Annotated in this window: 100 protein-coding genes and 2 pseudogenes (1 of these 102 running past the window's edge); 43 read left to right on the top strand and 59 right to left on the bottom strand. The window is 39.4% G+C overall.

Features of this window, described 5'->3' with window-relative positions; translation table 11 throughout:
* Positions 1–151, bottom strand: the 5' portion of a protein-coding gene (gene hxsD, locus PR833_RS11080; RefSeq protein WP_004919898.1) for a His-Xaa-Ser system protein HxsD. 125 nt of this gene lie to the left of the window's left edge; 151 of the gene's 276 nt are visible here — the first part of the coding sequence; its start codon is at positions 149–151; the stop codon falls past the left edge of the window.
* 306 nt (positions 152–457) lie between these two features.
* On the opposite strand from hxsD, the gene PR833_RS11075 reads away from it, so the two are divergent.
* The 3 genes from PR833_RS11075 to PR833_RS11065 all read left to right on the top strand — a co-directional run bounded on the left by PR833_RS11075 (position 458) and on the right by PR833_RS11065 (position 2,091).
* Positions 458–880: a VOC family protein gene (locus PR833_RS11075; protein WP_014658378.1), complete on the top strand. Its 423-nt coding sequence runs from the start codon at positions 458–460 to the stop codon at positions 878–880.
* A 359-nt stretch (positions 881–1,239) separates the two neighbouring features.
* On the top strand, positions 1,240–1,482 hold the full coding sequence (locus PR833_RS11070; protein ID WP_004919892.1) for a zinc ribbon domain-containing protein: 243 nt from the start codon (positions 1,240–1,242) through the stop codon (positions 1,480–1,482).
* 36 nt (positions 1,483–1,518) lie between these two features.
* Positions 1,519–2,091, top strand: coding sequence for a class I SAM-dependent methyltransferase (locus tag PR833_RS11065; protein ID WP_004919889.1), 573 nt, complete (start codon positions 1,519–1,521; stop codon positions 2,089–2,091).
* Between the two features lie 94 nt (positions 2,092–2,185).
* Here the strand turns inward: PR833_RS11065 and PR833_RS11060 are convergent, their stop codons facing one another.
* The 4 genes from PR833_RS11060 to alkB all read right to left on the bottom strand — a co-directional run bounded on the left by PR833_RS11060 (position 2,186) and on the right by alkB (position 5,565).
* Positions 2,186–2,647 (bottom strand): YaiI/YqxD family protein, encoded by a 462-nt coding sequence (locus PR833_RS11060; RefSeq protein WP_004919887.1) that lies wholly within the window; start codon positions 2,645–2,647, stop codon positions 2,186–2,188.
* An 81-nt stretch (positions 2,648–2,728) separates the two neighbouring features.
* Entirely contained in the window at positions 2,729–3,484 is a 756-nt protein-coding gene (locus PR833_RS11055; RefSeq protein ID WP_272526107.1) for a DUF4184 family protein, read from the bottom strand.
* A 202-nt stretch (positions 3,485–3,686) separates the two neighbouring features.
* The gene (locus PR833_RS11050) at positions 3,687–4,712 is read right to left on the bottom strand and encodes a threonine aldolase family protein (RefSeq protein ID WP_061064031.1); all 1,026 of its coding nucleotides are present in this window, start codon (positions 4,710–4,712) and stop codon (positions 3,687–3,689) included.
* 220 nt (positions 4,713–4,932) lie between these two features.
* Entirely contained in the window at positions 4,933–5,565 is a 633-nt protein-coding gene (gene alkB / locus PR833_RS11045) for a DNA oxidative demethylase AlkB (RefSeq protein ID WP_004919878.1), read from the bottom strand.
* 418 nt (positions 5,566–5,983) lie between these two features.
* Between alkB and PR833_RS11040 the strand changes: the two genes are divergently transcribed.
* On the top strand, positions 5,984–8,173 hold the full coding sequence (locus tag PR833_RS11040; RefSeq protein ID WP_272526106.1) for a glycoside hydrolase: 2,190 nt from the start codon (positions 5,984–5,986) through the stop codon (positions 8,171–8,173).
* A gap of 86 nt (positions 8,174–8,259) precedes the next feature.
* Here PR833_RS11040 and PR833_RS11035 read toward each other — a convergent pair whose 3' ends face one another.
* A complete protein-coding gene (locus tag PR833_RS11035) occupies positions 8,260–9,141 on the bottom strand; it encodes an EamA family transporter (protein WP_404935968.1) in 882 nt (293 codons plus the stop codon).
* Between the two features lie 81 nt (positions 9,142–9,222).
* On the opposite strand from PR833_RS11035, the gene PR833_RS11030 reads away from it, so the two are divergent.
* A complete protein-coding gene (locus PR833_RS11030) occupies positions 9,223–9,708 on the top strand; it encodes a MarR family winged helix-turn-helix transcriptional regulator (RefSeq protein WP_004919869.1) in 486 nt (161 codons plus the stop codon).
* Positions 9,709–9,770: 62 nt separating this feature from the next.
* On the opposite strand, the gene PR833_RS11025 is transcribed toward PR833_RS11030, so the two are convergent.
* From PR833_RS11025 to PR833_RS11005, 5 genes and pseudogenes are all read right to left on the bottom strand, one after another.
* The gene (locus tag PR833_RS11025) at positions 9,771–14,711 is read right to left on the bottom strand and encodes an RHS repeat-associated core domain-containing protein (protein WP_272526105.1); all 4,941 of its coding nucleotides are present in this window, start codon (positions 14,709–14,711) and stop codon (positions 9,771–9,773) included.
* A 339-nt stretch (positions 14,712–15,050) separates the two neighbouring features.
* Entirely contained in the window at positions 15,051–15,935 is an 885-nt protein-coding gene (locus PR833_RS11020; protein ID WP_040133138.1) for a 4Fe-4S binding protein, read from the bottom strand.
* A 383-nt stretch (positions 15,936–16,318) separates the two neighbouring features.
* Complete coding sequence (locus tag PR833_RS11015; protein WP_014658371.1) at positions 16,319–16,981, bottom strand: CerR family C-terminal domain-containing protein; 663 nt, start codon at positions 16,979–16,981, stop codon at positions 16,319–16,321.
* Positions 16,982–17,002: 21 nt separating this feature from the next.
* On the bottom strand, positions 17,003–18,268 hold the full coding sequence (locus PR833_RS11010; protein ID WP_004919852.1) for a M24 family metallopeptidase: 1,266 nt from the start codon (positions 18,266–18,268) through the stop codon (positions 17,003–17,005).
* Positions 18,269–18,406: 138 nt separating this feature from the next.
* A pseudogene (locus tag PR833_RS11005) lies at positions 18,407–19,602 on the bottom strand (anthrax toxin-like adenylyl cyclase domain-containing protein).
* Between the two features lie 273 nt (positions 19,603–19,875).
* Here PR833_RS11005 and PR833_RS11000 point away from each other — a divergent pair.
* Both PR833_RS11000 and yghU read left to right on the top strand, forming a co-directional pair.
* Positions 19,876–21,033, top strand: a complete 1,158-nt coding sequence (locus PR833_RS11000; RefSeq protein WP_053110198.1) for an iron-containing alcohol dehydrogenase — start codon at positions 19,876–19,878, stop codon at positions 21,031–21,033.
* 48 nt (positions 21,034–21,081) lie between these two features.
* On the top strand, positions 21,082–21,921 hold the full coding sequence (gene yghU / locus PR833_RS10995; protein WP_004919841.1) for a glutathione-dependent disulfide-bond oxidoreductase: 840 nt from the start codon (positions 21,082–21,084) through the stop codon (positions 21,919–21,921).
* Between the two features lie 61 nt (positions 21,922–21,982).
* On the opposite strand, the gene PR833_RS10990 is transcribed toward yghU, so the two are convergent.
* Positions 21,983–23,404, bottom strand: a complete 1,422-nt coding sequence (locus tag PR833_RS10990; protein ID WP_004919838.1) for an MFS transporter — start codon at positions 23,402–23,404, stop codon at positions 21,983–21,985.
* Between the two features lie 99 nt (positions 23,405–23,503).
* Between PR833_RS10990 and PR833_RS10985 the strand changes: the two genes are divergently transcribed.
* Positions 23,504–24,289: a helix-turn-helix transcriptional regulator gene (locus tag PR833_RS10985; protein WP_004919833.1), complete on the top strand. Its 786-nt coding sequence runs from the start codon at positions 23,504–23,506 to the stop codon at positions 24,287–24,289.
* A 305-nt stretch (positions 24,290–24,594) separates the two neighbouring features.
* Positions 24,595–25,787, top strand: a pseudogene (ydeE, locus tag PR833_RS10980) (efflux MFS transporter YdeE).
* A 33-nt stretch (positions 25,788–25,820) separates the two neighbouring features.
* On the opposite strand, the gene PR833_RS10975 reads toward ydeE, so the two are convergent.
* Together PR833_RS10975 and PR833_RS10970 are read right to left on the bottom strand one after the other, a co-directional pair.
* Complete coding sequence (locus PR833_RS10975) at positions 25,821–26,972, bottom strand: MFS transporter (RefSeq protein WP_076913978.1); 1,152 nt, start codon at positions 26,970–26,972, stop codon at positions 25,821–25,823.
* Between the two features lie 237 nt (positions 26,973–27,209).
* Positions 27,210–28,619, bottom strand: coding sequence for an aminotransferase-like domain-containing protein (locus tag PR833_RS10970; protein WP_004919824.1), 1,410 nt, complete (start codon positions 28,617–28,619; stop codon positions 27,210–27,212).
* Positions 28,620–28,767: 148 nt separating this feature from the next.
* On the opposite strand from PR833_RS10970, the gene PR833_RS10965 reads away from it, so the two are divergent.
* On the top strand, positions 28,768–28,929 hold the full coding sequence (locus PR833_RS10965; RefSeq protein ID WP_154598661.1) for a hypothetical protein: 162 nt from the start codon (positions 28,768–28,770) through the stop codon (positions 28,927–28,929).
* Positions 28,930–29,158: 229 nt separating this feature from the next.
* On the opposite strand, the gene PR833_RS10960 is transcribed toward PR833_RS10965, so the two are convergent.
* The 5 genes from PR833_RS10960 to PR833_RS10940 form a co-directional block, all read right to left on the bottom strand.
* Complete coding sequence (locus PR833_RS10960) at positions 29,159–29,815, bottom strand: Crp/Fnr family transcriptional regulator (RefSeq protein ID WP_036940251.1); 657 nt, start codon at positions 29,813–29,815, stop codon at positions 29,159–29,161.
* 21 nt (positions 29,816–29,836) lie between these two features.
* The gene (locus PR833_RS10955; protein WP_014658360.1) at positions 29,837–31,105 is read right to left on the bottom strand and encodes a NupC/NupG family nucleoside CNT transporter; all 1,269 of its coding nucleotides are present in this window, start codon (positions 31,103–31,105) and stop codon (positions 29,837–29,839) included.
* A 26-nt stretch (positions 31,106–31,131) separates the two neighbouring features.
* Positions 31,132–32,379, bottom strand: coding sequence for an adenosylhomocysteinase (locus PR833_RS10950; protein ID WP_004919812.1), 1,248 nt, complete (start codon positions 32,377–32,379; stop codon positions 31,132–31,134).
* A 154-nt stretch (positions 32,380–32,533) separates the two neighbouring features.
* A complete protein-coding gene (gene ada, locus PR833_RS10945) occupies positions 32,534–33,598 on the bottom strand; it encodes a bifunctional DNA-binding transcriptional regulator/O6-methylguanine-DNA methyltransferase Ada (RefSeq protein WP_061064040.1) in 1,065 nt (354 codons plus the stop codon).
* A gap of 86 nt (positions 33,599–33,684) precedes the next feature.
* A complete protein-coding gene (locus PR833_RS10940; RefSeq protein ID WP_272526104.1) occupies positions 33,685–34,869 on the bottom strand; it encodes an MFS transporter in 1,185 nt (394 codons plus the stop codon).
* Between the two features lie 123 nt (positions 34,870–34,992).
* Between PR833_RS10940 and PR833_RS10935 the strand changes: the two genes are divergently transcribed.
* The gene (locus PR833_RS10935) at positions 34,993–35,892 is read left to right on the top strand and encodes a LysR family transcriptional regulator (protein WP_172955140.1); all 900 of its coding nucleotides are present in this window, start codon (positions 34,993–34,995) and stop codon (positions 35,890–35,892) included.
* Here PR833_RS10935 and PR833_RS10930 read toward each other — a convergent pair whose 3' ends face one another.
* Positions 35,893–36,681 carry a helix-turn-helix domain-containing protein gene (locus PR833_RS10930; protein ID WP_230089710.1) on the bottom strand — a complete coding sequence of 263 codons (789 nt, stop codon included), beginning with the start codon at positions 36,679–36,681 and terminating at the stop codon, positions 35,893–35,895.
* A 195-nt stretch (positions 36,682–36,876) separates the two neighbouring features.
* On the opposite strand from PR833_RS10930, the gene PR833_RS10925 reads away from it, so the two are divergent.
* From PR833_RS10925 to PR833_RS10900, 6 genes are all read left to right on the top strand, one after another.
* Positions 36,877–37,419, top strand: coding sequence for a GNAT family N-acetyltransferase (locus PR833_RS10925; protein WP_004919796.1), 543 nt, complete (start codon positions 36,877–36,879; stop codon positions 37,417–37,419).
* Positions 37,420–37,637: 218 nt separating this feature from the next.
* On the top strand, positions 37,638–39,065 hold the full coding sequence (locus tag PR833_RS10920) for a Na+/H+ antiporter NhaC family protein (RefSeq protein ID WP_004919795.1): 1,428 nt from the start codon (positions 37,638–37,640) through the stop codon (positions 39,063–39,065).
* Positions 39,066–39,082: 17 nt separating this feature from the next.
* Positions 39,083–40,075, top strand: a complete 993-nt coding sequence (locus tag PR833_RS10915; RefSeq protein ID WP_004919792.1) for a D-cysteine desulfhydrase — start codon at positions 39,083–39,085, stop codon at positions 40,073–40,075.
* A gap of 304 nt (positions 40,076–40,379) precedes the next feature.
* The gene (locus PR833_RS10910; protein ID WP_040133129.1) at positions 40,380–40,817 is read left to right on the top strand and encodes a GNAT family N-acetyltransferase; all 438 of its coding nucleotides are present in this window, start codon (positions 40,380–40,382) and stop codon (positions 40,815–40,817) included.
* A gap of 28 nt (positions 40,818–40,845) precedes the next feature.
* On the top strand, positions 40,846–41,358 hold the full coding sequence (locus PR833_RS10905) for a GNAT family N-acetyltransferase (RefSeq protein WP_004919788.1): 513 nt from the start codon (positions 40,846–40,848) through the stop codon (positions 41,356–41,358).
* Positions 41,359–41,510: 152 nt separating this feature from the next.
* Positions 41,511–42,062 (top strand): SMI1/KNR4 family protein, encoded by a 552-nt coding sequence (locus tag PR833_RS10900; protein WP_154598663.1) that lies wholly within the window; start codon positions 41,511–41,513, stop codon positions 42,060–42,062.
* Positions 42,063–42,180: 118 nt separating this feature from the next.
* On the opposite strand, the gene yqfB is transcribed toward PR833_RS10900, so the two are convergent.
* Genes yqfB through frmR form a run of 4 tightly spaced genes read right to left on the bottom strand, consistent with a single transcriptional unit; the run spans position 42,181 to position 44,850 of the window.
* Positions 42,181–42,501, bottom strand: coding sequence for a N(4)-acetylcytidine aminohydrolase (yqfB, locus tag PR833_RS10895; protein WP_193450746.1), 321 nt, complete (start codon positions 42,499–42,501; stop codon positions 42,181–42,183).
* Positions 42,502–42,560: 59 nt separating this feature from the next.
* Complete coding sequence (gene fghA, locus PR833_RS10890; protein WP_004919781.1) at positions 42,561–43,391, bottom strand: S-formylglutathione hydrolase; 831 nt, start codon at positions 43,389–43,391, stop codon at positions 42,561–42,563.
* A 58-nt stretch (positions 43,392–43,449) separates the two neighbouring features.
* On the bottom strand, positions 43,450–44,562 hold the full coding sequence (locus tag PR833_RS10885; RefSeq protein WP_004919779.1) for an S-(hydroxymethyl)glutathione dehydrogenase/class III alcohol dehydrogenase: 1,113 nt from the start codon (positions 44,560–44,562) through the stop codon (positions 43,450–43,452).
* 15 nt (positions 44,563–44,577) lie between these two features.
* Positions 44,578–44,850, bottom strand: a complete 273-nt coding sequence (gene frmR / locus PR833_RS10880; RefSeq protein WP_004919776.1) for a formaldehyde-responsive transcriptional repressor FrmR — start codon at positions 44,848–44,850, stop codon at positions 44,578–44,580.
* Positions 44,851–45,023: 173 nt separating this feature from the next.
* Here frmR and PR833_RS10875 point away from each other — a divergent pair, with 173 nt between their 5' ends.
* Entirely contained in the window at positions 45,024–45,797 is a 774-nt protein-coding gene (locus PR833_RS10875) for a GNAT family N-acetyltransferase (RefSeq protein ID WP_272526103.1), read from the top strand.
* A 246-nt stretch (positions 45,798–46,043) separates the two neighbouring features.
* On the opposite strand, the gene PR833_RS10870 is transcribed toward PR833_RS10875, so the two are convergent.
* Positions 46,044–46,961, bottom strand: coding sequence for an alpha/beta hydrolase family protein (locus tag PR833_RS10870; RefSeq protein ID WP_272526102.1), 918 nt, complete (start codon positions 46,959–46,961; stop codon positions 46,044–46,046).
* Between the two features lie 742 nt (positions 46,962–47,703).
* Here PR833_RS10870 and PR833_RS10865 point away from each other — a divergent pair.
* The 4 genes from PR833_RS10865 to PR833_RS10850 all read left to right on the top strand — a co-directional run bounded on the left by PR833_RS10865 (position 47,704) and on the right by PR833_RS10850 (position 50,988).
* Positions 47,704–48,867 (top strand): MFS transporter, encoded by a 1,164-nt coding sequence (locus PR833_RS10865; RefSeq protein WP_004919762.1) that lies wholly within the window; start codon positions 47,704–47,706, stop codon positions 48,865–48,867.
* Positions 48,868–49,133: 266 nt separating this feature from the next.
* The gene (locus tag PR833_RS10860; RefSeq protein WP_272526101.1) at positions 49,134–49,322 is read left to right on the top strand and encodes an FAD-binding oxidoreductase; all 189 of its coding nucleotides are present in this window, start codon (positions 49,134–49,136) and stop codon (positions 49,320–49,322) included.
* 3 nt (positions 49,323–49,325) lie between these two features.
* Positions 49,326–50,099: a GNAT family N-acetyltransferase gene (locus PR833_RS10855; RefSeq protein ID WP_060561007.1), complete on the top strand. Its 774-nt coding sequence runs from the start codon at positions 49,326–49,328 to the stop codon at positions 50,097–50,099.
* A gap of 328 nt (positions 50,100–50,427) precedes the next feature.
* A complete protein-coding gene (locus PR833_RS10850; RefSeq protein WP_053110207.1) occupies positions 50,428–50,988 on the top strand; it encodes an adenylate kinase in 561 nt (186 codons plus the stop codon).
* A 68-nt stretch (positions 50,989–51,056) separates the two neighbouring features.
* On the opposite strand, the gene ddlA is transcribed toward PR833_RS10850, so the two are convergent.
* Both ddlA and PR833_RS10840 read right to left on the bottom strand, forming a co-directional pair.
* Entirely contained in the window at positions 51,057–52,160 is a 1,104-nt protein-coding gene (gene ddlA / locus PR833_RS10845; protein ID WP_004919748.1) for a D-alanine--D-alanine ligase, read from the bottom strand.
* 138 nt (positions 52,161–52,298) lie between these two features.
* On the bottom strand, positions 52,299–53,183 hold the full coding sequence (locus tag PR833_RS10840; RefSeq protein ID WP_036940223.1) for a LysR substrate-binding domain-containing protein: 885 nt from the start codon (positions 53,181–53,183) through the stop codon (positions 52,299–52,301).
* A 149-nt stretch (positions 53,184–53,332) separates the two neighbouring features.
* On the opposite strand from PR833_RS10840, the gene PR833_RS10835 reads away from it, so the two are divergent.
* The gene (locus tag PR833_RS10835; RefSeq protein WP_040133126.1) at positions 53,333–53,947 is read left to right on the top strand and encodes a LysE family translocator; all 615 of its coding nucleotides are present in this window, start codon (positions 53,333–53,335) and stop codon (positions 53,945–53,947) included.
* A gap of 3 nt (positions 53,948–53,950) precedes the next feature.
* Here the strand turns inward: PR833_RS10835 and PR833_RS10830 are convergent, their stop codons facing one another.
* The 3 genes from PR833_RS10830 to leuE form a co-directional block, all read right to left on the bottom strand.
* Positions 53,951–54,421 carry an NUDIX hydrolase gene (locus PR833_RS10830; RefSeq protein ID WP_272526100.1) on the bottom strand — a complete coding sequence of 157 codons (471 nt, stop codon included), beginning with the start codon at positions 54,419–54,421 and terminating at the stop codon, positions 53,951–53,953.
* 1 nt (position 54,422) lies between these two features.
* Positions 54,423–54,815 carry a cytidine deaminase family protein gene (locus PR833_RS10825; protein ID WP_272526099.1) on the bottom strand — a complete coding sequence of 131 codons (393 nt, stop codon included), beginning with the start codon at positions 54,813–54,815 and terminating at the stop codon, positions 54,423–54,425.
* A 268-nt stretch (positions 54,816–55,083) separates the two neighbouring features.
* On the bottom strand, positions 55,084–55,725 hold the full coding sequence (gene leuE / locus PR833_RS10820; protein ID WP_036940216.1) for a leucine efflux protein LeuE: 642 nt from the start codon (positions 55,723–55,725) through the stop codon (positions 55,084–55,086).
* Between the two features lie 412 nt (positions 55,726–56,137).
* Here leuE and PR833_RS10815 point away from each other — a divergent pair, with 412 nt between their 5' ends.
* The 4 genes from PR833_RS10815 to PR833_RS10800 all read left to right on the top strand — a co-directional run bounded on the left by PR833_RS10815 (position 56,138) and on the right by PR833_RS10800 (position 58,874).
* A complete protein-coding gene (locus PR833_RS10815) occupies positions 56,138–56,977 on the top strand; it encodes an AraC family transcriptional regulator (RefSeq protein ID WP_272526098.1) in 840 nt (279 codons plus the stop codon).
* A gap of 225 nt (positions 56,978–57,202) precedes the next feature.
* Positions 57,203–57,904 (top strand): AzlC family ABC transporter permease, encoded by a 702-nt coding sequence (locus PR833_RS10810; protein WP_004919733.1) that lies wholly within the window; start codon positions 57,203–57,205, stop codon positions 57,902–57,904.
* Positions 57,901–58,215, top strand: coding sequence for an AzlD domain-containing protein (locus PR833_RS10805; protein ID WP_004919731.1), 315 nt, complete (start codon positions 57,901–57,903; stop codon positions 58,213–58,215). The genes PR833_RS10810 and PR833_RS10805 overlap by 4 nt, the downstream gene beginning before the upstream one ends.
* 188 nt (positions 58,216–58,403) lie before the next feature.
* Positions 58,404–58,874, top strand: coding sequence for a DUF1456 family protein (locus tag PR833_RS10800; RefSeq protein ID WP_014658339.1), 471 nt, complete (start codon positions 58,404–58,406; stop codon positions 58,872–58,874).
* 13 nt (positions 58,875–58,887) lie between these two features.
* On the opposite strand, the gene PR833_RS10795 is transcribed toward PR833_RS10800, so the two are convergent.
* The 7 genes from PR833_RS10795 to PR833_RS10765 form a co-directional block, all read right to left on the bottom strand.
* The gene (locus PR833_RS10795; RefSeq protein ID WP_036940210.1) at positions 58,888–59,790 is read right to left on the bottom strand and encodes a LysR family transcriptional regulator; all 903 of its coding nucleotides are present in this window, start codon (positions 59,788–59,790) and stop codon (positions 58,888–58,890) included.
* Between the two features lie 42 nt (positions 59,791–59,832).
* Positions 59,833–60,525 carry a phosphohydrolase gene (locus PR833_RS10790; protein ID WP_272526097.1) on the bottom strand — a complete coding sequence of 231 codons (693 nt, stop codon included), beginning with the start codon at positions 60,523–60,525 and terminating at the stop codon, positions 59,833–59,835.
* 44 nt (positions 60,526–60,569) lie between these two features.
* A complete protein-coding gene (accA, locus tag PR833_RS10785; protein ID WP_272526096.1) occupies positions 60,570–61,529 on the bottom strand; it encodes an acetyl-CoA carboxylase carboxyl transferase subunit alpha in 960 nt (319 codons plus the stop codon).
* A 130-nt stretch (positions 61,530–61,659) separates the two neighbouring features.
* A complete protein-coding gene (locus PR833_RS10780; RefSeq protein WP_004919718.1) occupies positions 61,660–62,076 on the bottom strand; it encodes a helix-turn-helix domain-containing protein in 417 nt (138 codons plus the stop codon).
* A gap of 87 nt (positions 62,077–62,163) precedes the next feature.
* Positions 62,164–63,630 carry an AMP nucleosidase gene (locus tag PR833_RS10775; RefSeq protein WP_004919716.1) on the bottom strand — a complete coding sequence of 489 codons (1,467 nt, stop codon included), beginning with the start codon at positions 63,628–63,630 and terminating at the stop codon, positions 62,164–62,166.
* A 63-nt stretch (positions 63,631–63,693) separates the two neighbouring features.
* Positions 63,694–64,002 (bottom strand): hypothetical protein, encoded by a 309-nt coding sequence (locus tag PR833_RS10770; RefSeq protein WP_004919715.1) that lies wholly within the window; start codon positions 64,000–64,002, stop codon positions 63,694–63,696.
* A gap of 183 nt (positions 64,003–64,185) precedes the next feature.
* Positions 64,186–65,094: an AEC family transporter gene (locus PR833_RS10765; protein ID WP_061064052.1), complete on the bottom strand. Its 909-nt coding sequence runs from the start codon at positions 65,092–65,094 to the stop codon at positions 64,186–64,188.
* Between the two features lie 286 nt (positions 65,095–65,380).
* Here PR833_RS10765 and PR833_RS10760 point away from each other — a divergent pair, with 286 nt between their 5' ends.
* Positions 65,381–65,920: an NADAR family protein gene (locus tag PR833_RS10760; RefSeq protein WP_004919711.1), complete on the top strand. Its 540-nt coding sequence runs from the start codon at positions 65,381–65,383 to the stop codon at positions 65,918–65,920.
* A gap of 149 nt (positions 65,921–66,069) precedes the next feature.
* Here the strand turns inward: PR833_RS10760 and PR833_RS10755 are convergent, their stop codons facing one another.
* The 3 genes from PR833_RS10755 to PR833_RS10745 all read right to left on the bottom strand — a co-directional run bounded on the left by PR833_RS10755 (position 66,070) and on the right by PR833_RS10745 (position 67,797).
* On the bottom strand, positions 66,070–66,651 hold the full coding sequence (locus PR833_RS10755) for a helix-turn-helix transcriptional regulator (protein WP_014658333.1): 582 nt from the start codon (positions 66,649–66,651) through the stop codon (positions 66,070–66,072).
* A 146-nt stretch (positions 66,652–66,797) separates the two neighbouring features.
* Positions 66,798–67,034 carry a hypothetical protein gene (locus PR833_RS10750; protein WP_004919708.1) on the bottom strand — a complete coding sequence of 79 codons (237 nt, stop codon included), beginning with the start codon at positions 67,032–67,034 and terminating at the stop codon, positions 66,798–66,800.
* A gap of 304 nt (positions 67,035–67,338) precedes the next feature.
* Entirely contained in the window at positions 67,339–67,797 is a 459-nt protein-coding gene (locus tag PR833_RS10745) for a GNAT family N-acetyltransferase (protein ID WP_004919706.1), read from the bottom strand.
* A gap of 106 nt (positions 67,798–67,903) precedes the next feature.
* On the opposite strand from PR833_RS10745, the gene pdxR reads away from it, so the two are divergent.
* The 3 genes from pdxR to PR833_RS10730 all read left to right on the top strand — a co-directional run bounded on the left by pdxR (position 67,904) and on the right by PR833_RS10730 (position 72,225).
* Positions 67,904–69,385: a MocR-like pyridoxine biosynthesis transcription factor PdxR gene (pdxR, locus tag PR833_RS10740; protein WP_249890302.1), complete on the top strand. Its 1,482-nt coding sequence runs from the start codon at positions 67,904–67,906 to the stop codon at positions 69,383–69,385.
* A gap of 148 nt (positions 69,386–69,533) precedes the next feature.
* On the top strand, positions 69,534–70,115 hold the full coding sequence (locus PR833_RS10735) for a YebB family permuted papain-like enzyme (protein WP_004919702.1): 582 nt from the start codon (positions 69,534–69,536) through the stop codon (positions 70,113–70,115).
* A gap of 421 nt (positions 70,116–70,536) precedes the next feature.
* Entirely contained in the window at positions 70,537–72,225 is a 1,689-nt protein-coding gene (locus PR833_RS10730; RefSeq protein ID WP_272526095.1) for an RNA-directed DNA polymerase, read from the top strand.
* Between the two features lie 772 nt (positions 72,226–72,997).
* Here the strand turns inward: PR833_RS10730 and PR833_RS10725 are convergent.
* The 7 genes from PR833_RS10725 to PR833_RS10695 all read right to left on the bottom strand — a co-directional run bounded on the left by PR833_RS10725 (position 72,998) and on the right by PR833_RS10695 (position 81,557).
* Entirely contained in the window at positions 72,998–73,144 is a 147-nt protein-coding gene (locus tag PR833_RS10725) for an ogr/Delta-like zinc finger family protein (protein WP_272526094.1), read from the bottom strand.
* A gap of 187 nt (positions 73,145–73,331) precedes the next feature.
* Positions 73,332–74,906, bottom strand: a complete 1,575-nt coding sequence (gene ahpF / locus PR833_RS10720) for an alkyl hydroperoxide reductase subunit F (RefSeq protein WP_036940177.1) — start codon at positions 74,904–74,906, stop codon at positions 73,332–73,334.
* Between the two features lie 87 nt (positions 74,907–74,993).
* Positions 74,994–75,557 carry an alkyl hydroperoxide reductase subunit C gene (gene ahpC / locus PR833_RS10715; RefSeq protein WP_004919611.1) on the bottom strand — a complete coding sequence of 188 codons (564 nt, stop codon included), beginning with the start codon at positions 75,555–75,557 and terminating at the stop codon, positions 74,994–74,996.
* A 183-nt stretch (positions 75,558–75,740) separates the two neighbouring features.
* Positions 75,741–76,865 carry an ABC transporter permease gene (locus PR833_RS10710; RefSeq protein ID WP_169342274.1) on the bottom strand — a complete coding sequence of 375 codons (1,125 nt, stop codon included), beginning with the start codon at positions 76,863–76,865 and terminating at the stop codon, positions 75,741–75,743.
* Positions 76,866–76,871: 6 nt separating this feature from the next.
* Entirely contained in the window at positions 76,872–79,628 is a 2,757-nt protein-coding gene (rbbA, locus tag PR833_RS10705) for a ribosome-associated ATPase/putative transporter RbbA (protein ID WP_014658323.1), read from the bottom strand.
* A complete protein-coding gene (locus tag PR833_RS10700) occupies positions 79,625–80,695 on the bottom strand; it encodes an HlyD family secretion protein (RefSeq protein ID WP_004919603.1) in 1,071 nt (356 codons plus the stop codon). Before PR833_RS10700 ends, rbbA begins: the two co-directional genes overlap by 4 nt.
* 385 nt (positions 80,696–81,080) lie before the next feature.
* Positions 81,081–81,557: a GNAT family N-acetyltransferase gene (locus PR833_RS10695; RefSeq protein WP_036940170.1), complete on the bottom strand. Its 477-nt coding sequence runs from the start codon at positions 81,555–81,557 to the stop codon at positions 81,081–81,083.
* A 392-nt stretch (positions 81,558–81,949) separates the two neighbouring features.
* On the opposite strand from PR833_RS10695, the gene PR833_RS10690 reads away from it, so the two are divergent.
* The gene (locus tag PR833_RS10690; RefSeq protein ID WP_060560996.1) at positions 81,950–83,695 is read left to right on the top strand and encodes an ABC-F family ATP-binding cassette domain-containing protein; all 1,746 of its coding nucleotides are present in this window, start codon (positions 81,950–81,952) and stop codon (positions 83,693–83,695) included.
* Between the two features lie 218 nt (positions 83,696–83,913).
* Here PR833_RS10690 and PR833_RS10685 read toward each other — a convergent pair whose 3' ends face one another.
* From PR833_RS10685 to PR833_RS10665, 5 genes are all read right to left on the bottom strand, one after another.
* Entirely contained in the window at positions 83,914–84,123 is a 210-nt protein-coding gene (locus PR833_RS10685) for a hypothetical protein (protein WP_004919597.1), read from the bottom strand.
* On the bottom strand, positions 84,116–84,667 hold the full coding sequence (locus PR833_RS10680; protein ID WP_040133115.1) for a PadR family transcriptional regulator: 552 nt from the start codon (positions 84,665–84,667) through the stop codon (positions 84,116–84,118). The genes PR833_RS10685 and PR833_RS10680 overlap by 8 nt, the downstream gene beginning before the upstream one ends.
* Positions 84,668–84,910: 243 nt before the next feature.
* Positions 84,911–86,059, bottom strand: a complete 1,149-nt coding sequence (gene tyrP / locus PR833_RS10675; RefSeq protein ID WP_318558282.1) for a tyrosine transporter TyrP — start codon at positions 86,057–86,059, stop codon at positions 84,911–84,913.
* 82 nt (positions 86,060–86,141) lie between these two features.
* Entirely contained in the window at positions 86,142–88,082 is a 1,941-nt protein-coding gene (locus PR833_RS10670) for a pyridoxal phosphate-dependent decarboxylase family protein (protein ID WP_004919591.1), read from the bottom strand.
* A gap of 402 nt (positions 88,083–88,484) precedes the next feature.
* The gene (locus tag PR833_RS10665) at positions 88,485–89,495 is read right to left on the bottom strand and encodes an NAD(P)H-quinone oxidoreductase (RefSeq protein ID WP_272526093.1); all 1,011 of its coding nucleotides are present in this window, start codon (positions 89,493–89,495) and stop codon (positions 88,485–88,487) included.
* Between the two features lie 346 nt (positions 89,496–89,841).
* Here PR833_RS10665 and PR833_RS10660 point away from each other — a divergent pair, with 346 nt between their 5' ends.
* Both PR833_RS10660 and uspE read left to right on the top strand, forming a co-directional pair.
* A complete protein-coding gene (locus PR833_RS10660; protein ID WP_004919586.1) occupies positions 89,842–90,600 on the top strand; it encodes an FNR family transcription factor in 759 nt (252 codons plus the stop codon).
* 122 nt (positions 90,601–90,722) lie between these two features.
* On the top strand, positions 90,723–91,667 hold the full coding sequence (gene uspE, locus PR833_RS10655) for a universal stress protein UspE (RefSeq protein WP_014658318.1): 945 nt from the start codon (positions 90,723–90,725) through the stop codon (positions 91,665–91,667).
* A gap of 570 nt (positions 91,668–92,237) precedes the next feature.
* On the opposite strand, the gene pntB is transcribed toward uspE, so the two are convergent.
* Positions 92,238–93,626, bottom strand: a complete 1,389-nt coding sequence (pntB, locus tag PR833_RS10650) for a Re/Si-specific NAD(P)(+) transhydrogenase subunit beta (protein ID WP_272526116.1) — start codon at positions 93,624–93,626, stop codon at positions 92,238–92,240.
* 13 nt (positions 93,627–93,639) lie between these two features.
* Complete coding sequence (gene pntA / locus PR833_RS10645) at positions 93,640–95,172, bottom strand: Re/Si-specific NAD(P)(+) transhydrogenase subunit alpha (protein WP_272526092.1); 1,533 nt, start codon at positions 95,170–95,172, stop codon at positions 93,640–93,642.
* 384 nt (positions 95,173–95,556) lie between these two features.
* Between pntA and ydgH the strand changes: the two genes are divergently transcribed.
* The 6 genes from ydgH (at position 95,557) to PR833_RS10615 (ending at position 103,766) form a co-directional block, all read left to right on the top strand.
* Positions 95,557–96,507 carry a DUF1471 family protein YdgH gene (gene ydgH / locus PR833_RS10640; RefSeq protein WP_004919577.1) on the top strand — a complete coding sequence of 317 codons (951 nt, stop codon included), beginning with the start codon at positions 95,557–95,559 and terminating at the stop codon, positions 96,505–96,507.
* 328 nt (positions 96,508–96,835) lie between these two features.
* On the top strand, positions 96,836–98,173 hold the full coding sequence (locus tag PR833_RS10635; protein WP_004919572.1) for a basic amino acid/polyamine antiporter: 1,338 nt from the start codon (positions 96,836–96,838) through the stop codon (positions 98,171–98,173).
* Positions 98,174–99,084: 911 nt separating this feature from the next.
* Positions 99,085–99,612, top strand: a complete 528-nt coding sequence (locus PR833_RS10630) for a fimbrial protein (RefSeq protein WP_004919568.1) — start codon at positions 99,085–99,087, stop codon at positions 99,610–99,612.
* Positions 99,613–99,620: 8 nt separating this feature from the next.
* Positions 99,621–100,334: a fimbrial biogenesis chaperone gene (locus tag PR833_RS10625; protein ID WP_272526091.1), complete on the top strand. Its 714-nt coding sequence runs from the start codon at positions 99,621–99,623 to the stop codon at positions 100,332–100,334.
* On the top strand, positions 100,315–102,801 hold the full coding sequence (locus PR833_RS10620) for a fimbria/pilus outer membrane usher protein (RefSeq protein ID WP_272526090.1): 2,487 nt from the start codon (positions 100,315–100,317) through the stop codon (positions 102,799–102,801). The genes PR833_RS10625 and PR833_RS10620 overlap by 20 nt, the downstream gene beginning before the upstream one ends.
* Positions 102,798–103,766 (top strand): fimbrial protein, encoded by a 969-nt coding sequence (locus PR833_RS10615; RefSeq protein ID WP_042116568.1) that lies wholly within the window; start codon positions 102,798–102,800, stop codon positions 103,764–103,766. Before PR833_RS10620 ends, PR833_RS10615 begins: the two co-directional genes overlap by 4 nt.
* 75 nt (positions 103,767–103,841) lie before the next feature.
* Here the strand turns inward: PR833_RS10615 and hrpA are convergent, their stop codons facing one another.
* Positions 103,842–107,732, bottom strand: coding sequence for an ATP-dependent RNA helicase HrpA (gene hrpA / locus PR833_RS10610; protein ID WP_272526089.1), 3,891 nt, complete (start codon positions 107,730–107,732; stop codon positions 103,842–103,844).
* A 217-nt stretch (positions 107,733–107,949) separates the two neighbouring features.
* On the opposite strand from hrpA, the gene PR833_RS10605 reads away from it, so the two are divergent.
* Positions 107,950–108,549: an FMN-dependent NADH-azoreductase gene (locus tag PR833_RS10605; protein WP_272526088.1), complete on the top strand. Its 600-nt coding sequence runs from the start codon at positions 107,950–107,952 to the stop codon at positions 108,547–108,549.
* A 48-nt stretch (positions 108,550–108,597) separates the two neighbouring features.
* Here PR833_RS10605 and PR833_RS10600 read toward each other — a convergent pair whose 3' ends face one another.
* Genes PR833_RS10600 through PR833_RS10590 form a run of 3 tightly spaced genes read right to left on the bottom strand, consistent with a single transcriptional unit; the run spans position 108,598 to position 111,736 of the window.
* Positions 108,598–108,924, bottom strand: a complete 327-nt coding sequence (locus tag PR833_RS10600; protein WP_004919556.1) for a YdbL family protein — start codon at positions 108,922–108,924, stop codon at positions 108,598–108,600.
* The gene (locus PR833_RS10595; protein WP_004919554.1) at positions 108,921–109,094 is read right to left on the bottom strand and encodes a YnbE family lipoprotein; all 174 of its coding nucleotides are present in this window, start codon (positions 109,092–109,094) and stop codon (positions 108,921–108,923) included. The genes PR833_RS10600 and PR833_RS10595 overlap by 4 nt, the downstream gene beginning before the upstream one ends.
* A 50-nt stretch (positions 109,095–109,144) precedes the next feature.
* Positions 109,145–111,736 carry a YdbH family protein gene (locus PR833_RS10590; RefSeq protein ID WP_113532855.1) on the bottom strand — a complete coding sequence of 864 codons (2,592 nt, stop codon included), beginning with the start codon at positions 111,734–111,736 and terminating at the stop codon, positions 109,145–109,147.
* Between the two features lie 232 nt (positions 111,737–111,968).
* Between PR833_RS10590 and PR833_RS10585 the strand changes: the two genes are divergently transcribed.
* The gene (locus tag PR833_RS10585) at positions 111,969–112,967 is read left to right on the top strand and encodes a 2-hydroxyacid dehydrogenase (RefSeq protein ID WP_004919549.1); all 999 of its coding nucleotides are present in this window, start codon (positions 111,969–111,971) and stop codon (positions 112,965–112,967) included.
* Between the two features lie 16 nt (positions 112,968–112,983).
* Positions 112,984–113,421: an META domain-containing protein gene (locus PR833_RS10580; protein WP_014658307.1), complete on the top strand. Its 438-nt coding sequence runs from the start codon at positions 112,984–112,986 to the stop codon at positions 113,419–113,421.
* Between the two features lie 101 nt (positions 113,422–113,522).
* Here the strand turns inward: PR833_RS10580 and grxB are convergent, their stop codons facing one another.
* Entirely contained in the window at positions 113,523–114,161 is a 639-nt protein-coding gene (grxB, locus tag PR833_RS10575) for a glutaredoxin 2 (RefSeq protein ID WP_036940140.1), read from the bottom strand.
* Positions 114,162–115,343: the final 1,182 nt, after the last annotated feature.

Below are 115,343 nucleotides of genomic sequence, written 5' to 3'. Positions count from 1 at the left end.
ATAAAGTATCATCATTACAGTCTTTAAAGGACACCTCATACGTAGTGTCTTTTTCTGTCAATGTCCATTCTGTTATTGATGTCATCCAGTATAACGACTGTCTTATGACAGAGATCGAATACTGTTCTTTTTGTAGGGTTAGTCTATTCATTGTACATAACTAGTTATAAAATTAAAAAATATACCTTAAGTTTAAGGGGATTTAATTTGGAATTCTCTTAAAGACTAAGGCAAATAATACCAACCAATTTTTTACTTATAGTTAACAATAAAATCCAACATCTTAAATCTATTTAAATTTTGCTCATCTGCCATTCTCAATAGCGTAATAACATCGATGGGTAACTTATACCTTATTGATAGATATTAGAATAAAATTGACTCAAAACGCCCTCGATATTTTATTAATTTGCTTGTATTTTCAAAGTGGCTGGATCCCAAAAAGGAAATGATAGCAATGAAATTAACACAACTTTGGCGCAAGCACCCTTCAAGCGAGTATTTAACTACCCCACGTGTGATGGCTCGTGTTTTCGTGAAGCAAGGTGAATTAGAAAGTAGCATTGCGTTTTACGAACAACTGCAACAAGTCACTATAGACGGTTTTTTCCCTTTCCCTGAGCACCAACTGCGTCTTGCCATGGTAGGTGCTTTCTTGATCATTGAAGGGCCAGATGACAAATTGGCCCCCTTTACGAGTACTCATACGACATTCCTCGTTGATGATGTGCAACCTTATTACGATAAATTAGTCGAACAAGGCGCGAAAATTATTTTCCCACTACAAGATGTACCAACCGGAAGGGCTTTTAATGCAGTTCATCCCGATGGCACAGTTATTGAATATGTTCATCACCGCCCAAATCATGAGGGCCAATAACCACAGTACAGAACACATTGACAACCCAACATCTTAATAGCGTCAGCGCTTAATTTCTCTCGCGCTTATAACTGTTTTACAATAAGCGCTTTGAGACTTTATATCTCATATGCATAAGTTAAATAAATGACCCTAATATGTACGCCATACACTGATATAAAATTAATCTATTCCTGCCATTAAGCCTACCTCATATTTTATCTTTCTTATTTCTTATAGAGATTTAACTATTAGCGTCAAATTTTGTTATTAAATAAATTTTCAGTGTAATTAATTGTAATTATGCATAAAAATTATTGAGCTTGGTGCTATATCCAAGGTTTATAGTATAAACCTGTTCAACGATGGAGGACTGTATCATGTCATTTCTCAGTTGGTTATTTGGCTTAGGCAAGCATTCTCGATATTCAAAACATGGGCGTTATTCAGGTCATGGCGGTTATTCTAAACATGGTCGCCAACATGACCAATATGAATATCAAAATCGCGATAGCTACTCTGATGTTAATCAGCAATATCAAAATATTATGCGATGTAAACAGTGCAACTCAATCTTAAATAAAGAAGCGAAATTCTGTAGTGAATGTGGTCTACCGGTATAAATAAGAGCCTAAAAAACCCTACTATAGGTACACAATATGAAAATATCTTTTTTTTACCAAATAAATCACTATCCACTTTATATGAAAAATTTTATCGCATCGCCAACTAAGATGGGAACTGTCTTGCCCTCTTCTCGTTGGTTATGTAATACCATGCTCAACAATATTGATTGGAGAAACAGTTATAAAATCGCAGAAATCGGTGCAGGTAACGGTGTTATAACGCAATATATTTTGCAACGAATGTCATCGTTAGCATATTTAGAACTCTATGAAATCAATAATGATTTCATTAAAATTTTGCAGAAGATAGACGATCATCGAACAACAATTCATCATTGCTCAGCAGAATATCTATCGGGTGATTATGATATTGTTATTTCAGGGATCCCTTTTCGTTCACTAAGAAAGAAGATGGGGATGAAAATTCTCAAAAAGGTACAAGAGAGGTTAATAAAAAACAACGGAAGCCTTATATTATTTCAATATACTCAAGGGTGTGAGTCCATGTTCTCACGTTACTTTTCCTTTACCAAAAAGAGGGTTTATCTAAATTTTCCACCAGCTTGGGTGTACACCTGTAAACCAAAATTAGACAGTGACGACTGATCTTCGGATAATAAGAGTACCGTAATGAATATATATGACATGTCACCTTAGAACGGTTTTAACGGCTTTAAGGTGACATCATAAACCCCAACCATTATTGGGTTAATGCTTTCCTACGTTGCAATAACCATTTATCTAGTTCATTTGCAAATTGTTGCCGGTCACGTTGACTTAGACTTGCAGGTCCCCCTGTTTGTACACCGCTTGCCCTCATCGTATCCATAAAGTCTCTAATTGTTAAACGCTCACGAATGGTCGCTTCACTATAGCGCTCTCCCCTTGGATTTAACGCAATAGCGCCTTTTTCCATCACTTCCGCCGCTAAAGGAATATCAGCAGTAATCACTAAATCACCCAATTGTGCACGACGTACTATTTCATTATCTGCCACATCAAACCCTGCTGGAACTTGCAAGGTACGCAAAAAGGCTGAAGGAGGAACGGTTAACCGTTGATTAGCGACGAACGTTATCTGAACTTTCTCGCGATCTGCCGCGCGGTACAGCACTTCTTTAATCACTTTCGGACAGGCGTCAGCATCTACCCAAATAAACATAAAGTTACCCCGTAACTACAATATTAAAGGCTATCTTACCAAGATATAACAGCAAGGTGAGTTTTATTTTACATAGCACTTTTACTTTTCGTTCACGGTGATGGGGGTATATTGTTTCCATAAGGCAAACACAGTTAATAAACCAAAGAAAAATGGAACCGCTAATGTTAATTCGAGGTAGACCAACCGGTTAATATGCAAATGTGGCTCTTTGGGCACTAAATAGTACGCGAGCGGTGCCGCTAAAAAGGCCGAAATAATAGCAATAACAAAAAGGTTTTTAAGTCTATGAATATTTTCCCATTGATTTTCTTGGCTTTGTCGATAATGGTACTGCCAGTATTTATAACACAGATACAGTGCACCGAATAAAGAGCCCGCATGCTGCAATAGCTTATAAATAGCAATCTCTTGGCTATCCGTCATAATATTTAAATTTGATTTAAGAAATGTAAAATGACGAACAACAGCGCCTGTATCATGAGTAAATGAATCCCAAATAATGTGTGTTAGCGCTCCGAGAAAAAATGAAAATATCAGGATGGCGCCATTTTTTGCGCTCCACCGCCAATTTTGGGGAAACTGAAATGGTACCACCTTTGATAACGGAACTCGGAGCCAATAAGTCACAACATAAATAATCAAGCAAATTGGCAGCCCCGTATAAAACCATCCAACGACATGATGGGCTTGTGCCGCTATTTGATACAGCCCAAAAGAATAAAGCAGATCTGGGCTTAAACTCCCCAAAATTAGTGCTGGTAAACTAAGCCATCGACCAAGCTTAGATTGTTTTAATGGAAACACCACTGCTGGGTGAGAAAAAGTCCATGGCATACAAACAATCCCTTACAACAGAAAAACGTTTATTTTGCACTCATGATCCGATTTGTATTATGAGATAAATCGTAAAGCCATTGATATATTAAGCTTATTTCCTATTACGCTATGAGTGCTAAGCTAACAAACTAACTCCATTCGCTCTTATAGCATTAAGCATATCAACCCCAAATTTAATTTCGGGGTTGATAAATTGCTATTAAATTAATGAGTTAAATGTTGAAATAAATCTATCAACATCTTCCTGAGTTGTTGACCAGGAAGTACAAAGGCGCAAACAGCTTTTCCCTGCCTCAGGCTCACAAATCTTACGCAATACGTAATGAGACATCAATTTAGTCGCAAGTTCGTTAGGTAAAACCACAAAAATTTGATTAGATTCTGGTGGTGCAAGGAAACCAAAACCTTTTTCCTCAAAAAGGTTCACTAGCTGTGTCGCTTTATCATTAACATATGCCCCCAATTGAAAAAATAGGTCATCGCTAAACAGTGCATCAAATTGTGCCGCCAACAACCAACCCTTTGCTTGCAAAGCGCCTTTTTGTTTTAGGGTATAGCGGAAATCAGACTTAAGTGCAGGATTTAAAAGCACCAATACTTCTGCTGAAAAAGCGCCTATTTTTGTTCCACCGATATAGAACATATCCGTCATTTGAGCGATTTCTTCGATTGTTAAATCACTCTTGTTCGACATTAATCCAGATGCTAAACGCGCCCCATCCATAAATAGCCACAAACCATATTGATCACAGGCCTCCCTTAGAGCCTGAAGTTCATGTTTACGATATACAGTACCTATTTCTGTTGAGTTACTGATATAGACTAATTTGGGTTGTACTGCATGCTCATCACTATGCTCGGCAAGTACCGCCTGAATATGCTTTGGTTCAAGTTTACCGGAGTCTGAGCTAACGGTGAGGACCTTATGGCCTGTTGCTTCAATAGCCCCTGTTTCATGGGTCGCAATATGCCCAGAATCGACGGCAATTACGGCTTGATGTGGACGCAAAACATGGGAAATGGCTGTTAAATTGGTGATCGTACCACCATTAAAAAAGTGAATATCTGCGTCTGTACGCCCTATTCTAGACTTAATTTTCTCCGCAATTTGTTGAGTATATTTATCTGTTCCATAACCATCAAAACGGCTTCCAACTAAATCATTTAGCGCTTTCATGACTGCGGGGTGTGCTATTTCATTATAATCATTTTGAAAACTGTACATCATTATTCCCAGTGCTGTTTTTGTTAATATTTTTCATAGCACTATTTATATTCGGATACACAGCAATCTTCAATAGCCTGAACGACATCAGTCGTTTTAATGCTGTTTAAACTTTCTCAAGTAGTTTTTAAAATTATTACAACAAAAATTTATGAGCAAAATAAGGGGTTATATTCTTTTTATCTGTAAGACATTATTAGCTTATCAGCGACGTCCTTTTTTACTGGCAACGCCGAAAAGTGATATTGATTCTAAATTCCCCTAAAACCGGATGGCATCCTGCTTTAATGCTACGTACGCCATGGTAATTTAGCCTAGATTTCCCCCCCCAAACCACCACATCACCATGCTCTAATAGTAGTGCTGTCTTGGGCGCTTCACGAGTTAAGCCACCAAAATCAAATGTTGCAGGTAGCCCTAGAGAAAAAGAGACGATCGGTTGAGAAAAATCCATTTCATCTTTGTCTTGATGTAGTGATAATTTTGCCCCAACAGAATAACGATTGATTAAGCATGCATCTGGTGAAAAATGATAAAAACCAGCCATTTCAGCGGCCTTCCTTGCTAATTCGATAAAAATTGTCGGCATTTCGGGCCAAGGCTTATTTGTGACAGGGTCACTCTTTTGGTACCGATAACCTTTATGATCAGTTACCCATCCCCAAGGGCCACAGTTGGTCATCGCCACTGACATACCATATCCACCCGGTGTCACCATATATCGAAAAGGTGATTGCTCTACCACCTCATCAAGTGCTGATATCAATGCCTGCCCATTCCCTAATAAAAAACCTTTTAATAAGAAAGCATCTTCGGCAATTAACAACCTATTGTCTTCATCCGAAAACAGCATATTCACCTCAATCCAAATTAACTAAATAACGTTCATAGTATAACCGGTAATGAGTGATCCGCTTCTCACAAAACTACATTATCATTGCTTTTTAATCTGATGGTTCAAAGCGATTAAGCACAGGTATACCAAGCTATTTTCTCGTTTCTTATAGTACTACATCCCGACTTTTCTCCCATTATTGGTAAACAAAAATTAATCATTTCAAACATTCCGGCCGATATTAACAGCAGACATCGACGATTAATGTCACAGTTATTGTTTAATAAGCAATAATTTGATTAGCCAATATATTCAACTTAACGCGATTAATTCGAGTTTTTATCTATACTTAAATCTGATTTTGATTTCTTTTCGCTCAAGTTAGAATTTCATTAATCACATTAAAATATTTTATAAAAGTAGAGTTTATAATTAAATGACCAAATACTCCTGCAAAATTACCGTAGCCCTACTATTTATTAGCTCAATCGCTCACGGCATAACGCTAGAAAATACTGATTTTTCTATCGCCATTGAACCCGAAACCTTAAAAATGACTTATCAAGATGAGATCATTAATGAAGGCACTCAGTATACCCTTGTTGAAAAGCTTAACTCGGGTGCAGATAGCGCCAGATGGTATTGGCCAGATAAACAGATGGAAGTGACGGCTCACCTTGAAGGTAAACAACTTCATTTACGCTTTACCACAACACAAAGTCAACAACTCTTTTGGTATCAATCTCCTATCACAGTTTCAGCGCTATATTTGCCGTTAGGTGAAGGCAGTCACATCCCCACTGACAATCCCATATGGCAACAGTATTTAATCAATGAACAAAATGGGATTGATACTAACTATGACCTTAAACTCCCATTATGGGGCCAACAGCAAAAACACGTTTATAGCTGGTTAATGGCAAATCCATTTGGTAATCAGATTGATTTTACGACCCAATCTAAACAGCTGAAAATGTCTGCTCGTCATGTCTTTGACCAATTTAATCTAAACCGTCCCTTTGATGTAATACTCTCAATTGGCGATACCCCATTGGATGGCGCTTTCGCTTACCGCCAATATTTAGAATCAAAGGGTGAAATTAAAACATTACGAGAAAAATTCGCGGATATCCCCGATGGACAAAAGCTAATTGGTGCGACTCACATTTATGTATGGGGTAAAGGGTTGCTTGATCAGCAAGATATTAAAGATTGGCAAGGGTTAAGCCAATATTTACAATCTCCGAATGGTCAGTCTATTTGGGATGCACTAGAACAAGAAGCGCAAGAAGCATTCAAAAAGATTAAGCTCTCACCGCCTGAAAAATGGCAGCAACCATACTTAGTTGGAGCTTTGAATGAAGCCTTCAAGCGTATCGTTCCTAATCAAAAAACACCTGACGATAGTGATTTTTTATACTCTCAGAAGCTACAAGCACAAAAAATAAAGCAAGTTGTTACACAGCAGTTAGGGCCATGGTTAATCGCAAGCGAAAACTGGGGGCAAGGTTTATCAATTCCACTGATTAACCAGCTCAACATTAGAGGACTAGATAAACTTTGGTTAGGAGTTGATAATTGGACCGTAACCTTTTATCAGCCTCAAGCAGTTGAACAAGCCATTGAGCTGGGTTATTTAATTGGCAGTTATGACTCCTATGATACCGGGATCCCTGTTGGTACAAATGACCAATGGCTTACCGCTCAAGTCACCAACGAATTACGCGAAAAATGCGCCATTGTGCAGGAAAAAGGCACCAAATTAGCTGGGTTTAGTGGCAAAGGTTACTACCTGAATCCAGGCTGCATGTTAAGTTATTCACAAGATAGGATCAGAAAATTACTTGAGCTTTCATCAACGAATAGTTTATTCCTTGATGTCGATGGTACAGCGATGGTAACAAATGACTATAATCCAGAAAATCGCACAAGTGCAGAGCAAATGACACACGCCCGTAATGCACGTATGCAGTGGATTGAAAAAAACCTTAGAATTCCTTTAGGATCTGAAGATGGCAATGCCTTAACAGCAAAGCATTTAATGTTTGCCCACGGGATGGAAACGTGGGGTTTTGGTTGGGGCGATCCTAGTATCCATAAAGATAAGCATTCTCCTTACTATTTAGGTGCCTGGTGGCCTGAAAGTGAACCAGCGACCTTTTTTAAACAAGCAAAATTAAAACAACCTTATTTAACCGTTGTATTTGATCCCCGTTGGCGTCTCCCAATGTACCAAGCTGTCTTCCATGATACTATTATTAGTACTCATCACTGGACCTTTGATAACCTCAAATTCCCCGAAGTACAGGTAACGAGAGAGTTACTCAGCCAGTTATATAATACCGCGCCTTTATACAATTTAAGCCGTAGCACCCTTCACCAGCGCCTCCCCGCCATGATGAAATCTAACAGTGTTTATCGGCCACTACACGAGGCTTTATGGGATCAAAAAATGGTCGGCTTTCAATGGCTTGATAATCAAGGCTGGGTACAAGAAACTCGCTTCAGTGATGGCTCAATAATCATGGCCAATTTTTCTAAGCAAGTATTTAAAGATTTACCTCCACAATCGTTAAAAGCCATTTTGTCTGACGGACGGGTCATTAAGCAGAACTACGCTCGTTAGCTTCATTATCTTCAAATAACATTAAAGGGTAAGTTTCATATGCAACTTACCCTTTATGCCACATAGATACTACGTCGTTTAGCTAGTTATGCTAGCTGCTGTAATGTACGCTGTGCTAATCGTTTTTCTGATTGTTGGCTTGTCCATACGCTGCCTAATATCACCACCATACCTAAAAGCTGTAATAAACTTAAGCTCTGATCTAATACTACCCAACCTAATATGACAGCACTAACTGGACTTAAAAACCCTAAAGAAGCGACTGAGCTTGGGCCTAGCAAGGCAAGTCCTCTAAACCATAAAGCATAAGTCAATGCGCCACCAATTAAAGTCAGATAGCTTATCCCTATCATATTAATAACCGTTAATGATGGTAATGAAGGCTCTAACCACAGAGCGAATGGCAATAAAACGATCCCGCCAGCAGTTAATTGCCATGCTGTAAATATCAATGGCGTTACTGGTGGCTGCCAACGACGACTCAGCACGGTACCTGCCGCCATTGAAAAAGCGCCGGCGATACCCGCGATCACTCCCGTTAGATCTAGTGCAGCATTAGGGGTCAATAATAATATTGCCACACCCGCAATCCCTGCAAAAGACGAGGCTATAGACAATGCGGAAAGTGGGCTTTTTAATAACCAATAACTTAAGAATAATACAATCAGTGGTTGTATCGCCCCTACTGTTGCCGCGACGCCTCCGGGTAAACGATAGGCAGCAACAAACAAGAGCCACCAAAACAGCGAGAAGTTTAAAATCCCTAATAGCGTTACTCGTAACCACCAAATCCCTTGAGGTAATTTACGCAGCCAAATCAATAATAGCAATCCCGCAGGTAATGCCCTTAATACTGCCAATGTTAGCGGGAAGCCCGATGGTAACATCTCAGTAGTAATCAAATAGGTACTTCCCCAAACAATCGGCGCTAATGCCGTTAATAACAAAGCCGTATATCGGTTCATCATAAAACCCTTCTCATTTATCTTGATATCAAGATAGTTTTAAACTAACTTGACGTCAAGATAAATAGTTGTCATGATTGGCCTATGGATCGTATAGATAAAATCATTCAACAATGGGCACGTGAACGCCCTGATTTAGATATCAGCGCGATGGGGCTGATCGGTCGACTAGGTAATATTGTTCTCCACCTCACCCGTGAAATGGAGAAGGTTTTCGCACAATTTGGCCTTAACCGCTCTAGTTTTGATGTATTAGCGACACTACGTCGCGCGGGTCACCCATACACTCTCTCACCAGGTGATATGTTGGCTACACTGATGGTGACATCTGGCACAATGACCAATCGTATTGATCAACTTGAAAAAGCTGGGTTAGTTAAACGCCATCCTAATCCAGAAGATGGACGCGGCTTTTTGGTGTCATTAACTGATGATGGCTTATCCTTAATTAACCAAGCGATTGAAGCACATGTCGCTAATCAAGCAAGATTAGTGGCGGGGTTGACCACTGACGAACAAAACGCATTAAATCAGCTTCTTAAAGTATTTCTAGTATCTTTAGAAAAATAAAAAAACAGCCAAATAACGACTGTTTTCCTTTATTACTCATCTCTGAAATATTTTCAACCTCACTAAAATGAGGCTCGACGGAAAATATCAAAATCAGGGCGTATTAAACTCAACTGTGTGTTCCCCCTATTTTCAGGGTACAACGTCACATAGCCACTCGCACCCTCCAATTGTACTTTCGCTGTTCCTCCCATTAACTTGTCATTACTAATTTTTTGCTGGCCAATATGGCTATTATTTGTATACATACTGCGCGATGTTGAGGGAACCGCACGCGAAGTTGATGCTTGAGCATACTGCTGGCTTGGCTGTAATGAGCCTAAACTTTCTGCACTTAAACGCCTATTAGCTGAAGGGGGGATCATTTCTACTTCTTGGGATGAAGAGGAAACGCCCGAGTGGCTAACTCTAGAAAGCCCGCTATCATGAGAGTGTGCACTATCAGATCCGAAAGAGCCTGCTTGAGCACGATTAGAAGATACAGAAGAGCGTCTTGATGACATTGATGAGATACCACTCTCTGCACTTGTTCCCTCCCCTCCAGCGATAGCGCCGCGCCGCCCCATTCTACGTGCAAAAAAGTCGTGATGTTCTACTTCCGAGGCTCTTCTTAATTGAATTTGACCGTTTCCTACAGAATGTGCTCTATAACGCGGTGCTGGCATAGGCATTCTCTCTAGCCGCCATATAAACATGCCACTTGTCGCTATAACGGAAGTCACTCCAAGTGCAATAGAAGCCCATCCCAAATTTGCTGATGTCCGATTCGATGCTTCCGGTGAATCATCATGGGTCGCTATGCTAGCAATTCCGAGTGCCTCGCCTGCTACAGTTAAAAAAGTAGTACCGGCAAACCAAGCAAATGATGAGGTAATATAAGCAAATGCAATATTCGCCGAAGCAGATGCCAAGTTGGCTAGTATTCCAGTTATAGCAGCCGCCGGTGCTCGCCCCGTAGGATCAGTATAATTAATGGGGTCTCCATTACAGTAAACATAGGGATTGATCCCCCCTTCACCAAATGGGCTTAAACTATCAGGGCAGTTAAAACGCATAATCGTTGGATTATAAGCACGATAGCCATTACCTAAATGATAAACGCCAGTCAGCGGATCTTTTCTTTCACCATTAAAAGCCACATAGGTGTTTTCTTTAATTTCACTATCTCCATAGGGCAAAAATGTATGTGTATCCCCTTCTTCCATTTTCGAATGACGAGACCAACACACACTTTCATTATGACCCGCGGCCATAAAGACCAGTTGATTATCATCAACCACTGCGCAGCACTCATGATCTGACTTAATCAGGCGAATATTTTGCTTTTTGCTTGTATTAATTTCATGAACTAGTTCATCATCACGATAATAGAGATAATAGGTGCCATTATCGTGAGTTTCCTGTTTAACGAGTTGATTAGAGGCATTATAACCATACTTAGCACTCACTAAATCATTGACGCTGACATCCATGAGTCGGTTCAGCATATCGTATTTTAATGTTCTTCCTACTTCATCACATATCATTCTACCGCAAGCATCATATGTAAAAACAGTTGCAGGATAATGAGGGTTAGAGTGAGTGATACGTGTTAATTGAGTTGGATCTAACGTATTTTCATAATGGTAAGTACTGATATTTTCTTGTTGCCCCGAAAATACAGACACAACCTGACGCAAGTTATTCAGTGCATCGTATTCAAAAAATTGTTCGATAACATTCGCTCCCGTGCTATCTTTTGGAAGCTCACTGCCTTGCACAAAATAATTTGTTAAACGATTCCTCACATCATATTGATACTGCTCACTGCGGATTAATCGTGTATTTCGAAATGTGTTTTGAGTTGCGAGTAACCCATTCGCTAACCAACTTTTATTGATAATAAAATGCGTACCATTACTATCAATAATTTCCCGTGTCACTTCCTTATTAAACTCATCATAAGCATATTTAATCTCTACATATTCATCTGCTTTAGTGCTTTTCGCTTTACGGATAGCGGTTCGCCCTAATTCATCATATTCAAAAGTGACGATGATATTTGCATCGATTATGGATTCTATTTGCCCGTCTTTTCGCCATATATACCGAGTTTCATTGTTATCAATATCTGTATATTTGGCGACGGTCCCTAAAACAGTGCGCTCATATTGTGTTTTTCGCACTTGGTCATCAATCAAAAAATACTCTTCTATTAAGTCACCTTGTTGATTTAATTTATTTATATTGAGTGTGCTCTCCGATTTTGCAAAGACTATTTTTTGTGTGGCTACATCGTAATCAAATTGCTGTGTCGTTTCACTCGTCATCACTTTTTTTGTCAGACAATCTAATTCAGGAATATATTCGAAGTGAATTTTTTCTCCCGAAGGCAATATGACTAGACTGGGTTCCGGATAAACGTTTTCATATTGAAATTGCGTTGTTCTTCCTCCTACAGTTTGACTTACTAGGCGTTCTAAGCCATCAAATTGTTGTTCACCAAGTAACCACGCTTGTTGGGAGCGATCAGTAACGGTTATTGCCGTCACCAGTTCATTCTGGGAATGGGGAGCGTATTGTCGATGGATCACTGTGCCATCTTCATATTTTTGAGTCACGATGCGATTAAAACAGTCGTAAGTGTTCTCAATACTGTGCCCTAACTCATCGGTTATGTTTAACAGGCGCCCAAGGGAGTCACTTTTATAATATTTGGCGGCAGCGACCTTCCCATCGATACCTAATAAATATTCAGATTCAATTTGCTGATTTTGTTTATTCAGCGTAATTACCGTTTTCCCGTGGCGGGATGCTGAGGCTACTTCTGTATTGATAGGATATGTTGTTTTGGTTAAGGCGATAGGGTCTATCTTTATCATATCCGTAACGCCGATAGATTGTGTTAATGCGGTAACCTCTCCCCAGCCATCATAGTTTGCCGTCGTTTGATAGATAAATTCGGCTGTATTTAAGCCAGATAAATGGTGATCATATTGCAAATGTTTAACTATTTTACCAAATGCATCATATTGGCAAGATTCTATTTTATGCCACTTTTTACTATCATAAGCATCTAATACATCTGTACGAATTTTCCGCCCTAAACCATCAAAATAGTGCTTAAACTGACTCCCACATTTATCTTTTTCAATAGTGATAACACCCTCCTCTATTTTTAAATATTTCCAAGAGACTGAGGTTTCATAAGGCGTATTTACTGCCGATTTTTTATAAGATGGGCGTCCTAATTTATCATAGGTATAAATTTGAACGACATTAAGCTGATTTATATCTTCAAGTACAACACCTCGTAATACCGACATCGTTTGAGTGGTGGTGGTAATGATATTATCAAAGCTAATATCTGTATTCTTTTTTATAATAGTATCGCCATTTAATTGATAATCAAATTGCTGATAGGATGTGAAATGTTGTGAATTTTCACCCAAAGTATATTGAGTACTTCTAATTAATGATGGCGTACCATATCCTAGGCGTTTAGCATCTTGAAAATAACTGAAAGAGAGACACTTAAATAGTATTTCATCTGAATAAAATAGTTGTTTTGCGATTACTGCAATAGAGGTATTCGCCAAATTTTCATATCTATAATAGATTTTATTAATCGGCTCATTATGCTTTCTGTTTAATGGGTAAGTGATTTTTTCTTTCATATACCGAATAAACCCATTAACTTCGGCAGGACAATCCTCCTCCCCTTCGGCTTTATACCATGTTGTGACCACTCGAGTGCCATCGGGTGTTACTTGTAAAGTTTGATTGCCTTGTTCATCAAATTCATATTCGCTAATCTCTTTTCTTTGGTTACCCTCGTTATCAGTGATCGTGATAACCTGTGTTTTCATTAATTGGAACTGTTCAGGCTGAAAATGAATAGGCGTATATTTTTGAGCATAATATTCTATTTCATTTTTTGTTTTACAGCCATCTCGCTCTATTTCCTCACTAATTTGCAGATGATAATTATTAAATACACGAGTGGTTTTAATTTCACTGCTACCATCAGAAATTGTTTCTGTAGAGCTATAAGTATAGTCTGTTAAAAGTTTATAAATATAATCACTATCACTCGTCCAATCACCAAAGTCGCCATTAAAACCTAAAAAATTATGCTCGCTATATTTGTAGCGTTTAACCGTTTTTTGCTGCCCAAAACCTGGATTAATGATATATGATGTAACAACCGGTAACCGCCCTGTTTTACCCGAGCTACTTGGGAAACGAAAACCAAACAGCTCACTGTACTCGACCTGCTCAGTCAGTCCTGTAGGATAAATAATTTGCGTTAGATAATGCTTATTGCTTTCAGTTAATGCCTCATAGCCAAAACGCCAATAAATAAACGCATTATCTGCATATTCACAAGCAATATAGTTAAGTTGCTCATGATTAATTAATGAAAATTTTATTAAGTACTCATCATTGGTTTCTGGAAAAACACGAATGCTAACATAATGCGAGTAGTTTATTTCACAAAGTGTTTGAAATTCGTCTTTAACCCTTTTTAATAATGGGTATTCACCACTCCATGACCATGATAAGGATAATTCACGGCCTAATTCTGACATAATCTTTGTGGTAACATAATAATCCTCACCGATAAGAGTGAGGCTCTCAGATTTCCCATCCTTCCAAATAACAGTATAACCATCATGACTATTGGTATTATTTGTATATTTTAATATAAAGTGTTTAAGCCTTTTATTTATAACATTTACTGTTCCTGGTGTTATTTTATAACTTTCGCCACTACTTAGCTCTAATGTATTATTACGCAAACAGAGCATCGTTATCCCTATTGAAAACCCTCTTCCAAAACCATAGTTAGCATCTTGCAGTGGCGAATAGGATACAGATAGAGCAAGATCCGGCCCAGAACGCTGATTAGCAATAATATTAACGAAAGGTATGCTGACAAGAAACTGTCCTGTTCTGACATCAACATTTGTCTTTAACTTCCCTAAGAAATTACCCGACTCGCTGCTGAATTGAGTACTCATAGTTCCCCTTTAATAAAAAATAGAAAAGTAGCACTAAATTTAGTTAGAATGATATTTAATGTTTAAAATCAAATAGCAAACATGATAATATCCATTTTCTCTTATCATGATAATCAGCGACTCAATTTAAAGTAAAAAATAAAAAACAACACAAAATATTAATTTTGTCTTAGTGCTATCTTATCTATTTTAAATTCGGACTTAACGCCAGCAATCAATAGGGTTGAATACTTACTAGGGGGAATAGCAAACTTCCTTATTCATCACCTATCGAATAAAGAAGTTTTCATAATAGATCACTAATCAAGAAAAAATAAAAAAGTACGTTTCGCTTTTTTATTATAACCATCCCTGCTTCTGATGCTGTGCGCAAATCGGGCATAAATGCGCGTTGGGCTGCCAAGACAAGAAAGCCAATCGACATTTTTCGCACTGAGCATCATAGTAGTGATATACCGTAGGCTGGTTATTTTTGGCGACTTGGGATTTGACTTCAATTGATTTTGGAAAACACACCACTTGGCAGCTCATGCAGCCAGTACAACGTTTTTCATCAAAGATAAATTGATTTTCTTCAATAAGGATCGCTTGTTCATCGCAAACTTTGGCACACGCACCACATAAAATACAGCTTGAGACATCAAGTTCAATATGGAACCAACTGTCTTGCGGATAGAGTTGTTTGCGGGCATTTAAACCCGTTCTCACTTGCCCTTTATTTAATGGATTCTCATCCAGTTTTTGACGAAAGAATAAGGAGCGACGGCCACTATCAATTTCTGGTGGTTGTGTTACTACCAATTGCCAAATAGGCTCTTGCAACGTTTTTAGCTGAATATTCAGCGCCGCCAGCACCGGCAACCATTTTTCTACCAGTGGCTCCGCAATTTCTACCCCATTTATCTGGTATTGCTTATGCCAAACTAATAACTCTTCCACACTTGCCAAAGGCTCATCGTGGCTAATAACCAGATGATTGTTGTGATAAGTACGTTCATGCGGCGAGATATTTTCGATTGCATCGACAGGACATGAAAACAAACAGTTCCCACATTGGTAACAAAGCTGGTTATCGATAGTTGCATTCATCGTCTCAAAAGAGATAGCCCCTACAGGGCAAACTTGTGAACAACTATCACAGACACTATTTTTGAGGCGTTTCCTCACACATTTATCATTGATAATGGGTTCAGGAGGAAGATCCATCCTAATAAAATGCCTCATACAACCAAACTCCATGATGTAACGATAAAATATAAAACGACTGAATACCCTCAGTAACCGAGTTAAAAAATCGCTTTCTTCTCGTAATATGAGCGAATGCGACTTAAGCTGAGGACTTTATTATACCTACTAATCAGAATTTAGGGGAATTATAGTAGGTAAATGATTGATCATGGACAGGTAACAATAACCTCGATTATTGCCTATAACCTAACAGTCACCATTTTGTAACCTAATACGATACAAGTAGACTATCAAACTATATACTCATCAATACTAACGTTTACTTATTGAACATATAAATGCTTAGGCTCTACCATTTTTGCACTATAAGAACAGCCATTATATATCCTAAATTTATCCCTATCGCCCTGAATGACAGGTTAATCACTAAGTAGCGCTCGACTAGCCAATAAACCTATTTGCTGCAAAATATCATCAAGCAATGACTGAGTAATTTGGGATTGATTAAGCCTTTTTAATAACGGTTTTTTAGCGACGACAAAACCCAATACCTGCCCAATAAGTGCATGTGCACGAATAATTGCGGTTTGTTCATCAACTTGATTGATAAACTGAATCAAACTTGATAAACGCATATGGAAAGGTTCGATGAAATCACGATAAATAATTTCGTAATTTTCTGTCGGCTCAAGCTGTTCTCTTAAGATCAATACAGAGTAATAATTGTGTTCTGGGAGCAGCAGAGCATGCCCAAGGCCCCCCATTAACATATGAAGTAATGTTTTAGCCCGTTCCGTCTGTATCGGATGTTGCGCTGTCAGCTCTGCAAAAGTACGGTCAAATTCATGAGTATTGCTAGCGGCCGCGAGGTCATTGGCAATTTTTTGAATAACAGCGGAATAGACGCCCAGCTTTCCTCCCATATGATAAGGAATGGCTGATTGGTTGACCCCGGCATTATCTGCTAATTGTCGGGTTCTCACTCCAGCAATTCCATGAAGAGCAAATAATTTGATCCCTTCGTTTATCAATTTTTCTTTTGTTGACTCAGATGAAAGCGTGTTTTTATTGGTCTCTGTCATATCCCGCTGTGGCCCTATGGGTTAAATATCGGCTCGCATCAAATAGGTGGAATTTTTGTTCAATTCGATCCCTTTTTCTTTGCCAACGACAACTGTTCCGCCTAGATTACATAAATGATAACCAAACGCACAATTAGGTTCAAACGCAAACGTCATACCTGCTTTTAGCACTAACTCTCTGCCTGGGTTGGGTAATCTTTCCAATTGACGATATTTTTGTGCAATCGGCAATGATTCAATACCGGGTGCAGTACCAAAACCAATTGGCCCGTAAGGGTTAATACTGTGGATTAGAGGATGCACATGCCAACCTTTTGATCTTAATAATGGTTGCTCCATTTTATCGACAACTTCGCCGAAGGTGACCCCTTCTTTTAGATATTCGACGCCAATTTCATAACATTCCCGTGAAATTTCAGCCGCTTTTTCAATATTTGGATGTACCTTACCTACTGCGACAGCAGCTTGGTGCTGTGTCTCATACATACCATATAATGCAAATATCTCAGTTAATACAATATCACCTTCTTGAATTTCACGAGGCTTTTGCGAACGGTATTGCCACGCAGGTTGCCCCCAACCGATATATTCAGGACCTGAACCCATTAATATTTCCGCGGTGAATCCTCCCATAGACAAACATGTAGAGGTTACTGCCGCAGCGATATCGGCTTCCGTATTACCTGGAATAGCGGTTGCTCGCATGGCCTCGCTCATAGCTTCACCGATCATGGCCGCATGCTTAATATGCTCAAGTTCTTCTTCACTTTTAACGGAAGCGAGCTGGAAAAACTGTTTATATACCGGAACAAAATTGACATTTGGCAATCTTTTTTTAATTCCTGTTAAGGTGTTAAACGGCATTGCACCATCAAAATAAAAAGGGGGATATGGTTCCAAACCGATTACGCCTATATTTGCACGAGAAGATACACCTAAATCAATTAATACTTGTGCAATGTTATGCCCTGTTTTGCCAACAACGATTTGTTCAGGCGCAATCCACTGCATATCACCACGCATGGCAGCTTGCATATGATCAGCAACCATCATAGGTGCAAACGTGACAACGACAGGCGCTTTATCAAGGTGGAATAAAACCACTGATCCTAATCGGTCATTGGTAAAGTAATGATCGATGCAAAATGGGGCTGGTGCAGCAGACTCTCTGTCACCATATACCATTAATACTTCTAGATCATTGGCTTGCATAATTTGGCGCGCAAGCCCCCACCTTCTATCACGCTCATTAATTGTAAATGCGTTTGGGATCACTCTATTTTTCATAACAACCTCATTTAATTCATTTGAATGAATTAAATATAGATCAAAATTTGCTCTCCTGTCAAAAATATTTTCACCATCCTATACAATGAACGAGATAAATGACTCTAACTTTCTGTTTAAACTAACTTAAATTAACATTTAAAAATGTGTTATTTTTGAGTTTAAACTGACTGTCGACAACCTCCGTTTCGCATATTCAAAACTTGGCCGCCTGATCGTGGGTAACTCTTTTTCCCATAACGGGTTAGTTTTAATGTGATAACCCTCCGCTTTAGACGTTGTTATCAACTCAACTAATTCTTCTTTATTCGTTATGATGCATAACTCATCAAAACGCCCTATCTTTTTGGGTAAAGCAAACGTTGCTGGAAAATTAGCATCTAAATCCGTCACTGGACTTGTTGCATCAACACTGTGATGTACGACTTTCTCTGCCTCACCCACTAATGCGCGATTAATTAAAGAAATCATCTCTCTCACTCGTGGTGATGCATTACCAATTTCACTGTCTTCATTTTGATAAAAATGGTTTTCATCTCTATAAGCTTGGCTCAAATTTGCATCTGTTGGTAAGCGTTGATACTTTTCAACACGTTGGCGATATACCGAATGGGCAACATCGGGTACAGGGAGCATATCTTGATGACCAAAATCTCTCATGTGTGGGCCAATTAACAATAAATCATAATCAGCAGTGATAGGTAGGCAACTATCAATAGGTGCTAATACTTGAAGATATTTTTTCTCAAAATAAATTCGGTACTTTTGTTGCTGAGGCTCCCATTTGGCCTCAAATTGATAACTTTTCAAACTAGGCCCTTTCGCGGTAAATTGTTTGACCCCTTGTGAATTTTCTAAACTAAGGTTATCAATCGCTCCCATTTGCAGTAAGGTGTGTAATCGCTCCTCTGTTATTTCAAGAGGAATCGGCCGAGCATGACCTTTTTCAATACAACGACGAATAAAACCGTTATATTTATCAATGAGATCTTCAGATTTGTTTTCTAATTTACTAAAACGCTGATCAACACAAATCAACCCTGCCTGAGCCCCCATGAAGCACTTTTACCTTTGATATGAAAGTTTTTTGTCGGGTAGCCCGCCGCAATTAAATCTGTCGCAAAGCGGTCTACAGGCCGAACGCCTATAATGCTATCTTGCTCCTTAGCAACTTGCTGCAATGGGAGCAAATGGCTTGATACCAATCCAGTATTTTGGCTAATACACTCGGTTAACTGCGCTATAGAATGCGTTGTTTTTTGCTCGGTAGGCTCATTTACAGCTTGAAGAGGCTCATAACCGATTTTGTTGTAGCTCTTATGTGTTTGTATCATTACTTTTCCTTACTTATTTATTCCTAATTCCCTCCCTTCTATCAAACTTTTCACCTCATTTCTTTAATAAAACAATGCTTGACATTTGATTTCAAAATCAATTATTTAATTGTTTAAAATGACATATAGAGATAATACAAAGCCAAATTATGCATGTATAATATATTTATGTTAGTTAATGTATTCTCATTATCTCGTCGTCCTTTACCCCACTTGTCAGCACGATATGACAAGCAAAGAACGTCTCTTTCAATTCTGAAATAAGGTCTATATATGAACAATTTCGAATTTTATAACCCAACACGTATTGTATTTGGTAAAGGGAAAATTGCTGAATTGAATCGATTGGTCCCCAAAGAGGCTAAAGTTCTAATTCTTTTTGGTGGTGAAAGCGCACGTAAAACAGGAACATTAGACGAAGTAGAACAAGCATTGGGTGAGCGTGAAGTTGGTCTATTCGGCGGTATTGAGGCGAACCCTCGCTATGAAACTTTAATCAAAGCGGTAGATAAAATTCACCAAGAAGGCTACAACTATCTGCTCGCAGTTGGTGGTGGCTCAGTCATTGATGGCACCAAATTTGTTGCTGCGGCAGTTAATTTTGAGGGTGACCTCTGGGAAATTTTGACCAGTGGTGGAACCAAAGTAACATCCGCCTTACCCTTTGGCACCGTATTGACGCTCCCTGCCACAGGCTCCGAAATGAATAAAGGCTCAGTGATCACCCGTGAAGCGACGCAATCTAAACGCGCCTTTATGCATGACAGCCTCTATCCACAATTTTCTATTTTAGATCCTGTAAAAACCTTTACGCTGCCACCACGTCAAATCAGCAATGGTGTTGTTGACGCGTTTGTTCATGTAATGGAACAATATTTAACTTATCCTACTCATGCTTATGTACAAGATGCATTTGCAGAAGGTTTATTAAAAACGCTAATTGATATTGGACCAAAAGCGTTAGCTACTCCGCATGACTATGATTTACGTGCAAGCTTAATGTGGACCGCCACTTTGGCACTAAATGGCCTTATCGGCGCGGGTGTACCACAAGACTGGTCGACACATATGTTAGGCCATGAGATTACAGCGCTATACGGCTTAGATCATGCTCAAACGCTAGCGATAGTCTTACCTTCTATGTTGAAGGAAAAATTACCGCAGAAACAAGCTAAACTGGTTCAATATGCTCAGCAAGTATGGGGGATCAACGAAGGGTCTGAGGAGCAAAAAGCTCTGCAAGCTATTGAGCTAACAAGAGCGTTTTTTGAGCGCATGGATGTCAAAACGCGTTTTAGCGATTATAACCTCAATGAAGACGTGATTGATCCTCTTATCGAAAGTTTGACCCAAAATGGAATGACGGCACTGGGTGAGCATCATGATATTACGCCTGAAGTCAGTCGCCGAGTTTATGTAGCATCTCTATAATAAACCCCGCTCCCACCCTTGTGGTGGGATCACTAACTGGAGGTAAAAATGGATAATTCAACTTATACCCCACCGAAAGTCTGGCAATGGGAACAAGGTAATGGCGGACAGTTTGCAAATATCAATCGACCAGTATCAGGTGCGACGCATGAAAAAGAGCTACCGATTGGTAAACATCCCCTACAGCTTTACTCTTTAGGAACACCTAACGGGCAAAAAGTCACCATCATGTTAGAGGAATTACTCGAGCTGGGTATAAAAGAAGCCGAATATGATGCTTGGCTGATCAATATCAGAGAAGGTGATCAATTTAGCTCAGGTTTTGTCGAAATTAACCCTAACTCTAAAATTCCAGCATTAGTTGACCGAAGTGGCGAAAAACCTATCCGTGTTTTTGAGTCCGGTTCAATTTTGACTTATTTAGCTGAAAAATTTTCAGCATTCCTACCAACCACCCAACCGGAAAGAGCAGAAACCCTCTCTTGGCTCTTTTGGCAAATGGGTTCAGCGCCTTTTGTTGGCGGTGGATTTGGTCATTTTTACACCTATGCACCAGAAAAATTTGAATACCCCATCAATCGATTTGCGATGGAAACCAAGCGTCAACTTGATGTATTAGACCAGCGTTTAGCCAATAACCACTATATTGCAGGCGAACACTACTCTATTGCGGATATGGCAATCTGGCCATGGTATGGCGCGTTAGTCAAAGGTTGGTTATATGATGCTGATGAATTCCTCAGTACTCACGAATATCAACACCTAAACCGTTGGGCTGACGAAATTTATGCACGCCCAGCGGTACAACGAGGGCGTCGAGTTAACCGTTTACATGGCGACCCCGCACAACAAGTCCGCGAACGCCATGATGCAAGTGATCTTCGATAGCGCGCTTTAACCTGTATGACTTTATTAAGAGCCTTATGCGATTTGTATAAGGCTCTTTTATTTATATGCAGGATGAAATGGTCAGCGTGGGCGTTCGGCGAGTGATCATTAGCAATAAAATTGCAGAGCATATCGCCATGCAAAAGTTAAAACCTAACCCGAAACTGACCGCATTTTTAAGTTGTTCAAAGGGAAATTGAGCCGAAAAGTGAGTTAATCCGTACTGCATCATCACAGAAACCATAGTGGCACCTATCGCGGCTCCGACTTGCTGCAATGTTGCAGTAAAGCCTGAAGCTTGCCCCGCTATCTGAACACTCACTTTAGCAAGAACTAAATTTAGCATCGGTGTCATGATCATACCTTGTGTAAACCCCACAAGGAATAAAACCGGCGTCAACCATAGTGCTGAGCTATTCGATGAAAACCAATATAGCATCACAAGTAACAGCATATAGCTTAAGCCATAAAATAGCGCGCCCCAAAATATTGTTCTTTCACCATAGCGATTAACCCAAAGAGGGGTGATTACCGATGAAATTACAAATCCAATGCTAGAAGGTACAAAAATCATACCTGACAAAAATGCGCTTAAGCCGATCCCTTTTTGCAGTAATAGAGACAACATTAAAGGGAAAGCGGAAGATGTTGCATAAACACTCATTACTACCAGTAATCCAATAACAAAGGGGCGATTACGCAGAATTTGCATACTGAATAATGGCGCTTTTCCTTGTTTCTCTAATCGGATTTCATAATAAGCAAAGATGGCCAACAGTAAGACCCCACTGCTGAGTAATAGGCTACTTGTATTTAACCAACCCCATACGGGTAACATAAGCAATGGCAATAAAACACAGCAGATCCCTAAACCTGATAATATGACGCCACACCAATCAAGATTAATGCGGCATTTTTCTCCTTCGAGTAAAAAACGCGATAATGCGATAGCCAGTATGCCTATCGGTAAATTCACTAAAAAAATTGTCCGCCAACTCAAGTTAAATAGATCTAACGTGATCAGCCACCCTCCTAAAGCTTGCCCAGCAATAGCAGCGAGTCCTAAGCTCATTCCCAAATAGCCAAATGCTTTTTTCGCCTGTAACGGATTAAAATTGACACGGAGACTGGCATACACTTGGGGAAACAGTAATGCAGCAGATAGCCCTTGAAAAAATCTTGCGACCACCAGCAAGGTTGCTGTCGGTGCGAATGCACAAAATAAAGATGTGAGCGTAAAGCATGCCATACCCACGCGGTATAAGCATTTTTTACCGTAAATGTCTCCTAACCGACCTCCTGTAATGAGTAATAAACCAAAGGCTAATTCATAACCTACTATAATTAATGTTAGCTCAGTCAAATTGGCATTTAACGAATGCTGAATAGTCACAATGGCAACATTAACCACAAATAGATCAAAAATTGTTACGAACCCCGCCAATATTAATACAAAAAGAGCGATATGCTGATGTCGATTCATGATGTTCTCATTTATCTAGCCGAATAAAATGAGGACTATAAAGAATCCGTTATCATGGTACAATTTAACCATTTATACTATTACTAAAGGCAATAGGCTATGAAAGCGATGCAACGAATGCGCCCTGAGCTGGCTGAGTTTTTAAAGCAAAAACGGGAAAGTATTTCACCGGAAGAAGTCGGCCTACCGCGAACGACAAGGCGCAGGACACCGGGGCTTCGTCGTGAAGAAGTTGCTGCTTTAGCTGGGGTTGGTTTGACTTGGTACACATGGCTTGAACAAGGTCGTGATATTGGCGTTTCGACGCAATTCCTTGATAATTTATCAGCCGCGTTACATTTAAATAGCGCTGAGCGTCAACACCTTTATTTGTTAACCCATAACCGCGAGCCGATAGCAACAGGTAATACCGAGCATCGTGTTCCTTCGGCTATTTCCCGCATGATCAGCGATTTTCCTGATCATTATCTCTGCTATGTGCTCAACTTGCACTGGGATGTGCTTGCTTATAATACTCGGGCCGATCACTATTTTCATTTTTCGGATGCGCAACCGTATTATTGCAATTTCCTCTATCTTCTATTTATGGATCCTCGCTACCAAGAACGCTTCGTTAATTGGCAACTTGTTGCCCAACAACTACTGGCCAGTTTTCGCCGTGATTATGCTCGCACCAAGAATAACCCCAATATTAAACAAATGATTAACGCCCTGCTGGAACAATCAACTTTATTTAGCCAACTTTGGCATAAGCATGAAATTTACCAACCTTGTACAGGTATTCGTGAAATTGCTTATCAAGGTAAAGTGGAAAATTATGATTACTCTTCTTTGACATTTGATATTGAAAAAGGTAATCGGTTATTAGTCTACATTCCGAAATAATCTGATTGTTGTGAAATTATTGAAGCCGCTTTTCTGTATCATGTCAGTGATGACGCTGGGCGATACTGTAACATAGGCTTAAAGCCAAAAATAATAGCGTAATCCTCTATAAAGGTACTGCTATTCCTTCTATTGCCTATTTAAAAAACCCTAATCCTAGATAAGAGTTATCCAATATCTTGTTTTTATCTTTTTCAGCCTTTGTACTGACGCAGCCATTCCCTGTTATCACAAAATTCGGTAATTTATCTATTTAACAGAGAGTGCTACAACTCAATAACAATTATAACGTTAGGTCGTGGGTCATGTTGTCTAAATCAAATATTTCAAATAGCGCTTTACTCTGCTCTTCATTGCTATTAACCATTGGACGTGGAGCAACCTTGCCATTTATGGCGATTTACCTAACACGAGAATACCAAATGGCTATTGATATTGTGGGTATTGCAATGTCTCTTGCCTTAACTATCGGTGTCTTATTTAGTATGGGCTTTGGTATTTTGGCAGATAAAGTCGATAAGAAACGCTGTATGCTAATCGCTATTATTGCGTTTATTTTGGGCTTTATTGCAATTCCACTCTCAAGTCATGCCGTGCTTGTGGTTATTTTCTTCTCGTTAATAAATTGCTCTTATTCCGTCTTTTCAACCGTACTAAAAGGTTATTTTTCAGATACTCTTCCTCTTTCTATTAAAGCAAAGGTATTTTCCCTTAATTACACATTTTTGAATATCGGTTGGACCATCGGCCCGCCTCTTGGAACATGGTTATTGATGTATAACATCAATCTGCCATTTTGGTTAGCGGCAATTTCAGCGTCAATACCCGTTTTCTTTATTCAACACTTTGTACAAAGTGTGAAACCTGCTCCCCACCAAGAAGGCCAAAAGCGCTTATGGAACCCCGCTGCGATGCTACATGACAGAGCATTAGCATGGTTTATTTTGTCCACTTTTCTTGGCTCGCTGGTATTTGGCACCTTCACAACGTGGATATCTCAATATGTTATTACCGTATCCAACAGCGAGTTTGCACAAGCCGTCATCGGGGTCGTGCTTCCCATGAATGCAGTGGTTGTGGTTACTTTACAATATATGGTAGGTAAACGCCTTACACCAGATAACCTTAAGCGTTATATGACGTTAGGTACTCTCTTTTTTGTCGGTGGCCTTGCCACATTTATGGAAGCTGACGAAAACTTATACTTATGGGCGCTAGGATCCTTTATTTTTACTCTCGGTGAGCTGATCTATGCGCCCGGTGAGTACATGTTGATTGATAATATTGCGCCGGAAGGCATGAAATCGAGCTATTTTTCGGCTCAAGCCCTTGGCTTGCTTGGCGGTGCATTCAACCCGATGCTTACAGGGGTCGTGCTCACAGGCTTCCCCCTAAAGCCATTTTTATTATTTTAATGTTCTTCACGGTATTAGCTTGGATGAGCATGCTCAAAGGTATGAACGTCAGCAAACAACGACAAATCTTACAAACTCAGTAGGTACGAAGGGGGAAGCCAACTCGCGCTTCCCCATTATTGACTCGACCGAATATCTAATACACTCAACACAATGGCAATGGTCAGCATTAGCATAATGATCACACTCATGGTAACTAGCCCATGGTAGCTCAATACCCATGATAAAAGTGGCAGCATAGAAAACAGTACAATGTTATTAAAACTTTCCGAAACGGCTAATACTTGACCTTTGTTTTCGCCACTGCGCATCGCAACCATGGTGGTACTCAATGGCGCAGCCATCCCCAAAAAACCGCCCCAAATAACTAAACATGCTGTGTGTACCACCAGTGGAACATACGCTAAAACAAATGTGAGTACCGCCACTGCCATCAGAGAGATGACTAATAACAATCGTTGGCTATCATTTGATAAAAAATGATTGAGCCGACCAACTAATAGATTTCCGATAAATAACCCCACTCCAAACGCAGCAACGACAACACCGATTAGCGCGCTATCAATTGAAAATTTTAGTCTGAGTACTTCTCCTGACAATAAGAAAACACTGACCGCAGTGCCGTTCCATATTGCTTTAGCACTAATAAAACGAACTATTTTTATATCCTGTAGCCACTGGAATCCCCTTTGTTTTCTCATGTCTTGATGAGGCTTTGAAGGTGGCAATATTTTACAGACACAAAACCATACGATAAGACTTCCTACTGTTGTCATAATAAAGGGCGCGTACCATGTTAAATACTCTGTTAATACGCCTGCTAACACAGGGCCTGATACGATCCCTATCGTCATACCAACCATCACCATCCCCATCGCTGTGGATTGCTGACGCGCTGGGAAGATATCTGCAATTAAAGCAAAAATGGTGGGTACTATCGCCGCCGACGCTAAGCCACCACAAATACGGAAGAACATTGCGATAGTGAAGTTCGGAGAAACAATGATAGCCAGGCTATCTATCGCAAATAGAAACATGGCTACTAACAATAACTTTCGCCGATCGATGCGATCAGAAAAATAACCTATCACTGGTGCTGTAACCGCATAAGTCAGCGCATAAGCTGAAATTAGCCATGATGCTTGTGCGCTACTGACCGAAAAAACCTCAGCCAGCGGTGTTAATGTTGCAGATAACATAAATTCAGTAGTACCCACTAGGTAAACCGCCGTAGCAAGTACCCATAATAAGTAACGATATGGTTGCATAATAATTCTCTTGAATAATAGACAGCCCTTCCGTGAACACAAGGTCACAGATAGGTGTTAAGGGCGATGGGGAATAAAATTAAAATGGGTTAAAACAAGAAGTTAAAAAGTGGTATCAGGAGATAAGATATGAATGTTTGAAGTTAACTAGATGTTTAGATCTTATAAAACATCGACACGCTCGTCAAGAGGCATTATGGTGCCCTTTCATCAATAAAAACACCACAATACCTTTAATTATAAACGGGTTAATTTTAATGTTTCCCCCAATATCTTTATTCCATTAAGACGCCTTGGGATCAACGGCAATGCGTAGTTAATACGTAAATGATGTGTAAAGCATCCATCAGATGAAAAGTGCTCTCCTGTTAGCACAATCACTTTATTGCGCTGTAAAACATCCATTAATTTACGGTTATCCACCGGAGGATGCTCAACCCATAATGAAAAGCCCCCTTGTGGTCGAGAAATCCGTGTCATTGGCGGAAAGTGACTTTCCACTAGTTCTCGATACTGGCATTGCAGCTCACTATAATGTTGGCGCATAGCGCGTAGATGTGGGAAATAGTGCCCATCACGTAAAAAGTTAGCCATAACTTGCTGCATAAATATTTCTCCCGAACAGTGAGACAAATATTTTAAGTGCATGACTTTTTCTTTATATTTTCCGGGTATCACCCATCCTGTTCGCACCCCTGGGGCGATTGTTTTAGAAAATGAACTACAAAGGATCACCTGCCCATCACTATCCAATGATTGGATCGTCGATGGGCGCGGATATTCATACGCTAATCCCGCAAGAATGTCATTTTCAATGATCGTCACGCCATATTGAGTTGCCAGTTGCAATAGCTGCTGCTTATGTGTTTCAGGCATGGAGCAGCCCATAGGGTTATTGCAAGTCGGTGTTACCACAATAGCTTTTACTGACCAACGATGAAAAGCCTCTTGTACCCGTTCTAATTTGATCCCTGTCTGTGGATCTGTTGGGATTTCAATAATTCTTCTGCCTAATCCATACAGTGTCTGCAATAAACCAGGAAATGTCGGTGATTCTACCGCTATCACATCATCGCCTTGCGTCGATGCTTGAATAGACAGCGATAATGCTTGATGACCACTTGTCGTCGTCACGATATCGTCAGGCGTAAACAGGGTTTTATGATCAGAAATATGATGAATTTGCTCACGCAATGCTGGCAATCCTTGTAAGCAATCATACTCTAACATTAAGCGATTTTTACGACGGCTGAGCATATTCATTTCTTGCCACAGCGGCTCTAATGTTTTGTTATCGATATTCGGAACCGCGCAAGATAATGAAGTGATATTATCGCGCTCTTCTACGCGTAAAAAATCAATAGTTGGGTTCCATTGAGCGATATGTACTGGTTTTTGTATGTAGTTTACCGCCTTAGGCAGTAGAGCCTCGGTTTTGTTTGGAATAACAAAATAGCCTGATTTAGGTACCGCATAGATCAGTTGCATTTTTTCTAGCTCACGATAAGCAAGCTGCGCTGTTGTTAAGCTGACCTCGTGTTCACGCCCTATCTCCCTCACTGAAGGAAGTTTTTCACCACTTAAAAAGTCTCCTCGATGAATTTTTTCCTGTAATGTCTGCGCGATCTGTTTGTACAGTAACATCATTCAGCCCTTAACCGTTTGCATATCGCATTAATGTAATACAAAACTATCCATATTTGATCTGTATTATGCAAAAAACGCTATCTGTCACTTTTTTATGATTATTCTCTATGCAAACCTAATTATAAATTTAAAGGTACAAGGGGGTTATATGGAATATGAACATAACAAAGGTGGTAAACCTTATTCTAAATTAATTTTAATAGAGCCTATCGTTTGGATATTGAAAAAATTAACCAATCCAATAAAAGCGATTTATTATCACTTTAAAACCAGAAAGAAATTTGAAAAATATAAAAACCAAAAAATATAAAAATCAATAATTATCAATAGGGTAAACAAAAAAGCATTTTCATATTAATGTTATCTATAAAAGTTTATTGATTCTTAATTATAGTTAACCCTAAGTGTAAAAAGCTTAAATTATTTTTATTTTTCCTATACTCGATAAATAAAACGATCGATTACGCTATGTTATAAGAAGCTATCCTTTTAATTCATGATGTTATTTTCAGTCATGAAATAGTGATAGCTTTCCTTAATTAACGCGGAGCTAATAAAATGATGTGGCCTTCTTGCTGTATAATACCTTGTTCTTTCAACTTAAATAAAACTTTATCCAAATGGCGACGTGAAGTACCTAAAATTGCGGCTAACGTCTCTCTCGGTAAACGAATTTGGTGGCTCGATAGTTGCGTTAAAATGTACAGCAAGTTCTTTTCAATGGAATCAACGGCGGTCATCAATCGTTGTTCTCCATTAATTAATGAGCGTTTCGCCAATTGTCGATTTAAAAGAATGGATAAGCGGTGGTCTTGAGATAACCAAACTAAAAAACTATCAGATGGGATACGGATCACTCGTGCGTCCGTTAATGCAATCACATCATAGCGATAATGTTTTTGCTGGCACAATGCTTCCATCTCACCAAGAAATTCACCTTTATAACAGAATGTTAAAGCGAGCTCTTTACCGCTATCAGCGAGTTTGTTCACCACAAACTCACCTTCAATAATAATATAGGTGTATTGGTTTTCTGTGCCTTGATGGATCAGTTTGTACCCTTCTTGTAAATGAATGGTACAAAAGGTATTTTTGACTGAGGGTGGCGCATGACGAAATAACCAATCAACATCGGGAAGTAGCTCTTGTTCACTGAACTTTAGCCACAACTCGCGAAAAGGAGTTTCATCCATCATACCTGCCACCCATCACTATGATTAACCTAAAATTAGCCCTGCTATAGCACCGTTCATTAAGTTCGCCAAAATAGCCGCACCAAATGCTTTGAATGCAATACTCGTCAATTCACCACGACGTTCAGGACACATCGCACCGATGCCACCTATCGCAATCCCTATTGTACCTATGTTAGTAAAACCACACAGAGCAAACGAGAGGATCACTTGTGTCTTAACGCTCAATGCTTCGCCTGTCGCTGGCAAAATAGAACCATCTAAATAAGGCTGTAGATTAGCATATGCAATAAATTCATTGAATAATACTTTCTGGCCTAATAACTGCCCTGCGAACTGAGCTTCATTCCAATCAACGCCTAACAGCCATGCTATCGGTGAAAATAGCCAACCAATCAACTGGGTGAGCGAAATTTCATAACCAGTAAAGCTAGTTGCCCACATCATTATGCCATCGAACATTGCAATAATAGCTAACAAAGCCAAGAGCATACCCGCAATATTCAACGCCATACTAACCCCGACGCTAGCCCCCTGAGTTACCGCATCAATGCTATTACGGTATTCAGATTTTTCGCCTTTCATGGAGCTGACCGTTGTATATTTATCACTGTTTTCTTTAGTTTCAGGGTAAAACAATTTCGCAAACAGTAATCCTGCTGGGGCCGACATAAAGGAAGCCGCCAGTAAATACTCAATTTTCACGCCATACTGGGCGTAACCAAGTAACACGGTTCCCGCAATTGAGGCTATTCCCCCAACCAAAATGGTGAAAAATTCTGAAGAGGATAAATATTTTAAATAAGGGCGGATCACTAACGGCGCTTCCGTCACCCCTAAAAAAATATTTGCAGCTGAAGACATTGATTCCGCTCGTGATGTTCCAAGCAAACGGTGTAATGCTCCACCAATCAAGATGATCAGTTTCTGCATAATACCTACATGAAACAGTAAGGCCGATAGTGCAGATAAAAACACCAGTACAGGTAGTACTTTAAATACAAAAATAAACCCATCGGCACCAAGCAGATCAAACATTTTGTCAGTGGCTAAGCCCCCTAACAAAAATTGTGTGCCTGTTTGTGTATAGTCTAATAATGCGGTGACTTTATCCGCCATCCACATCATAACGCGCTTGCCAGCTGGCAGATATAACATACAAAATGCAAAAGTAAATTGCATTAATAGTGCGATGGAAACGAGCCGTAGGCTTATCCTACGGCGGTTGTTAGAACAAAGGTATGCAACCAATAATATGACAGCAATACCTAAAAGGCTATTCAGTATCGACATCAGCGTCCTCCGCCTACTTTTAACTTTTATTTCAGTTCAAAGGCATTTAAATACTGGTACTGCCTATCACTGAGAGTATCGAAGGAAACACCCATATCTTGTAATTTTAATCGCGCCACTTCACTGTCGATTTCATCGGAAACAGCATAAACTTTTTTATCCAGCGCATGTTTGAGTAGATATTCCGCGCCTAAGGCTTGTAAAGCAAAACTCATATCCATAATTTCTGCTGGATGACCATCGGCACAAGCGATATTGACCAGTGCTCCACGCCCCAACAAATAAACGGTACGACCATTTTTCAAGCAGTAGGCTTCAATATTTTGACGTGCTTCATAGGTACTCACACACAATTCTTGCAACGCATTAAGGTTAATTTCGTCTTCAAAATGTCCGGTATTACTAATGATCGCCCCTTCTTTCATTAAACTGAAATGCACCTCAGTCAGCACATCACAGCAACCCGTTGCGGTCACAAAAATATCACCTAGTGGTGCTGCGGCTTCCATCGTCATGACTTCAAAACCATCCATCTTCGCTTCAAGCGCTTTGATTGGGTCGATTTCAGTAATAATGACTTCAGCACCAAGGCCTTTTGCACGCATCGCACAGCCTTTACCACACCAGCCATAACCCGCAACAACCACTTTTTTACCCGCAATCACTAGGTTAGTTGTGCGCATAATGCCATCAAACGTAGATTGCCCTGTACCATAACGGTTATCAAAGAGATGCTTAGACTGCGCCCCATTAATGGAGATCACCGGGAAATTTAGCTCATGGCTTTTTTCACGAGCCATCGCCCTTAACACGCCAGTAGTTGTTTCTTCACAAGCGCCAATAACATGACCTGCATATTCAGGATAAACACTGTGTAATTCATGCACTAAATCGCCACCATCATCGATAACGATATGAGGCTCACATGCCAGTGTCTCTTTTACAAATTGTTGGTATTCTTCGGCGCTAGCACCATGAATTGCAAATGTATTGATACCACTTTTCACTAATGCCGCTACGATATCGTCCTTAGTCGACATAGGGTTACTGCCAGTCACCGATACTTTCGCACCGCCAGCGGCAAAAACTTGAGCAAGATAAGCGGTTTTCGCTTCTAAATGGATAGATAATGCAATGCGTTTGCCCGCAAAAGGCTTCTCTTTACTAAAGCGAGCTTCTAAAGCACGCAATAGCGGCATATGAGCACGCACCCAAGCAATTTTTTGTTCGCCAGCCGGCGCTAGAGATAAATCTTTATAGATACTTGTGACCATCTTAAATTCCTTTCAATATGTTGCTTAGAATGAAGCAAAACATACAAAACGAACGATAGTCACAATAGGTCATTTGCCCATATTAGGTTGAAAAAGTGTTAACGAGATATAATTATGGCAAACAATTTTGCGTTGTGATTATTTGTTAAACGAATCATTTACTCACCGCTTCTTTATCCAACAACTGACGTTTACGTGCAATACCCCAGCGATAACCGGACAAAGCGCCATCATTTCGCACCACTCGATGGCAAGGAATTGCCACAGCCAGCATATTTGCCGCACAAGCGCCGGCAACCGCTCTTACCGCTTTTGGATGACCTATCTGTTTAGCAATATCACTGTAACTGACCGTTGTGCCAACAGGGATAGTGCGCAATGCTTGCCAAACACGTTGCTGAAATGCTGTACCGCGAATATCTAAGGGTAAATTTAATCCAATTTCGGGGGCTTCAACAAAACCGATTACTTGTGCAACCAACGTTTCAAACTCACTATCTCCCCCGATTAATTCAGCATGAGGAAACTTATCTTGTAAGTCTTTGAGCAGTTTTTCAGGATCGTCGCCCAACAAAATAGCACAGACCCCGACTGAACTTTGCGCCACTAAAATATCGCCTAATGAGCACATGGCTAATGCAAAGTAGATTTTTGCTCCCTCGCCACCAGTTTTCCATGCTGTTGGCGTCATGCCTAAGCGCTCCGCCGAGGTTTCATAAAAACGGCTATCTGAACTAAATCCAGCATCATAAATCGCATCAGTAATACGCGATTGCTGCTGTAATTGCTGACGCAGCTTCCCATGCCGGTAAGCATCAGCATAAGCTTTTGGGGTAAGCCCTGTTTGAGCTTTGAATAAGCGATGAAAGTGATAGCGACTGATCCCCACAAAAGCGGCAATATCATTGAGTTTCACTGACGTACCGCTTTGTTCAATATAGCGGCAGGCTTGTGCAATTTTTTCTTGGTAAAATTGTTCAAGTTGAGCAGCCTCTTTCGTGCTACGTTTACCGGGCCGGTAACCTTTATCTAACGCCTGTTGTTCGTTATCAAAAAACTCGATATTCTCTCGTTTCGGTAAACGCCCCGCGGCTGACGGATGGCAGTAAATGCGTGAAGTACGGACACCATAAACAAAATGACCATCCGCGGCTTTATCGCGGGCAACAATCGCTTGCCAACGTGCTTCATCACTTAACCATTTGTTTACTGTTGCCATAGTCATACTCCATTTCTATCGTGTGTTGCCGCCATTATTCGTTAAATAAGGCAGCAACAAACTCCATCTCTTGCTTTTTAGTCGCATTAGTCACAGATGCAGACCGCTGGCTGAGTACTTTCTTTTTGTAAGTTTTGACGTACTTTCAACCATAAAACCACAATACCTAATAATGCGACTAACGTTCCCATATAACTCACCGTTGAGTAACTGTAGCCGAATGATAATACGCTAGCCCCAATCGCTGCACCAATCGCATTACCGAGGTTAAAAGCGCCTACATTCACCGAAGATGCTAACGCTTGCGCCCCAACCGCGGCTTTCATGACTAAAATTTGCAAAGGGGGAACAATGCCAAAACTAAAAATACTCCACAGGGCTAACCCTAGTCCGGCACCTATTGCTGTCGTACCTATCATTGGGAAAATAACCATACTTAAGGCCAACATGCCAAAGAACACAAACAATGTTCCATATAAAGTGCGATCCGCAAATCGCCCACCAAGATAGTTACCGATAGAAAAACCGACACCGATAATCACCAGCATTAGTGTGATCATTGAGTCAGAAGCATCAATAAATTGCATTAACATCGGTGCGACATAAGTATACAAGGTAAACATCGCACTAGCTCCTAACACCGTACTTAACATGCCTAACATCACTTGGGGTTTTCGTAAAATACGCAATTCAGCCCGAACGTTGACAACTTGACCCTTTAAATGGCGAGGCAACGCCAAGACTAAACTAATGAGTGTGATAACGCCTAACCCTGAAATGACAAAAAAAGCCTGTCGCCACCCTATGACTTGGGTCAGTTTTGTCATCAAAGGTACTCCACCTATATTGGCGATCGTTAACCCCATAAACATCGCAGCGATTGCACTAGCTTGCTTACCAGGAGGAACAACACTCGCGGCAACCATTGCCCCTAACCCGAAAAATGCACCATGATTTAAGCTAGTCACCAATCGAGAAAGTGACAGCGTCACTAAACCAGGTGACATCGCAGATAATAAATTGCCTATGGTAAATATAGACATAAGTAAGATCAGTGCGTATTTAGGGCGATATTTAACTAATACCAATGTCATTATAGGAGCACCAATCATGACACCTAACGCGTAAATAATCACAATTGATCCGACAGAAGGAATAGCCACATCCAAATTGCTGGCAATATAAGGCAACATCCCCATCGGGGAAAATTCAGTTACGCCGATAGCGAATGCACCTATCGATAATGCAAAAAGTGCGACATTGATTCTCATAAATAGACCTTGCTAATAAATACTTATTTTTTATTGAGTACACTAAAGTGGCGTGATCTTTTCATATTGATGTGTCATGAAAAAGCCGTTAAGGTGAGAAAAACTTTTGCCGGAATTGCAAAAATGAAAATGACCTTTGAAGAGTTGCAAGTATTTATTAGCGTGGTTGACTGCGGCTCTATTACCGCAGCGGCAGAACAGTTGAATATGACAATATCAACAGTTAGTCGTACCCTTCTTAGGCTTGAAGAAAAAATACAAACAACCCTGATTTATCGCACAACACGTAAAATTAAACTCAGTGATGAAGGGGGAGCATTTTTGCAAAAGGCGCGAGAGATAGTCCAGCTTGCTCAAGAAGCCGAAGAGATGTTATCAGCACGTCAAACCATTCCATCTGGGAAGTTGCGTATTGATGCGTCGACGCCTTTTTTAACCCGTGTAATAGCACCTTTGCTCCCATTATTTAGTGAGCAGTACCCACAAATTGAGTTAGAAATTACTAATTTTGAAGGGTTTACTAACCTATTAGAGAAAAAAACAGATGTCGCCTTTCGGATCGGCTCTCTAAAAGATTCATCATTAAATGCAACATTAATTGGTTATAGTCAAAAACGGCTACTTGCTAGCCCTGCTTATCTCAAAAAATATGGTGTTCCCAGCAGCGTTGATGATTTAATTCACCATCGTTTGCTAGGTTTTACTGCTCCGGAAACATTAAATATTTGGCCGATAAAAATGGCAGATGGCACACCACTTAAAATAACGCCAGATATTGCCGCAGCCAGCGGTGAAGTGTTATTCCACTTAGCGGTTCAAGGCTGTGGGATCTTACTTTCTTCTGATTTCGTTAGCTATGAGGCACTCGCAAATGGCCAATTAGTGCAGGTTCTAACTGAACAGACCGATGAGGTAAAACAACCTATTCATGCTGTTTACTATCGCAACCAAGCGGTTTCACCTAGGTTACGCTGTTTTATTGATTTTGTGAAAAAGCATGGCACGCAGATTGAGACAAGCTGATTAGTCAGTAACATCACGACGATGACCTTTTTTAAAATTAGATAAGGTTAGCCCTGTATGCCGTTTAAAATATCGACAGAGATAAGAGGTGTCCTCAAAGTTGAGTTGCGCCGCCACTTCTTTGATTGATTTATCTCCACCACCTAACAACGCTTTGATTTCGAGCACAACTTGCCTATCAATCAACGCCTTTGGGGTATCATTAAAAAAATCGCTGGTGATTTGAGACAAATAAAATGGTGTGACGGCTAATTTCCGTGCATAAAATTGGACGTCTCGATGCTCTTTACAATACTGTGTGATCATATCCCAAAAACGCCAGCACAACTGTTCTTTACGGCTTTGTTGTGCTTTTTGTTTAAGGGGTGTTGGTGGCATTTTATTGGCTATCAATAGAAAGAAATTTTGCACATGATGGCATAACATGGTCGTTACGTATTCGCCCTGTTGTTGAATAATAAAATCGAATAACGCTTGCCATTGCTGTAACGCAGCCAAATCAGCTTGCTCCACAGATAGCACCGGCGACGCATTAAAAAATGCAAACAGTGGATTTGGTAACTGAAAAGCGACATCAACTGCAAAATTCTTTTCAAGTAAAAAATAATCAAACAGAGAAGCCCCTGAACACTGTTGCACCATGACAAACGTATCGTCATACAACACAATGATGTCATTTGCTTTTACGACATATTTTTTAAAATTAATATTAAAAACGGCTCTTCCTCTTTTACAAATCAATACGGCGACATAGGTTGGTACAAGTGGCGTTAACTGTGATCTTACCAACGTTGTCTCCCCCGTGCTTATAACATGAGGTACACAATATCGGTGATTAAATGAGTTCAGCATGCAGGCCCTCTGTGAGCGTCAATATGGATAATGTGTTGGCAAAAGTACCTAAAGTAACGAGGTTTTGCGCTTATTTCTATCACAAAAATACCTAAAATAGGCAGTATCTAGAAAACAATAAGGAAAATCTCGATGAAACTTTATACTGAAAGGCTAATTTTGCGCCCTTGGCAAGAAAGCGATGCTAACGACTTGTATGAATACGCGAAAGATGAACGTGTTGGACCTATCGCGGGTTGGCCCCCTCATAAAAGTGTGGAAGAAAGCCGCTCCATCATCAAAACGATGTTTATGCGTGACGAAGTTTATGCTGTCGCTTTAAAAGAAGATAACCGTGCTATTGGTTTAATTGGTCTGTCCATGCAGGCTGATAGCCAATTACCTATCGGAAAAAACGATGCTGAAATCAGTTATTGGATAGGAGTGCCATTCTGGGGGCGAGGCTTAATCCCTGAAGCGGTTCGCGAGATCATTCGCCACGGATTTGCCGATTTAAAATTAGAGAACTTATGGAGTGGTTATTTTCAAGGCAATCTGCAATCTAAAGCCGTTCAAGAAAAATGCGGATTAACCCATTACGGCACCCTTGAACCCAAATACATGGAATTAATAGGTGAAACGAAAATTGAAGAAATAAGTCGGATCACTTATCAAGAATGGAAAAACCGCACATAATTTCTTTGTTCATAAACAACAGTAAAAGAGCTATTGCCTAATGGCTCTTTTGCCTATAACTATCATTTTTATACACTTCCGGTCGATTCAGGCCGATTTTTTTGTTACAAAACGCTGCGAATAAACAGTTATCTATTCATTAATCTTACCTATCAGTGCTATGATTTTTCGATAATTATAATTTTAAAATAAAAAATTCATTGCAAATAGGTAACCACATGCAAGATTATGGTATTTGGACAGTTATTACTCCCATCGTCACTATTCTGTTGGCGATCCTCACCCGCCAAGTCATGCTTTCGCTCATGCTAGGGATCTTGGTCGGCTTTACCGTTATTCATGACCACAATATATTGCTTGGGATCAAAGGAACTGTCGATGGCGTTATTGATACCTTCGCATCACCGGGAAATACACGCACGATAGTCTTTATGGTGATGATTGGTGGAATTATGCGCTTAGTTGTAGTCACGGGAGGCGTTCGCGCATTAGTCCAACTACTTTCCAATCGGACACAACTAGTCAAAAACCGAGTCACCACTCAACTTTTGGCTATTTTGATCACCTCATTAATTTTCATAGAAAGCTCCATTAATCAGCTAGTCGCAGGCGCTTCGACTAAAAACCTCGCACGCAAATACGCCGTCGCACCGGAAAAAATGTCTTATATCATCCAAACCGCTTGTGTTTCTGTTTGCTCTTCCGCGGTTATCAACGGTTGGGGGGCAGTGATTATGGGATTAATTGGCGTCCAGATCTCACAAGGGCTTATCACTGGTGAACCTTTTGATATTTTGATTAAATCAATCGGTTATAATTTGATGGCTTGGTTGTCGCTTGCCACTATTTTATTCTACGTATTCACGAATATATCTTGGGGCCCAATGAAAAAGGCTGAGATGCGATATCAGGCTAATCATACCGTGGAAGCCGATTCTCAGCAGCATGACGCAGATGACGAAACGGATATTATTGATCACCCCAATGCTCACTCCGTTTTGAACTTTTTCATTCCTATCCTTTCAACTGTATTAATGGTTCCCGTTGCCTTGTATATCACTGGTGATGGTGATTTTAGTAAAGGAAGTGGCTCAACGTCCGTTTATTGGGGAGTCATGTTTGGTACAGCTGTCTCTTTTTGCTGGTTTATTGGGCGTCGATTGCTCAATATTGAGCATTTCTTTCAAGAATTATTCATTGGCTATGCCAATATGCTAAAAATCAGCTCAATTATGATCTTAGCCTTTTTAATGGGGAATGTTTCAGCGGAGCTAAATACAGGGACTTATATTGCCAGCGTCACACAAGGGGTGATGGCTCCCGGCTTCTCTATTGGCTTTGTTTTTATCATTAGCGCCATTATGTCGTTGGCAACAGGAACTTCATGGGGCACCTTTGCCATTATGATCCCTATTGGCGTACAGCTAGGGATATCCGTCGGTATGCCTATTGAATATATGATAGGTGCCGCCATTTCTGGATCAATCTTTGGTGATATGACCTCACCCATTTCCGCTGATGCGATCGTCGCGTCAATGGCGACAGATTGTGATCATATTGAGCATATTCGAACGCAAATGCCCTATGCATTAGTCACTGCAAGTATGGTACTCGCTATTTATCTATACTTAGGTTTTTCACATTAGTTTCCGAGGAAGTTGACATGTCACTACAACAAAAACTAGCCCAATTTACCAAGTTGAGTTTGAACAAAAGCTCGACTCCCCTTGAACGACTTGAAAACTTATCTCGTGTATATGGTCGTGAGATCTTTATTAAACGTGATGACATTTCGCCTCTCGCGATGGGAGGAAACAAACTACGAAAATTAGAGTTTCTTATTGCTGACGCATTAGAAAAAAAGGCAAAAGTGATTGTTACCGCAGGTGCAATTCAATCTAATCATGTGCGCCAAACGGCGGCAGTTGCGGCTATGTATGGGCTAAGATGTATTGCTTTACTGGAGAACCCTATACAAAGTGACGACCCTAATTTTTTGCATAACGGCAATAAATTGCTGACCAATCTATTTGGGGCTGAATCTGTCATGTGTGAGGCTTTAACCGACCCTCAAGCTCAAATGGAAGAACTCATTCAAACATTAGCATTAGAAGATGCTTATATTGTTCCTGTCGGTGGCTCTAATGCCCTTGGCGCTCTTGGCTATGTTCAATGTGCCATCGAAATTGCTCAACAAAAGCCTTTAGAAGTGGAGTTTGATAAAGTCATTGTGGCTTCGGGCAGCGCGGGCACTCATGCAGGTCTGGCTATCGGCCTACAAGAGCTGTTACCTCACTCTCAAGTCATAGGTGTGACAGTGTCACGTTTTAAGCAAGATCAGGCACCAAAAGTTGAAAAAATACAGCGGGAATTAGCTGAACTACTCGCTATTTTAAAAACGCCAGAAATAGCACTCTGGGATGGATTCTTTGAACCTATGTATGGCATGCCAAATCAAGCAGGCCTAAACGCTATCACCCTACTGGCTCGCAGTGAGGGAATTTTGTTAGATCCTGTTTATACAGGCAAAGCAATGGCTGGTTTAATCGATTATTTAGAAAACTCAAATGAAAAAACGCCGGTCCTGTTTGTGCATACAGGGGGCGCACCAGCCCTATTTGCTTATCCCGAAATCAACAAAATAGTTAATCAATAATTAAAAACGGCTCATGCTATTGTGAGCCGTCTTCTCATTTACCGCGATTGACTTAGGCTGATAATCCCCTTCATATCTCCTATGCAAAACAGCGCTCCCAACATCAATTGATCTATAAATCAGCGGTATTCACCTAGATTTACGCTTCTTAAACAAATAAGAAGCGCCATGATTAAACACCGTCAATCAGCCAACCTGTTCATCTCCTCACTCTTTTTTCGCGCCAAAAATGCGCTATACGGACGTTTCTGTAGGCATTGAATAATGAGTTGTATAGACTAATTATTCGATATGGGAGGCAAAGATGAATCTTCAATTACGTACAATAACCAAAGAAAATTACGAAGCAATATCATTACTTGAGGTGTTTGAAGAACAAGAAGATTTTGTTGCTTCAAATACATGGTCTCTGCTTGAAGCAGCATATAATAAGGAGTATGTCACTAGAGGCATTTACCTGAATGATACCCCCGTAGGCTTTTTTATGTGGGTACCGAAATCAGATAACACCGTTGCTATTTGGCGCTTTATGATTGATAAGTCACATCAAAATCATGGTATTGGCCGTCAAGCAATGGCGTTAGCCCTAGCAGAAATTAAGCAAGATAATTCATTGCAAGCCATTGAAATTTGCTATAACCCTAAAAATAGCGTCGCAAAATCATTTTACTCATCATTTGGTTTTCAAGAGATTGGGTTAGATGAAGATGATGAAGAAATGCTTGCTATGATGTACTTATAATATTAACAATCTGAAAAATAATATATTTATGAAAATCATACTCCGAAAAGCGACAGAACAAGACGCACAATTACTCTATAAGATAGGCATGGAAAGCTACCTCTATCACTTTGCAAAGCGATGGAAAAATGCAGATGAGCTAGCCAGCTATGTTTATCATGAATACTCTCCCTTTAAAATTATAAGTGATATGCAGCAATCGAATATTGAGTGGTTTGTGATTGAGAATTCCCAACCTATCGGGTTAGTCAAATTAACTTACCATTCCACTATCCCTGATGAAACAATTCAGGGAACCCAACTCAATAAGCTCTACTTTTTACCTAGCCAAACGGGGCAAGGCAATGGCTCCCTCGTATTTAAGCAGATTGAAGCTCTGACTAAGCAGCATGGTGATACCCTATTATGGTTAGATGTTCTCGCTGATAACCACTCGGCGCTCAGTTTTTATCAAGCAAATGGCATGCATAAACTCAAAGAGGTTATATTTACCCGCCATACTCAACAAAGCCTTGAGTTTATTATGGGGAAAGTAATCTAGTTTGCTTAGTGGACGATAATGAAAACCACATTTTCACTCAAGTAAAAGGGAGCTTATTGCGACGATGGGTCATTCGGAACTTGCCCACATGATTTCTGTTTTTTATATAATAAAATTTGCGCGACAAATCATAGAGAAAGGAGTAGCTTGTCATGACGCCAGAACAATTTCATGAGCAAATTTGGAAGGCATTAAAGCCCATCAATAAAGAAGAATTTCACGCCGTTGCCTCAGTTCCACCAACGGCAGAAGCTGTCTCTTTTATTGAGACATCAACGGGGATTAAAATTCCTGAAGAATTCGCCACATTCTCAATGAAAACCAATGGGCTATGCATTATGGCCAAAGAGTCTGTATGGCCTGAAACAAAATTATTTGATGTGGCTCCTGCATGGACATTCCATTGTGGTGTAGTGCTCCTTGGTATAGATACCGATGATCTCCCTGAATGGGCAAGTATTTTAGAAGCTTATAAACAGCTTGTTGAGCGTTTTGAAATCACAGATGTTCTCCCTTTACTCACAATCTATGGTGACGGTAATCATGTATGGGGTGTTCGCAAAGATGGTGCCTTTGTCGAAGTCTATGATGATGAAATCACTGTACTCGATAAAGAGTTTACTGACGTTTATTCTGAAGAAATCGAAGCCTTGATGCAGCGACTCAATGATATGAAAAAACGCGTCGCCGCACGCCAAAAATAATTTTTAACCACGGTATGAGGGGCTTTTTCCTTAAATAGCCTCTCCTCGATACCATTTAATTGCCCTCCAAACATGTGCTTAAAAATAAAGCTATCTCAATCTTTTCGTTCAATTAATCCTATTCCACTAAACGGTAATGGATAACAAACAGTGGTTGCTCTGTTGGATAAATTTCACGAATAAGGCTTTTTAAATTATCCAGCGTCATCGCCTCCTGTGTTGCGTGATACTCCGAAATATCATCGTAATCGATCGGTTCAACAGAGAGGATTTCTATATCCGTATAGTACTTCCCCGTTTCAAGAGCAAACACCTTAACAACTGAGTGCGGTACGTAATGGCTTTCATGTTGATCACGAATAGTAATGACTTTTTTACCTGAGATAACCAAAGGTAGCAGCCGCTCATAAAACGTGATTGTGTCTGGCACTGTATTCACATCAAATCCCTGTATAAAAAATAGGGGTTGGTGATGACAATTTCATCACCAACCGATAATTACGACTTAAGATAACGTGCATGAAATGCAATATGATCACCAATAAAGCTAGCAATAAAATAATAGCTGTGGTCATAGCCTTCACGTAAATTTAATGTGAAATTATGGCGTTTACGCTTGCACACTTCATCAAATAATTCAGGTTGTAATTGTTCTTGGTAAAAAGGATCTGCCGTTCCCACATCAACCAACATCGGTGGTGTCGATTGCGCCTCATTCAATAAATTGATGGTATCATAGCGAGACCAAAGCGATTTATCCTCACCTAGATAAGCAGAAAATGCCTTTTGCCCCCATGGTACTTGTGTGGGAGCAACGATTGGCGCAAAAGCCGATAAACTACAGTAACGGTCTGAGTTACGTAGGCCAATCATCAATGCACCATGTCCCCCCATAGAATGCCCACAAATGGCACGTTTACCATTGGCGGGTAAGTTCGCTTCGACCAATGCGGGCAGTTCGGAGACAATATAGTCATACATTTTATAATGGCTAACCCAGGGTTCTCTTATTGCATTTAAATAGAACCCTGCACCTTGCCCTAAATCATATGCCTCATCATCAGCAACCTGTTCACCTCGAGGGCTGGTATCAGGTGCGATCAAAATAACACCATGCTCTGCTGCAAACTGCTGTGCGCCAGCTTTTGTAATAAAGTTTTGTTCATTACAAGTTAAACCCGATAACCAGTAAATAACCGGGTATTGTTTGTTCGCTGCCTCAGAAGGTAAAAAAGCCGCAAACCTCATATCGCAATTCAATACGGTAGAATGGTGCTGATAGACATCTTGCCAGCCGCCAAAACAGGCGTGACGTTCAATCCTTTCCATACAATCTCCTTATCAATTTGAATGTAAGATAAGCCCGACATTTCGGGCTTGCGGACAATTAATCGTAATGGATCACTGTACGAATGGATTTACCTTCATGCATTAAGTCAAAGGCTTCATTAATCTTTTCCAGAGGCAGTGTATGAGTCACGAAAGGCGCTAACTCAATATCCCCTTTCATGGCATCTTCGACCATTCCTGGAAGTTGGCTGCGACCTTTTACACCGCCAAATGCCGTTCCTCGCCATGAACGCCCTGTTACCAGTTGGAACGGACGCGTCGAGATTTCTTGTCCTGCACCTGCAACACCAATGATAATGGATTGGCCCCAACCACGATGAGCACTCTCTAGCGCCGCTCTCATCACATTAACATTACCAATACATTCAAAGGTATGATCAACACCCCATTCTGTCATTTCAATAAGGACTTGCTGAATCGGCTTATCAAAATCGTTAGGGTTCAAACAATCTGTCGCACCAAATTGGCGCGCTAACTCAAATTTTGCAGGATTAGTATCAATTGCAATAATACGCCCTGCTTTTGCTTGCCTTGCTCCTTGGATAACGGCAAGGCCAATACCCCCTAGGCCAAACACTGCAACAGAATCGCCTTCTTGAACTTTAGCTGTATTATGTACCGCGCCGATCCCCGTTGTGACACCGCAACCCAATAGACATACCTCTTGGTGATTGGCTTCTGGATTAATTTTCGCTAATGACACCTCTGCAACCACGGTATATTCACTGAAAGTAGAGCATCCCATATAATGGTAGAGCGGTTGGCCATTATAAGAAAAGCGGGTGGTACCATCTGGCATAACACCTTTACCTTGTGTTGCGCGAACGGATACACACAAGTTTGTTTTACCTGATTGACAAAATACACATTCGCCACACTCTGCCGTATATAAAGGGATCACGTGATCACCCGGTTTTACACTTGTGACACCTTCCCCGACCTCAACCACGACACCAGCCCCTTCATGGCCTAACACAACAGGAAATAAGCCTTCAGGATCATCCCCTGATAAGGTAAATGCGTCAGTATGACAAACACCGGTATGACTAATTTTTACTAATACTTCTCCCGCCTTAGGTGGCATCACATCAATTTCAACAATTTTCAGTGGTTCCCCAGGCCCAAATGCGACCGCTGCACGTGATTTCATATTGATTCCTTATTTTTAACGCAGGTATGTTCGAATAAGAGAAATAGCGTCATCAACTGACTCTTTTTGGCTCTGCGTAGTTGCAGACTCCTGTAATCCTTCTCGTAGATGGCTCTCTAAAACCCCCGCCATCAACCCATTGACCGCTCCTCTAATTGCCGCAATTTGCTGCAACACAGCACTGCACTCCACTTCATCTTCTAGAGCCGATTCCAGTGCCAGCAGTTGTCCTTTTAATTTCCTGACCCGAGTCAGAACCGCTTTTTTTTCTTTTGGTGAATGTGGCATCGTTAGTCATCCATCATATACATAGGGGGAGTATAGTATTTTTCAGTTCCACTGTACAGAATAGCAAAATTATAGGTCTAAAAATGCGCTATTGGTGAGGCACGCTATTAAGGAAAATCCGCTTCTTGTAGACTGGCTTTTAGGATAATAAGACTGATAAATGAGATAATTGAATGAAAAATAATGAGCTGTGTTTTTATCAACAAGAGCGTCATTTCTGGTCAGGAATTTGCAAAAATACCGTAAGCATCAGTGATACAGCTATCGCATATTTCTCTGAACTTCCTATTCCCGCCTTTAGTTTTATCTACTTACACTCCGGCGCATCAATCGCTGATTTTAAAGCAGGCAATGCACTGTTTTTTGAACAAAAAAAACCTTATGTCCTTGTCGTACATGAAAAAGTGTTGCCACAGCTCGCGCCAATTATGACTAAGAACCAGTATGAAAGTGATGGGGAAACAACGGCAATGGTACTAACCTCATCAAAGATGGTGGATCATACTGACTGTTTACTGCCTGAAGGCTATAGGATTGCCTTAAGTAATGAACAGCTGACCGAATGGGCACAGCCATTAATTACTGCGTTTGCAGCCCCTGACAGTGAGGATGATCCAACAGTCATCAACGAATATATCCGTTATCACCAAAGAGCCTTACAGCGAAAGGGGCAACTTCTACACTATGTATTATTTCATGGCAATACCCCTGTCAGTGCGTTAACTCTAACCTTAAACGGTAGCATGGCTCGCCTAGACGATATCGGTACAGATACACAATATCAGCGTCAAGGGTTGGCAACCTTATTGATTAAACATGCTTTAAAAACCTGCACGCAAAATGGGGTCGAACGTTGTTTTCTTGAGGCATCAAGCGATGGGTTATCTATCTACAAAAAATTAGGGTTTACCCCCCTTTTTCGTTACCACAGCTTTATTGTTGAATAGTGGATTGATGGCTACTCATTCCCACATAAACCATTTTTAATCATTATTTAAAACAAGGTTTCTATGTTTTTATCTGTGAAAAGAGCAACTGCCATGGTTTCAATGCCACTAAAAAATAAAAATAGTGAAAACTGTATTAGATTGGCGGTGTTTATTTTGCAAGCGCCTAACTGACTATCTTGATTAGCGTATTGATAATGAACCTCCTCCCCGGAAGGTTTTTTGGAGGAGGCGTTAAAACAGTAGTTAGTTTATGGTTTGATACCACTCGTTAATATCTTTCACAATCAATTCTGTTTGTGACTTTCCTTCTTGATCGAGGAAAAAGTGATCTAACCCCTGATATGTTTTAAACGATACCTGTGGATTATTAATTTTCCCCATCATTCGCACAACACTATGGGGATCTACATTGATATCATCCATTGTTTGAACCACTAAGTGAGGTGTTTTTATCGATTGAAGCAGTTTTTGGTTATTCACTGTTAGCATTTCACGCCACCACTTTTCCCCATGTTCACTCGGAAATTGGTTATCATCTAATTTATTTTGTATTACAGATTTAGCGAATTGTTTAAAACCTTCAATAGATTGTGCGACTTCTTCATTAGGCAATGTTTTTTCAATATTATAGATAACATCGTTAATAAAAAACTGACCGCCACCATTCAATGAGATGGAGGCTTGGATCATATCCGTGTTAGAAACAATTAAATTTGTCACTACCGCCCCTTCACTTCCTCCAAGCAAAATAATATGTTGATAATGGTTTTTTAAATGCCCAATTAAAAATAAATAATTCTCTGCTCTTTCTAATGGAGAATCATTTTTCATATAATCAACAGGACAATTTTCGACTAATGCTCCATCCTCATTTTTTCCAACTTGGCTATCTAATCCCGTTTTTTCAACCAGTAAAATATCATTATTAGGAAATGCCGCGCCAAAATTTTTTATCATCTTAGTGTTATTAATAACACTTTTGCAATCAGAGCCTTGGATCAACACTAATACGTTTTTTGCTGTTTTATCGCTTTGCTTTATTATGTAGTAATGTATCTCTTTCCCTTGTTTATCCTGAATTTTTTGTAACTCAGGACCCTTTTCTGCGTGAGCCGTGAGTGTAAAAGCCACTAATAATAAAATAACAGAGCCTATTTTCATTTTTTACCGTATTTATAATCATAAAATATAACGACATGATTATAGACATCAGAGTGCGCTAAACATGGACTAAAAATGCTGTCTTCTGAATAAAGTTCAACTAAATAAAATTAGGTAAAAGCATAATGAAATTTAATATTTCATTATGCTGAGAAAACGCTAATGTATAAAGGTATGCTGAATATTGCATACTCGTTATCATATATTATTATTTTATTTTGTTGACTAAATTCTGTTGTCAGCACTTGGGACTTTTGCATTCTGATATTCTATTGTGAAACAATTTTCGTGGCACGGCTGCAAGTGGTCGTGTCCTATTTTTTCTAAAAACACGCCTTAACGCTGAATGATCAACTTGTATTGTATCTAACAGTAATCGAACACATTAATTGATTAATCTTGTTTAACTAGGCGCTATTAATACCTAATATACTTCCCTAAGTCATAAATTTAATACATATAACCACAATGCCATACTGATTATCTCTATCTCATTCGAGATACCGTGCTATTTTTCAAAATCAATATAGCTAAGTATAGATAATATTTTTTTGGTTTCGCATGAGAACCCTATCATATTGATCCTTTAACCTTTATTATTATATAGACTGACAAATGGGCCATCGCACTGATAAGAAGAAATGGACAGAAAAGGGAAATACGCCACCCGATATTAGATGATCCACTTTTAGATACTCTTCATCATAGATAATTTAATAACTAAACTAAATATATTGATAAAATGACTCTATCTCCTGAATTATTAGAAACAACACCGACTACGCCACCAGCCAAAAAAGAGCAAGTGGCAACACGGATTATCTTTTTTATTGCAGGTTTTGCGACCGCTTCATGGGCAGCAATTGTCCCTTTTGTCAAAGCCAATACGGGCGCAAATGACGCCACACTTGGATTATTACTTCTCTGCTTTGGCGTCGGTGCGCTGATTGCGATGCCTTTAACCGGGGCTATTGCTGCAAAATTTGGCTGTCGTAAACTGATGGTGGCCTCGACCATCGCCTTTTGCTTGCTACTCCCTTTACTCCCTGCAATATCACATATCGGTATATTGATTGTTGGCTTATTGCTTTTTGGTGTCGGTATTGGGCTAACAGATTGTGCCATGAACATACAAGCAGTGATTGTAGACAAAGCTTCTGAGAAGCCGATCATATCGGGTTTTCATGGTTACTATAGTGTAGGTGGAATTGTAGGGGCTGGTGCTATGAGTGCCATTTTATTAATGGGTACACCACCAATTGCTGCTGCAATTATTATTTCATTGGTTTCATTACTGTTGCTGTCTATCAGCTTCAAAGGTTTTTTAAGTTATGCCAATGCACCAACCGGCCCTCTTATCGCGATACCCAAAGGTATTGTTCTGGTCATTGGTATTATTTGCTTTGCTATTTTCCTCGCGGAAGGTACGGTACTAGATTGGAGTGCCGTATTTTTAATCGAGCACCACGGTCTAGAAGAATCCCTTGGTGGATTGGGCTTTGCAGCCTTCGCCACAACAATGACAATTGGCCGTTTAACTGGAGATAAAATAGTAATGCGTGTCGGCTCTGCGCGGGTGGTGTTCTGGGGCGCTCTTTTAGCCTGTATAGGCTTTATGATCGCGGTATTATCACCTTACTTATCCATCGCAATTATAGGTTATGCGCTGGTTGGTGCTGGCTGTTCTAATATTGTACCTGTGATGTTTTCATCGATAGGTAAGCAAAATACGATGCCTGAAGCGTTAGCTGTTCCTGCTGTATCCACACTGGGTTATCTTGGTATTTTAGCAGGCCCCGCCGCCATTGGTTTTGTTGCCTTTCAGTTTACATTAGCGACCGCTCTACTCACGATCGCCGCATTATTAGTCATTATTGCGTTTGTCTCTAAATTGGTGAGAGTCTAAAGCTGACAATTAAATAAGATTTTCACCTTAAAACGCCCTGACTAACCCAATAATTAAACATGCACCTTAATCTCTATTAAGGTGCTTATACAAAATCATTCTATCCGATGATTTCAATCTAATTATGTTGTGCCGAGGATTACATTGATGAGCGCCCCGAGCATAGTGCAGTGAATATCGCACAAAATGCGCTATCCGTTATTCAAAATTCATTTATAGGTACAAATAGATTACGCTTAGAAAATGCTTTCATAGGAATGCGACCTATGCCACAGGATGAGATGCCAGTTGTCGGTAAAGTTGCTGATTTCAGTGGTTTATATATTATTAGTATGCACGCTGCTATCACACTTGCACCATTAATTTGCCATTTGGCACTAGATGAAATAATACATGGCATAGAACAGACAGCACTTAGCCCCTATCGATTAACACGCTTTGCGTCAGGTAACTGAAACATGAATATTCCGCTCTACTACTTAAGGCATTATCAGTCCATCGAAAAAACATTTTGGACATCGATTTGTGAGCACAGTATCCAGATCGAACAACATACTATATGTTACCTTACCCCTCTAAATTCGCCTGTATTTAACTTTATTTATCTTCAACCTGAATCATCGATTCAAGCATTTAAGCAGGCTCATCACCTTTTTGTTGCACAAAAGAAAAATCATACACTGGTTGTTCCTGAAGAAATGCAGCAAGATATTGTCAATGAGGCACTCGCCTTAGGCTACAAACGTGACAGCGTCACAACAGCAATGGCATTATCACTTGATAAACAACTCCCTGTAGAACTGCCTGAAAATCAAGTGGATATTGTGTTTGCGAACCATGACCTTTCATTGTGGGCTAAGCCTTTAGTCTCTGCGTTTTATATTTCGGATGAACACGATAAGGTTGTCAATGAATATGTCCGCTATCATGAAGATGCTTTATTGCAAGGTGCGCCACAATTTCATCTTGTCCTCTTAGTCGCTGGAGAGCCAGCAACATCGATGACCGTCACTATTGAAGGTAGCCTTGCACGTTTTGATGATATTGGTACGGAGCCAACACACCAAGGGAAAGGCTACGCGACACAATTAATCGCTTATGCGTTAGCATTTTGTCATCAACAAGGTGTTGAACACTGCTTCCTTGATGCCTCAGAAGCCGGTTTCGACCTATACAAAAAGTTCGGATTTGAACCTTTATTCCGTTATATTAACTATGTCTGGTGCAAGTAATTTATTAGGCTGGCAATTAGCCCCTACGGCAGCAAAAGTACTAGTAACATCACGCATAGTTTGATCTCTTATCGCAATAAACAAGGTGTGGGTGTCGTTATCACCATGCACCTTGTGAGTCTCTTACGTTAAAACCAATGCCGCTTTTCTTGAACCATAAGTTGGTACTGCTTATGTTTTGCCTGAATAGTGACATCAAGACATTGAGCATTTTTTGTTTGATCAAATAGAATAATTCACTGATAAGCTTCGTTTTCCAGAACGCTTTTGTGCAACTTTACCCTTCAGTAAACCTGAACGGCATATCTACCATAAAATGATTTAACTCATGAAAATTAATGTTATTGGCTGTAGTGGCAGTGGTAAAAGCACCTTTGCCCGGCAATTAGCGTCACTTTACGCTGTTCCATATATAGAAATGGATGCTCTTCATTGGCAAAAAAATTGGCAACCCGCAACCGATGAGCAATTGTATAAGAAATTATCGCAAGCCCTGCAAAATGCACCAAACGGCTGGGTACTTGATGGTAACTATACTCGGACACAACCCATTAAATGGAAAGAGGTTGAGCTGGTGATTTGGCTTGATTACTCATTCTTACGGACGCTTTATCAATCGGTGCGTCGAGTGTTCTCACGGATCAGAAGCAAACAAGAGCTTTGGCCGGATACAGGGAATTATGAGTCGTGGAAAAATGTCTTTTTTAGTCGTGATTCCATCCTAATATGGATGATAACGACCTATCACAAAAGTAAATGGCCTAGGATAGCCAGTATGGCGGATAAACAGTATCAACATATACGTTTTATTCGATTAACGACGCCAAAAGAAACCCAGTTATTCTTAACGCACCTGCAAAAAAATGTTGCGCAGCATCACCGAGATTAAGGCATAAACTAACCGATGTTTTATTAGCGTGACATCGCACGCTAATAAAATACCGCGATATTAGTCAATTAATTAACATCACACGCTGTTTTTAAAGCAATGGTTTGTTGATATTTTTCAATGCCTAGTTCAATAAGGCGGCTGATCAACGCTTGATATGTCATTCCGCCCTGTTGCCACAATTTAGGGTACATACTGATATTCGTAAACCCTGGTAGTGTATTAATTTCATTGATAATAACGTGATTATCTTCGGTCAAGAAAACATCAACGCGAGACATACCACTGCAATTGAGTGCACGATAAGCCTGTAATGCAATTTCCCGTATTTTATCACTCACTTCAACATCTAAATCCGCTGGTGCTACCACAGACGCACCATTTTCATCGATATATTTGGTGTGATAAGCGTAGAAGCTATCATGTAGAACAATTTCGCCACATGGACTTGCCAATGGCTGTTCGTTCCCTAATACCGCACATTCTATCTCACGGCCTTTCACTGCACTTTCGATCAAGACTTTCATATCGAACAAGAAAGCGAAATCCAATGCTGCCTTAAACTCAGACTCATTAGTCACTTTACTGATCCCAACAGAAGAGCCTTGGTTAGCCGGTTTAATAAATAATGGGAGGCCTAATTGTTTAACAACCGCTTCATAGTTGGCTTCAGTGCGATCCGACGCTGTCAGCGTAATAAAAGGTGCAACATGTAGCCCCGCATCGCGTAGTAATCGCTTAGTGATATCTTTATCCATACAGGCTGAAGAGCCTAAAACACCTGGGCCAACAAAAGGTAAATTAGCCATACGCAATAACCCTTGCAAAGAGCCGTCTTCACCCAAATTACCGTGCACAATGGGGAAAATAACATCAATTTGAGGGAGTGGCTGAGCATCTTCAAGGGAAATAAATTGCTGGGTTGTTTTACCAGGGATAATAGCGATACTGCGTTTTGGCGTACTTAGTGCAATACGAGCGGGATCATTTGCATGGATTAAAAAATCAGCTTCATCATATTCATGCCAATGCCCCTGTTTGTTAATGCCGATTAAGCATACATCAAATCTATCGCGATCAAGACCATTAATGATGTTCTTCGCTGACTGCAATGACACTTCATGCTCTGTTGATTTACCACCAAAAATGACACCTACCCGTAATTTACTCATTACTCACTCCACTTAATAAACCGACAAACCCAAGTCTGGAAATATAACACGCTATAAAATAGTTATGTGACAAAATCTTTATTTATTACATGGTTTTGCTGAAAGAATAAACAATTCGAGCGTAAAGTAAAATCTGTGTTACTCCTTTTGGGTTAGTGTATAGCTTTCTTGAAGGCAATCTTTTAGCCACTCAATAAATAGGTGCAAAGCACTTCCGACAACAGGTGGTTTGGGCGCCAACAAATAATAAGCTGAACCATCTTCGATAAAACCATAAGGCGCGGTTAATTGACCTGATTGCAACTCATCTTCAACCATTAAAAATGAAGCAATCGCAACCCCTTGACCAGAAATGGCCGCCTGAATGCAAAGGTAAAAATGTTCATATGAAACCTGTCGATTACCTTGCTGACTATTGCCCATCTGCTGTTGCCATTGCTCCCAAACAGAGGGGCGAGAAGCTGGATACAGTAACGCAATGTCGCTGGAGCCATCGTGCCAATGTAAATCGGGCCGCTGCACTAACCCCATCCTTTCACGACACACTTCTTCAGCATAAATATGGCTATTCCACTTAAAATCATTACGCCTAAAAGCAAGATCAACACCTGCTTTAGTGAAATCAATAGGCCCTCCTGCCGCAATCAAATGCACCGTAATATGAGGAAATTGCTGATAAAATTGCGTTAATCGAGGAATAAGCCATTTCATAGCAATAGTGGGTTCACAAGAAATACTCACCACATTACTATCAACGACACTGCCAAGCTCTGCTAATGTCTTATCCAATTGAGCAAAGATTTCACTCGTTGTTTGATATAGCTTTTTGCCTGCCAACGTTAAAAAAACCGCTCGGTTACGCCGCTCAAATAATTCAATACCAATCTGTTCTTCAAGCAAACGTATTTGGCGACTGATAGCACTATGCGTGACATGGAGTTCATCCGCCGCTTTAACAAAGCTGCCATGACGCGCGGCGGCATCAAAGAAACGTAATGAGGATAATGGTGGTAATTTCATCATATAGGTAACAAAAACTGACAGATTTACGTCAGCATAAATCGCTTTTTAACTAAATACAATCTATTGATAATACAGTTAATTAATAAACAAGATGATTTATATCAGCAATTTTTAATATCAGTTTTTATTACCTATTAAGGACAGTTAACATGAATGAACTTATTGCTATGGCAGCCATGACTATTTTAGCGGTAATTAGTCCAGGTCCCGACTTTGCCATGGTGACACGTAGTAGTTATGCCTATGGCACAAAAATTGGGTTGCTTGCAGCATTAGGTATAGCCTTTGGGGTGCAGGTTCATGTTTTTTATACTGTATTCGGTGTAACACTGCTTATCATGAACTCACCGACGCTTTTTACTATTGTGAAATTATTTGGTGTGGGATATTTAATTTATATTGGATTTAGCTCATTTACCAATAAACAAAAAATCAATACAGAAACCGGTGAAACACCTAAACCTACAAGATTTGCTGCCTTTAAAATGGGCTTTTTAACTAATGCATTAAATCCTAAAACCATGCTATTTGTCGTTTCTGTATATACGCAAGTGCTCCAAAATTCTCACTCATTAATGCTTAATTTGAGTTATGGGTTTTTTATCTCTTTTGTTCATTGGCTATGGTTCAGTTTGATCGCGTTATTCTTCGCAGCGCCCGTCATACGCAACCAAGTTCTCAATTACCAATTCGTGGTGGATAAAATAATTGGTCTGTTATTAATGGCGCTCGGTGTTTCATTGTTGTTTTTAAATATAAAATAAATTTTATTTCAACAAGTTAGTTTCATTTACCATGCTTGCCAATTGCAGTAGATCATGTGGGATATTGAGATTGGCTAGCTCTTCAAAAGGCACCCAACAAAATGCAGGATCAGGCGTTTTATCTGGCGATACAAGCTCACATAAATACACCATATCAATATGCCAATGAGCCCCTTTTTCTTTATCAGTTATAAACTCTTTTAAGATGGCTAAAGGCATGGGCAAAGCAGTGACTTTTTCACAACCCGTTACCTTGGTTGCTGTTGGATAGGCGCAATCAATCACGCGGCAATCTAACCCTGTTTCTTCCCGTACTTCACGCATTACCGCATCTTGAGGCTCTTCATTATCTTCTAAATGCCCTCCCGGTGGGAGCCAACACCCTAATTTGCGATGCTTATGTAATAAAAACTCCCCTTTTTGATTACGCAGCAATGCCGTTGCCGTGAAATGTTTATCCTCTTGCGTCATCATTCTATTGTTCTCTATTTTGTGTGGCTTTCCAATCATAAGGCATCAATTGCTCTAAGGTGACTTGAGTTTCATTATCGACCCCAACGAGCGTCTGCTTATTTTTATTGGATAATTGACTGACTAATTCTCGACAACGCCCACAAGGCGGTACAACATTTCCAGCGGAATCAACGGCAACCATCAACTTAATGACCGACTTTCCTGCTTTGAGTAATTCAGCAACAGCGCCATGCTCTGCACAAAAACCCAGAGAGCACGCCGTATCAATGCTAATACCTGTATAAATTTCACCATCTTCCGCTTCTAGCGCGGCAGCAACATAACCACATTCAATATAATCATTGATAATAGATGGCTTTGCATAACGGCTGGCAATTTTGACTAAATGCTTCATCAGGTATACATCCTTTTCTCACAGAATAATTTTAATTTTATTATGTCGTTTATCTATGTTGGAAGCCAAACGTGCTCTTTCACCGTTCCATTAGCCAGACTATTTCTGAACACATTTGTACCGCAATAATTCCACTCCAAATCACATGATACTGAAATTCAGAGCACAATTTTGGACGACGGGTTGTATTAGAGACTTGAGAATTGTTTCGAGATTACAGTGATAAAAAAGCCGGCTCATGGCCGGCATCATCATATACCCCTAAAAACTAGGCGGCTAACGCTAATTTAGCCCCAAACATTAAGAAGATAGCACCAATGCAGCTATTAGATAATTTAGACAGTTTTTTGTTATGTTTTACCATGTTAGTAACAGCAACAGCACCAAAAATCAGCATTGATAGATAAATCATACTGCATGCTTCAAGAATGCTGCCTAAAATAAAAAACGGTATGCCTGCATTAGGATAAGCAGGATCAATAAACTGAATAAAAAATGACACATAAAAAATGATCATTTTAGGATTAAGCAAACTTAAAAACACCGCTTTTTGGTATGTTCCTTTCGCTGCTAATACTATTGCATCCACATCCCCAACCGGCTCTTTTTTATGAAAGACGCTATACAGCGTTTTTATTCCTAAATAAACTAAATAGGTAGCGCCAACATACTTAATTACACTAAAAAAGATAGGTGATGTTTTAACCAGTGAAGCAACCCCTAAAAACGATAAAAAAATCAGTATCGCGTCACCCGTAAATACGCCTAGCGCGGCTTTATAACCATTTTTAATGCCATACTTTGCACTACTCGTTAACACAAACAAAGAATTTGGGCCTGGCACCAATGTAATAAAAATTACACCGATTAAATACGTCCATAAATTTGTGATACCAAGATTTTCAAGCATAAGGAACCCGCTAACTTAATAAAAGTTATAACAAAAAATAAACATATTCAGTTAATATTGACTATGATACACGGGGTTATCTTACGATAAAAGATATCACTACACGCAAATAAAAATATGGGCAAATATGCCATGTATAGACCAAAAACTAGGCTGAATAATCTAAAAATATTGATTTTCATGAACCAATAATTCACGAAACAAACTAAAAATAGAATCGTATTGACACTAACATTTATCTTGGGTTTTTATTCCGTAATATTAAAAATCATTGAAATAATAACCCAAAATAGGTCATTGGGTAGTGATAGTGAAAATAATTAAGATTAAGGGTATAAATAGCATACGTTTAATGCAATATAACTGTGTGTTTATATTCCGTTTTTATCATGGGTAAAGAGTAGGTATTGGGATGGAAAGTGCCAATTATTTTCATTTGCGAGAACTGGGTGGCTTAGAAATGATAGAAGCCCAGTACCATCAACAAAAATTTTCCCGCCATAGCCATGAAGGCTTTTGTATTGGTGTGATTGAAGATGGTGCTCAGCAATTTTTTCGTACTGGTGAAAACCATTATGCACCTAAAGGCGACATTATTGTGGTGAATGCGGATGAAATCCATACAGGCTCTTCTGCTGTAGCTGGCGGCTGGGCCTATAAAGCTATTTATCCTACCCCTGAAATGTTTCAACGCTTAACCTTAGATTTAAAAACGGATAACTACGGAGTGATCCCTTGGTTCCCTAACGCAGTGATCCAAGATCCCGGTTTAGCAGCTCAGTTAAATTTACTATTTAATTTATTATTACAACCCAATAACACCTTATTCAAAGAGACCTTATTACTCTCATCAATGAGCTGGCTTATTTTGAAATACAACAAAAGCCGAGTACAACCCAATGATATTCCCCCTGCAAAACAACGTATGCAGGATATTTGTGACCTAATCATGAGCACCGCAGAACAGGATCATTCCCTAAGTGAGTTAGCAGCAATTGCTGGGGTAAGTAAGTGGCATTTTCTACGTCAGTTTAAATTACATACAGGCACAACCCCCCATACATTTTTAATCCAAGCAAGATTATACAAAGCTAAAAAATTGCTATTACAAGGGGAGAAACCTGCTGATGTTTCAAACCAGTGTGGTTTTTCTGATCAGAGCCATTTCACACGGCATTTTAAGAAATCCATTGGGGTCACACCTAGCCAATATACGCGGCATATTACCAGTGGCGGCATTCATTTATGCTAGCCCTTATTTCCGTTATCGGCTGAATAACCGCTTTTATTATTGCTTAAAAGATAGCTGGGGATATTGCGTGCAGATTGTCCACATTGTGTAAATTAAAGGCTAGTTATTTACTTTTATGCCATGGCATTGGTGATAATACACTCATATCAAGAGCAATTTTATTCTATCAGCCATCTCAACTCGACAGTATGATAAAAATAACGAAGCAAAAAAGGTATTAAATCAATGTATTCACAACAACGTAGCCAATGGCAACGTGCTTTTACTCATGGGGCTCTGCACATGACTCCATTGAATTTAGCAGTGATCCCATGGGGTGTTTTAGCAGGTTCAATGGCTGTTGAAGCCGGACTTTCATTTTGGCAAAGTATTTCTATGTCAGCGATGATATTTGCTGGCGCAGCACAACTTGTTACTTTAGGTTTACTTAATTCTGGGGCGGGTTATATCACTATTATTATATCTGTCTTCTTTATTACTTCACAGCATTTGCTATACGGCCTAACAATGCGGCCTCATGTTAAGGATTTTACTGCCACTCAACGTTTAAGCATTGGCTTTTTATTAACAGACGAACTATTTGCTATTAGTGCTGCTAAACGGCAGCCACTCAGTTTTCCTTATTTATTTGGTGCTGGATTCAGTTTTTATATTGTTTGGTTAATCACCAGCCTTCTTGGCATTATGATGGCCAATTTCATTACTGACCTAAGTCGCTTACATTTAGACTTTTCTGTGGTTGCGACACTATTAGCGATTGTTGTTCCACTGACAAAGAAAATAAGCACAATTTGTGGCGTGATATTTTCATTAGTTGTGGCCGTTACCCTCTCTCTATATTCAATAAGTAGTGCGATTGTCATCGCGGGTGTTGGGGGGATGTGTGTTTCAGTTATGGTTTCTCGATTACTTAAGGAAGAAAAATGATTTGGGTATTGATCCTGACACTGACGGTTATTGTTTTCTCTTTACGTTACGTTTTTCTGATCCCACAGCTTCCTGTTAGGTTGCCACTGTTTATTAAACAGGCTCTCGGTTATTCAGCGCCTTGCTTATTAACCGCAATTTGTGCTCCGGTGATCCTGTTAGATAATCATGCGTTGCGGGATTTCCCTGATAACCCCTATTTATGGGGAGCTTTATTTTGCGTCGTTGCCGCGGCGTTACTGAAAAATATGCTATTAACTGTTGGGTTAACCTTAGTCTTTTTTTATAGTCTCATCTATTTTATCGGCTAATTCAACGTCAGACACAATATGCGTAAGGTAGGCTAAAATCGTCTATTTTACGCATTCTTATATTGATAAAAACAAAATTACTCTCTAGTATGCCTTTCTTAAAACGCCTCAATATTTTTGAATCTCAACATTGATAACTATCATTGGTGATTGATTTAGAAAACTTAATTTATGGAAAATCAATAGCCATGCTTAATAATTATGTTTTACGTCGTATTCGCTACATACTAGACCTTAGTGATAACCAGATGGTGGAAATTATGCAGCTCTCTGGTTTAACGGTGACCAAAGCAGAAATAGTAAGTTGGCTAAAGAAAGATGATTCCCCCGAATATAGGGAGTGTAATGATAAAACCTTGGTTCACTTCCTTAACGGTTTAGTCTATTTTCGTCGAGGTAAAAGCGATAACCACCCTGCTCCGACAGTTGAAACACATATCAACAATAATATTATCCTTAAAAAACTCCGTATCGCTTTTGCATTAAAAGATACCGATATGATAGAAATCTACCAAAAAGCCGATTTTCGAGTATCTAAACCCGAAATTAACGCCCTATTTCGTCACCCCGAACATAAAAACTACCGTGAATGTGGTGACCAATTACTGCGCTATTTTCTAAAAGGACTCACCCTGAAATTACGCCATACTTCAGCATGATTGAGTCTGGCAATTACACCTTCTTATTGGCAAATAATGGGATTAAATATTGCAAAAAAGCATCAATCTTCGGTGATAATGAACGTCGACTCGCATAAACTGCACGTAATTCAATCGGAGCGGGTCGCTCATCAAACTCAATAACTTCAAGTAAACCTTGCTCAATATCTAGTTGGCAAGATTCCATCGCTAAAATGGCATAGCCAATCCCTTTTAATGCAGCAACTTTAGCTAAAATACCGCTATTAACTCGGTATCGACTATTAATATTGAGTTTTTGAGGGCGTTCTTGTTGATCGATAAATATCCATGGCTGACCGGCTATTGCACTTAAACTTGAAATACAAGGCATATTAGCTAGCTCCGTGAGGTTTTTCGGCTTGCCCGTTTGTTCAATAAGATGAGGAGCCGCCACAACAACGCTCGGCCAAGCTTTTATTAATTTCGAATGATAGCTGCTATCGCCTAATTCACCCCGATGGAACGTTAATAATAAATCGATATCATCATTAATCACATCTAAAGGCATAAGCTGAGTATCACAATGAAGCGTTAATTGTGGATGCAACAGAGCAAAATCGGTGATTATGTCGGCTAATAGTAGGCTTCCCGTCTCACTAGGAATAGTGAGCCGTAATGTTCCTGTTAATCTCTCACGATGGCTTATTTGGCTCAATATATCATCAAGCTCTGCATAGAGATTTTGACTATGCTTCCATAATATTTCACCTTGCTCTGTCAGCCTCATATTCCGCGTTGTTCTCTCAATTAACCGACAATTGAGCTGAGTTTCTAATTGCTTAATACTCCGGCTAACATTCGATGTCGGCATAGACAGTTGTTGTGCGGCACGAGCAAAATTGCCCTGAGACGCCACAGAAACAAAAACTCTTAATAAATTCAGATCAACCGACATTTATCGCCTATCCCTATTGAATACATCAAGCCACTACCTTAATTAGAGCCAAAACTGTTCGATGATATGATCATCAAACTGGACACTATTCCCCTTTAATTCAGCACTTAATTTCGCCATAAACTGTACTAAATAATTCGCATTTTGAGTGGCGAGCAATCTTCCCATTGAAGTTTGCATAGTACTCGGTAATTTAAGTAATTTTTGCTGAAAGTGATCTAAAGCCCATTGAGTATCATCCAGTGGCCTATTTTGTGCAAAAGGGTCATTTGCATCAAATAACGCCCTATTCAGTTGGCCACTAACGGCAAAAACACGCGCTAAGCCAATTGCGCCAAGTGCTTCTAACCTATCCGCATCTTGAACAATTTTCGCTTCAATCGTTTTTGGTTCGAGCTGAGCACTAAAACTATGGGTGATAATACAGTGAGCAATCGGTTCATAGTAATGTTCAGGTAGGCTTGGAAAATGAGACTGAAAAATACTCACCGCTTTATCAGCACTTAAAGAAGATGCTTGGTGTCTTTGGGGGTGATTTTTCGGCAATGAGACAAAATCGTGAAAATAACAGGCAGCCAATACAACCAAAGGATTAACTTGTTCTATTGGCTCCATAATTTTTTGTGCCGTACGCCAAACTCGTCTAAGATGAAAAATATTATGGGCATTATCATCATTAGCCCAGTTTTTTAGCAGGTAATTATCAAACTCATTCGCCCATTGCTCTATATTCATTTCTATCACCAAACGACTTCAGATAAAAATGACTATATCATGGCTTAACAGTAACCAAACGCCATAATTTTCTGATATCTTTCGGCCAATAATAGATCAACATCCCGTTTTTTGAGAGCCTCTAAATCAATAAGCAACTGCCGTTTTAAATTTTCACTCGCTAATACATAATCGCGATGTGCGCCACCGAGCGGTTCAGGGATAATAGTGTCAATAATACCTAGCTCCTTGAGCCTTTTGGCTGTCATTCCCATTGTTTCCGCAGCAACTTGCGCTTTTTGTGCATCTTTCCAAAGGATTGAAGCACAACCTTCCGGAGATATTGCCGCATATGTGCTGTACTCCAACATATTAATACGGTCGCCAACCCCTATTGCCAGTGCACCACCAGAGCAACCTTCCCCTGTTATCACGCAAATGATAGGTGTTTTTAGGCAAGACATCTCCATAATATTTCGTGCTATCGCTTCAGCTTGCCCTCTCTCTTCTGCACCAATACCGGGATATGCCCCCGCAGAATCAATGAATATCACTACAGGTAAATGAAAACGCTCAGCCATCTTCATTAACCTTAATGCCTTACGGTAACCTTCCGGGGAAGGCATACCGAAATTTCTCATCACTTTTTCTTTTGTGGTACGCCCTTTCTGTTGACCTATAACCATAACAGGTTGCCCGTCAAGGCGTGCTAGACCACCAACAAGCGCCTTATCATCCGCAAATGCCCTATCTCCAGCCAACTCATGAAATTCCGTAAAAATCAGCGAAATATAATCTAGGGTATAGGGCCTCAATGGATGCCTTGCAAGTTGAACTATTTCCCAAGCACCAAGCTGAGAAAAAATTTTCTTTGTCAGTGTTAAACATTTTTTCTCCAGCAACTTGATCTCTTCATCGAAATCAATATCAGGCTGTTGGCTATTTTGTTTAAAAGCCACTAAGGCGTCGATTCTTTCATTAAGTTCGACGATAGGTTTTTCAAATGCTAAGAAGTGAGTAGACATAGGACCCTTTAAATCAGTGTAGCAATACCTAAAGTGTAGTTAAGATCTAAAAGGCTTTCTATGAAGGAAAATGGGATAAATTGTTATCAAAAGTGGGATAATCACGCGGTTATACCCACTAGATTATGCCTTATTGGCTGAATTTTCGGCTATTTCGTAGGCCTATCGACATTATTTTTTGAAATTTAGGGCAGGCTAAATGATTTTCTTCAGGGCAATTGACGATATGCAAAATACCTTTTTTTAACGCCGACAAATCATCAATGACTTTTTGAATTTCCTCTGCTTTTGTTATTAAATAGCCACGATCAATCGTTGGTCCATTTCTTTGATTCAACATGGTGCTTATTTCATCAAGTGAAAATTTTGCTTCTCTCCCTAAAGCAATAAGTGATAAGCGAGTCATCACATCTTTACCATGATAAACACGCTTCAAACCTTTACGACCAATCGGGGTAATTAACCCCTTTTCTTCGTAATAGCGCAACGTCGATGGCGGTAAGCCCGATAGCTCACTCACCTCAGAAATATCTAGTTCATCAACCATGGCGTTAATAACTCGCTTAATTCACCCATACCTCATTTTTTCATTTGCCACTGCAAATGTCATTGATTCGGTATCTATACTTTTTTATTACCTAAAAGGAGGCTCATCAAAGGTTCTTAATTTTCTTGAATGCAGTTTATCGCCTTCTTGTCGCAAAAGATCAATCGCTCGAATACCAATCTGCAAATGTTCTGAAATTGCCCCTTCATAAAAGCTATTTGCTTGCCCTGGTAATTTGATTTCACCATGTAATGGTTTATCAGAAACGCATAATAGCGTCCCATATGGCACCCTAAAACGATAACCTTGAGCTGCAATAGTCGCACTTTCCATATCTACAGCAACAGCACGGCTTAAGCTGAAACGGCGGGCCGTTGCAAAAAAGCGTAATTCCCAGTTACGATCATCCGTTGTTACCACCGTACCTGTTCTTAGCCGTTGCTTAACTAATTCACCTGGCATATTACTGACTTGTTTCGTTGCATCGTACAGTGCCCTTTGTACCTCTGCGATACTTGGGATGGGAATATCAGGGGGTAAAACATCATCTAAAATATGATCATCACGTAAGTAGGCATGAGCTAATACATAGTCACCAATTTTTTGACTTTCACGTAAGCCGCCGCAATGGCCTATCATTAACCATGCGTGTGGCCGTAATACCGCCAAGTGATCACAAATATTTTTTGCATTCGATGGACCAACACCAATATTAACTAATGTTATTCCTACACCCTCTTTCGCGATCAGATGATACGCTGGCATTTGGAATTTTTTCCATGTGAGATCAGACGTGGCAATTTGTGGGTCAGCGTTTTCAGCCGTTAAATAATTGTGCCCTACACAGGATAATGCAACATAACGACTATTCGGATCCCTAACTTGCTCGCAAGCCCAGCTTACAAACTCATCGACATAACGATTGTAATTTGTAAACAAAATATAAGGTTGCACATGTTCTGGCGGCGTTCCCGTATAATGTTTCAGTCTCGCTAAGGAAAAATCGACACGCAAAGCATCAAAGTGAGAAAGGGGCATCTCCTCTGCGGATTGAAATAAACCGTCGGTAATATCATCACTAATATCTGCAAGATCTGTAATAGGAAAATGAGCCGCTAGACTGCTACTCATACTTCTATCTAAAGCTAAATCAGAACCATCAATCACAAACGGGTATGGCACTTCAGTTTGTGAGGGGTAAACAGAAAAAGTGACATCATAATCTTGCTGTAAAATGCTCAGTTGCTCGGTTAAATATTGACGAAATAGATCCGGCTGGGTCACCGTAATACGATACTGTCCGGGCTTAACAAAACGTGCATATGCTCTCGTTTTTACGCAATGATCAATTTGACCATGCCACTCAACACATAGTTCAGGATAGGCAAATAATCCCTTTTTGCGGGCATCCGCATCAGGTAATTGCCCATCAGTCACATAAGCTGCAATGGCACTTCTTAAAGAATCAATGGCATTTGTGTACAGCAATGAAAGTTTATCTAATACCTCATCAATAGATAGATTTTCATTATTTTGACATTTTTCTAAAGACACACATGACCCCTTATCATCAAATGATATTATTACCTTATCAAGCAGCAGTGTATGTCTTTAATATTATTCAAACAAGCCTTTATACATTCGCGTTGGGGATAAAAAATTCGTCTTTTCAGGTTGTAAACGCCTTACAACCTTGGTTTCAAAAAGCCATTGAAATTCTGCTTTGCTGAGGCTTAATGGCTGCCCAGTATTACTTTCAACGACAAATAGCGTATTATTTTTAATACCTTTAATTTTTATCCCCATCAACTCAGATTCTTTGGTTGTGAGCTTCTCGGGTGAACTAAAAATAGCCTCTATCGCGCGTGAACTGGGAATCGAGAGTGTTTGGTTTATTTGGGGTTGTTGATTAATACAAAATGGCATTAGCGTTCTCAATAAACAGAATTTTGAATGTAGATATAGCCATTAGACATATTTTATCTAAAACTGTCATAATGCGTTATTCCTACCACCATTTTATCCCCAAAATTAACCCCATATTTTAACAAAGCGATTCTCTTCAAACCCATTATCTCACTTAAGCTAAATAACGATAGCAGCAATGAGTTAATGTATTATCTGGGTAAGAATGAATGGTAATGTCACGACAGCAATTACGGTCTGCAAAGTGATGATGCCTGCCATAAGCTGACTATCACCATTTAGTTGACGAGTTAAAATATAAGCCGTCGGCGCCGTCGGTATTGCAAAGAAAATCACAAATAACGCGGTTTCAAACTCCGGTAATGAGAATAATTTTGCTGTTAAAAGCGCTAATACTGGCATCGCTAATAAACGTAACAGCGTAGAGGTCATTAGCGGCTTAAATTCTTTCCTGAGCGTCGATGTTTGCAATGCCGCGCCAATACAAATTAACCCTAATGGTAAGCTCGCTGCCGCAAGTAGCTTTAATAGTTGTCCTGAACCAAAAGGTAATCCTATTGGAGATAAGTTCAGCAAAATACCAATAATACAAGAGAGGATTAACGGGTTTTTAATGATCGGTAAAAATAACTGTTTGATAGAAACTTTAGAGCCAGTGGTTAATGCTAAGACCGCAATAACATTACAACTTGGCACCAGTATCGCCATAATGACGGCAGCAATCGCTATGCCATCAGTACCAAATAAATCGGCTATGATTGCAAGCCCTAAATAAGTATTAAAGCGGGTAATACCTTGAATATGAGCACCAAACCGTGGTATTGGCATTTTAAAAAGTAATTTAAAAATTAGAACTAATACACTGCTAATAATAAGCACAAAAAATATCGCACCCGCGAGATAAGGCAGTTTAGGGCTATCAAGTGGGGCACTCGCTAAACTGTTAATCAATAAAGCAGGAAACAAAATAAAATAGTTCAGTTTTTCAGCGCTAGGCCAAAAATCAACCGAAAACAGCGATGAACGACGTAATATAAAACCCATTGCTATCAGTGCAAATAAAGGCCATAAAACTAACAATATTTGTTCCATATTTTTATACTTTACTTTCGTTAATAACCTTACCCAATAAGAGGGCTTACTGTATCGTTAACAAAATGTAATAGTTAGGTAAAAATGGCTCTATTCATGCGTGAAAATGCGACTTTTTATATCATTTATAAAAAATGTCTGATGCCTCACGTTTTATTTAATTTTCAACACTTGCCAGTTACTTTTTAATCAATCTATTTAAGCTATAACTACAGGTCTTTCTTATGGTATTTCGAAGAATTTATCGATACGCTACCCCAATAGAAATTTATTAGAACAATTTATTATGGATATCCAAACCCTTTGCAAACAATACCGAACAGGTAAAAAATTGAAATACCTCTTTTTCTGGGGTCATCAATCAAAACAAAAACAAGTTACCAAGAGTTGCCTGAGCCAATGGTATCCAGCTACTTTTATGGTTGAAGGCAATCGCTTTGCCAGTGCTGAACATTTTATGATGGCAGAAAAAGCACGATTATTTGATGACAATGAAAGTTTCGAGAAAATTATCCATGCCCCAAATCCTGGCGCTGCAAAAGCATTCGGTAGAGAGGTACGAGGCTTTCAACAGAGCATATGGGATGAACATAGATTTAATATTGTTGTCGCAGCAAATCTTGCTAAGTTTTCACAAAATGAAGAGTTAAAAACATTTTTATTAAATACCAATGAAAGAATATTAGTGGAGGCAAGCCCTGTTGATAAAATATGGGGGATCGGCCTTGCTGAAGATAGTGAAAATATCGAGAACCCTCTCACTTGGAAAGGGCTCAATTTATTAGGTTTTGCGCTTATGGAAGTACGTAAACAACTAGCAACTTAAAACATTCCTTACTCACTCTAACATTGAACCAAGAAAATTGGCTTCCCTGCTACCACAAGCATTGAGTATTCGAGTTGTAGCTGGCGGCTTAGATATCATGAGCATTAAAGTTACCCCCTTATGTCAATAAGGGAGTATTTTAAGATTGGTTATTTAACATTCGTTTTATCGGCGTATGCTGCTCTTTTTTGCCTATTATCGACGATTTTTTTCGTTATCGCTTCAACTTCAAGCAAATCATCACATACACTTGATCGTAATGCCAAGTTCCATTTACTTAATGCCTTCGCATTCGTCACTAATTCAGGATGGTGATTTAACCTGCCATTAATTTGTAACCAATTAGCAACCTCAGCCCAATCCCATAAAGGGGATTGGCCTTTAATACGCTGTATTGGGTTTGGAAAATCCCCTGCACCCCGCTTACCATCTTTCAGCATTGCAACCGCTTGCCTTGAGAGATGTGTTAAATCAGCAATATCACTCAAGCCGACGAGCACCGAATCAACCGATTCTACTCTTGCCCCTAACCCAGATGTTTCAACATGATGGATAGCTGACTCAATTGCATCATCTAATGATTTAGCCTCTCTATCAAATTCTAGATAGACCGATTTACCATAAAAACAGATTAGCGCATCACCGCAACCACTTTCATACAGCGCATCTTCGAGTCCTGGGGTATCAGCATTAACACCTGAAAGCACCAACGTGAAATTGTATAGTGACACTGTCTTCTCCTTGATACTCGCCATACATTAATGGATTCGTTAATAGATACCTTTAACTGAGACCATTTTATTATCTATACCGTTCTAGGTGACCTTTCTCATCCCCTAGATTATTCGCTTGAAACAGGCGGCAATGCCGCCTTAAATTAATTTCCAGACCGATAACAACTATCAACTTTCCGTTTGATCTGTTTAGCATGATCCTCAGGACGGCTTGGTGTGGACCACACGCTCATTTGATGGTTTTGATGTGCATCATTCGCGTCACCACAGCGTAAACGGCAAAAGGCATGCGAACTATGACCCGCTGATACCAAAACCCAGCCTTTAGAGACAGCATATTCAATCGCTGATTGAATGTGTTTGTTTGGATGTCTCTTCATTTCCCTCCTGTATCCGTACTGTAGTTACTTCGTTGACGGGTGTCAACAAGGTGTTTTCCTTTGAATATCACATGTAGTGATTGTTTACTGTTATTTTTCAATAACAGTCGGATATAACTTAACAAAAAGCTACTTTGAACTTTGTCTGAAATTAAAACAATGAGCATAGCAAAGGAGATAAAAGCCCCACCGCTCGCAAAAACAGTGGGGATGGCAGAAATCGCCAAGAGATCACAAGTAGGATAAAAAATCTTCGGATGATGAGTGGGTATGTAACCTATCTCATGAATAAATCACTAAAAGATTACAACGGCATTCTATATTCAATCACACCTGGTTTTTCAGCAACCCAATCATATAAGCGCTGCCCTCGTAAATTGGTTTCCTGCGTATGCCAATACAGACGTCCACAAGCTTGTTTTTTTGCTTGTTCATGCACGAATTCAATCAGATGTTTTCCTACCTGACGCCCCCTTACGTCTGGCGAAACAAATAAATCTTCCAAATAGCAGAAATTATTTTCCGCCCATGTGGAGCGATGGTAGAGGTAATTGACAAAACCAACCACTTTTTCACCTTCAAGTGCAACGGCGCAATACATAGGCTCATTTTCATCGAAAAAACGCTCCCATGTTTTTAATGTGATTTCTTCGCTTAAATCCACTTTATAAAATTCTTGATACTGCAACCAATAAACTAGCCATTGCGGATAATGCTCGGGTGACACAAACTCAACAGTAACAGGTAACATATTGTTATTCATGATATATCCTTTAACGATTCGACATATAAAACAATGGCGTTATATTACATATCAATCTGGTACTAAATAAGATACACTTTTGCTATTTATTTAGGATCCACTTCTAATGAAACGTAAACCGCAAGCTCTCTTCCCTCATTTACTCTTAGAAGCAGGTTGTATTAAAGAAAATGTTTATCACACCATCAGAAATGCCATTCTTGATGGGCGATTATCTGCGGGGATCAAACTGCCCTCGAGTCGTGCTTTTGCTGAAATGATGTCGATATCTCGCAATTCAGTCATTGCTGGTTTTGAACGATTAATCGACGAGGGTTATTTAGTTACTCGTCAAGGCTCTGGTACCTATGTTTCTACAACCATACCTGATGAGCTGGTTAAATTAACATCCAAGACAGATCCTCTCGATAAACAGCAATATTCTGCACCTAATCTCAATCCCGTGATGAGTCATTTAGCGACATTATGGAAAACGTCTCGGCCTAATACGAATAAAAAACAGATGTTCAATATCGGCATTGGTTGCGTTGATCAGTTTCCCCATGATTTATGGGGAAGATTACTAGGAAGGGTTTGGAGAAGATCAAAACAAGAAATTCCTCACTACAATCATCCGGCAGGTTATCCGCCACTAAAAAGAATATTAGTCGATTATGTGCACTCAACGCGTGGGGTTAATTGCAGCGAAGAGCAAATTATTATTGTAAATGGTACTCAGCAGGCGATTAATTTAACCGCAAGCGTATTATTACAACAAGGTAGCTCAGTCTGGTTAGATGATCCTGGATATGACAGTGCGCGAGCTATTTTAACTGCTCGTGGAGCCAATATTTGCCCAATTCCTTCTGAGAGTGATGGAATGAATATTACGATGGCCGCACAAACTTACCCTGACGCTTGCTTAGTTTACACCGCCCCTTCCCATCAATTTCCTCTTGGTACGACTTTGAGCTTAACAAAACGATTAGCGCTATTAGAGTGGGCAAACAAGAATCAAGCATGGATTTTTGAAGATGACTACAACAGTGAATTTCGCTATTTATCTAAACCTATTCAAGCACTTCAAGGGCTTGATGCGCATCAACGTGTTATTTATGCCGGCACCTTTTCTAAAATGATGTATCCGGGTTTTCGTTTAGGATTTTTAATTGTGCCAAAAATTCTGATCGAGCCTTTTACTATGATGAAATATTACAGTGATAGCCATTCAGGTTACTTAGAACAAGCCGCTTTAGCACAGTTTATTCAAGAGGGGCATTATGCACGCCATGTGCGTAAAGTTCGTAAAGTTTGCTATTCACGCCAAAATGCATTAATTAGTGCAATTAACACCTATTTGCCCCATGTATTTAACGTTGAGCAAACAGATTCAGGGATCCATGCTGTTTGTTGGTTAAAGCCGGGAATTAGTTTGCCGTTTATACTCTCTACCTGCCATCAGTTAGGTTTTGGTGTACAGTCACTGTCTCGTTATTGTATGAATAGTCATGAAAACAACGCTATTTTATTCGGTTATGCTGCACATACTGAAACTGAGATTACGCGTAGTATTATCGCATTGAGCCATGCCCTACAAACAATAAAATAAATTGAGTTGCATAACCTATAATCAATATAACCTAAACGAAAACGTATTATTTAATTTAATACGCGATTTTAATCCGTATTCTCATTGCTGTTACTCTTTGTCAGGGATTACTATCAAACAGAGTTAAAATTATTGAGAGGTATGAATAATGACAAATAATACTCCCCCTAAAAACCTCGAGGTCGGCGATATTATCTTTACAAGTATTGGCACTACGTTATTTCGCCAAATAGCGTCAGCCTCTTTATGTTGGAGCAATCATGTTGGCTTGATAATTGGTCATAACGGGCAAGATTATTTAGTAGCAGAAAGCCGAGTACCGCTATCAACTGTCACGACTTTGACTCGCTTTATTCAACGTTCGGCTGGGCAAAGATATGGTGTTCGCCGACTTACTCACCACCTAACGGATGAACAAAAAGCAGCTTTAGTTGCAGAAGTTCCTTCAAGACTTAATAAATTTTATCATACTGGCTTTGATTATCACTCTTCCCGCCAGTTCTGCTCGAAATTTGTATTTGATATTTACCAGTCAGCGCTTTCAATTAACGTAGGTGAAATTGAAACTTTTAAAGATTTATTAAGTAAAAACCCCGAAGCCAAACTTAACTTTTGGAAATTGTGGTTTATCGGTCATATTCCTTGGGAGCGTGCGACAGTGACCCCCGCCAGTTTATGGAGTCATCCGCAATTAGAGTTAATTTACCGCAGTCACGAGGATATTCATTAGTTCGGATTGCGATAATCTTTGGCTTGTTGGGATGTTGCTTTGAGAATAAGCTATTTTGCATGATAATTTCGTACAAAAGACACTCGCAATCGAGTGTCTTTTGATACAATTTACTGAATTAATGATTATTCTGCAACTCTGGTAATTGAGTGTGTTTATAGTCAAATACGCTAAGTACAGCGTTATAAAAGTGATTTAAATGGATTTAGTCAATGGTTGATGTCCACATATTGACCACACTCATAAAGCCTCTTTTGATAAGAGGCTTTATACATTACATTTAGTTGAAAAATTCATCTACGTAACGCACTAGTTACTCCTATCAGACTTAAATCCAATTAACTATTTAGTTAATTTATTGAAAAATACTATAATATTGTATAATTATTTATATAACCGCTTTTTACATGAGAGAATTCAAATGGAAATACTGCAACAGCTTTTAAAAAAAGGATTTTTCCCAATTCAGTTACCTCCTTGTTTTGAGTCCTTATCTTGGGCAGATAAATTTGAAACTATAAATAATGAGTTAGATAAAACATCAAAAGAAAAACCAGGAAGATATAACCCATTGTCTCAATGGACTAAAATAATAAAATATAGTGTTGCTAGATCATCATTTTATAGGCGAACAACCTCTATTTTAAACCCTGTAAGCTACTTTATTTTAGCAAGAGAAATTTCCAATAATTGGAACGAGATCTATGAACACTATGAAAAAAGCAAAATCAGCTTAAGTAAACCAAGTTTTGACTTTCATGGAGTAAGAGCCATAAGTTTGACGAAATTTAGTTCGTTATATGACGAAAAAATAATTAAATCCTCTGGTTATAAATATGCGTTAATCACTGATATTAGTACTTATTTCCCTTCTATATACACGCACTCAATACCTTGGGCCTTTGATAATAAATTAAATTCAAAAAAAAGAATGCACGATAAAAAATGGCTACCAAATAAATTAGATTTATATTGTCGAAACCTCCAAGATGGCCAAACTGTGGGGTTACCCATAGGGCCTGATACATCGCATATTATTTCCGAAATAATTGGGACATCTATCGATATTCAGCTAAAAGATGCATTAAATGGATGGCCTAAAGGATTTCGCTATGTTGATGATTTTTATTTGTTTTTTGAAAGTAGGAATGCAGCTGAAAAAGCATTAGCTGCGTTAGTAAGAATTGTTGGAGATTTTGAACTACAAATAAATGCAGCGAAAACTAAAATTATTGAATCAAAAGAACTAGTTGAAGAGTCTTGGCGCTATAGCATAAAAAAATTAAAAATCTCACATGAGATAAACAAACAAAAAAATGATATTCATGATTATTTTTCATCTACATTTAATCTTGAAAGTAAGTATAAAGATGAAAGCATTGCTAAATATGCACTGAAACAATTATCATCTAATATAATAAAGAAAAAAAATTGGGATATATTTGAATCTTATTTATTTAAAATAGGTTATAGTTTTCCAAATACCATAGAGTTAATATCTAGATTTTTAATAACATATCAAAAAAATGGATATGATATAAACAAATCTAATGTGAAAATATTTTGTTTCAATATGTTAACTGAGCACTCTAACTCAGATCATCACAATGAGGTTTGCTGGTTATTATGGTTATGTAAAGAGTTTAAAATAAAAATAACAAAACCTGTTTTTGATTCCATTGAGAGTATTAATAACGATATTTGTAATTTAATATTGCTTGATATGCAAAACAACAACTTATTAACTACGAATACTTCTTTCTCACAAGAAAAATTAAACAAGTATGCTACCAAAGAGGCTTTAAATGGTTCTGATTGGCTAATAAGCTATGAGGCAGGGAAAAGAAATTGGCTAGGAAATAAATCGATTGATTTCATCGAAGCTCATCCAATATTCAATTTGTTTTTAAAAGAAAACATTTACTTCTACAAAGCCGAGAGCTCATCGCCATTATTTTTTAAACCTAGAGTTAATAATGAAAATCAATCTATTGATTTATTCTCCACTGATTTAGATATAAGAAATGATTTCGAATTTGATGAACTAGATGAAGAGTATTTCGACAATACTGATGATGACGAAAATGAATTTGAAGAAAGTGAGTTCTAGTATCGTTAAAAAGTAGATTACTAAGATTTGTAACAGATGTGAGATGGTTAAAATCATCTCACCTTTTCCAATTATTTTTTCAAATAAAGTACAAGGGAATAATTACCTCGGTCACTTTCATATGGGTTTCCTGTTTTAGAGAAACTAAACTCATTAAATAGTTGTGCATTGCTGTATTATTTTCACGCGTAGTAGCAAAACACAGAGTGTTAGATAAAGCCTTACAAATTGACTCCATTAAAATTCGTCTGTAACCTTTACCTCTTACCGTCTTTGAAACAGATAACCAACCTAATTCAAGCTCAATATTACCTGAATACCCAACTTTTTTAAAAACATCAGATTTATATCTAGCATTTGAGCGTTTTATTGCTCCAACAGCTGTAAGTATATCTTGGTCATCATAGATAAATATAAGGTTTTCAGCATTTCATATTCTCGAACCTAAACCTATTATTGATACTTCTCCATTTTCATTTACTAAATTTTTAAATAATTTAAGATCTGTTTCATTACAATCTTTAGGGTTCTTAATTACCTTTCTCATTTTTTAACTCTTCCTTTTAATCTCTATACTCAAAAAACGACCATGAACATATTAATTTAATTAATATATTCATATGTAAAATGAAATATATCCTAATGTAGCTCAAAGAGCCATCATTCCCTTTCAAAACATCTCCATCTGCTTCTCTCCCCGATGTGATCTAAGTAACTCATCCATCGGGATTCCAAATCCTTCTGGCAATTCTTGTGGGATTGTTTTTGTGAGCTAAATCTCCACTGAGGTTATTGTCGTAAAAGAACAGCCACACAACATATTTTGGCATTGGTGGTAACTTCTACGAGTCTCACTACTCATGGATTTGCTGGTTTTGATATAAATCACAACGCCACACTCTAGACAATTGAACGCCATTTTATAACCTTGGGTTATGAGTATGATTTACCTTAAGTACATGAAATGAATCTTATCTTTGCTGACTGATTTAGTTTAAATATCACTCACTAAGGCGGTTAAAATAATCTCGGCACGACTTAATCATATGCACAAAAAAAGGCACTCGCCCCCGAGTGCCTTTGGGTACAACCTACTGAATTAACAATTATTCAGCGGTTCTGGTACTTGTGCGGATTAGGTAGTCAAATGCGCTAAGTGCGGCTTTTGCACCTTCACCGGCTGAAATAATGATCTGTTTATAAGGTACAGTAGTACAGTCACCCGCAGCGAACACACCTTTCACATTTGTTTCGCCACGTGCATCCACCTCAATTTCGCCTATACGGTTACGTGCAACGGTATCACCTAACCAATTGGTATTTGGCAACAGGCCAATTTGTACAAATGCGCCTGCAACTTCTAATAAATGTACACTATCATCAGTACGGTCTTTATATTCAAGACCCGTCATCTTGCTACCATCGCCCTTCACTTCCAATGTTTGAGCATTAACGATAATGTCAACATTTTTCAGGCTACGTGCTTTATCTTGTAGTACTGAATCCGCCTTCAATTCAGGCGCGAATTCCAATACTGTTACATGTTCAACAATACCCGCTAAGTCAATAGCTGCTTCAATACCTGAGTTACCTCCACCAATCACAGCAACGCGTTTGCCTTTAAACAACGGACCATCACAGTGTGGGCAGAATGTAACGCCTTTCGTGCGATACTCTTGCTCCCCAGGTACTCCCATGTTACGCCAACGGGCACCTGTCGCAATAATGATACTCCGTGACTTCATTACTCCGCCGGAAGCTGTTTCGATTTGGTGGTAACCGCCTTCTTCTGTTGCTGGAATTAACTTAGTCACTGACTGACCATCAATTACATCAACATTGTAGTCATCAACGTGGTTCTTCAGTGCTCCCGCAAATATCGCCCCTTCTGTTTTGAGTACAGAAATGTAGTTTTCGATATCAACGGTATCCATAACTTGGCCACCAAAACGCTCACCGATCACACCAGTGCGAATACCTTTACGTGCAGTATAAACCGCTGCGGATGCTCCAGCAGGTCCACTACCGATGATGAGTACTTCAAATGGTTCACGTTCCGTTAATGCTTTAGCGGCACGCGCGTCAGCATTCGTGTCAACCTTATTAATGATCTCACTTAATGTCATGCGCCCTTGGCCGAACTCTTTTCCATTTAGGAAAACAGCGGGAACGCCCATCACATTACGTTCTTCAATTTCATTTTGAAACAGCGCACCATCAATCGCTGTATGTGTGACATTTGGATTTAATACTGCCATTAAATTCAGTGCTTGCACAACATCTGGGCAGTTATGGCACGATAATGAATAATAGGTTTCAAAATGGAATTCCCCTTCAAGGGCCTTCACTTGATCTAATAACTCTTGTGCTTCTTTAGATGGGTGACCACCAATTTGCAACAATGCAAGCACAAGCGATGTAAATTCATGGCCTAGTGGTGAACCTGCAAAACGCAATCCACTATCAACACCAGGGTTAGTAATTAAAAATGATGGTACTCTTTGAGTATTATCTTGTACTTCACGAACAGTAATCTTGTCTGAAAGCGCAGCAATTTGGTTTAGAAGCTGTTTTATTTCATTTGATTTATTACTGCTATCTAAATTAGCGACTAACTCAACAGGTTTAGTCAATTTTTCTAAATACGCTTTCAATTGCGCTTGCATATTGTTATCGAGCATATGATCCCCTTGGTCATAAAATCGGGTGCATAGCACCCGATAACATCAGTATGTTTTTACTTTCTACTTTCGAAATAAAGTTTTCGATTAGATTTTGCCAACCAAATCTAAAGATGGAGACAGAGTTGCTTCACCTTCTTTCCATTTAGCAGGGCATACTTCGCCTGGGTGGCTAGCAACATACTGTGCAGCTTTAACTTTACGTAGCAGATCAGAAGCATCACGGCCAATGCCTTCTGCTGTGATTTCGATAGCTTGGATGATACCTTGTGGGTCAACAACGAAAGTACCACGGTCAGCCAAACCTTCTGCTTCACGCATATTTTCGAAATTACGAGTCAGTTCACCTGTTGGGTCACCGATCATGGTGTATTTGATTTTACCGATAGTTTCTGAACTTTCGTGCCATGCTTTGTGAGTAAAGTGGGTATCAGTTGAAACTGAATAGATTTCAACGCCCATTTTTTGGAATTCTTCGTAATGGTCAGCGACGTCACCAAGTTCAGTTGGGCAAACGAAAGTAAAGTCTGCTGGATAGAAGAAGAATACACTCCATTTTCCAGCCACATCTTTTTCGGTGACTTCGATAAACTTACCGTCTTTAAAAGCTTGATTTTTAAATGGTTTGATTTGAGTATTAATTAAAGACATTTTACGTTCTCCTGTTTGGTTGATTATTAAGTTACTGGTTTACAGCCTTTTTTTCCAATCAGTTAATACTATCGATTTGATAGGCACAGCCTTGCAATGATTTTTGAATTGATAGGCACTATATTACAACGCTTACTGAACAATTCAGCAAGCGTTTTTTGACATAATTGCAACAGCAAGGTGTTATGCCATGGTTGCAATGGTTTTACGAAACCGCATTAATGCGAATGAAAAGAAGACGATACCGATAATTAATAAGACAATAAACTGAGGCCAAACGATCTGGAACCCTGCTCCTCGATATAAAATCGCTTGTGCAAGGCTCACAAAATGTGTTGTCGGCATCGTCAGCATAATGTCTTGAACTAACTGAGGCATACTTTCACGTGCGGTCATACCTCCTGAAAGCATATTTAACGGTAATAGAACAAGGATCATCAATAGCCCAAACTGAGGCATTGAACGAGCTAGCGTACCCATAAAGATACCAATTGATGTGGTCGCAAATAAGCTTAATGCCACGCCACACATAAATAGCAGTATAGACCCCTCGATCGGCACTTGTAGCAAGGTTTTAACCACCAGCAGAAGTGATACTGCCGAGGCAACCAAAACCACTAATCCCATTGACCAAATCTTAGATAGCATGATTTCAAATGGAGTTAGTGGCATCACCATTAAATGCTCAACCGTACCGTGTTCTCGTTCGCGAATTAGCGCAGCGCCCGTTAACACTATCGAAAGCATAGTAATGTTATTAATGATTGCCATTACCGACCCAAACCATGATTGCGTTAAGTTGGGGTTAAAACGCATACGAACTTCAAGATCTACAGGTAAACTCGCATCACTACGGTACTTAGCAAGAAACTCATTCACTTCACCTAAAGTGATATTTTGAATGTAGCTATTACCTAAAAACGCTTGGCTCATACGTGTTGCATCAATATTCACTTGGATTTCTGGATGGCGACCGGCCAGTACATCCTTCTGAAAATTAGGTGGAATATCTAAAGCAAAAGTATAAGTACCTCGGTCAAGAAGGCCATCAATCTGTTCGGGAGTTACATCCGCCGGCGTCTTAAAATAAGGTGCATAAAAACTATTGATAATACGGTTCGATAACTGTGATTTATCCTGATCAGCAACCGCAATCGGTGCGTGATGCAAAGAGCCTGGCGTCACTGTTGCCGATGAATAAATCGACACCGTAAAAGCAAAAACAATAAGCGCCATCATCGCCTTATCACGCCCTAAACTACGCAGCTCTTTGACACCTAAATGAAATATGTTTTGTAACTTACGTATCATCAGTTAGGACTCCTGTTTTTTCAGGAAAATAACACTGAGGCCTATCACGATAGGGATAGTAATCAATAGCGGAATAAATGACGCTTGCAAATCAAACAAGTTCAGTCCTTTAGAGAAAGTACCGCGTGTTATTGTCAAAAAGTGCGATGTTGGATAAACCATACCAACCCAACGACCAATCCCTTCAAGTGAAGAGACAGGGTCAATCATGCCTGAAAATTGAGTAGCCGGGATCAGTGTAATAATTGCGGTACCAAAAATAGCGGCGATTTGACTCTTCATAAAGCAAGAGATCAGCAAGCCCATTCCTGTTGCGATAGTAATATAGAGAAAAGCTGCAAGTGTTAAGGTCAGAAAACTCCCTTTAAAGCTAACGCCAAAAACAAATACACTCAACGCGCAGAGCATCACAAAGTTAAACATGCCTAATAAAATATAAGGAAGCTGTTTACCTAATAAAAACTCCAATTTGGTGATCGGGGTTACATAAAGGTTAATCATTGATCCTAGCTCTTTTTCGCGAACCACACTGAGGGCACTTAACATCGCTGGGATCATCATCAGCAACAGAGGAATCACTGCGGGAACAATCGCAGGTAAACTTTTTACATCGGGGTTATAGCGATAACGGGTCTGAATGTCGATGACAGGCATTCCCGCCACACCAACAGGTTGCTTAGCAGCCATGGTGCTTAACCAAGCGAGATGCATCGCTTGTACATAACCACGAACAGTTTCAGCACGATTAGGCATTGCACCATCAACCCATACGCCAATTTTCACCGCATGCCCTTTTGCTACATCACGCGCAAAATTAGGGGGAATTTCAATGGCGACAGATACTTTACCGCTACGCAGCGCGGTTTCCAGTTCATCATAATCCTTAATGGGAGGCTGCTCGATAAAATAGCGAGAGCCTGCCAAATTTAGGGTATAACCTTGGCTTAAACCTGTCTGGTCACGGTCAAGTACTGCAAAACGTAAATTTTCCACATCCATACTGATCCCATAGCCCATGATAAACATGAGGATCACCGTACCCAGTAGTGCGAGTGTCGAACGTACTGGGTCGCGCCGTAACTCCATCCCTTCCCGAATGCTATAACTAAATAATCGACGGAAACTGAAACGGCTTTTCAGCGCTTCATCCGTCTGTTTTTTAAGCTCAGGGTCAACATGAAATTCAGGGGCTGTATCCTTGGTCGCTCCGGCTTCTCCCACAGCATCTTGTAGATAGGCGATAAAAGTGGCTTCCAGCGTGTCTAATCCGCGCTTTTTGATCAGATTATCAGGAGTATCACAATCAAGTACCTTCCCTGCATGCATCAAGGAAATACGGTCACAGCGCTCCGCTTCATTCATAAAGTGGGTAGAAATAAAAATAGTGACACCGTCACGCCTTGAAAGGTCAACCATTAAATTCCAGAACATGTCTCGCGCCACAGGGTCTACCCCTGATGTAGGCTCATCAAGGATCAACATTTCGGGGCGATGAATAACGGCAACGGCTAGCGATAAGCGTTGACGAATACCTAACGGTAAATCATCGGGCATCGTATCTCGCACATCATCTAAATCAAAACGCTGGCACATCTCATCAATACGCTGCTTAATTTGATCTTCCGCGATATGAAATAGCTTAGCGTGCAAAACTAAGTTTTGTTCGACACTCAATTCGCTATAGAGGGAAAATGCTTGTGACATATAACCAACGCGTTTGCGCGTTTCAATATCTTTTGGGTCAATTTCTTGCCCAAATAACCATGCTTGCCCTTCGCTCGCTTGCAATAGCCCAGTCAACATCTTCATCGTTGTGGACTTACCGCATCCGTTAGATCCCAAAAAGCCAAATATTTCACCTTTCGGTATTTTAAAATTAACATGGTCGACCGCCACAAATTGACCAAAACGCATGGTTAGATCTTGCGCTTCAATCGCTATCACATCATCGTCTGAGGTATCACGAGGCGGGATAACCACTTTTTTATGACCGCTACGCTTCTCTTCTGGCAGTAACGCAATAAATGCAGCTTCAAGATCATCGCACTGTGTTTGTGCTTTCAGTTCAGAGGCATGTCCTGTTGCCATGACCTTGCCATCATCCATCGCAACCAGCCAATCAAAACGCTCCGCTTCTTCCATATAAGCAGTGGCCACCAACACACTCATATTGGTTTGTCGTTCGCGAATACGTTCGATCAAATCCCAAAATTGTGCCCGTGACAATGGGTCAACCCCTGTGGTTGGTTCATCAAGGATCAGTAAATCAGGGTCATGAATTAGCGCACAACAAAGCCCCAGTTTCTGTTTCATCCCCCCTGAAAGCTTCCCTGCGGGCCTATCTTTGAATGGAGCCAACCCCGTGCTTTCGAGTAAATCGTCGATACGATACTGGCGCTCTTCTTTAGATTGCCCAAATAGACGCCCAAAGAAATCGACGTTTTCATAGACTGAAAGCGTGTGGTATAAGTTTTTCCCTAACCCTTGGGGCATATAAGCAATTTTAGGGCAGACTTCTCGGCGATGTTCTTTATCTGCCATATCACCACCAAGAACGATAACTTTCCCTTGCTGGATCTCTCTTGCACCAGCAATCAATGAAATTAGGCTTGATTTCCCCACACCATCAGGGCCAATTAAACCAACCATTTTCCTTGCTGGAATTGATAAAGTAATGTCATCCAACGCACAATTATCACCGTAATGTTGGCTGACATGGCTTAAATCTACTATCACATCATCCATCAAATTATGGGTCATTGTGGTAATCTCACCTCAAGGTCAGTTGGCCATTGGGCATTAGGATCTAAACGAACATAAGCTTTGCCAGGTAAACCAGTTTTGACATATTCGAGGTTCTTTTCCAGTAGCTCTGGTGAAATTCGTGCGCGAACACGGAACATTAATTTCAAACGTTCATTTTGCGTTTCAACGGTTTTTGGTGTGAATTGTGCAACACTGGCAACGAAAGTCGCTTTCGCAGGTATCACAATATTAGGGGCAGCATCTAAGACAATATGCACATCACTGCCTAATGCCACTTTTCCAGCATCTTCTGTAGGTAAAAAGAAGGTCATATAAACATCGCTGAGGTCAACCATATTTAATACTCGACCACCGGCCCCTAATACTTCACCAGGTTCAGCAACACGGTATTGAATACGACCGTTACGCGGCGCTTTAAGCACACTATCATCTAAATCAGCAATAATACGTCTTTCAGTTGCAGTCGCTGCATCAACGCGCGTTTTTGCTTGAACAACGCCCGCTTTTGCAGAATCAATTGCCGCAAGAGAGGCTGCAACCTGAGCTTTAGCCGCTTGCAGCGCGGCTTTTGCGCCTTGTACCTGTGCGGTGTCATCATCAACCTGTTGTTGAGAAACCGCTTTAGTTCTTACTAATGCACGAGAACGGTTAAGTCGTTTCTGTGCCGCATCAAGTTCTGCTTCACGTTGACGAACAACCGCTTGTGCGGCTAACTTTTCACTTTCACGTTGCACTAAACCTGATTCTGCTGTTGATACATTACTAATTGCTTGACGTAATTGAGCTTGTACTTCGTGAAGCTGTTCTTGCAGTGCTCTGGTATCCATTTTGGCAAGAACCTGACCTTCCTTGACAAAATCACCTTCTCTCACCGTAATAGTATCGATCCGCCCTGCCGTTTTGGTTGCAATATCAATTTCGGTTGCTTCTATACGACCATTACTTTGAGCGAAACCTGCGGGTAAACTGCTAGAATTCATACTCCAATAATAAAAACCACCTGCTGCAATAATTAAAATAATAGCGACATAAAAAATGATCTTTCGTTTATTTATTTTCATACCATCCCTTCTCTTTTCTTTATGTGAAAGAAAATAGCTAATTTTTAATTCAATTGTTTAGTATTGCCCATCTTATTTAGTCACACTAAAAAATAATAAAACCAAGAAAATAAAAACTGACTAACGCACATTTTCAACTTAACATCTCAATACAATATTCCTTTTTAGATTAAGTTACTTGCCTGTTCTCTATCCCTTTAATTTAATTCTATTTTATCCCTTTTAACCTTAAGTAAAATAGCACATATATCACAAAATACCATATTCAAAAGTTAAAAAGAGTTTATTGGCACTTATTGCTTAAGATTTATTAAAAAACAAAAAAATAATGCTAACAAAAAAGTTTGTTAGCATTATTTTGTTATAAAATTAACTTATTAGGTATTTAACTTATAAATTCAGCAATTGTTTGTTCATCCATACGGTAACGAACCCATTCATCTTGGGGTTTAGCACCAATACTTTTATAAAAATCAATTGCAGGTTGATTCCAGTCTAAAACACTCCATTCCAAACGCTGGCATTTCCTTTCACTGGCAATCATTGCAATATGCTTTAATAATTTTTTACCCGCACCCGCTCCTCGATAATCAGGGGAAACATATAAATCTTCCAAGTAGATCCCATTATTACCTAACCAAGTCGAGTAACTAGAAAAAAAGACCGCATAACCAGCAGGTTTACCGTCCACATAGCAAATTAAAGCCTCTGTATTTGAATTTTCACCAAATAATGAGTTTTCTATATCGGTGACAGATGCTTTAACTTCATGACGTGCTTTTTCATATTCCGCTAATTCGATGATCATATCTAAAATCAAAGCGGCATCTTTAATTGTGGCTGGTTTTATTTCTACATTCATTTTGGCGTTTCCTATATGTTTACATCTTGATTTTACTCCAAAATTATTACTCACCACAGCCACTAGCAGTTTTATTCATGACACTTTTAATGCCATTAGAATCATTTATAACAATACCTAAACACAATACATCATTGTGATTGATAGAAAGTTGCTAGGTTTGTTATGATAGCGATATTGTTCAACACTAGAAAAAAGGAGGCTTATTATGATGTTGTGTGATCTTATTGACTATTCACACTTCTTTGGTAATCGCCAAAGCTCAGGCTTTCACAGTTATATACTGCGATAACCCTGCCTGAGCGAAGCTCCCAAAAGATACCTTCCTCAGCTTACTGGGTTGTCGTCCTGACTATACCCTGGCATTGTCATGCCTAAAAATTGAGTAAGCTATGAGCACTTTATTATCTGTAAAATCATTAAATTATGATACTTCTACAACCTCTTTATTGAGTGATATTACCTTCACGCTACAAAGTGGCGATCGTATTGGTCTGATTGGGCATAACGGAAGTGGCAAAAGTACATTATTGAAGCTTTTGACCGGTCAGTTATCACCTAACAGTGGCAGTATTACTTATGCAAATCAGTGTGTAACCGCTTATATTGAACAGCACCTACCCGAAGAGGTAGCGCATTTGAGTTTAATTGATACAGTTATGCAGCAACTCCCTGCTCAAGAGCGTCTTTCTGAGCGTTGGCGAGCGGAAGTTTTACTGACTGATTTAGGGTTCACTGAGAAACAATGGGCACAAAAAGCCAATCAAATTAGTGGCGGGCAGCATACCCGATTACTTTTAGGTAGAGCATTAATTCAACAACCCGATCTGATGCTATTGGATGAGCCAAGTAACCATCTTGACCTTCCCACATTGATTTGGTTAGGTAACTTTTTGCAAAACTGGAAAGGCAGCTTCGTTTTAGTTTCTCACGATCAAAATCTGCTTGATAAAGTGACTAACTGCACATGGATATTGCGAGATAAAACGCTACATTTCTTCCGGCTCCCATGCTCATCTGCACGTCATGCACTGAGCCAAAAAGATGTCGCTGATGAAAAACGCCATCAAGCGGAGCAAAAGGAGATTGATCGCATTGCGGTAAGTGCCAAACGTTTAGCTATATGGGGTCAAGTTTATGATAACGAAGACCTTTCTCGTAAAGCAAAACAGATGGAAAAACATATCGATAGACTCAAGGAGGCGCAAACTGAGCTGACTGAAGGCTATCAATGGAAATTAGCGCTAAATGGCAAATCGATCCCCGCAGATAGAGTCCTTGAATTAGATCATGCCAACATTAAGACTCCCGATGAGAAATTGCTTTTCACAACAGGTTTTCATCAAGTCAAAAGTGGTGATCGTATTGCCATTATTGGTGCCAATGGCTGCGGTAAATCCACTTTATTACGTTTATTGTGGCAACGTTTTAAAGCAGATGAACGATACAGTGAGCAATTAAAGTTTCATCCATCGATTAATGCGGGTTATTACGACCAGCAACTTGAGCAACTCAATGATAATGACAGTTTATCTGATGCTTTACGGCCTTTTGCTAATTTAGTCGATGAACAACGCAAAATGGCATTGATTGGTGCAGGTTTTCCTTATACACGCCACCAACAAAAAGTGGCAACACTCAGTGGCGGCGAACGAGCACGGTTGTTATTTATTGGCTTGAGCTTGGCGCAATATGAGCTAGTGATGCTAGATGAACCCACCAACCACCTTGATCTTGAAGGCAAAGAAGCACTGAGTGAGCAAATATCACAATTTGCAGGCGCTTTGCTGGTGGTTAGCCATGATAAATGGTTAATTGAAACGAGTTGCCAGCGTTTTTGGTATATCAATAATAATCGATTAGAGGAGTATCTTGACGTCGAGGAGGTTTACCAACAAATCGAGCAACAATCGCACCTTCAAAATAACAGCGTAATTAACGAAAAAGTAGCTTCACCCCATATAGACGAAGCCGCTTCTCAATCGACTGTTTATGAAGATGAATTGTTGGAAAAGTTATTGTTACTTGAAGATAAATTACACGCAGATAGGCAACGTAAATTGGCTCATCAAAAACCACTGCTTCAACAACAGTGGATCGATGAAATAGAAAAAATACAGGCGCTACTCAACCTGTAATTAAATCAATCCCCTAATAGCCAAGGTTATTAGGGGATTACATGATAATTATGTAATCCATAAACAGCGTTTTACTATGACCGTTCATTAAGAACAGAAAAATGTTTTGGTAAAATAGGTCTATTTTTTTATTTTCATGGCCTTTTTCCACTAAAATAGCGAATTAAAGTGCAAAAAGTTTTACCATGAATAATAAATCAGCAAAATAACCTATTTTATTATTTAGTACGCTGGCGTTTAGCTCGTTTAAAATAAGATGTCGGTACTTTTGGGCAAACAACCTCTTTAAATTTTTTATCTAATGCAGCCTCTGGTTTTACCTCGGCCGATTCCGTACTTTCGTTAGATGGTATATTAGGTGATGTCTTTACGTTATCTTTCATATATGAAGACTCTTTTGCCTGAATAATATCATTGGTTTTAGCCATGTTCGTGCCCTTCTACTGTCAATACCGAGTTGACTTGTTCAATACGTTCAACAGCACTGTTGATAATTTCAACAACTCGCATTGATTGTTCCTTAGTCAATTCCTGCAAAACAATGTTGTGTCGCAGCAATGATTTAAATCTATCAACAGCAAGCTCTATTTCTTTGGCAAATTGGTTGCCAGCCGTAAGCTCTTGTGCATAACTGAGTTTTAGCTGAACTTCCGCTAAAATATCAGCTTTCAATAATAGAAAACATTTTCCTTCAGGTGTCAGCGAATAACACTTACGCCCTTTTCCTTGCTCCTTATACGCGGTGATCAGCCCCAACTCTTCTAATAATGTTAATGTTGGATAAATCACACCAGGGCTTGGGCAGTAAAAACCCGCCGTTTCCTGCCCTATCTTTTTTATCAATTCATAACCATAGTTTGCCCCATCAGCCAAGAGATGCAGAATGTAGACACGCAACTGTTTTGGGTTAAACATACGGCTTAAGCTTTTACCATCACAAAGGCACGGTTCCGCTTGTTGTTCATTATTCATTAATACTCTCAGAACCCCTTTAGGTCTTAAAAACCGATATATCTAATATAATAGTGGATTTTTTGAAGATTACCAGTTTAGATATATCTGTTTTTTTGCATAAAATGCTAATGATAATTATTCTTATTGAGATGCTAATAAAATGCCATCGATAAAAAAGCATTAGCAATGATCGACGTGAAATAAAAAAAGCCAATCCGTTGAGTCCGTGATTGGCTTTATTGATTTGAATGAAAAGGTCAATTACCCTACGTTTGGCAGTATTTTGAAGGCAATTGCCAATTGAACACCGATCACCACAATACCACACAAGAACACGATAAATAGTGCAGGTGTGCCACCGGTAACTTGATATTTACGCTCATTACACAATCTTGATTTAAATGCCATCGCGCTAGGTAACAATAGTGCAAGAATAGATAATGCAATCGCCGCAAAACCTAATGCCATGACAAATCCTTTCGGGTAAAACAGCGCAAAGACTAATGGTGGCAAGAAAGTTAATAATCCTGTTTGCAGGCGGCCCTCCATATTATCTTGGCGCTTAAATAAATCCGCTAAGAAATCAAATAGCCCTAAAGCAACACCGAGAAACGAGGTGGCGAGCGCTAAACTCATAAACATCTGAGCAATAAACTGGGTTCTTTCCGACATCACAACATTGCGGATAGCATCCAGTAAGCCATTTAATCCTGAATTTTCTGCAAGAATGCCGATAAAGGTTGTAGGGTTAATGCTACCTAACGTAGCAATCTGCCATAAAATATAGGCAACTAATGGGATAGCACTACCGATAATAAATATTATCCGTAATTTTTTCACATCACCGCCCATATATTTCACAACACTTGGCACACTGCCATGGAAACCAAATGAGGTAAAAAACACAGGAATAGCCGAGAGGATCAAGACTTTCTCTGTTGGTGCAGACAATAAATTTTGCTGCTCAACATGTGGCATCATTAACACTAAGATAATGACTAGAAAAACAATTTTTGCTGCGAATAAAATACGGTTAATAAAATCAACGGATGATGTTCCAAAGCACACAACACCACCACCAATCACCGTAAAAATAACAATCCCCATCCAATCAGCCATCTCAATAGCAAAACTGCTTTTTAAGTTGGAGGTAATAATTTCCCCTGCACCACTAACATAAGCCGCCGTTAGTGCGTACATCAGGAACATCATACTAAAACCGGTAATAAATTTACCGCCTGAGCCTAAGTAGCGCTGAGCAACAGAGCCGATACCCGTTTCTGAGGACTCATGTTGATAGACTTCGACAAGTAATAATGCGGTGTAACACATCAATGCCCAAAGCACGAACAACATTGCTAAACTTATCGTGGAGCCGTTACCTGCTGCCGCTATCGGCATTGCAAGCATACCAGCACCAATCGTAGTGCCAGCAACAATAAAAATACTGCCAAGTGTGCGATTTTTCATATTGAGATCCTAGCCAAGAAGTTTATAGCGTTATTTTTTGTTTTGAATGATTTAATTTATTTTCTTCATCTATAAGCTGTTGCAACTTGCCTTCAAAGATATTTTTCAACTCTTGCCAAAAATCGGTGAAATGCTGCTTATCCCGTAAGCAATGTGTCATGATCGCGGCTCTTAATACATATAATGACTGAGTCTTATCCCACTCTTGATCACTAAAGCCAGCCTCACGACAGAAATTTCGTGGATTATCACCGTACTCTTCCGAGGTTAAGGATGTTGAGGAAGTTAAAAAGTCATTCGTATAAGAGCGGCCTGCGGCATATGAGCACAACTCATAAAGGCGCTTATTCAGTTGATTCTGCTTTTCTAATGATTGATTACCGACTTCCTTAAACATGAAGTTGACCATGTGGAAATCAGGCGATGGCAGCGCAATAATTTCGAATTTTCTATCTTCGATTTCAAATGCCTCACAGGTATTGATACTTTCAATGATCCAATTCGCTGTGGTTATTCCTGCTGCTATCACTTTTCCGTAACCGAGAATATTTAGCGGAACTAACCGATGGGCCGCCCAGACCGCCGCCGCCGTGGCTCCAGCTTTTGACCCTTCCATGATTGAAGAGCCTAATAATACGTTTTGTTGCTTTTCTGCTTTACGCCCTTTTTCTGCAACTTCTTCAAACACATAAGCGGCATGATAAGAAATGAGATCAACAATACGTTTATCCTTCATGCAGATTGCTCCTGCCGCATAAGGAATAAAGCCCACTTTATGAGGATCAACCGTGATAGAGTCCGCTTCTTGTAATGCCTTGAAGCTTTGATAAACCTCTGGCTTTGGCCAAACAACATCGGAGGGGAAAATACCTTCCTGATGGTAACGTTTAATCAAAACATCATAATCAAGGAATTGATTATTCTCATCACGGAACATGGCACAAGCATAGCCTGCATAAGCGGCATCGATATGAATATAAAACGAGACACCAAAACGCGCTTCGCACTCTCTGCGCAATTCAATCAGTTTTGCGACATTATCAATCGCGCCCGTTTCCGTTGTTCCTACAACAGCCACTACGGCTAAAATAGGCTCACCTTGTTCAATCAATGAAAACACAATTTGTCTCATTTGCTCAGTATCAGTGCGATAACTGGCATCGACGGGGAGCTGTACGATATTTTGTTGTCCTAACCCCAAAATATCCATCGCTTTCATCCAAGAGTAATGTTTAGATTGCGGGACTAATAGCTTACCTAATTTCCCTTGTTCTACCCCTTCACCACGACAAGTCATATCTCTGACTTCTTCAAATAATCCTTGTTTCTTTAAATCATCGATAAGATCTAAAACAGCAGAGGTCGGCATATTCAGCAACGCTTTCTCACTATCCTCTTTTAGTAATTGTCGAGCCTGAGGATGCTTAGCTATTGCCAAAGGTAACGTTTTAATATTTCGAGCAACCCACAACCCCTCATAATTAGCGACAGTGCCGCCTGAAGTAATATGCCCCCATGACTGATTAGTGTCATAACCAAACATTGCACACAGGTCTAACCCTGCTTCTAGCTCGAGTACTGTTGTGGTGGGGGAAGACTCTTGGGCACAGTTATTTGGGTTGTACATCATTGCCATAACGTACGCGAGATTCGATATCATTAAGGTATCCGCGTTCATGTGGCCCATATAACGAGGAGAAAACCATGGGATTGATGTTGTTTTTAACTTAGAAGAGAGTTGATTTAAAATACCTTCTGTTCGATATAAAGTATCCCTATATTCCGGTGCATAACGATCGACCGTTGTCACATATTCAGGGTCTTCTGGGTGGTAGCCTGAACGCCAATGCATATGTTCCGTTACCGCATATTCCATCATCTCTCTGAAAAATACTGCATTTTCAGATTTCGGTCCTAGAAATAAAGCATCTACATTCATTTTTGAGTTATTAAAATTTGTCATTATCACTACACCTTTAAATCATGCCCATGCTTTTAATGGCATATTTGATTTAAGTAACTACTATCATTGGAAAGTGATATAACGGATGCATATCTTTAAAAGACAACAATATATTAATGATCTTGTTATCTTTATTATCTTTGGGTTATTTATTGATAGGCAAGCCGTTAATGTGCCAACTTAGCTATAGGTATAATCCATAATTGTTAAAATATTAATAAACTCGTATTTATTTCAATCGGATTTGTGCGCAGGAACAAAATTTCGAAAATTAGTCTGCTGTAAAGAGATATTTACGCTAAAACCACTTGAAAATGTAAACCATTTGTTATAAACGAGCAAGCCAATGAGCCATGAAAAAATTAAATCTTCATGACTCAATAAATCTCAATAGGAAAATAATTATTTGTTAATTAACACTATTTTTCCGTAAAGATCGCCAGATTCCATATGGCGATGAGCATCAGCCACTTGGTCTAACGGATAGGTTTTGTTAATAAAAGGTTTTAATTCACCTTTTTGCAACATCCCCCAAACGTGCTGCTTTAACTCTGCGGCGATGCTGGATTTTTCGGCAACGGTACGTGAACGCATGGTTGACCCTGTGTGAATCAAACGTTTAATCATTAAAGGCATTAAATTGAGGCTCTTAGGGTTACCTTTCATCATTCCTATTTGAATGATCCGCCCGAATTTTGCGGCGACTTGATAATTTTTATCCACATAATCACCACCAACAATATCAACAACCATATCAACCCCTTGAGAACGCGTATAATCAAGAGTGTGTTGAACAAAATCATCGTTTCGGTAATTAATTATACAGTCCGCCCCTAATGATTTTGCGACTTCTACCTTTTCTGCTGAGCCGACTGTTGTGATCACCGTGGCACCAAATACTTTTGCTAACATGATAGCAACGGATCCAATACCGGATGTTCCACCATGAATGAGCACTGTTTCACCCTTTTTCAATTTACCAATCTGAAAAACATTCGCCCAAACAGTAAAAAAGTTTTCAGGTATAGCCGCTCCCTCAACAAATGATAAGTGACCTAATGGTAATGCAATATCTTGATGTACAAGACAATATTCGGCGTAACCACCTCCAGCAACTAACGCACAAATATTATCTCCAATCTGCCATTGTTGAACATCGTCTGCTTTTGCAACAATGGTTCCTGCGACTTCAAGCCCTAAAATAGGTGAAGCATCTGGAGGTGGCGGATAAGCCCCCATACGTTGAAGAACATCAGGGCGATTAACACCAGCAGCCTCAACTTTAACCAATAAATAACCCTCTGATAGTACGGGCAATGGTTGTTCAATTATTTGCAGTTTCTCTGCTCCACCGTGCTCCGCGATATTTATTACTTTCATCGTATTGGGAATATTTAATGGATTATTTACCATTTGATGCTCCTCTGAAGTTTTCATTTTTAAGTCGAATATTGCATTATTGTTTAAATATTATAACTAATGTTAATTTTTAAATTTATCAAAATATATCTTTTAAATAGATATTTAATAGATAACCCCTTTTATCTATTAAAGAATTTTTTACTTAACTTAATGGTTATTTAAGTTAAATAAGGAATATCATGATGTTATAATGAACTATGTGATTTGATTAACTACTTTGTTTTTATACGCTTTTCTATTTGAGATACTTCTGTTTTATATTTCTACTTATCAGTTGCATTATCTTATGTTAAAATTGACTCATATCAATAATTTTAACTTGTATTGAGCATTTAATATGATCCCAGAAAAAAGAGTTGTTCGTCGCATCCAGTCTGGTGGTTGTGCTATTCATTGTCAGGACTGCAGTATTAGCCAACTGTGCATTCCCTTCACACTGAATGAACATGAACTGGATCAACTTGATAATATCATTGAACGTAAAAAACCGATTCAAAAGGGTCAGGCGCTGTTTAAAGCCGGCGATGAATTACGTTCTTTGTATGCCATTCGCTCAGGAACAATCAAAAGTTACACCATCACTGAAGAAGGTGATGAGCAAATTACAGGCTTCCATCTTGCTGGTGACCTGGTTGGTTTTGATGCAATTATACATACACAGCACCCAAGTTTTGCACAAGCTCTTGAAACATCAATGGTTTGTGAAATCCCATTCGAAACTCTCGATGATTTGTCAGGTAAGATGCCTAATCTACGCCAACAAATCATGCGTTTGATGAGCGGCGAAATAAAAGGCGATCAAGAAATGATCCTTTTATTGTCTAAGAAAAATGCGGAAGAACGTTTAGCTGCATTTATTCTTAACCTGTCTCATCGCTTTGCAGAGCGCGGCTTCTCTCCAAGAGAATTCCGCTTAACGATGACTCGTGGTGATATTGGTAACTATTTAGGCCTTACCGTTGAAACGATTAGTCGACTTTTAGGACGTTTCCAAAAAAGCGGCATGTTAAGTGTTAAAGGCAAATATATCACTATTGAAGATATGGAAAAACTGACTGATATTGCAGGTAAAGTCTCCACTGTCTCTTGTTCATAATTCTCGGTGGGTCACTATTTTGTGACCCACCATTATTATTTTTCATCAAATCTTGCCTATTTTTCCTCAATACCTTAGTTTATCTTTAGTAGGGAATGTCCAGCCGTTATGAGGATTTTAATATGGCAAACTATAGAAATCTCCTAGTTGCAATTGACCCAAATCAGGATGATCAACCAGCATTACGACGTGCTGTCTACATAGTGCAACGTAATGGTGGACGGATTAAAGCATTCTTACCTATCTATGATCTCTCTTATGATATGACCACGTTGCTATCACCTGAAGAGCGTGATGCAATGCGTAAGGGTGTCATTAATCAAAAGGCTGCTTGGATTAAACAACAAGCGCATTTCTATCTGGAAGCAGGTATTGAGATAGAAATTAAAGTGATTTGGCATAATAAACCTTACGAAGCCATCATTCAGGAAGTGATTAGTGGTGAACACGACCTGCTTCTGAAAATGGCTCATCAAACAGATAACTTTGAGTCGATTATTTTTACGCCGCTGGACTGGCACCTTTTAAGAAAATGCCCTTCTCCTGTATGGATGGTTAAAGATAAAGTCTGGCCAGATCATGGTTCGGTTGTTGTGGCCGTCAATTTATCAAATGAAGAATCCTATCATGATGACCTCAATATTAAGTTGGTTGAGAAAACGAAGGATTTAGCAACACGTATTGTGAAAGATCAGGAAATTCATTTGGTCAGCGCATACCCTATTGCGCCAATGAATATTGCAATAGAACTACCTGATTTCGACCCAAGCCTTTATAACAATGCACTACGTGGGCAACATCTCATTGCCATGAAGGAATTACGCCAGAAATTTTCGATTGATGAAAAATACACTCACGTCCGTGAAGGGTTACCTGAGAAAATCATCCCTGAAATCTGTGAGGAGTTACATGCCGGCGTCGTTGTCCTAGGTATATTAGGCAGAACTGGGATTTCCGCAGCTTTTCTTGGGAATACAGCAGAACATGTTATCGACAAATTGAAATGTGACCTATTAGCGATTAAGCCTGATGGTTTCGTTTGCCCAATCACAGTTGATGATGATTAATTTTATCGCTCAACCTTAAGTAGATTTATTTTAAAGTGGCAAAAGCGCTGTAGGTAACTCAGCGCTTTTGCGATAAATGAATACACATTCAGTGCTTCAATGCGCAAAAATTAGTATTCCCACTATTTTGCCAGCAGTATTACTCATAAAATTTGTATATTGGGTAATGTAAAAACTATCTAATTGAAAATATCTCTAATTTACCTTCAGCAGAGATATTAACAGCTCCCCCCTCATCGACTCACTGTAATACGTTATTTAATTCCCAATGCTAACCCATTATCAATGTCCAATCCTGAAACAAATCCATTGGTAATCGTGAGGAAGCCTTATTTACACAGTTGAGAGCCATAATATTGGCCTCCTCGTTATGATTAAAGTGAATAAAATAGCATCATGTGGACGATAAAATGACGGCTATTTTCTATTCTCCGGTTTTAAAATTAAAATGAAACTAATGCACAACATAATGAGATAGACTAAATTTTTAATAAGATAGTTTCTTATACAACCCATTTTTACCCATAAAAAAGCCCTGTAGTTGCCTACAGAGCTTTTGAGGTTAGTATATTAAAGTGCTTTTAAAATCGCATCAACGCTGGCTTTTGCATCACCAAATAACATCTGCGTGTTTTCTTTGAAAAACAATGGATTTTGTACACCTGCATAGCCGGTATTCATTGAACGCTTAAATACAATCACATTGTTTGCTTTCCAAACCTCCAACACTGGCATGCCTGCAATTGGACTATTTGGATCCTCTTGTGCCGCAGGGTTAACAGTATCGTTCGCACCAATAACCAATACTGTATCGGTATCAGAGAAATCATCATTAATTTCATCCATTTCCAGTACTATGTCATAAGGTACTTTTGCTTCAGCTAATAAGACGTTCATGTGCCCAGGTAAGCGCCCTGCTACAGGGTGGATACCGAAACGCACATTGATGCCTCTCTCACGCAACTTAGCCGTAATATCGTGAACAGGATATTGTGCTTGAGCAACCGCTAATCCATAACCTGGAGTAATAATGACAGAGGTTGAATTTTTCAATAATTCTGCCACTTCTTCCGCCGTTGTTTCACGGTATTCGCCCATCTCCTCTTCATTACCCGTTGAGGAGCCATCTGTACCAAAGCCTCCAGCAATAACACTGATAAAGGAGCGGTTCATAGCTTTACACATAATATAAGAGAGGATAGCACCCGACGAACCGACCAGTGCTCCTGTCACGATGAGCAAGTCATTACTCAACATAAAACCTGCCGCAGCGGCTGCCCAACCTGAATATGAGTTCAGCATTGACACAACAACTGGCATATCTGCACCACCAATCGAAGCAACTAAGTGCCAGCCAAATGCCAAAGCAATAACCGTCATGATCAGCATGGCAAAGACTTGTAAACCAACACTATTTGTTTTAACAAAGATCAGCAATAACACAAATGAGACAACAAGCGCCGCTAAGTTTAGTTTGTGGCGATTAGGTAGCATCATCGGTTTCGATGAGATCTTACCGGACAATTTCCCATAAGCCACCACAGATCCTGTGAAGGTGACCGCACCAATAAATATGCCTAAGAACACTTCCGTCAGATGGATATTTTCCATCACCGCGTCTACATGACCTTCACTGGCAATAAAACTATTAAAACCAACCAAAACAGCCGCTAGACCAACAAAGCTATGTAAAATAGCGACCAATTCTGGCATTTCGGTCATTTCAACTTTTTTGGCCAGACGAATACCAATCACTGCACCAATGACCATCGCAACAATCATCCAGCCAATATTGGCACTATCTGGGCCAAAGATGGTAGCCAGTAAAGCAATCGCCATACCTGCAATACCATAAGTATTACCACGCTGAGAGCTTTCATGGCGTGATAACCCTGCTAGGCTGAATATAAATAGGATAGCAGCAACAATATAAGCTGCCGTTACAATTCCACTCGACAACATACGTTACCCCTTATCCTTTACGAAACATTTTTAACATACGCTGGGTAACAGTAAACCCACCGAATATATTGATACTTGCAATCAATATGGCAATGAAAGATAAGAAACTAACCCATCCTCCCGAGCCTATTTGCAATACTGCACCGACAACAATAATGCCTGAAATTGCATTGGTGACAGACATCAATGGTGTATGCAACGCATGTGTTACGTTCCACACAACGTAATAACCGACAACGCAAGCGAGAGCAAATACCGTAAAGTGTGATAAGAACTCTTTTGGCGCTGAGTTTGCAAACCAACCGAATAGAATGATCGCTAATGCCATTAAGCCATACTTAACTACAGGCGACATTTTCTTCTTCTCAGGCGCTTTTTCTTTTTCCGCCACTTGAGGCTTCGCCTGCGGCTGAGCAGATACTTGAATGGGGGGAGCAGGCCACGTGATTTCACCTTGTTTAATAACGGTAACACCGCGGATCACAACGTCATCAAAATCAATATTGATTTCGCCATTCTTCTCTTTGCACAGTAACTTCATCAAGTTAACAAGGTTTGTGCCATACAATTGCGATGATTGAGTCGGTAGACGGCTTGGTAAATCGGTATAACCAATAATTTTGACGCCATTATCAGTCACAACCAATTTATCCGCTTGGGTTAACTCACAGTTCCCCCCTGTTTGCGCCGCTAAGTCAACAATCACACTACCAGGTTTCATTGACTCAACCATCTCTTTGGTAATTAATTTAGGTGCTGGACGCCCAGGAATAAGTGCGGTAGTGACGATAATGTCGACTTCTTTAGCTTGTGCAGCAAATAAAGCCATTTCCGCCTTAATAAACGCTTCGGACATGACTTTCGCATAGCCATCGCCGCTGCCTGCTTCCTCTTTGAAATCTAACTCAAGGAATTCGGCCCCCATACTCTGCACTTGCTCTTTAACTTCTGGACGCGTATCAAATGCACGTACAACCGCTCCCAAGCTACCAGCAGCACCGATTGCCGCCAGCCCAGCAACCCCAGCACCAATGACCATCACTTTCGCTGGCAGTACCTTACCGGCTGCTGTAATTTGACCAGTAAAAAAACGACCAAATTCATGAGCAGCTTCGACAATTGCACGATAACCTGCGATATTTGCCATTGAACTTAAGGCATCTAATGATTGCGCACGGGAAATCCGCGGCACTGCATCCATAGCGAATACATTGATGTTTCTTGCTTTTAAGGCATCCATCAATTCAGCATTTTGCGCTGGCCAGATAAAACTCACCAGCGTTGCACCTTCTTTCAGTAATCCAATTTCATCGTCTAGTGGTGCATTGACTTTAAAAACAATATCGGCTGAATAAGCGGTGTCACGATCAACAATCTCAGCCCCCGACTGCTCATAAGCCGCATCCTCAAAACTCGCTAAATGTCCTGCTTCACTTTCGATACAGACACTGAAACCTAACTTAATCAGTTGAGTCACCGTCGAGGGTGTAGCAGCAACACGAGCTTCATTGGCAAGTCGTTCTCTAGGTATACCAATACGCATAATGTTCCCTTTTCAAAGCCAAAGTAATTTTGTATTTGTTAAATTTGCTAAAAATTAACCATCTTAGATAGAAAAGTCCTATTTTTAGCCGAAAACAGTTCTATGGAGTTCTAATAACCTACTGAAAATAACCTTCTTGATCCATAATTGATCTCGATTCTTAAACAGTAAATGGAATTCGCAGTGAAAATCTTAGTTTTAGGTCAATAAAATACTGGATAGCTAAAAAAATCTGGTAATTATGACTAGTCAATGAATATTTATTTCTTATAAAAAATAAAATTATGAGACAACTTGATTGGTTACGTGTAATAATCATAGCCATGTGATACAACTAAAGTTCAGCACTTTTAAAATAAATTGCGCAAGTCGGAAGGATTTTGTATGAAGCTGAAAACTACGGCCATCGCAGCCGCGGTGTTATCATTAACCAGTATTACTGCTGTACAGGCAGCTGTTGAACTGACGCCCAAACAGGCTGAAGAGTTAAAACCTTATGAGCGCATAACAGTGACTGGGCGCTTTAATGCTATTTATGAAGCATCCGATGCCGTCTCACGCCGGGCTGATAAATTAGGCGCTTACGCTTTCTATATCCAGAGCCTTGATGATGTGGGTGATAGCGGTAACATGCGCGTTGTTGCAGATCTTTACCAAAAAGATGCAAAATCTGTGGAAGAAAGCAAACGTCGCGTATTTGGTGGCGTTGAAGAGATGTCAAAAGCAGACGCAACACAGTATGAACCATTTGATGCTGTTACCGTCAGTGGTTTCTACCCTTCTCAGCCTGATCTTTATGAAGCTATTGCGAAGAAAGCAAAAGAAAAAGGCGCAGCATCATTCTATGTTGTTCGTAACATCGCTGTAAATGATGGTGGAAATACCCTAGCTACCGCTTATGTCTATAAAAAAGATGCGCCTAAGCGCCAAGTTCAGCTAGAGGAAGCTGTCGTACCAGCAGATTCAGAAGCGGGTCAAGCATTATTAGCGGAAGGTGGTGAAGCCGCCAAAAAAGTACGTATTCCTGGCGTTGCTTCATCTGAAGAACCAACTACTGCCGTTGGTCGTTTCTTTGAAACATCAAGCAGTGCACCAGGCAAAACCAGCGTAACATTGCCAAGTGGCTATGTTATCGAAGAAGTTAATAAAACCGCTGCTGCACAAATGGTTCCATTTGATTCGATCACTTTCTCGGGTTATTACACCAATACACCAGAAGTGCGTTATCAAATTGCCAAACGTGCTGAAGCTAAAGGTGCCAAATACTTCCATATCACACGTGAGTGGCAGTCAAATGGCGGTAGCGTAACCATCAGCGCTGACCTCTTTAAGTAATAAGTATACTAACTAACCAAGCCAGCTCCATTTTCGAGCTGGCTTTTTTATTTCTGAAAAAAACGTTTGACTGCTGATTTTCCCACTGAATAAAAATCTTATCAAACTGAATAGTTTTCCATTGCATAACCGTCGTTTCATTCGTAGAATCCCCCTCACTTTATCAGTACGACAGATAAACAATCTATAATTTAAAATTGTTCCAGCTTAAATACATTATAAAATTGTAGATTTAACGTTATTTTAACTTTTGATTGTAGAATAACCAGGACATACATTGAAACATACACTCAGTCTTACAGCACTCACCGCATTAGTTCTCAGCTCAATGGTGGGTGCAGGTGTCTTTAGCCTTCCACAAAATATGGCTGAAGTTGCCAGCCCTTTGGCACTTATCATTGGCTGGTCAATTACAGGCATTGGCATTTTATTTTTAGCTTTCTCTCTACTGCTACTTTCTCGTATACGCCCAGATCTTGATGGGGGCATTTTTACTTATGCAAAAGAAGGTTTCGGTGAACTGATTGGTTTTTGTTCCGCATGGGGTTATTGGCTATGTGCGGTTATCGCTAATGTCTCTTACTTAGTTATCGTTTTTGCGGCTATCAGCTTTTTTACTGATACACCCGATAGGATTATTTTTGGCGATGGTAACACTTGGCAAGCCTTAGTTGGTGAATCCATCTTATTATGGATTGTGCACTATTTAGTGTTGCGTGGTGTTCAAACGGCGGCGGGAATTAATAAGCTAGCCACTATGGCAAAATTAATCCCATTAGGGCTATTTATTATCCTAGCATTTGTCGCTTTCAAACTTGATGTGTTCGATGCAGATTTTAGTGGGATTTCCCTCGGAGTGCCTGTTTGGCAGCAAGTTAAAGACACTATGTTGATCACGTTGTGGGTGTTTATTGGTATCGAAGGAGCTGTCGTTGTCTCTGCTCGCGCTAAAAACCGCCGTGATGTTGGCTTAGCCACTGTTTTCGCCGTTAGTTCTGCATTAATCATCTATATCCTAGTGACACTTCTCTCGTTAGGCCTTATGCCAAGGGCTGAGCTTGCTGAAATAAAAAATCCATCAATGGCCAATTTAATGGTAGGTTTAATTGGTTCAAGTGGTGAGATCATTATCGCAGCGGGGCTTATTATCTCTGTGTGTGGAGCATACCTGAGTTGGACAATTATGGCTGCCGAAGTGCCTTATATCGCAGCGCAATATCAATCATTCCCTAAAATATTCAATAAACTGAATAAGAATGATGCTCCATCCTCCTCCCTGTGGTTAACAAATGGTGCCGTACAGCTTTCTCTAGTCTTAATTTGGCTAAGTGGGAGTAATTACAATACGCTCCTAACAATCGCTTCTGAGATGATTTTGGTTCCTTACTTTTTAGTGGGTGCTTTTCTCATAAAAGTCGCTTTTGAACGCCATAATAAGCTGCTACTGATGGTTGGAATGGTGGCCAGCCTCTATGGTCTTTGGCTGCTTTATGCTTCTGGACTGATCAACCTTATGCTGTCTGTCGTTTTATATGCGCCTGGTATACTTGTTTTTTGGTATGCGCGAACTCAGCAATCCCAACAAGCTCCACTTAATATGGCTGAAAAGATTATCGCTCTGGCTATTATCGCGGGGGCAGTGCCCGCAACCTACTATCTATTCTAGCTTCAACTACAATCACTACACTGAAAAGGCTCTAGTATTCAGTGTAGTGATCTCATCGATACTTCTTCCTTCATTAGTTCTAGCAGCGCTTTTTTAAATCATTTGTAAGTGAATCATATATTATCTAATGATTGCATTCAGGAGGTAACATGCACTTAATATTACGTAATGAACATTCATATACCATAACCAAAAATGAGAGAATTCAATCATCACAAGACATTGGTTTTAGCGCTAAAGTTAAAAAAATCAATAAGCTTCATTTTTCGAATAGTGCCTGTGCCAGAAAAATTAGATGTCGCCAGAAGTTAAATGAGAAAGGCTCAAAGGAGTTACACCCATTCTCTTTAAACGCCGTAAAAACCAATGGCTCGCCCTATTTGCATAGCGTAACAAGTAAAACACTGTAGTGTTTTGCTCATTTCCCATACAGACAGTTTGTGTTTTTACTCTCTCTGCTAAAACTAGCAAAGGGAGTAAATAGAGACTCTGATTTACCATTTCCCCCCTATTCGCCCTACCTTGGATTGATTTCCCATTTAATTTTTAGCTAGCCTAGTCACGTTATCTTTTGTATTGGCACTGTTGTTTCATTAGGTACTCTCCAAACAACTAGTATGTTGTAACTAAACAAGTGTGTTTTGATGCTATAATCGTTAAAAATTTAACGGTTATACCCTACTCTTAATTTTTAAGAACAATAAACGGAGTATCATGCTGAAAATCATTTTCATAATGCAAATGTTAAAAACAAAATTTTAGGATGAAAAAGAAAGTCGATATCAAATCATTTGGTTTTGTGCACGCCAATTTACCCCTTTTTAACATAAAAAATAGACTTATTATATTGCGCTCAATCAGCAACATATACTGATAGAAATCACACAGCAAATAATTTACAAGGTCATACAATGAACAGTTTATTAAAATATATATTACTTATTTTATTTTTTAATCATTCTATTTCTTTTTCAGCAGATGGTGAAATAAAGTTCGTTGGCAGTATAATTCCAACGGCGTGCTCTGTTGATACTAATTCTGTACATAAAGTGGTAAATATGGGGAAGGTTTCTGTAGCCGCTTTTACTAATAAAAATAGTGCTGCCGCAGCAACACCATTTAGAATAACATTATCTAATTGCCCTACCGATTATAAGAAAATTCAATTTAAGTTTGATGGTAAAAGTGATAGTGCTAACCCTTCTTTATTAGGATTATCACCAAATGCAACCTCACCTGCTGCAACAGGTATTGCAATAGGCCTTTATGAAGAAAATAGTGTTCGCCGTATACCACTAAATGGGGGAAGCCAGTTTAAAGAAATAACCCCAAGTAAAACGGTAGAAATGAATTTTGTGGCTAAATATATTGCAACCAGTGATCAAATCATTCCCGGCTCAGCAGATGCATTAGCGCATTTCAGCATTATTTATCAATAAAAGAGGAGATGAGAGAGAGGTTTTCTTCTCTCTTATTAATTATCATGAAAATAACAGTCACCTTTTTATTATTGCTTCCTTTTCTCTCTTATGCCGGAATTATTATTAATGGCACGCGGTTTGTTTATCCTGAAAACGATAGGGAAATATCATTATCTATTGAGAACCCTGAGGAGCAAACGACTTACCTTATTCAATCATGGGTTGAGAAAGATAATCAACGGTCTAATGATTTTATTATTACACCACCACTATTTAAGCTAAAACCTGCCTCATTAAATAAATTAAGAGTGATAAAAGTGGCGCCATTAAACCAAACTGATCAAGAAACTCTCTACTGGTTACATATCAAGTCTCTTCCTGCCATTCATGAAAATACAGAAAATAATTTACATATTGTTGTGAAATCCAGTTTCAAGCTATTTTATCGGCCTGAATCTTTAAATAGCAGTGCCGAATCTGCATTTAAAGAGGTCACCTTTAGCTATAATAACCAAAAAGTAACGGCAACAAATCCTACTGGGCACTATATTACGCTGCGAGAACTATACCTTAATGGTAAAGAGATTGCAGAGCCTGGCATGATAGCCCCCTTTGGGCAATTATCTTGGAAAATAGTATTGCCTCAATTGAATTCTGTTTCTTGGAGCGCATTAAATGATTATGGCGGTAAAACACAATTAATTTCTCAACAACTCTTTAATGATGATGAAAAAAAATAATATCACTTTATTAATGCTGTTTTTAATCACGACTCCACTTTTGGCATATGCTGAATATTTTAATCTTGAGGCACTTGATAACATTGAAAATATTAATGACATTGAAAATATTATATTAAATCTAGATAATCAACCCGAAGGGATTTATGCCGTTGATGTTATTGTCAACAATGTTAGACTATTTACTGAAAATGTAAGTTTTCAATATATAGATCAACAGTTAGTACCAATATTCAGTCGAAATCAATTATTAAAAATTGGCCTGCATGAAAAAACATTAAATACAATGGCGTTTGATAAAAATGACAACCTAGCTAGCCACCTTTCAACAATTATCGAGGGTTATTCTCATCATTTTGACTTTAATCACTTAACGTTGGATATCAATATCCCTCATCATTACTTAAATAGTGACACTAATGAGAATAACCTTCAATCACAATGGGATGATGGCGTAACGTCAGCTTATATTGATTATAACCTATCCGGAAGTTATAACTCGAATAAGTACATTAATGACAATAATAGCTTTAACCTGTCATTGCAAAATGGTATTAACTATCTAGGATGGCGCCTAAGAAATAATTTAGTCTATTCAAACTCACACCAACAATGGGAGAGTTATAATACAACTTTATCCTACCCGATTAGGTCATTAAAAAGTCAATTTATCTTAGGCGAGTATTACCTTGCCTCCTCATTTTTTATACCATACTCTTTTAAAGGGGTCTCACTCTCTAATGATGAATTAATGTTTCCGGATTATGATGCATATTATTCCCCCATATTACAAGGTATTAATCATAGTCCTGCTCAGGTGACCGTAAGGCAAAATAATATTATCATTTATAATGATTATTTACCTGCGGGGCCATTTACACTAAATCAATTGAAACCATTAGCCCATAAAGGCGTCTTAGAAATGACGATCACTGAGTCTAGTGGTCGAGTTCGTCAATACCAATACCCTTTTTCTTCTTCGCCACTGATGATCAAAAAAGGCAAATTTCGCTATGCCTTAAACAGTGGAATGGTCTCTAACCGCTCACGCTCTGCACCACCTTATTTTTTTCATAGCGAAATAAAATATGGTATTAACAATAATATCACTGCGTATACTGGTTCTATTTTCTCATCACCTTTTAAATCACTGATATTAGGCAGTTCATTTTCAGCCAATGAATTTGGCGATTTGACTATTGATTGGACACAATCCTACAGTCAGAAAAATAAATCAAATAGTTATCAGTTTGAATATTCAAAGTTAATCACGCCCACCGCAACTGAGTTTACATTTAATGTTCAATGGACCGATAACCCTAAGTTACGGCAGTTCACTGATGTATTGGATAAAATAAACTTATCTAACACCGCCTACCCTCAACAGATCATTAAGCTACATTTATCACAAGGGTTAGGTTATTTTGGAAATATATCATTATCAGCATCGCAACAGAGGTTTAGAGAGCAAAGAGGATATCAGTGGGCCTATAATCTCAATTATTCAGGCAATATAAACGAATACCATTTTAGCCTTAACTGCCAGTCAAATTATTCTATCATTGAGCAAAAACCAGAGTATATCTTTTCTGCTTCCATAATTATTCCAGTGAACACTTGGTTGCCTAATACGCATTTTAGTTACCAATCACAATATGCGCCAAATAACTATCAAAGCCAGCAAGCAACATTAACGGGAGCCATCCTAGAAGATAATTTTATTTCTTATACTCTACAGCATAACTCTCTAAATAACCGCTGTTGTATGAGGCCGAAAAATGAATCAGACACACGATTTTATACTCAGTATCATCATAATAAATTTATTTTAAATGCGGGTTATGGCTACAAACAAGAGCATCAATTGCACTATGGGTTTCGAAGTTCAGTGGTGGCTCATCCGTATGGCATCACGCTAACACCGAGTCGTGGCGAAACTTCCGCTTTATTGGTTGTACCTAATACGCAAGACGTCCGTTTGGATGCTCAACTCAATACCAATACCGATAGCAAAGGCCATGCGATTATCAATCAGCTACAACCTTATCGGCGTAATAACTTTGTTATTGATACACAGACCTTACCCGTAGATACTGAAATTGAAACGAGTTTTCAATCTATTTTACCAACGAAAGGGGCATTGGTACTGGTTCACTTCCCCGTCAAACGGGGCAAACGCTCTTTCTTTACTATTCGGCTTGCGGATGGGAAATTGGCCCCTTTTGGTGCGCTTGCCAGCCTCGTAACAGAAAAAGGAGAACTAACAAGCAATGATATTAATGTAGGGATTATTAACGATATGGGCCAAGTCTATTTAAGTGGGCTTGAGCCATCAGGCACAATAAAATTGAAATGGGGAGCAAAACAATCGCAGCAATGTGAATTTCAATACCAACTATTAGAAACAGATCTGAATCAAGGGTTTTACCATGTTCCGGTGATTTGTCAGCGCAAGGAAGCTTTATGATGACTTTAATTTCTCGTTTATGGCCTTGCTGTATATTCGTTACACATAACGCTTATGCTTCTCAATGCCAATATGTGCCAAATTTCACGCCACATCATACTGTGTTATCCCTCGGTACGGTAACTGTACCTCATCGATTAGCGGTAGGGTCGGTGATCCAAGAGGTGACCTTAAACGGTCTTAGTGACAATCCAATCATGGTAGATTGTCGCTCACCCGTTCAAGCAAAATGGGAAAATAGCCAGTTCCCATTACTATCAAATGGTTATAACTCAATTTATCAAACAAATATTGACGGTATTGGCCTTCGCTTTATCTCACAGGGAGCGGCATTTAGCCGAGATAAGTTACCTTTTGTTAATGACTCACCCAATGCTTGCCACATTACCTCTCATCGTTATAGCTATTGTGGTAATGCATTAAATGGGATCCGAGTACAATTGGTGAAAACAAAAAACATCACAGGTTCAGGGATACTTAGCTCTCATCGTCTGATTGAAGCATCAATTGGTCATTTACCTGTTCAAAGTTATCGTTTCCTAAATACAAAGATTGTTACGCCTAGCTGTGAACTGCTCGAAAAACATAAACGAGTAAAAATGAAGAAAGTTAAACAGAGCCAGTTTAGGGGGATTGGTAGCCATTCCGCCCCCGTCTCTTTTTATCTTACGCTAAATTGTAGTGGAGAAACCCCTGTGGGCATTATCCTTAGTGGGCGAGCCAGTCACAGTGCAGATCATTCTGTGATTGCACTAGATAAAAGACCTGATAGCGCCCAAGGGATTGGTTTACAACTGCGTTTTCAAGGTGAGCCAATCCCTCTAAATAAAGTCTTTAATTTGGGAACTAGTTTTGACCGCTCCCCCTATGCCATTTATTTCGAAGCTCAATATGTGCAAATCCACCCCTCTGTTAGTGCTGGGAAAGCGAATGCAACTGCGACATTACAAATTGTTTATCCATAACCGATAACGATAAAAAAAACCCATCTTTAGCATCATGATGGGGTTTTGAGGGTTATCATCTAATTCTGTATTTTATCACAGTGACTGACTTAAATTTTCCATTGATTGAATAATCCGTTTATCCGAAATCGGATACGGCGTACCAAGCTGCTGTGCAAATAGGCTTATACGCAACTCTTCGATCATCCAACGGATCTCTTGTACTTCCGGTAATTGTTGTTGTACTGGTGTCAGTTTCGCCTTCCATTGCTGCCACATTTGTGTCACATGCTCCACTTTACTCATTTGGGCACGGTCTCTATTAGGATCAATCGCCAGTTTTTCTAATCGGCGCTCAATACCATTCAAATAACGGAGCACGTCAGGAAGCCGTTTCCAACCATGTTCAGTGACAAAGCCTTTAAAGACTAAGTTAGACATCTGCCCTTTTATATCCGAAAGTGCCATTGCCATCGCAAAGTCAACGCGTCCTTTTAAGCGTTTATTGATTGCAAATACCGCAGTGAGTATTTGCTCAACTTGTTTCGCGATTTGTACAACTGCATCATTGAGTTCAGCCCGCACAAACTCTTGTAACTTGCCAAACCCATCTTCCGTCCACACAGGGCCACCATAAGTCGCTATGAGTTGATCAACACCACAGGCGATACAATCATCGATTAACTCTAAAACTTTTCCATACGGATTAAAATATAATCCCAGTTTAGATTTGTTCGGGAGTTTTTCATGTAAGTATTTAATTGGCGATGGAATATTCAGTAACAGTAACCTACGTACACCACCCCACATCGCTTGTTGTTGTTCAAATTCGGTTTCGAAAACGCGGATCCCAACACTGTTTCTTTCATCCACTAAGGCCGGATAAGCCTTAACAGAATACCCTCCTCGTTTCTGTTCGTAACGTTGAGGTAACTCACCAAAGCTCCAGATATGTAAGCCGCTTTGTTCAATGCCATCATCAACCACTTCGGAAAGGGTTTCTTGTACCTTTTCTTTGAGCCGATTTTTCAATTCATCCAGATCTTGACCTTCAGCGATGGTTTTATTTTTTTCACCCACTACGCGGAATGTCATTTTCAAATGGCTAGGTAGTTGGTCTAATTGCCAAGCATCACGTTCAACAGTCACCCCTGTCATGCGACGTAATTCACGCTCAAGCTTATCAAGTAGGCTACCATCTGGTGTCGGTACTCTTTCAAGAAATGCCGCGGCATAATTAGGTGCAGGCACAAAATTCCGACGTACAGGCTTAGGTAATGATTTAATCAACGCAATAATCAGTTCTTGACGTAACCCCGGGACTTGCCACTCAAAACCAACATTGTGTACTTGGTTTAAAATGGCTAATGGGATATGCACTGTCACCCCATCTGCCTCCGTTCCTGGTTCAAATTGATAACTTAAGCGGAATTTAAGCTCACTTTGATGCCAAAAGTTTGGATAATCTAGCAATGAAACGTGCGCCGCATCCTCTTTGATCAACATATTTTTTTCAAAGTTCAGGAGATCGGGCTGCTGTTTTGAAGCAACCTTCCACCACTTATCAAAATGGCGAGTAGAGATCACATCATTAGGGATACGCTGGTCATAAAACGCAAACAAGGTTTCATCATCAACCAAAATATCACGACGACGAGACTTGTGTTCTAAATCTTCAACTTCCGCCAATAGCTTACGGTTTTCCCTGAAAAATGCGTGACGAGTAACCCAATCCCCTTCGACAAGTGCATGACGAATGAAAAGCTCGCGACACAATAAGGGGTCGATTTTCCCGTAATTCACTTGGCGCGCGGCGACGATCGGTAATCCATACAAAGTGACCTTTTCAGAGGCCATCACAGCACCTTGCGATTTAGACCAATGAGGTTCGCTGTAATGGTGCTTAACAAGGTGCTCCGCTAACGGCTCTATCCATTCAGGCTCAATAGTTGCAGCCACCCGCCCCCATAATTTTGACGTTTCTACTAACTCGGCGACCATTGCCCATTTTGGGGGCTTTTTAAATAAACCTGAGCCGGGGAAGATAGTGAATCTTGCATTCCTAGCGCCTGTAAATTCTGGTTTTTCCACATCTTTTTGACCGATATGAGATAGCAGCCCAGCAAGTAATGATGTATGAATACACCGGTAATCTGCCGCTGCACTATTAATTGGAAAACCTTGCTCTTTAACAACTTGCCTCAATTGAGTATAGAGATCTTGCCACTCTCGAATGCGTAAATAGTTCAAAAAATCTTGGCGGCATATTTTTCTAAATTGCGCATTTGATAAAGCGGTTTGCTGCTCTTTTAAGTAATCCCACAGATTAAGGAATGCTAAGAAATCAGATTGTTTATCGTGGAAGCGGCGATGCTTTTCATCTGCCGCTTGTTGTTTATCTAATGGGCGCTCCCTTGGGTCTTGAATCGATAATGCCGCCACAATCACCATGGTTTCCCTGACTGCCCCTAGCTTTCTCGCTTCTATCACCATTCGAGCGAGACGTGGGTCAACCGGTAGTTGCGCCAATTGACGACCAATATCCGTCAATATATAACCGCGTTCACTCTGTTGATGCGCCTGAATAGCCCCAAGCTCTTCTAATAACTTCACGCCATCTTGAATATTACGTTTATCCGGAGCTTCGACAAATGGAAATGCGCTAATATCCCCTAAGCCAATTGAGGTCATTTGTAAAATAACAGACGCCAAATTGGTTCTTAGTATTTCAGGATCGGTAAACTCTGGGCGACTTAAAAAGTCCTCTTCAGAATATAAACGAATACAAATACCATCAGAAACACGACCACAGCGACCTTTACGCTGATTTGCTGAAGCTTGGGAGATCGGTTCAACAGGTAAGCGCTGCACCTTGGTTCTAACACTGTAACGGCTTATTCGCGCATAACCAGTATCAATAACATATTTGATGCCAGGCACGGTCAAAGACGTTTCAGCAACGTTAGTAGCTAAAATAATTCGCCGCCCACCATGTGGGTGGAATATGCGATTTTGTTCACTATTCGATAGCCTAGCAAATAGCGGTAAAATTTCGGTATGGCGCAATTGTAATTTTGACAAGGCATCAGCGGTATCGCGGATTTCTCGTTCACCGCTCATAAAGATCAAAATATCCCCTGAGCTTTCCTGCCCAAGCTCATTTACAGCATCAATGATGCCATCGATTTGATCGCGGTCGCTGTCATTATCATCCCCCATAATCGGGCGATAACGCACTTCAACGGGATAAGTTCTCCCCGACACTTCAATAATGGGTGCCTGATTAAAATGGCGAGAGAAACGTTCAGGATCGATAGTTGCTGACGTAATAATGACTTTTAGATCAGGACGTTTAGGTAATAATTGGCGCAGGTAACCTAAGATAAAATCGATATTTAGGCTACGTTCGTGGGCCTCATCGATAATGATCGTATCATATTGCAGCAGTAACCTATCATTTTGCAGTTCTGCTAACAAAATGCCATCTGTCATTAATTTGACTTGTGTACTATCACTCACTTGATCACTAAAGCGAACTTTATAACCAACAATAGTTCCGACTTCGCTTTCAAGCTCTTGAGCTAGACGGGTTGCTACCGCACGAGCGGCTAGTCGCCTTGGTTGTGTATGACCGATTAGCCCTTTAACGCCTCGCCCTAATTCCAGACATATTTTGGGGATCTGAGTCGTTTTACCGGACCCTGTTTCACCCGCGATGATCACCACTTGATGCTGTTTTATCGCATCATAAATAGCTTGTTTTTTTTGACTAACAGGAAGATTTTCTGGATAGACGATTTTAGGTGGATTAAGCAGCTTGTTCGAAATTTTTTGTTTCGCTGTTTCAACATCCGCTTTTATCGCATTCAGTACCGCAACTCGTGATTTTTCATCACGAATTTTAACTATTCCTTGAAGACGCTTTTTCAGTAACCGTTGGTCACGTAATGAAGTTTGTCCAATATCAGCTTCTAAGGCTGTCAGCATGGATTCCACTTTTTAAATCCTTATTATTTAACTATTTTATGCCATTTTGTTGAATATAGGCTGTCATTACCATCATGATAAAAACGCCATCAATATCACAGAATAAATGGCAACATCAATTTTTTTGATATAACTCTTCTAAAATTCTTTCTTTCATTGATGATTAAAATCTGTATTATTAATTACGATATAAATCAATGAGTTTTAAGGTAAAACGATGAAAAAAGTATTGTTGTTGAAATCAAGTATTCTGGCAGACTATTCACACAGTAACAAAATGGCAGATTACTTTATTGAACAATGGCAAGAAAAAAACCCGAGCGATAGCATAACCATCCGTGATCTTGTCAGCAACCCAATTCCAGCGATTGATGCGGAAATTTTAGCAGCTTTCGCACCAGACGACAGTAAAACTGAACAGCAGAAAGCGCATTTAGCATTATCTAACCAATTGATCGATGAAATCAAACAACATGATGTGATTGTCATTACTGCGCCAATGTACAATTTGAATATCCCTTCCCATCTTAAAAATTACTTTGATTTTATTGCAAGAGCGGGAGAGACCTTTAAATATACTGAACAAGGCTCAGTCGGTTTATTAGAAAATAAACGTGCATTTGTGTTAACCAGCCGAGGTGGCATCTATAAAGATACGGCTTCTGACATTATTGTTCCATTTTTAAAACTGTTCTTAAACTTTATCGGTATCACCGATATCGAATTTATTTTTGCTGAGGGTACTGCATTAGGTACTGAATCGGCTGAAAAAGCACAGCAAGATGCTCGTCAATGCATCGATACGGTTATCGCTTAACCGCAATTGACCTTACAATGATGTGCGTGTGAACAAATCATGCGCATATTATTTTTTCTTCAGCCATTGACCATTAATACCGCGTACATACTCCCCACTCGCGGCTCTTTCAACGAGTTTCTGCCCCGCTATTTTACCCACATCCCTAGTTTTTAGATTGTTTTTCTTCGCAATTTCACTGTATTTGATTTCACGCTCACGGTTAATTTCAGTGACAAGCTCATCAACTTCCGCATTACCGTGGGTAACTACCGCTAAATAACCCGATAATGTTTCACCAACTAACCCTTGATTTTTTGCCTCATCAACGGTTAGTGCAGCAGCCGAAAAAACAAATAAACCGGATATCATCAACGCTTGGAAAATGGTCTTCATTGTGCTTCCACCTTACCAAAAAGATCACTATTTTCTTTAAGTAAGTCTTCAACTTGCTTATCAGCTTTAATGAGTATTTCGTGCTCAATTTTAACATTCATGTTGATATTAATGGGTTTATCAGGTGTCGCTACCTCAACCCGCAAACAACCTGTCAGCATCATTGCCATCAATGTAAATACACTCGTCGCGATTATTTTCACTGTTAATCCTTATTCCTTTAGATATTTTTTTCCAGCCACTCTTCTAAGTTACTGCCAAAACGTAGGCTACGCCATAATTGGAAGATATTCTCTTCATGTGTGTAATTTAAGTGGACTTCTCTTTTTTTAGATTCTTGAGGATTAAAACCTTGGATAATGGTTTTCATTGTCAACAAGCCTAAATTGGTGATATTCACATCGGTACGGCTGCGAGAAATTTCCAAGTATTGCAACCAACCTATCGCTGCTCCTGCAGACATATTATCAGCCTTAATTGACTCAACAAACTGAGTATCAAGACGCAAGGCCAACGGGCCACTATTTTCTAACCAACCATTTTTAACGATCCACTCTGGATTATTAAGGTAAAAAGGTAATTCCCCATCAACGCGACCAGAGGCCGCAAACTGAGTTACTTTGAGTATGGTAAATAATCGGCTTAATTCAATTTGATGTAGTCTGATTGTGGCTGGCTGTTTTTGTGGCCAACGGAGTAAATCAAGCTCTACCTTCCCCCCTAATAAATTAAAACCAACTTGGCTCAATTTTAATGGCATTGCATCTGTTGGCGGGTAAGTACCTGATAAATCGGCTCGAATATCGGTTAGTTCAAACAAATTATTTAATTGCTTGATACGTAATTGTACAGCCGATTTTTCACCTAACGTCCATGTGCTATTTTGTAATTTCCAAGGTAAAACGAAATCTAAGCCACTCACTTCACCATCTTTAAGCCACATTCCCGTATTTTCTACACGCCAGTGCCCTCCCGCGATAAAACCGGTTTCTGGATCAATCGAAAAAGCGGCTTGTGAAAAAAGTTTTCCTTCACGCAAGGTGATCCCTAAATCATTTGGGATCAATGTTTGGAATGCGCTCACTGATTGTTCTGGCCAACGCGCTTGCCCCCGAAAACGTTCGCCATCCCATCGACTAAAAATAACGATTGGCCCTACGTCTTTAGTACTTAAATCAGCTTTTAACTGAAAATCAGCCGGTGATTTACCTTTTAGAGCCGCATTAACAGTCGTTTTAGGCAAATAGCTTGCGGCTCCAAATTGCATTCGGTTACTGGTAAGTTGGAGTTCACCTTGGAAGTTCTCTTTAGCCGGATCACGTTGCCAAAATAAAGGTTTTGTTAAAATAAGGCGTGTTGCCGTCATCGAAAGCAAACCATATTTTATTTGGTCAAACCCAGTGTTTAACGTATTTAGGGTAATTAACGAATCTTGCCAACTACCTTGCCCTTTGATATCCCAATGCGCCGCTAAAGCCGGTAATTGTGCATTTCCCCAATAATTCCAAAACCACTTGCCTTTATCAAATATAAACTTATTCGCCTGACCGTCTAAATGAATGGCGAAATCCCCCCAATACTGCTCTTTCACTTTTAAAATAGCTTGGAGGCGCCCGGTGATCCCTTCCGCACTCAATGAAGTACCCGCTAAAGGTAAGCGCGCTTCTTGTAATAGTAGCGTCGGTGAAACACGCCCATAAGCTCGTAAGAGTGAGCCGGGAAGAAATGAAATTGCGGGTGAAATTAATTGACCCGATATTTTTGACGGCAAGTTGATATCTAAAACCATATCATCATATTTCAATTGCCCATTTAGCTGAAAATGAATATCTGCATCGAGTAAATTAATTTTATTAGCTGGTAAATTTAATACTAAATTCGCTTTACCTTTTTGAGCCTCGGTCATCATATTAGTACGCCCACTAATCACCATGTCACTCAGGCCCGACTGCCAATTCTCTATTTGTAACGAAATACCGCCATGTAATGGAACCTCACTCTCTTCCCACTGCCAACGCCCATCCTCAATACGGATCATGTTGGCTGACACTTGCCAAGGCAAATGAAAAATTTCTTGACCACTTTGCTTATCAAATAAAGACAATGTGCCTTGATCATCCAGCCACCGCAATTTCGCATACAGGGATTTGCTTGGCTGAGTTAATAAAAATTCAGCAAAGAGTATGCCTGATGTCGGAAGTGATTCTGTCGTTAGTGGTAAGCTTAACTCGCCATCGAGTTCAAGGCGCTGCTCTTGTTCTGGTAATTGAACGGAAAAATGTTCGATATTGAGTTGATGGTTAGCAGTGATATTGGTTGAAAAAGATAATTTATCACCACGATAATCTAAAGCTAATGGCGTCCCTTCATTTCGATACAGCCAAATACTGCCTTGATACTCTTCCCAAGGCGATACCTTGGCATTTTCAATGACCAATGAAAATGAAGGTAAGTTATCAATCAATTCAATCACCGATAGTGGTGTACTTTCGCTATCTTTTTCATCTGAAGACAACTGACTTAAACATTGATTATCTTCAGTTAACTCATTAATTGCTAAATGTAATGGAAAAAGCGAAAAACGGCTCTTTTTAGCATCAAACCACAAGCAGTCGCCTGCCTTCAATTGTATGCTATCAACAATTAATTGATCATGACGATATACAGGCTGGCTAAATGACAGCGTCACGTTTTCGGGTAAATAAGATTTTGCAACAATAGGAAGCCAACGGGTTACTGTGACCCATAAAATAGATAAGAGCACAACGCATCCTACAACGCTTAAGAGTAATATTTTAAGTGCCCTTTTCATCAAACAGCTTCCTTGTTTTATCTATATCGATTGTGAATATTGGTGCTAATCAAGATCGTTATATCTTTAAACGACTACAATCACCAATTAAAGCGCAATAAAGGCGCGCTTTCAGTATTTTTTTGATGATTTACTGTAATAATTATCTTATTCTGACCTTAATGCTTGGTAGCCACTTTTTTAGCTACCCCTTATTTTGGGTTCCTAACGAATAGTACACGGAGTTTCTTAGATGAAAATCGTTTCTTACAGTACTAAACAGTATGATCGTAAACATATGGATCAAGTCAATCAAGGATCCGAGTTTGATTTTAATATCGAATACTTTGATTTTCCATTAACAGTACAAACAGCAAAAAATGCTGTCGGCGCTGATGCCGTATGTATCTTTGTTAATGATGATGCTAGCCGTGAAGTATTAGAAGAGCTTGCGGCGCTTAATATCCGCATTTTAGCATTACGTTGCGCAGGTTTTAATAATGTTGATTTAGTCGCAGCACAAGAGCTTGGGATCCAAGTTGTGCGTGTGCCCGCCTATTCACCTGAAGCAGTTGCCGAACATGCCGTGGGGATGATGTTATGCCTTAATCGTCGTATCCACCGAGCCTATCAACGTACCCGAGATGCTAATTTTTCTTTAGAAGGGTTAACGGGCTTTAATATGCATAACCGCACTGTCGGTATTATCGGTACGGGTAAAATTGGCCAAGCCGCGCTGAGGATCTTAAAAGGGTTTGGTATGCGTTTACTCGCCCATGACCCTTACCCAAATCAAGTGGTCCTCGATTTAGGTGCAGAATATGTGGATTTAGATACTTTATACAAAAATTCTGACATTATCTCTTTACACTGCCCTCTCACGCCCGAAAATCACCATTTATTAGATGAAAACGCATTTAATAAAATGAAAAATGGCGTAATGATCATCAATACAAGCCGTGGCGCTCTCATCGATTCTGTTGCAGCCATTAGTGCACTTAAAGCACAGAAAATTGGCTCTCTTGGTATGGATGTTTATGAAAATGAACGCGAATTGTTCTTTGAAGACAAATCGAATGACGTTATCCAAGATGATATTTTCCGTCGCCTTTCATCATGCCATAATGTGCTATTTACGGGTCACCAGGCTTTCTTAACGGAAGAAGCATTAACCAGTATCAGCGAAACAACTTTAGGGAACATCCGCCAACTTAATAATGGCGAAGATTGTCCTAACATTGTCAAAGCCTAATAGAGGCAAAATGATAATGAAACGGATAATCCCTTTAACACTATTGGGTTTTTTATTAGCAGCCTGCCAAACCCAAAATGTGAGTGCTGATAACAGCGATAATGTGACTGAGCAACAGTTAATCCATCATAATTTTGTACTAACAGAGGTTGATGGGCACCCCATCGTTGGTAAAGTCGGCGTTCCTAGTTTGTCCTTTGGCGAAAAAATGTTTGTCTCTGCCACTATGTGCAATGATTTTCATGGAATGGGTCGGATCAATAATGCAACGCTTGTTGTTAAGCATCTATCCAAAACAGAATTAGAGTGCGTTGATGAAGACTTATCAAAATGGGATCCATTAATTAAACGTATGCTAACCGAAGGTGCTGATATATCCTATAATGATAAAAAGCTTACTTTGTCACAAGGTAGGTATAAACTGGTTTATGTTTTGAAAGATTACGTTAATTAATTTTTCTTTATTTTCAAGTGACGACTAATTAAAAATCCCATTATTTGTCATGAATAATGGGATTTTTGCTTGATAATAACACGGTTTCAAAATAGCTAACTTTACCTTGCTTGTGAAAACAGCAGGGTTACCCCCGTTATTTGAGCGATATTTTTCATATAATTCAGTATAGTGGTGCTAAACGGTAAGTCATTCACTATTGATAAACTGCGCAATAAAGGGAAGATAATAATATCATCCATAATATTGTTGCTATTACGCGTTTCTAACCATGCATCTAAAGCATCCATATGTGGTTCAAGCTCCACAATTAATGTATGCGTTTCTTTTAATAACGTATTCAGATCACCAAAAGCACGCTCTTCCCTTTCAATATAAGCGGCTCTCGCCTCTGGGGTCCTTAGCTCAGGAAAATCGGCTTGTGTAAAACGTGGAACAACCAATTTATATACTGTAGTTGAAACGGTGTTATACCATTTATCAATCTCTGGAGAAACAGCATGTTGAGCGATTGCTGGCTCTACTAGCTGATCGACATAATGAACTATATCTAGACTCTCTGGTAAATAGTCACCATCATCTTTTTGCAAAATAGGCAACATTTTGCGGCCAATCATTTTGGTTGGCGTCGCTTTATCATCTTCCATCAAAAATATCTGCTCTACAGCGATTTTTTTAAATCCGAATATCATTCTTGCTCTAACACAAAACGGACAATGATCATAAAGATAGAGTTTCATTATAAGATCCTCTTCATTTAAGTGGTGACAATCATATTGATTATTATGTTAGTATAGCGAAAGGCATGAATGTAACAAAGTTGTAAAATTCATTAACTTTAAGTAACCCACCACTAAATCTGTTCTAACCGATGAGTTATGCAAGATATTTATCAGCGAACCTCTTCATTTCGCCCTTTTGTGAACATTCAATTTTGTTACAATTTGCAGTAATTCAGGCCAATATCACCGACTTCTACCACTGTATTATACCATATATACAGCATAAAAAACTGGTTTAATCAGATCAGTTAGTCTATAACTTCAAAAAATACCTGAACAATGGCGTTAGTTGTTAGTATGCGCTACCAGAAATGTATGTTTACACATTACATCATTTTTAATATTTAAGTTCAGTTATACTAAAACTATAAACACATATTTACCAATAGAGTTTTATCAATTAATTATGGCGAAACTGCTTTCTGTTAGCTTTTTTACATTAATAGTTATTTTTACTATGTCATTAGGGATCTATGATGAGCTTATCTATATCTTGCATTTTTTTGTTATTAAAATGTAATTTATATTACTCTCCTTCTGATTAGAATGAAGAAATAAGTAATTGATTATAAATAGATTTAATAATTACAATCCTTTCTAGCACTCCCCTCTCAAGACCGCAATTACAGTTAATTGATTAATTTCATTATATACTTATTGACTTTTTTCACTCTACTTTATTATTATTTTAATAATTTATTATAAGCATACGTATATTTACCACATGAATTTTTATTCAATAATCCTCCGTAAAACAGCAATAAACATTAAATTTCCTTAATATTAATTAATGTTAATATTTTTATATACCAATAAAACCCTCAATAAAAATACTTACCGTGAAAATTAATAGCTTTTTAGATACATATCACTAACATCTAAGGTTATATATTAGAGAACGACATATCCATAATCGAGTATCGATAAAAGAAAAAATGAATAAGGTTTATTTAAATATAATCAAGCCTTAAAATAATCAAATACAAAAACTAAAAAACAAAAAGTAAAACAATTAATTTATATCAAATGTTTATATAGTAATATTTCTGTTATAATTATTATTCTCATTTTAATTAACACATGAGAACACTTACTAATATAAATTGTAAGGTCTTTTCAATATATGGCTTAGCTAAATTA

Source organism: Providencia sp. PROV189 (assembly GCF_028480065.1).
In the GTDB taxonomy this organism is placed as follows: domain Bacteria; phylum Pseudomonadota; class Gammaproteobacteria; order Enterobacterales; family Enterobacteriaceae; genus Providencia; species Providencia stuartii.
Note: the sequence above shows the minus strand (reverse complement) of the source record. Positions and strands in the feature narration are given on the sequence as shown.

Bases quoted from the DNA above. Each gene is read 5' to 3' on its own strand.
- PR833_RS11075 (WP_014658378.1), top strand. From the start codon at position 458: ATGAAATTAACACAACTTTGGCGCAAGCACCCTTCAAGCGAGTATTTA.
- PR833_RS11070 (WP_004919892.1), top strand. From the start codon at position 1,240: ATGTCATTTCTCAGTTGGTTATTTGGCTTAGGCAAGCATTCTCGATAT.
- PR833_RS11065 (WP_004919889.1), top strand. From the start codon at position 1,519: ATGAAAATATCTTTTTTTTACCAAATAAATCACTATCCACTTTATATG.
- PR833_RS11060 (WP_004919887.1), bottom strand. From the start codon at position 2,647: ATGTTTATTTGGGTAGATGCTGACGCCTGTCCGAAAGTGATTAAAGAA.
- PR833_RS11055 (WP_272526107.1), bottom strand. From the start codon at position 3,484: ATGCCATGGACTTTTTCTCACCCAGCAGTGGTGTTTCCATTAAAACAA.
- PR833_RS11050 (WP_061064031.1), bottom strand. From the start codon at position 4,712: ATGTACAGTTTTCAAAATGATTATAATGAAATAGCACACCCCGCAGTC.
- alkB (WP_004919878.1), bottom strand. From the start codon at position 5,565: ATGCTGTTTTCGGATGAAGACAATAGGTTGTTAATTGCCGAAGATGCT.
- PR833_RS11040 (WP_272526106.1), top strand. From the start codon at position 5,984: ATGACCAAATACTCCTGCAAAATTACCGTAGCCCTACTATTTATTAGC.
- PR833_RS11035 (WP_404935968.1), bottom strand. From the start codon at position 9,141: ATGATGAACCGATATACGGCTTTGTTATTAACGGCATTAGCGCCGATT.
- PR833_RS11030 (WP_004919869.1), top strand. From the start codon at position 9,223: ATGGATCGTATAGATAAAATCATTCAACAATGGGCACGTGAACGCCCT.
- PR833_RS11025 (WP_272526105.1), bottom strand. From the start codon at position 14,711: ATGAGTACTCAATTCAGCAGCGAGTCGGGTAATTTCTTAGGGAAGTTA.
- PR833_RS11020 (WP_040133138.1), bottom strand. From the start codon at position 15,935: ATGAGGCATTTTATTAGGATGGATCTTCCTCCTGAACCCATTATCAAT.
- PR833_RS11015 (WP_014658371.1), bottom strand. From the start codon at position 16,981: ATGACAGAGACCAATAAAAACACGCTTTCATCTGAGTCAACAAAAGAA.
- PR833_RS11010 (WP_004919852.1), bottom strand. From the start codon at position 18,268: ATGAAAAATAGAGTGATCCCAAACGCATTTACAATTAATGAGCGTGAT.
- PR833_RS11000 (WP_053110198.1), top strand. From the start codon at position 19,876: ATGAACAATTTCGAATTTTATAACCCAACACGTATTGTATTTGGTAAA.
- yghU (WP_004919841.1), top strand. From the start codon at position 21,082: ATGGATAATTCAACTTATACCCCACCGAAAGTCTGGCAATGGGAACAA.
- PR833_RS10990 (WP_004919838.1), bottom strand. From the start codon at position 23,404: ATGAATCGACATCAGCATATCGCTCTTTTTGTATTAATATTGGCGGGG.
- PR833_RS10985 (WP_004919833.1), top strand. From the start codon at position 23,504: ATGAAAGCGATGCAACGAATGCGCCCTGAGCTGGCTGAGTTTTTAAAG.
- PR833_RS10975 (WP_076913978.1), bottom strand. From the start codon at position 26,972: ATGCAACCATATCGTTACTTATTATGGGTACTTGCTACGGCGGTTTAC.
- PR833_RS10970 (WP_004919824.1), bottom strand. From the start codon at position 28,619: ATGATGTTACTGTACAAACAGATCGCGCAGACATTACAGGAAAAAATT.
- PR833_RS10965 (WP_154598661.1), top strand. From the start codon at position 28,768: ATGGAATATGAACATAACAAAGGTGGTAAACCTTATTCTAAATTAATT.
- PR833_RS10960 (WP_036940251.1), bottom strand. From the start codon at position 29,815: ATGATGGATGAAACTCCTTTTCGCGAGTTGTGGCTAAAGTTCAGTGAA.
- PR833_RS10955 (WP_014658360.1), bottom strand. From the start codon at position 31,105: ATGTCGATACTGAATAGCCTTTTAGGTATTGCTGTCATATTATTGGTT.
- PR833_RS10950 (WP_004919812.1), bottom strand. From the start codon at position 32,379: ATGGTCACAAGTATCTATAAAGATTTATCTCTAGCGCCGGCTGGCGAA.
- ada (WP_061064040.1), bottom strand. From the start codon at position 33,598: ATGGCAACAGTAAACAAATGGTTAAGTGATGAAGCACGTTGGCAAGCG.
- PR833_RS10940 (WP_272526104.1), bottom strand. From the start codon at position 34,869: ATGAGAATCAATGTCGCACTTTTTGCATTATCGATAGGTGCATTCGCT.
- PR833_RS10935 (WP_172955140.1), top strand. From the start codon at position 34,993: ATGAAAATGACCTTTGAAGAGTTGCAAGTATTTATTAGCGTGGTTGAC.
- PR833_RS10925 (WP_004919796.1), top strand. From the start codon at position 36,877: ATGAAACTTTATACTGAAAGGCTAATTTTGCGCCCTTGGCAAGAAAGC.
- PR833_RS10920 (WP_004919795.1), top strand. From the start codon at position 37,638: ATGCAAGATTATGGTATTTGGACAGTTATTACTCCCATCGTCACTATT.
- PR833_RS10915 (WP_004919792.1), top strand. From the start codon at position 39,083: ATGTCACTACAACAAAAACTAGCCCAATTTACCAAGTTGAGTTTGAAC.
- PR833_RS10910 (WP_040133129.1), top strand. From the start codon at position 40,380: ATGAATCTTCAATTACGTACAATAACCAAAGAAAATTACGAAGCAATA.
- PR833_RS10905 (WP_004919788.1), top strand. From the start codon at position 40,846: ATGAAAATCATACTCCGAAAAGCGACAGAACAAGACGCACAATTACTC.
- PR833_RS10900 (WP_154598663.1), top strand. From the start codon at position 41,511: ATGACGCCAGAACAATTTCATGAGCAAATTTGGAAGGCATTAAAGCCC.
- fghA (WP_004919781.1), bottom strand. From the start codon at position 43,391: ATGGAAAGGATTGAACGTCACGCCTGTTTTGGCGGCTGGCAAGATGTC.
- PR833_RS10885 (WP_004919779.1), bottom strand. From the start codon at position 44,562: ATGAAATCACGTGCAGCGGTCGCATTTGGGCCTGGGGAACCACTGAAA.
- frmR (WP_004919776.1), bottom strand. From the start codon at position 44,850: ATGCCACATTCACCAAAAGAAAAAAAAGCGGTTCTGACTCGGGTCAGG.
- PR833_RS10875 (WP_272526103.1), top strand. From the start codon at position 45,024: ATGAAAAATAATGAGCTGTGTTTTTATCAACAAGAGCGTCATTTCTGG.
- PR833_RS10870 (WP_272526102.1), bottom strand. From the start codon at position 46,961: ATGAAAATAGGCTCTGTTATTTTATTATTAGTGGCTTTTACACTCACG.
- PR833_RS10865 (WP_004919762.1), top strand. From the start codon at position 47,704: ATGACTCTATCTCCTGAATTATTAGAAACAACACCGACTACGCCACCA.
- PR833_RS10860 (WP_272526101.1), top strand. From the start codon at position 49,134: ATGCCACAGGATGAGATGCCAGTTGTCGGTAAAGTTGCTGATTTCAGT.
- PR833_RS10855 (WP_060561007.1), top strand. From the start codon at position 49,326: ATGAATATTCCGCTCTACTACTTAAGGCATTATCAGTCCATCGAAAAA.
- PR833_RS10850 (WP_053110207.1), top strand. From the start codon at position 50,428: ATGAAAATTAATGTTATTGGCTGTAGTGGCAGTGGTAAAAGCACCTTT.
- ddlA (WP_004919748.1), bottom strand. From the start codon at position 52,160: ATGAGTAAATTACGGGTAGGTGTCATTTTTGGTGGTAAATCAACAGAG.
- PR833_RS10840 (WP_036940223.1), bottom strand. From the start codon at position 53,183: ATGATGAAATTACCACCATTATCCTCATTACGTTTCTTTGATGCCGCC.
- PR833_RS10835 (WP_040133126.1), top strand. From the start codon at position 53,333: ATGAATGAACTTATTGCTATGGCAGCCATGACTATTTTAGCGGTAATT.
- PR833_RS10830 (WP_272526100.1), bottom strand. From the start codon at position 54,421: ATGATGACGCAAGAGGATAAACATTTCACGGCAACGGCATTGCTGCGT.
- PR833_RS10825 (WP_272526099.1), bottom strand. From the start codon at position 54,815: ATGAAGCATTTAGTCAAAATTGCCAGCCGTTATGCAAAGCCATCTATT.
- leuE (WP_036940216.1), bottom strand. From the start codon at position 55,725: ATGCTTGAAAATCTTGGTATCACAAATTTATGGACGTATTTAATCGGT.
- PR833_RS10815 (WP_272526098.1), top strand. From the start codon at position 56,138: ATGGAAAGTGCCAATTATTTTCATTTGCGAGAACTGGGTGGCTTAGAA.
- PR833_RS10810 (WP_004919733.1), top strand. From the start codon at position 57,203: ATGTATTCACAACAACGTAGCCAATGGCAACGTGCTTTTACTCATGGG.
- PR833_RS10805 (WP_004919731.1), top strand. From the start codon at position 57,901: ATGATTTGGGTATTGATCCTGACACTGACGGTTATTGTTTTCTCTTTA.
- PR833_RS10800 (WP_014658339.1), top strand. From the start codon at position 58,404: ATGCTTAATAATTATGTTTTACGTCGTATTCGCTACATACTAGACCTT.
- PR833_RS10795 (WP_036940210.1), bottom strand. From the start codon at position 59,790: ATGTCGGTTGATCTGAATTTATTAAGAGTTTTTGTTTCTGTGGCGTCT.
- PR833_RS10790 (WP_272526097.1), bottom strand. From the start codon at position 60,525: ATGAATATAGAGCAATGGGCGAATGAGTTTGATAATTACCTGCTAAAA.
- accA (WP_272526096.1), bottom strand. From the start codon at position 61,529: ATGTCTACTCACTTCTTAGCATTTGAAAAACCTATCGTCGAACTTAAT.
- PR833_RS10780 (WP_004919718.1), bottom strand. From the start codon at position 62,076: ATGGTTGATGAACTAGATATTTCTGAGGTGAGTGAGCTATCGGGCTTA.
- PR833_RS10770 (WP_004919715.1), bottom strand. From the start codon at position 64,002: ATGCCATTTTGTATTAATCAACAACCCCAAATAAACCAAACACTCTCG.
- PR833_RS10765 (WP_061064052.1), bottom strand. From the start codon at position 65,094: ATGGAACAAATATTGTTAGTTTTATGGCCTTTATTTGCACTGATAGCA.
- PR833_RS10760 (WP_004919711.1), top strand. From the start codon at position 65,381: ATGGATATCCAAACCCTTTGCAAACAATACCGAACAGGTAAAAAATTG.
- PR833_RS10750 (WP_004919708.1), bottom strand. From the start codon at position 67,034: ATGAAGAGACATCCAAACAAACACATTCAATCAGCGATTGAATATGCT.
- PR833_RS10745 (WP_004919706.1), bottom strand. From the start codon at position 67,797: ATGAATAACAATATGTTACCTGTTACTGTTGAGTTTGTGTCACCCGAG.
- pdxR (WP_249890302.1), top strand. From the start codon at position 67,904: ATGAAACGTAAACCGCAAGCTCTCTTCCCTCATTTACTCTTAGAAGCA.
- PR833_RS10735 (WP_004919702.1), top strand. From the start codon at position 69,534: ATGACAAATAATACTCCCCCTAAAAACCTCGAGGTCGGCGATATTATC.
- PR833_RS10730 (WP_272526095.1), top strand. From the start codon at position 70,537: ATGGAAATACTGCAACAGCTTTTAAAAAAAGGATTTTTCCCAATTCAG.
- PR833_RS10725 (WP_272526094.1), bottom strand. From the start codon at position 73,144: ATGGCGTTCAATTGTCTAGAGTGTGGCGTTGTGATTTATATCAAAACC.
- ahpF (WP_036940177.1), bottom strand. From the start codon at position 74,906: ATGCTCGATAACAATATGCAAGCGCAATTGAAAGCGTATTTAGAAAAA.
- ahpC (WP_004919611.1), bottom strand. From the start codon at position 75,557: ATGTCTTTAATTAATACTCAAATCAAACCATTTAAAAATCAAGCTTTT.
- rbbA (WP_014658323.1), bottom strand. From the start codon at position 79,628: ATGACCCATAATTTGATGGATGATGTGATAGTAGATTTAAGCCATGTC.
- PR833_RS10700 (WP_004919603.1), bottom strand. From the start codon at position 80,695: ATGAAAATAAATAAACGAAAGATCATTTTTTATGTCGCTATTATTTTA.
- PR833_RS10695 (WP_036940170.1), bottom strand. From the start codon at position 81,557: ATGAATGTAGAAATAAAACCAGCCACAATTAAAGATGCCGCTTTGATT.
- PR833_RS10690 (WP_060560996.1), top strand. From the start codon at position 81,950: ATGAGCACTTTATTATCTGTAAAATCATTAAATTATGATACTTCTACA.
- PR833_RS10685 (WP_004919597.1), bottom strand. From the start codon at position 84,123: ATGGCTAAAACCAATGATATTATTCAGGCAAAAGAGTCTTCATATATG.
- PR833_RS10680 (WP_040133115.1), bottom strand. From the start codon at position 84,667: ATGAATAATGAACAACAAGCGGAACCGTGCCTTTGTGATGGTAAAAGC.
- tyrP (WP_318558282.1), bottom strand. From the start codon at position 86,059: ATGCTTGCAATGCCGATAGCGGCAGCAGGTAACGGCTCCACGATAAGT.
- PR833_RS10670 (WP_004919591.1), bottom strand. From the start codon at position 88,082: ATGACAAATTTTAATAACTCAAAAATGAATGTAGATGCTTTATTTCTA.
- PR833_RS10665 (WP_272526093.1), bottom strand. From the start codon at position 89,495: ATGGTAAATAATCCATTAAATATTCCCAATACGATGAAAGTAATAAAT.
- PR833_RS10660 (WP_004919586.1), top strand. From the start codon at position 89,842: ATGATCCCAGAAAAAAGAGTTGTTCGTCGCATCCAGTCTGGTGGTTGT.
- uspE (WP_014658318.1), top strand. From the start codon at position 90,723: ATGGCAAACTATAGAAATCTCCTAGTTGCAATTGACCCAAATCAGGAT.
- pntA (WP_272526092.1), bottom strand. From the start codon at position 95,172: ATGCGTATTGGTATACCTAGAGAACGACTTGCCAATGAAGCTCGTGTT.
- ydgH (WP_004919577.1), top strand. From the start codon at position 95,557: ATGAAGCTGAAAACTACGGCCATCGCAGCCGCGGTGTTATCATTAACC.
- PR833_RS10635 (WP_004919572.1), top strand. From the start codon at position 96,836: ATGGTGGGTGCAGGTGTCTTTAGCCTTCCACAAAATATGGCTGAAGTT.
- PR833_RS10630 (WP_004919568.1), top strand. From the start codon at position 99,085: ATGAACAGTTTATTAAAATATATATTACTTATTTTATTTTTTAATCAT.
- PR833_RS10625 (WP_272526091.1), top strand. From the start codon at position 99,621: ATGAGAGAGAGGTTTTCTTCTCTCTTATTAATTATCATGAAAATAACA.
- PR833_RS10620 (WP_272526090.1), top strand. From the start codon at position 100,315: ATGATGATGAAAAAAAATAATATCACTTTATTAATGCTGTTTTTAATC.
- PR833_RS10615 (WP_042116568.1), top strand. From the start codon at position 102,798: ATGATGACTTTAATTTCTCGTTTATGGCCTTGCTGTATATTCGTTACA.
- hrpA (WP_272526089.1), bottom strand. From the start codon at position 107,732: ATGCTGACAGCCTTAGAAGCTGATATTGGACAAACTTCATTACGTGAC.
- PR833_RS10605 (WP_272526088.1), top strand. From the start codon at position 107,950: ATGAAAAAAGTATTGTTGTTGAAATCAAGTATTCTGGCAGACTATTCA.
- PR833_RS10600 (WP_004919556.1), bottom strand. From the start codon at position 108,924: ATGAAGACCATTTTCCAAGCGTTGATGATATCCGGTTTATTTGTTTTT.
- PR833_RS10595 (WP_004919554.1), bottom strand. From the start codon at position 109,094: ATGGCAATGATGCTGACAGGTTGTTTGCGGGTTGAGGTAGCGACACCT.
- PR833_RS10590 (WP_113532855.1), bottom strand. From the start codon at position 111,736: ATGAAAAGGGCACTTAAAATATTACTCTTAAGCGTTGTAGGATGCGTT.
- PR833_RS10585 (WP_004919549.1), top strand. From the start codon at position 111,969: ATGAAAATCGTTTCTTACAGTACTAAACAGTATGATCGTAAACATATG.
- PR833_RS10580 (WP_014658307.1), top strand. From the start codon at position 112,984: ATGAAACGGATAATCCCTTTAACACTATTGGGTTTTTTATTAGCAGCC.
- grxB (WP_036940140.1), bottom strand. From the start codon at position 114,161: ATGAAACTCTATCTTTATGATCATTGTCCGTTTTGTGTTAGAGCAAGA.